Origin of the sequence: Bradyrhizobium sp. WSM2254, from assembly GCF_000472645.1 — a bacterium.
Lineage (GTDB): Bacteria > Pseudomonadota > Alphaproteobacteria > Rhizobiales > Xanthobacteraceae > Bradyrhizobium > Bradyrhizobium niftali.
In genome coordinates, this window is record NZ_AXAB01000022.1 from 55,088 (window position 1) to 164,350 (window position 109,263).

106 protein-coding genes, 1 tRNA gene and 1 pseudogene (1 of these 108 running past the window's edge) are annotated in these 109,263 nt (G+C 62.2%); 62 read left to right on the plus strand and 46 right to left on the minus strand.

The annotated features are described in order from the left end of the window. The 3 genes from A3M7_RS0116590 to A3M7_RS44310 form a co-directional block, all read left to right on the plus strand. Window positions 1-305, plus strand: the 3' portion of a protein-coding gene (locus A3M7_RS0116590) for an acyltransferase family protein (protein ID WP_027544939.1). The gene continues 934 nt to the left of window position 1, outside the view; only the last 305 of its 1,239 coding nucleotides appear in the window; its start codon lies off the left edge, out of view; its stop codon occupies window positions 303-305. Between the two features lie 54 nt (window positions 306-359). Next, on the plus strand, window positions 360-1,568 hold the full coding sequence (locus tag A3M7_RS0116595; RefSeq protein ID WP_027544940.1) for an LLM class flavin-dependent oxidoreductase: 1,209 nt from the start codon (window positions 360-362) through the stop codon (window positions 1,566-1,568). 301 nt (window positions 1,569-1,869) lie between these two features. Next, complete coding sequence (locus A3M7_RS44310) at window positions 1,870-2,658, plus strand: Crp/Fnr family transcriptional regulator (RefSeq protein WP_049823492.1); 789 nt, start codon at window positions 1,870-1,872, stop codon at window positions 2,656-2,658. A gap of 517 nt (window positions 2,659-3,175) precedes the next feature. Here the strand turns inward: A3M7_RS44310 and A3M7_RS0116615 are convergent. The 8 genes from A3M7_RS0116615 to A3M7_RS0116650 all read right to left on the minus strand — a co-directional run bounded on the left by A3M7_RS0116615 (window position 3,176) and on the right by A3M7_RS0116650 (window position 7,997). Further along, window positions 3,176-3,961, minus strand: a complete 786-nt coding sequence (locus tag A3M7_RS0116615) for a 3-hydroxybutyrate dehydrogenase (RefSeq protein ID WP_049823463.1) — start codon at window positions 3,959-3,961, stop codon at window positions 3,176-3,178. An 80-nt stretch (window positions 3,962-4,041) separates the two neighbouring features. Beyond that, window positions 4,042-4,833, minus strand: a complete 792-nt coding sequence (locus tag A3M7_RS0116620) for an acetoacetate decarboxylase (RefSeq protein WP_027544942.1) — start codon at window positions 4,831-4,833, stop codon at window positions 4,042-4,044. 28 nt (window positions 4,834-4,861) lie between these two features. Then, window positions 4,862-6,031 carry a DUF3734 domain-containing protein gene (locus tag A3M7_RS0116625; protein ID WP_027544943.1) on the minus strand — a complete coding sequence of 390 codons (1,170 nt, stop codon included), beginning with the start codon at window positions 6,029-6,031 and terminating at the stop codon, window positions 4,862-4,864. A 156-nt stretch (window positions 6,032-6,187) separates the two neighbouring features. Further along, window positions 6,188-6,814 (minus strand): PepSY domain-containing protein, encoded by a 627-nt coding sequence (locus A3M7_RS49655; RefSeq protein WP_245284263.1) that lies wholly within the window; start codon window positions 6,812-6,814, stop codon window positions 6,188-6,190. A gap of 10 nt (window positions 6,815-6,824) precedes the next feature. Beyond that, window positions 6,825-7,358, minus strand: coding sequence for a hypothetical protein (locus A3M7_RS49660; protein WP_049823464.1), 534 nt, complete (start codon window positions 7,356-7,358; stop codon window positions 6,825-6,827). Window positions 7,359-7,398: 40 nt separating this feature from the next. After that, window positions 7,399-7,617 (minus strand): hypothetical protein, encoded by a 219-nt coding sequence (locus A3M7_RS0116640; RefSeq protein ID WP_027544945.1) that lies wholly within the window; start codon window positions 7,615-7,617, stop codon window positions 7,399-7,401. A gap of 18 nt (window positions 7,618-7,635) precedes the next feature. Next, window positions 7,636-7,794, minus strand: a complete 159-nt coding sequence (locus A3M7_RS49665) for a hypothetical protein (RefSeq protein ID WP_198033754.1) — start codon at window positions 7,792-7,794, stop codon at window positions 7,636-7,638. Further along, window positions 7,791-7,997: a hypothetical protein gene (locus A3M7_RS0116650; protein WP_027544946.1), complete on the minus strand. Its 207-nt coding sequence runs from the start codon at window positions 7,995-7,997 to the stop codon at window positions 7,791-7,793. Before A3M7_RS0116650 ends, A3M7_RS49665 begins: the two co-directional genes overlap by 4 nt. Window positions 7,998-8,547: 550 nt before the next feature. On the opposite strand from A3M7_RS0116650, the gene A3M7_RS0116660 reads away from it, so the two are divergent. Beyond that, window positions 8,548-8,904: a hypothetical protein gene (locus A3M7_RS0116660; RefSeq protein ID WP_245284264.1), complete on the plus strand. Its 357-nt coding sequence runs from the start codon at window positions 8,548-8,550 to the stop codon at window positions 8,902-8,904. Window positions 8,905-8,912: 8 nt separating this feature from the next. Then, window positions 8,913-9,581, plus strand: coding sequence for a TetR/AcrR family transcriptional regulator (locus A3M7_RS0116665; protein ID WP_027544948.1), 669 nt, complete (start codon window positions 8,913-8,915; stop codon window positions 9,579-9,581). 17 nt (window positions 9,582-9,598) lie between these two features. On the opposite strand, the gene A3M7_RS0116670 is transcribed toward A3M7_RS0116665, so the two are convergent. Beyond that, window positions 9,599-10,261, minus strand: coding sequence for a TetR/AcrR family transcriptional regulator (locus A3M7_RS0116670; protein ID WP_027544949.1), 663 nt, complete (start codon window positions 10,259-10,261; stop codon window positions 9,599-9,601). A 162-nt stretch (window positions 10,262-10,423) separates the two neighbouring features. Here A3M7_RS0116670 and A3M7_RS0116675 point away from each other — a divergent pair, with 162 nt between their 5' ends. The 5 genes from A3M7_RS0116675 (at window position 10,424) to A3M7_RS0116695 (ending at window position 17,510) form a co-directional block, all read left to right on the plus strand. After that, a complete protein-coding gene (locus A3M7_RS0116675) occupies window positions 10,424-11,296 on the plus strand; it encodes a sensor histidine kinase (RefSeq protein ID WP_245284265.1) in 873 nt (290 codons plus the stop codon). After that, window positions 11,293-12,420, plus strand: coding sequence for an efflux RND transporter periplasmic adaptor subunit (locus A3M7_RS0116680; protein ID WP_027544951.1), 1,128 nt, complete (start codon window positions 11,293-11,295; stop codon window positions 12,418-12,420). Before A3M7_RS0116675 ends, A3M7_RS0116680 begins: the two co-directional genes overlap by 4 nt. After that, entirely contained in the window at window positions 12,417-13,493 is a 1,077-nt protein-coding gene (locus A3M7_RS0116685; RefSeq protein ID WP_084302221.1) for an efflux RND transporter periplasmic adaptor subunit, read from the plus strand. Before A3M7_RS0116680 ends, A3M7_RS0116685 begins: the two co-directional genes overlap by 4 nt. After that, on the plus strand, window positions 13,490-16,639 hold the full coding sequence (locus A3M7_RS44325; RefSeq protein WP_049823467.1) for an efflux RND transporter permease subunit: 3,150 nt from the start codon (window positions 13,490-13,492) through the stop codon (window positions 16,637-16,639). Before A3M7_RS0116685 ends, A3M7_RS44325 begins: the two co-directional genes overlap by 4 nt. Window positions 16,640-17,240: 601 nt before the next feature. Further along, window positions 17,241-17,510, plus strand: coding sequence for a DUF3551 domain-containing protein (locus A3M7_RS0116695; protein ID WP_049823468.1), 270 nt, complete (start codon window positions 17,241-17,243; stop codon window positions 17,508-17,510). 174 nt (window positions 17,511-17,684) lie between these two features. Here the strand turns inward: A3M7_RS0116695 and A3M7_RS48570 are convergent, their stop codons facing one another. Further along, entirely contained in the window at window positions 17,685-17,828 is a 144-nt protein-coding gene (locus tag A3M7_RS48570; protein WP_156936898.1) for a hypothetical protein, read from the minus strand. A 292-nt stretch (window positions 17,829-18,120) separates the two neighbouring features. Between A3M7_RS48570 and A3M7_RS48575 the strand changes: the two genes are divergently transcribed. The 3 genes from A3M7_RS48575 (at window position 18,121) to A3M7_RS0116715 (ending at window position 21,903) form a co-directional block, all read left to right on the plus strand. Next, window positions 18,121-18,327, plus strand: a complete 207-nt coding sequence (locus tag A3M7_RS48575; protein ID WP_156936899.1) for a hypothetical protein — start codon at window positions 18,121-18,123, stop codon at window positions 18,325-18,327. Between the two features lie 236 nt (window positions 18,328-18,563). Then, complete coding sequence (locus A3M7_RS0116710; RefSeq protein WP_027544954.1) at window positions 18,564-19,346, plus strand: LuxR C-terminal-related transcriptional regulator; 783 nt, start codon at window positions 18,564-18,566, stop codon at window positions 19,344-19,346. A gap of 301 nt (window positions 19,347-19,647) precedes the next feature. Further along, window positions 19,648-21,903, plus strand: coding sequence for an MASE1 domain-containing protein (locus A3M7_RS0116715; RefSeq protein ID WP_027544955.1), 2,256 nt, complete (start codon window positions 19,648-19,650; stop codon window positions 21,901-21,903). Here the strand turns inward: A3M7_RS0116715 and A3M7_RS0116720 are convergent. Further along, window positions 21,898-22,560 carry a response regulator transcription factor gene (locus tag A3M7_RS0116720; protein WP_027544956.1) on the minus strand — a complete coding sequence of 221 codons (663 nt, stop codon included), beginning with the start codon at window positions 22,558-22,560 and terminating at the stop codon, window positions 21,898-21,900. The two genes, A3M7_RS0116715 and A3M7_RS0116720, sit on opposite strands and share 6 nt — an antisense overlap. A gap of 477 nt (window positions 22,561-23,037) precedes the next feature. Here A3M7_RS0116720 and A3M7_RS0116725 point away from each other — a divergent pair, with 477 nt between their 5' ends. From A3M7_RS0116725 to A3M7_RS49670, 10 genes are all read left to right on the plus strand, one after another. Beyond that, window positions 23,038-24,411, plus strand: coding sequence for an OpgC domain-containing protein (locus A3M7_RS0116725; protein WP_049823469.1), 1,374 nt, complete (start codon window positions 23,038-23,040; stop codon window positions 24,409-24,411). Between the two features lie 103 nt (window positions 24,412-24,514). After that, the gene (locus A3M7_RS44330; RefSeq protein WP_156936900.1) at window positions 24,515-24,730 is read left to right on the plus strand and encodes a hypothetical protein; all 216 of its coding nucleotides are present in this window, start codon (window positions 24,515-24,517) and stop codon (window positions 24,728-24,730) included. 125 nt (window positions 24,731-24,855) lie between these two features. After that, entirely contained in the window at window positions 24,856-26,019 is a 1,164-nt protein-coding gene (locus A3M7_RS0116735) for a cytochrome P450 (protein WP_027544958.1), read from the plus strand. Window positions 26,020-26,621: 602 nt separating this feature from the next. Beyond that, complete coding sequence (locus A3M7_RS0116740) at window positions 26,622-27,572, plus strand: sulfonate ABC transporter substrate-binding protein (protein ID WP_027544959.1); 951 nt, start codon at window positions 26,622-26,624, stop codon at window positions 27,570-27,572. 2 nt (window positions 27,573-27,574) lie between these two features. After that, the gene (locus A3M7_RS51045) at window positions 27,575-27,697 is read left to right on the plus strand and encodes a hypothetical protein (protein WP_256374870.1); all 123 of its coding nucleotides are present in this window, start codon (window positions 27,575-27,577) and stop codon (window positions 27,695-27,697) included. A 16-nt stretch (window positions 27,698-27,713) separates the two neighbouring features. Beyond that, window positions 27,714-28,877, plus strand: a complete 1,164-nt coding sequence (gene ssuD / locus A3M7_RS0116750; protein WP_027544960.1) for an FMNH2-dependent alkanesulfonate monooxygenase — start codon at window positions 27,714-27,716, stop codon at window positions 28,875-28,877. Then, entirely contained in the window at window positions 28,874-29,680 is an 807-nt protein-coding gene (gene ssuC, locus A3M7_RS0116755; protein WP_027544961.1) for an aliphatic sulfonate ABC transporter permease SsuC, read from the plus strand. Before ssuD ends, ssuC begins: the two co-directional genes overlap by 4 nt. Before the next feature lie 20 nt (window positions 29,681-29,700). Next, complete coding sequence (locus tag A3M7_RS0116760; protein ID WP_027544962.1) at window positions 29,701-30,537, plus strand: ATP-binding cassette domain-containing protein; 837 nt, start codon at window positions 29,701-29,703, stop codon at window positions 30,535-30,537. Between the two features lie 31 nt (window positions 30,538-30,568). Beyond that, on the plus strand, window positions 30,569-31,150 hold the full coding sequence (locus A3M7_RS0116765) for a flavin reductase family protein (protein ID WP_027544963.1): 582 nt from the start codon (window positions 30,569-30,571) through the stop codon (window positions 31,148-31,150). Window positions 31,151-31,247: 97 nt separating this feature from the next. Further along, window positions 31,248-31,403 carry a hypothetical protein gene (locus tag A3M7_RS49670; protein ID WP_027544964.1) on the plus strand — a complete coding sequence of 52 codons (156 nt, stop codon included), beginning with the start codon at window positions 31,248-31,250 and terminating at the stop codon, window positions 31,401-31,403. 95 nt (window positions 31,404-31,498) lie between these two features. Here the strand turns inward: A3M7_RS49670 and A3M7_RS0116775 are convergent, their stop codons facing one another. Together A3M7_RS0116775 and A3M7_RS0116780 are read right to left on the minus strand one after the other, a co-directional pair. Continuing rightward, window positions 31,499-32,647 (minus strand): M20 family metallopeptidase, encoded by a 1,149-nt coding sequence (locus A3M7_RS0116775; RefSeq protein WP_027544965.1) that lies wholly within the window; start codon window positions 32,645-32,647, stop codon window positions 31,499-31,501. Between the two features lie 332 nt (window positions 32,648-32,979). Continuing rightward, the gene (locus tag A3M7_RS0116780; RefSeq protein WP_027544966.1) at window positions 32,980-34,230 is read right to left on the minus strand and encodes a vanadium-dependent haloperoxidase; all 1,251 of its coding nucleotides are present in this window, start codon (window positions 34,228-34,230) and stop codon (window positions 32,980-32,982) included. Window positions 34,231-34,613: 383 nt separating this feature from the next. On the opposite strand from A3M7_RS0116780, the gene A3M7_RS0116785 reads away from it, so the two are divergent. Beyond that, entirely contained in the window at window positions 34,614-34,946 is a 333-nt protein-coding gene (locus A3M7_RS0116785; RefSeq protein WP_027544967.1) for a GYD domain-containing protein, read from the plus strand. 179 nt (window positions 34,947-35,125) lie between these two features. Here the strand turns inward: A3M7_RS0116785 and A3M7_RS0116790 are convergent, their stop codons facing one another. From A3M7_RS0116790 to A3M7_RS0116825, 8 genes are all read right to left on the minus strand, one after another. Continuing rightward, window positions 35,126-36,511: a sigma-54-dependent Fis family transcriptional regulator gene (locus A3M7_RS0116790; RefSeq protein WP_027544968.1), complete on the minus strand. Its 1,386-nt coding sequence runs from the start codon at window positions 36,509-36,511 to the stop codon at window positions 35,126-35,128. Window positions 36,512-36,571: 60 nt separating this feature from the next. Then, on the minus strand, window positions 36,572-36,922 hold the full coding sequence (gene fliN / locus A3M7_RS0116795; RefSeq protein ID WP_011089739.1) for a flagellar motor switch protein FliN: 351 nt from the start codon (window positions 36,920-36,922) through the stop codon (window positions 36,572-36,574). A 3-nt stretch (window positions 36,923-36,925) separates the two neighbouring features. Continuing rightward, complete coding sequence (locus A3M7_RS0116800) at window positions 36,926-37,546, minus strand: FliH/SctL family protein (protein ID WP_027544969.1); 621 nt, start codon at window positions 37,544-37,546, stop codon at window positions 36,926-36,928. Next, window positions 37,546-38,637 (minus strand): flagellar motor switch protein FliG, encoded by a 1,092-nt coding sequence (fliG, locus tag A3M7_RS0116805; RefSeq protein WP_027544970.1) that lies wholly within the window; start codon window positions 38,635-38,637, stop codon window positions 37,546-37,548. Before fliG ends, A3M7_RS0116800 begins: the two co-directional genes overlap by 1 nt. 17 nt (window positions 38,638-38,654) lie before the next feature. Then, window positions 38,655-40,268 carry a flagellar basal-body MS-ring/collar protein FliF gene (gene fliF / locus A3M7_RS0116810; protein ID WP_027544971.1) on the minus strand — a complete coding sequence of 538 codons (1,614 nt, stop codon included), beginning with the start codon at window positions 40,266-40,268 and terminating at the stop codon, window positions 38,655-38,657. A gap of 191 nt (window positions 40,269-40,459) precedes the next feature. After that, on the minus strand, window positions 40,460-40,735 hold the full coding sequence (locus A3M7_RS0116815; RefSeq protein ID WP_002714638.1) for a DUF1153 domain-containing protein: 276 nt from the start codon (window positions 40,733-40,735) through the stop codon (window positions 40,460-40,462). A 389-nt stretch (window positions 40,736-41,124) separates the two neighbouring features. Then, window positions 41,125-41,832, minus strand: coding sequence for a flagellar hook assembly protein FlgD (locus A3M7_RS0116820; protein WP_027544972.1), 708 nt, complete (start codon window positions 41,830-41,832; stop codon window positions 41,125-41,127). A gap of 13 nt (window positions 41,833-41,845) precedes the next feature. After that, entirely contained in the window at window positions 41,846-43,474 is a 1,629-nt protein-coding gene (locus tag A3M7_RS0116825) for a flagellar hook-length control protein FliK (protein ID WP_027544973.1), read from the minus strand. Window positions 43,475-43,817: 343 nt separating this feature from the next. Here A3M7_RS0116825 and mnmA point away from each other — a divergent pair, with 343 nt between their 5' ends. The 4 genes from mnmA to A3M7_RS0116850 all read left to right on the plus strand — a co-directional run bounded on the left by mnmA (window position 43,818) and on the right by A3M7_RS0116850 (window position 46,532). Then, entirely contained in the window at window positions 43,818-44,999 is a 1,182-nt protein-coding gene (gene mnmA / locus A3M7_RS0116830) for a tRNA 2-thiouridine(34) synthase MnmA (protein WP_027544974.1), read from the plus strand. 23 nt (window positions 45,000-45,022) lie between these two features. Further along, window positions 45,023-45,661 carry a class I SAM-dependent methyltransferase gene (locus tag A3M7_RS0116835; protein ID WP_027544975.1) on the plus strand — a complete coding sequence of 213 codons (639 nt, stop codon included), beginning with the start codon at window positions 45,023-45,025 and terminating at the stop codon, window positions 45,659-45,661. Window positions 45,662-45,789: 128 nt separating this feature from the next. Further along, window positions 45,790-46,152, plus strand: coding sequence for a hypothetical protein (locus A3M7_RS50505; protein WP_084302229.1), 363 nt, complete (start codon window positions 45,790-45,792; stop codon window positions 46,150-46,152). Window positions 46,153-46,455: 303 nt separating this feature from the next. Beyond that, a tRNA-Met gene (locus tag A3M7_RS0116850) sits at window positions 46,456-46,532 on the plus strand. Between the two features lie 199 nt (window positions 46,533-46,731). Here the strand turns inward: A3M7_RS0116850 and A3M7_RS0116855 are convergent. The 6 genes from A3M7_RS0116855 to A3M7_RS0116875 form a co-directional block, all read right to left on the minus strand. Then, the gene (locus tag A3M7_RS0116855) at window positions 46,732-47,244 is read right to left on the minus strand and encodes a phasin family protein (RefSeq protein ID WP_027544976.1); all 513 of its coding nucleotides are present in this window, start codon (window positions 47,242-47,244) and stop codon (window positions 46,732-46,734) included. Between the two features lie 36 nt (window positions 47,245-47,280). After that, window positions 47,281-47,466 carry a hypothetical protein gene (locus A3M7_RS44340; RefSeq protein WP_049823473.1) on the minus strand — a complete coding sequence of 62 codons (186 nt, stop codon included), beginning with the start codon at window positions 47,464-47,466 and terminating at the stop codon, window positions 47,281-47,283. Window positions 47,467-47,547: 81 nt separating this feature from the next. After that, window positions 47,548-48,738 (minus strand): PHB depolymerase family esterase, encoded by a 1,191-nt coding sequence (locus A3M7_RS0116860; protein WP_027544977.1) that lies wholly within the window; start codon window positions 48,736-48,738, stop codon window positions 47,548-47,550. A 3-nt stretch (window positions 48,739-48,741) separates the two neighbouring features. Continuing rightward, complete coding sequence (locus A3M7_RS0116865) at window positions 48,742-49,161, minus strand: CopG family transcriptional regulator (RefSeq protein WP_027544978.1); 420 nt, start codon at window positions 49,159-49,161, stop codon at window positions 48,742-48,744. Between the two features lie 924 nt (window positions 49,162-50,085). Further along, entirely contained in the window at window positions 50,086-50,346 is a 261-nt protein-coding gene (locus A3M7_RS44345) for a bacterioferritin-associated ferredoxin (RefSeq protein WP_049823474.1), read from the minus strand. Further along, window positions 50,343-51,179, minus strand: coding sequence for a xanthine dehydrogenase (locus tag A3M7_RS0116875; RefSeq protein ID WP_027544979.1), 837 nt, complete (start codon window positions 51,177-51,179; stop codon window positions 50,343-50,345). Before A3M7_RS0116875 ends, A3M7_RS44345 begins: the two co-directional genes overlap by 4 nt. A gap of 317 nt (window positions 51,180-51,496) precedes the next feature. Here A3M7_RS0116875 and A3M7_RS0116880 point away from each other — a divergent pair, with 317 nt between their 5' ends. After that, entirely contained in the window at window positions 51,497-52,336 is an 840-nt protein-coding gene (locus tag A3M7_RS0116880; protein ID WP_027544980.1) for an SDR family NAD(P)-dependent oxidoreductase, read from the plus strand. 173 nt (window positions 52,337-52,509) lie between these two features. Here the strand turns inward: A3M7_RS0116880 and A3M7_RS50510 are convergent. Beyond that, window positions 52,510-52,662: pseudogene (locus tag A3M7_RS50510) on the minus strand (molybdate ABC transporter substrate-binding protein); the annotation flags it as partial. Between the two features lie 236 nt (window positions 52,663-52,898). On the opposite strand from A3M7_RS50510, the gene modD reads away from it, so the two are divergent. Continuing rightward, window positions 52,899-53,780, plus strand: a complete 882-nt coding sequence (modD, locus tag A3M7_RS44350; protein WP_049823475.1) for a ModD protein — start codon at window positions 52,899-52,901, stop codon at window positions 53,778-53,780. A gap of 325 nt (window positions 53,781-54,105) precedes the next feature. Here the strand turns inward: modD and A3M7_RS0116900 are convergent, their stop codons facing one another. Then, window positions 54,106-55,278 carry a L,D-transpeptidase gene (locus A3M7_RS0116900; RefSeq protein ID WP_027544982.1) on the minus strand — a complete coding sequence of 391 codons (1,173 nt, stop codon included), beginning with the start codon at window positions 55,276-55,278 and terminating at the stop codon, window positions 54,106-54,108. A gap of 568 nt (window positions 55,279-55,846) precedes the next feature. Here A3M7_RS0116900 and A3M7_RS0116905 point away from each other — a divergent pair. Then, a complete protein-coding gene (locus A3M7_RS0116905) occupies window positions 55,847-56,989 on the plus strand; it encodes a transglycosylase (RefSeq protein WP_049823494.1) in 1,143 nt (380 codons plus the stop codon). Between the two features lie 691 nt (window positions 56,990-57,680). On the opposite strand, the gene A3M7_RS44355 is transcribed toward A3M7_RS0116905, so the two are convergent. The 3 genes from A3M7_RS44355 to A3M7_RS0116930 all read right to left on the minus strand — a co-directional run bounded on the left by A3M7_RS44355 (window position 57,681) and on the right by A3M7_RS0116930 (window position 59,271). Then, on the minus strand, window positions 57,681-58,457 hold the full coding sequence (locus A3M7_RS44355; RefSeq protein WP_049823476.1) for a lytic transglycosylase domain-containing protein: 777 nt from the start codon (window positions 58,455-58,457) through the stop codon (window positions 57,681-57,683). After that, window positions 58,445-58,897 carry a hypothetical protein gene (locus tag A3M7_RS0116925; RefSeq protein ID WP_027544984.1) on the minus strand — a complete coding sequence of 151 codons (453 nt, stop codon included), beginning with the start codon at window positions 58,895-58,897 and terminating at the stop codon, window positions 58,445-58,447. The genes A3M7_RS44355 and A3M7_RS0116925 overlap by 13 nt, the downstream gene beginning before the upstream one ends. Window positions 58,898-59,025: 128 nt before the next feature. Continuing rightward, window positions 59,026-59,271, minus strand: a complete 246-nt coding sequence (locus A3M7_RS0116930) for a hypothetical protein (RefSeq protein WP_156936902.1) — start codon at window positions 59,269-59,271, stop codon at window positions 59,026-59,028. A 351-nt stretch (window positions 59,272-59,622) separates the two neighbouring features. Here A3M7_RS0116930 and A3M7_RS0116935 point away from each other — a divergent pair, with 351 nt between their 5' ends. From A3M7_RS0116935 to A3M7_RS0116965, 7 genes are all read left to right on the plus strand, one after another. Beyond that, window positions 59,623-61,224, plus strand: a complete 1,602-nt coding sequence (locus A3M7_RS0116935) for an ABC transporter substrate-binding protein (protein WP_027544986.1) — start codon at window positions 59,623-59,625, stop codon at window positions 61,222-61,224. A gap of 85 nt (window positions 61,225-61,309) precedes the next feature. Beyond that, a complete protein-coding gene (locus A3M7_RS0116940; RefSeq protein ID WP_027544987.1) occupies window positions 61,310-62,320 on the plus strand; it encodes an ABC transporter permease subunit in 1,011 nt (336 codons plus the stop codon). Beyond that, window positions 62,317-63,225 (plus strand): ABC transporter permease subunit, encoded by a 909-nt coding sequence (locus A3M7_RS0116945; RefSeq protein WP_027544988.1) that lies wholly within the window; start codon window positions 62,317-62,319, stop codon window positions 63,223-63,225. The genes A3M7_RS0116940 and A3M7_RS0116945 overlap by 4 nt, the downstream gene beginning before the upstream one ends. A 10-nt stretch (window positions 63,226-63,235) precedes the next feature. Further along, window positions 63,236-64,264: an ABC transporter ATP-binding protein gene (locus A3M7_RS0116950; RefSeq protein ID WP_027544989.1), complete on the plus strand. Its 1,029-nt coding sequence runs from the start codon at window positions 63,236-63,238 to the stop codon at window positions 64,262-64,264. Next, window positions 64,261-65,238, plus strand: coding sequence for a peptide ABC transporter ATP-binding protein (locus A3M7_RS0116955; RefSeq protein WP_027544990.1), 978 nt, complete (start codon window positions 64,261-64,263; stop codon window positions 65,236-65,238). The genes A3M7_RS0116950 and A3M7_RS0116955 overlap by 4 nt, the downstream gene beginning before the upstream one ends. 334 nt (window positions 65,239-65,572) lie before the next feature. Next, the gene (locus A3M7_RS0116960) at window positions 65,573-66,325 is read left to right on the plus strand and encodes a DUF2865 domain-containing protein (RefSeq protein ID WP_371090193.1); all 753 of its coding nucleotides are present in this window, start codon (window positions 65,573-65,575) and stop codon (window positions 66,323-66,325) included. 751 nt (window positions 66,326-67,076) lie between these two features. Continuing rightward, window positions 67,077-70,427 (plus strand): AAA family ATPase, encoded by a 3,351-nt coding sequence (locus A3M7_RS0116965; RefSeq protein WP_027544992.1) that lies wholly within the window; start codon window positions 67,077-67,079, stop codon window positions 70,425-70,427. A 228-nt stretch (window positions 70,428-70,655) separates the two neighbouring features. Here A3M7_RS0116965 and A3M7_RS0116970 read toward each other — a convergent pair whose 3' ends face one another. From A3M7_RS0116970 to A3M7_RS0116995, 6 genes are all read right to left on the minus strand, one after another. Next, on the minus strand, window positions 70,656-71,447 hold the full coding sequence (locus tag A3M7_RS0116970) for a dienelactone hydrolase family protein (protein WP_245284266.1): 792 nt from the start codon (window positions 71,445-71,447) through the stop codon (window positions 70,656-70,658). Window positions 71,448-71,814: 367 nt separating this feature from the next. Then, a complete protein-coding gene (locus A3M7_RS48580; RefSeq protein ID WP_027544994.1) occupies window positions 71,815-72,120 on the minus strand; it encodes a hypothetical protein in 306 nt (101 codons plus the stop codon). A gap of 620 nt (window positions 72,121-72,740) precedes the next feature. Next, window positions 72,741-74,384, minus strand: coding sequence for a chaperonin GroEL (groL, locus tag A3M7_RS0116980; RefSeq protein WP_027544995.1), 1,644 nt, complete (start codon window positions 74,382-74,384; stop codon window positions 72,741-72,743). Between the two features lie 71 nt (window positions 74,385-74,455). Next, window positions 74,456-74,770 carry a co-chaperone GroES gene (gene groES / locus A3M7_RS0116985; protein ID WP_027544996.1) on the minus strand — a complete coding sequence of 105 codons (315 nt, stop codon included), beginning with the start codon at window positions 74,768-74,770 and terminating at the stop codon, window positions 74,456-74,458. A 756-nt stretch (window positions 74,771-75,526) separates the two neighbouring features. Then, window positions 75,527-75,811, minus strand: a complete 285-nt coding sequence (locus A3M7_RS0116990) for a hypothetical protein (RefSeq protein WP_027544997.1) — start codon at window positions 75,809-75,811, stop codon at window positions 75,527-75,529. Then, complete coding sequence (locus tag A3M7_RS0116995) at window positions 75,808-76,458, minus strand: hypothetical protein (protein ID WP_156936903.1); 651 nt, start codon at window positions 76,456-76,458, stop codon at window positions 75,808-75,810. The genes A3M7_RS0116990 and A3M7_RS0116995 overlap by 4 nt, the downstream gene beginning before the upstream one ends. Window positions 76,459-76,638: 180 nt before the next feature. On the opposite strand from A3M7_RS0116995, the gene A3M7_RS0117000 reads away from it, so the two are divergent. Then, a complete protein-coding gene (locus A3M7_RS0117000) occupies window positions 76,639-77,313 on the plus strand; it encodes a TenA family protein (protein ID WP_027544999.1) in 675 nt (224 codons plus the stop codon). A gap of 49 nt (window positions 77,314-77,362) precedes the next feature. Here A3M7_RS0117000 and A3M7_RS0117005 read toward each other — a convergent pair whose 3' ends face one another. Further along, entirely contained in the window at window positions 77,363-78,493 is a 1,131-nt protein-coding gene (locus tag A3M7_RS0117005) for a Gfo/Idh/MocA family protein (RefSeq protein WP_027545000.1), read from the minus strand. A 512-nt stretch (window positions 78,494-79,005) separates the two neighbouring features. On the opposite strand from A3M7_RS0117005, the gene iolD reads away from it, so the two are divergent. The 4 genes from iolD (at window position 79,006) to A3M7_RS0117030 (ending at window position 83,974) form a co-directional block, all read left to right on the plus strand. Then, entirely contained in the window at window positions 79,006-80,877 is a 1,872-nt protein-coding gene (iolD, locus tag A3M7_RS0117015; RefSeq protein ID WP_027545002.1) for a 3D-(3,5/4)-trihydroxycyclohexane-1,2-dione acylhydrolase (decyclizing), read from the plus strand. A gap of 6 nt (window positions 80,878-80,883) precedes the next feature. Continuing rightward, window positions 80,884-81,783, plus strand: coding sequence for a myo-inosose-2 dehydratase (iolE, locus tag A3M7_RS0117020; RefSeq protein ID WP_027545003.1), 900 nt, complete (start codon window positions 80,884-80,886; stop codon window positions 81,781-81,783). Window positions 81,784-81,880: 97 nt separating this feature from the next. Further along, window positions 81,881-82,855 (plus strand): Gfo/Idh/MocA family protein, encoded by a 975-nt coding sequence (locus A3M7_RS0117025; RefSeq protein ID WP_027545004.1) that lies wholly within the window; start codon window positions 81,881-81,883, stop codon window positions 82,853-82,855. A 48-nt stretch (window positions 82,856-82,903) separates the two neighbouring features. Then, window positions 82,904-83,974 carry a Gfo/Idh/MocA family protein gene (locus A3M7_RS0117030; RefSeq protein ID WP_027545005.1) on the plus strand — a complete coding sequence of 357 codons (1,071 nt, stop codon included), beginning with the start codon at window positions 82,904-82,906 and terminating at the stop codon, window positions 83,972-83,974. Window positions 83,975-84,045: 71 nt separating this feature from the next. Here A3M7_RS0117030 and A3M7_RS44365 read toward each other — a convergent pair whose 3' ends face one another. Further along, window positions 84,046-84,918, minus strand: coding sequence for a MurR/RpiR family transcriptional regulator (locus tag A3M7_RS44365; protein WP_049823481.1), 873 nt, complete (start codon window positions 84,916-84,918; stop codon window positions 84,046-84,048). A gap of 274 nt (window positions 84,919-85,192) precedes the next feature. On the opposite strand from A3M7_RS44365, the gene iolG reads away from it, so the two are divergent. The 18 genes from iolG (at window position 85,193) to A3M7_RS44400 (ending at window position 102,286) form a co-directional block, all read left to right on the plus strand. Further along, the gene (gene iolG / locus A3M7_RS0117040) at window positions 85,193-86,197 is read left to right on the plus strand and encodes an inositol 2-dehydrogenase (protein WP_027545006.1); all 1,005 of its coding nucleotides are present in this window, start codon (window positions 85,193-85,195) and stop codon (window positions 86,195-86,197) included. A gap of 71 nt (window positions 86,198-86,268) precedes the next feature. Beyond that, window positions 86,269-87,078 carry an SDR family oxidoreductase gene (locus tag A3M7_RS0117045; RefSeq protein ID WP_027545007.1) on the plus strand — a complete coding sequence of 270 codons (810 nt, stop codon included), beginning with the start codon at window positions 86,269-86,271 and terminating at the stop codon, window positions 87,076-87,078. 242 nt (window positions 87,079-87,320) lie between these two features. Beyond that, on the plus strand, window positions 87,321-88,061 hold the full coding sequence (locus A3M7_RS0117050; protein WP_027545008.1) for an ATP-binding cassette domain-containing protein: 741 nt from the start codon (window positions 87,321-87,323) through the stop codon (window positions 88,059-88,061). Beyond that, window positions 88,051-89,154: an ABC transporter permease gene (locus A3M7_RS0117055; protein WP_027545009.1), complete on the plus strand. Its 1,104-nt coding sequence runs from the start codon at window positions 88,051-88,053 to the stop codon at window positions 89,152-89,154. The genes A3M7_RS0117050 and A3M7_RS0117055 overlap by 11 nt, the downstream gene beginning before the upstream one ends. 54 nt (window positions 89,155-89,208) lie before the next feature. Then, entirely contained in the window at window positions 89,209-90,213 is a 1,005-nt protein-coding gene (locus A3M7_RS0117060) for a substrate-binding domain-containing protein (protein ID WP_027545010.1), read from the plus strand. A gap of 644 nt (window positions 90,214-90,857) precedes the next feature. Continuing rightward, window positions 90,858-91,817, plus strand: coding sequence for an NmrA/HSCARG family protein (locus tag A3M7_RS0117065; protein WP_084302224.1), 960 nt, complete (start codon window positions 90,858-90,860; stop codon window positions 91,815-91,817). Next, complete coding sequence (locus A3M7_RS44370) at window positions 91,814-92,719, plus strand: MOSC domain-containing protein (protein WP_049823482.1); 906 nt, start codon at window positions 91,814-91,816, stop codon at window positions 92,717-92,719. Before A3M7_RS0117065 ends, A3M7_RS44370 begins: the two co-directional genes overlap by 4 nt. A gap of 5 nt (window positions 92,720-92,724) precedes the next feature. Then, window positions 92,725-93,738: a LysR family transcriptional regulator gene (locus A3M7_RS44375; RefSeq protein WP_049823483.1), complete on the plus strand. Its 1,014-nt coding sequence runs from the start codon at window positions 92,725-92,727 to the stop codon at window positions 93,736-93,738. 74 nt (window positions 93,739-93,812) lie between these two features. Beyond that, window positions 93,813-94,472: a glutathione S-transferase family protein gene (locus tag A3M7_RS44380; protein WP_049823484.1), complete on the plus strand. Its 660-nt coding sequence runs from the start codon at window positions 93,813-93,815 to the stop codon at window positions 94,470-94,472. A 26-nt stretch (window positions 94,473-94,498) separates the two neighbouring features. Further along, complete coding sequence (locus A3M7_RS44385) at window positions 94,499-95,254, plus strand: alpha/beta fold hydrolase (RefSeq protein WP_049823485.1); 756 nt, start codon at window positions 94,499-94,501, stop codon at window positions 95,252-95,254. After that, a complete protein-coding gene (locus A3M7_RS51255) occupies window positions 95,254-95,883 on the plus strand; it encodes a TetR/AcrR family transcriptional regulator (RefSeq protein WP_371090194.1) in 630 nt (209 codons plus the stop codon). Before A3M7_RS44385 ends, A3M7_RS51255 begins: the two co-directional genes overlap by 1 nt. 224 nt (window positions 95,884-96,107) lie before the next feature. Then, window positions 96,108-96,917 (plus strand): SDR family NAD(P)-dependent oxidoreductase, encoded by an 810-nt coding sequence (locus A3M7_RS0117095; RefSeq protein WP_049823486.1) that lies wholly within the window; start codon window positions 96,108-96,110, stop codon window positions 96,915-96,917. A gap of 196 nt (window positions 96,918-97,113) precedes the next feature. Next, entirely contained in the window at window positions 97,114-97,653 is a 540-nt protein-coding gene (locus tag A3M7_RS0117100) for a dihydrofolate reductase family protein (protein WP_027545014.1), read from the plus strand. 91 nt (window positions 97,654-97,744) lie between these two features. Next, window positions 97,745-98,185: a DUF3237 family protein gene (locus A3M7_RS46660; protein WP_049823487.1), complete on the plus strand. Its 441-nt coding sequence runs from the start codon at window positions 97,745-97,747 to the stop codon at window positions 98,183-98,185. Between the two features lie 105 nt (window positions 98,186-98,290). Next, entirely contained in the window at window positions 98,291-99,052 is a 762-nt protein-coding gene (locus A3M7_RS0117110) for an SDR family oxidoreductase (RefSeq protein ID WP_027545016.1), read from the plus strand. 10 nt (window positions 99,053-99,062) lie between these two features. Further along, window positions 99,063-100,124, plus strand: coding sequence for an RNA polymerase subunit sigma-70 (locus tag A3M7_RS0117115; RefSeq protein ID WP_245284267.1), 1,062 nt, complete (start codon window positions 99,063-99,065; stop codon window positions 100,122-100,124). A 126-nt stretch (window positions 100,125-100,250) separates the two neighbouring features. Beyond that, complete coding sequence (locus tag A3M7_RS44395) at window positions 100,251-100,775, plus strand: hypothetical protein (protein WP_049823488.1); 525 nt, start codon at window positions 100,251-100,253, stop codon at window positions 100,773-100,775. A gap of 1,046 nt (window positions 100,776-101,821) precedes the next feature. Then, window positions 101,822-102,286, plus strand: coding sequence for a MarR family winged helix-turn-helix transcriptional regulator (locus A3M7_RS44400; protein WP_049823489.1), 465 nt, complete (start codon window positions 101,822-101,824; stop codon window positions 102,284-102,286). Window positions 102,287-102,391: 105 nt separating this feature from the next. Here the strand turns inward: A3M7_RS44400 and A3M7_RS0117140 are convergent, their stop codons facing one another. Together A3M7_RS0117140 and A3M7_RS44405 are read right to left on the minus strand one after the other, a co-directional pair. Continuing rightward, on the minus strand, window positions 102,392-102,805 hold the full coding sequence (locus A3M7_RS0117140) for a hypothetical protein (RefSeq protein ID WP_027545019.1): 414 nt from the start codon (window positions 102,803-102,805) through the stop codon (window positions 102,392-102,394). A 93-nt stretch (window positions 102,806-102,898) separates the two neighbouring features. Continuing rightward, complete coding sequence (locus A3M7_RS44405; protein WP_049823490.1) at window positions 102,899-103,537, minus strand: TetR/AcrR family transcriptional regulator; 639 nt, start codon at window positions 103,535-103,537, stop codon at window positions 102,899-102,901. Between the two features lie 232 nt (window positions 103,538-103,769). Between A3M7_RS44405 and A3M7_RS46665 the strand changes: the two genes are divergently transcribed. Continuing rightward, window positions 103,770-104,492, plus strand: coding sequence for a molybdopterin-dependent oxidoreductase (locus A3M7_RS46665; RefSeq protein WP_084302226.1), 723 nt, complete (start codon window positions 103,770-103,772; stop codon window positions 104,490-104,492). Window positions 104,493-104,885: 393 nt separating this feature from the next. Here A3M7_RS46665 and A3M7_RS0117155 read toward each other — a convergent pair whose 3' ends face one another. The 4 genes from A3M7_RS0117155 to A3M7_RS0117170 all read right to left on the minus strand — a co-directional run bounded on the left by A3M7_RS0117155 (window position 104,886) and on the right by A3M7_RS0117170 (window position 108,587). Further along, window positions 104,886-105,842 (minus strand): tetratricopeptide repeat protein, encoded by a 957-nt coding sequence (locus tag A3M7_RS0117155; protein WP_027545021.1) that lies wholly within the window; start codon window positions 105,840-105,842, stop codon window positions 104,886-104,888. Window positions 105,843-105,845: 3 nt separating this feature from the next. Next, window positions 105,846-106,970, minus strand: coding sequence for an AAA family ATPase (locus tag A3M7_RS0117160; protein ID WP_027545022.1), 1,125 nt, complete (start codon window positions 106,968-106,970; stop codon window positions 105,846-105,848). A 9-nt stretch (window positions 106,971-106,979) separates the two neighbouring features. Then, complete coding sequence (locus A3M7_RS0117165; protein WP_027545023.1) at window positions 106,980-107,549, minus strand: hypothetical protein; 570 nt, start codon at window positions 107,547-107,549, stop codon at window positions 106,980-106,982. A gap of 276 nt (window positions 107,550-107,825) precedes the next feature. After that, window positions 107,826-108,587, minus strand: a complete 762-nt coding sequence (locus tag A3M7_RS0117170) for a tetratricopeptide repeat protein (protein ID WP_198033758.1) — start codon at window positions 108,585-108,587, stop codon at window positions 107,826-107,828. Window positions 108,588-109,263 lie beyond the last annotated feature (676 nt).

Sequence of the window (109,263 nt, forward strand, 5' to 3'; positions counted from 1 at the left end):
CCTTCGCGGCCATCGGTCTCGCGCTTCGCTTCATGTCCGGCTTCAGCCCGATCTGGCGCTACCTCGCCGATGCGTCCTACTGGCTCTATCTGATCCACATGCCGATCGTGATGGCGCTGCAGGTCGTGCTGTCGCAACTCGACTGGCCCGGGCTGATCAAGTTTGCCGTCATTGTCGTCGTCGCAATTCCGGCGATGCTGGCAAGCTATCATTGGCTGGTGCGCTTCACCTTCATTGGTGCGATCCTGAATGGCCGCCGCGCCGTGCGGCGTGTTCTCCCGCAAGGCGGAATTGCGACTGCGTAGACAGCGCCGCCCCGCTCATTAAGATGCCCGCAACAAAAATAAGCGGGAGGCGTCATGAAGTTCGGCATCTTCTATGAGCTGCAACTGCCGCGGCCCTGGGTGGTGGGCGACGAGCTCAAGCTCTACCAGAACGCACTCTCGCAGATGGAACTCGCCGACAAGCTTGGCTACGACCATGCCTGGGTCGTCGAGCATCACTTCCTCGAGGAATATTCGCACTCGCCCTCGCCGGAATCGTTCCTGGCCGCGGCGAGCCAGCGCACGAAGAACATCCGGCTCGGCCACGGCATCCTCCAGCTCACCACCAACCATCCCGCGCGCGTTGCCGAGCGCGTCGCGGTGCTCGACCTGCTCTCCAACGGCCGCTGCGAATTCGGCATGGGCGAGAGCGCCTCCATCACCGAGCTCGAACCGTTCGGCCGCGACATGGAGACCAAGAAGGAGGTGTTCGAGGAGGCCGTCGCCGCAATCTTTCCGATGTTCAGGGACGCGGGCAGCGAGCACCACGGCAAGTATTTCGACATCCCCTTGCGCAACGTCGTGCCGAAGCCGGTGCAGAAGCCGCATCCGCCGCTGTGGATGGCCTGCTCGCAGCTGCCGACCATCGAGCGCGCCGGCCGCCACGGTTTTGGCGCGCTCGGCTTCCAGTTTGTCAGCGCCGACGCCGCCCATGCCTGGGTGCACGCCTATTACAACGCCATGACCAAGCGGCTGCACAAGCTTGCCGACTACGAGATCAACCCGAACATGGCGCTGGTGTCGTTCTTCATGTGCGCGAAGACGGATGAAGAGGCCCGCGCCCGCGCCGACGGCGCCACCTTCTTCCAGTTCGCGCTGCGCTTCTACGGCGCCGCGCAGAACCGCCAGCGGCCCGCGCCCTACACCGTCAACATGTGGGACGAGTACAACAAGTGGAAGCGCGACAATCCCGAGGCCCAGGAGGCCGCGCTGCGCGGCGGCCTGATCGGCTCGCCGGAGACGATCCGCAGGAAGCTCAAGCGCTTCCAGAGCTCGCATATCGACCAGGTGATCCTGCTCAACCAGGCCGGCAAGAACAGCCACGAGCACATCTGTGAATCGCTCGAATTGTTCGGCCGCGAGGTGATGCCGGAGTTCCAGAACGATCCGGCGCAGGCGGCGTGGAAGAGGGGCGTCATGAGCGGCGAGATCAAGCTCGAGGAGATCGACACCCAGGCCTTCACCGACCGTTACGGCAAGCTCGCCGTCAACGTCGCCCCGGCGAAGGTGGCGGCCGCGGGATAGGGGTGTACGTTTGACGTCGGCCATGCCTCTATTGGCGGCGCGGGGCCTTCGCATGGGGCTAATCGCCCACTCCCGCGCGCTGGCGCAACCCCTGCTGATCGATCAGCTCATCTAAATCCTTCGGTTGCAAAAGACCGTTAACCGTATGATGCGTTCAAGATCCTGTTTGCGCGGAAGAATGCCGGTTGGGACCGGGATAGTCCGTGCTTGATCTCCCCCAAGGGCTCTGTTTGGATACTTGCGTTCGCCAACTCGAATTTCGGGTCATCGTAGTGAATAAGAGAAGTGGATACCGTTGTTCATGACGGCTCGTGCACCGGAAAGCATCGCGACCGTCCCCCGCACTGGCGTCGGCAATCGGTTGCTGGCAGCGTTGCCGCCGGCGGATCTCGGCTTGCTGACGCCCCACTTCCAGAAGGTTTCGTTCGAGCCCGATACCGTCCTGGTGCGGTCGGGCGATGAGCTCGACCCGGTTTACTTTCCCCACAGCGGGGCAATCGCCTTCATGCTCGATATGCCGGACGGGCAAACGGTTGCAACCACGTTGATCGGACGGGAAGGCGCTTTGGCCTCGTTCTCCGCGCTCGGCCCGTCGCTTTCATCCGTGACCGCGGTTGCTCGCGTGGCCGGCACGGCATCGCAAATCTCCGCCGCCAGGTTTCGGGCTGCCTATGCGCGAAGCGAGGCCATCAGGAATGTCGTGCAGGTCCACGTCCGCGCGTTGCTGCTGCAGCTCCAGCACGTTGCGGCCTGCAACGCGCTGCACCTTGTGGATGGCCGCATGGCGCGGTGGCTCCTGCAGCTCCACGACCGCGTTCCCAACGATCTCCTCCCGGTGACGCAGGAGGCGCTTGCGCAGTTGCTTGGAGTGCGGCGGACAACAGCGACGCTGACCATGAGCAAGCTGCGCGCGGCCGGCGCCGTCCCGTCCGACCGGCGCGGGTTTGTCGAGATCGACCGGGTGCGGCTCGAGCGCGTTGCATGCGATTGTTATGCGCTCATGCAGGACAAGATCGATCGGATGTATTGCCAGGAATTGTCGGCGCCGCAGCCTGCCCTTGCGCCATTCCCGGAAACAACCGCGCGGTAGTCAGGGCGCATATGAGGTCCGCCGCGCCCCGTTCATGAGGACTCACTCTGGACGGTTCGGCGTCCTCCGCACTAGTGTGAGCTTGCGCCGTCGCGCCGCGATCTCATGCGGGCTCCTCCGCCCTGCTTGATCGTGAACGGCGGGCCGCAACTGGGCCAGACCCCGTCTTGCCTATCGCGTCCTTGAGACTGCGGGACGGGTTATCCAACTTGGGCGCAGCGTAGAACTCGAGTGGCTCTGCCACCTTGGCATGAGGCGGCAATACGTCCTCGTTGAACGCGTGCTCGCACTTGCGCAGAGCGACTGACATTTTCCGGTCTCCGCCAAGATCAAGTGGCCTGCCATTTCTCATACCATGCTGCAGAGTGCGTCCGCGCACGGCGATATGCTGGACGGCCAGGCCGCTGGATTCGTCGATGTCACCGTCGATTGCGTCTGATGCCATGTCGTGCACTTTCCGTGTTGCGCGCGCGGATCGCCTCACTGCGCGGACAGCCATGAGTCGACCGCCGCAAGCCTACGCTGCCGTCCAGCCGCCATCGATCGCGAGATTGGCGCCGGTGATCTGCGCGGCCTCGTCACTGCACAGAAAAAGTGCGAGCGAAGCCACCTGTTCGACAGTGACAAATTCCTTGGTGGGTTGGGCCGCGAGCAGCACGTCGCTGATGACCTCATCTCTCCTCATCTTGCGTGCATTCATCGTGTTCGGGATCTGCTTTTCCACCAGCGGGGTCCAAACATACCCGGGGCTGATGCAGTTGCAGGTGATCTTCGAACGCGCAAGCTCCAGCGCGACGGTCTTGGTCAGGCCGGCGATCCCGTGCTTGGCTGCGACGTAGGCTGACTTGAACGGCGAAGCTACACGCGAATGCGCCGAAGCCGTCGTGATGATCCGGCCCCAGCCACGCTTCTTCATGCCCGGCACAGCCGCACGGATTGCATGGAATGCGGCGGATAGATTGACGGCGATGACCGCATCCCATTTCTCGATCGGAAACTCTTCGATTGGAGAGACGTGCTGGACGCCGGCATTGTTGACGAGGATATCCACAGCCCCGAACGTCGCTTCACCCAGCGCGATCAGCCCGGCGATTTCGCTTGGCTTCGCCATGTCCGCGGGCGAATAGATCGCCTTGACGGCGAACTCGCTTTCGATTGCCAAGCGCTCCTTCTCGACATCGGCCGCCTCGCCCATTCCGTTTAGCACGATGTTTGCGCCGGCACCTGCGAAGGCACGCGCACATGCGAGGCCGATGCCGCTCGTCGAGCCGGTCACGATCGCAGTTTTGCCCTTAATAACCATCTCAGTCACTTTGCTCCGTGTGTTGCGCCAGCTGGCGAAGCCTCGCGGTTCACGCGCCAGTTGGTTTTGTGGATTTCCGATCAGGTGACCAGACTTCGTTCTGAAGCCCGGAACGGACGTCGCGCTGGCTCTTGCAGATAGTCATGGGCCACTCTGCCAAGTCCCAGCGTGAGGTCTGCACGGATGTGAAGCGCCGAGACGATCTCCAGAACGGGCAGATCAGCGACCGGCGCCAAGGCGTGCGGTGTCAGGGAGAGAGCCGCGGGTCCGGTCCAGGCGCCCTTCAACGCGATCTGCTCGAGGCGATATTCAACGAGCTCGCAGATGCGCGGGCTGCCATCGACATGCGGGATGATCTTGAGCAGAAAATTCGGCTCCTCGAGCGCGGCCTTGACCTGGCCAAGATCGGCTTCGCGGTGCTTGTAGCCCATCGTGCCCGTCGCCACCCGCAAGGGCCCGTAGTCGAGCGTACCGATCAGCGTGTCGATCTCGGTCCGCAATGTCGGCTGGCCGAGCTTTTTCGGAAAGCCCCAGAGCTCGCGTCCCGCGGCAATCGGTCCTTCGTCGTTGAGGAACATGCAGTGGTTGTAGCCGCCCGTGTGGCCACGGAACGAGACCGGAATGACCTGGCCGCTTTCCGTGTAGTCGCCGAAGCCATTCGAATCCGGCATGCGGATGAATTCATACTTGACGAGCGGGTTGCGGTCATCGAGTTCCAGCGGTTCGGGCACCACAGCGCGCAGCCTTGCCGGGTCGGTGCGATAGGTGATGATCAGGTACTCGCGATCCACAAACCGGTAGGGGCCTGGCGGATAGGCCGGGCTGGTGAGCGGCATCGCAAAGGCGCGCTTGCGCACATCGTTCTCACGCATGGGGTTCTCCGTGCATCAAATCAGCGCTCTATTCACGGCCATCGTGCTCCAGATCGAATGTGAAAACTCCGTCCGGGGTGACCGGGCGTGCGAGCACCTCGGGATGACGCAAGGTGCGAAGCGCATCGTGGTAGCCGGCGCGCCAATGGTCTTGCATCGAAAGGCGGGAGAACTCGTAGTCCTTGGAGTGGCCTTCGTGGTTGCGAGCCCGATAGATCAGGTGAACGATGTTGTAGACGTTGGGAGACACCGCGGTGTTCAGGAGCTTCACATCCTCGTGCTCCCTGAGTTCTTCGGGAATCCGGTCCAGGAGCGTCGTGAGCGCACGTCGCAGGCGCTGCACGTGCTTGAACTGGTCGGTGCTCGCGCGCGTGCGACTGGAATATTGAATTTCCTTCTGACGCGTGACGACCTCGGGCAGATTGCCCGGAAGCTGCCCCTTGGCGTTCCAGAGATCGACCTGAAACGCCAACATGTCCTGCGGCACACCCCCATCGATCACCCATTGCAGCGGCGTATTGGAGACAAGGCCGCCGTCCCAGTAATGCTCGCCCTCGATCTCCACGGCGGGAAAGCCCGGTGGCAGCGCGCCGCTTGCCATGATGTGCTCTGGGCGAATCGTGTGGGTGCTGTTGTCGAAATAGACGAAATTGCCCGTTCTCACGTTGACTGCTCCTGCACTGAACCGCGTCATCCCCGCGTTGATGCGATCGAAGTCAATCAGGCGCTCCAGCGTGCTCTTCAACGCGCCGGTGTCGTAGAAGCTGGTGGCTTCTGTCGTGCCGCCGGCGTGGAGCCATGGCAGGAGGGGGCGCGCGGAGAAGAACCCGTTTGCGCCGCATGCCGCGGCAAGGCCCGCGCTCATCTGGTTGAGGATATTGCGCGCATTCTCGTTGCGCGCATCGAGAAATGGGTTTCCGGCCCAGTCCCAAGGTGCAGTCGAAGTTACCCCCGTCCAGAAATCGCGCAGCCGATCAACACGCGACTCGGCCGGGTTGCCCGCGATGATCGCGGCATTGATCGCGCCGATGGAAATGCCGGCAACCCAATCGGGGTGGATGCCAGCTTCCGCCAGCGCCTCGTACACCCCCGCCTGGTAGGCGCCGAGAGCGCCGCCGCCTTGCAACAACAGGGCTATGCAATCGAATGGCAGCCGCCCTTGGGTGGCCGGCAGGTGTGATCGGGGCTGGAAATTCATGACTGGTCTTGCTCTCGGGTGTGGGATGATCGAGCCGGCATTGCGGAAGCCTCGATGACCGTTCGCTAAAACAAACTATACGGTGTAGTGTATATATTGTGCACTAATGCGCAACTCACGAGATCGTGCTTCAGTGGCGCGTCGTCACGCTCGTGGTTAGTGCTGAGTTGACCGCTGTCCGACCTTGGGTGGCTCGAGCATCACTTCCTTCAGGCGATCGCTGGTAGCGATGACGACCACGAAGTTGAGCTTGCCATCCTGTTTCACCAACCCGCCAGCGAGCGCCCGTCCGTCCGCCGCGCTTTCCGCGACCCGCACCGCGTCCGACAACTCCTGCTTGATCCACTTCAGGGCGATGATTTTGGCGAGGTCCGCGCGATCGAGTTCCTTGAGCGATGACGCGATCTCCGTTTGCGATACCCTTCCGGTGTTCGCATCTATGACATTCTCAAAGACCCGCTCGTTCTTGATCGTGCGCACGCGGTAGACCGGCGGACCGGATATCTCGAAGCTGATGTCTGCGGTCCTCGATCCATCGTGCAGACCCTCCGCAATCGCCATGGCCTGTCCGATCGGGACCTTCGTGGTGTGGAACTGCTCCAGCACGCGGCGAATGGCTGCCTCCTCGACGTTGCCCTGCGCGGTCGCGCTTTGCTGTTCGGCGTCGGCAGGGACCTGCGTGACACCGGCCAGAGCACCGGTGCCGGCGAGGGCCGCGGAACAAACGATCAGGGCAAACAGCTGCTTCCTTGGCATCGCGCATAATCCTGTGGTGTTCTTCATGATCGGTGGACTAGTTCGGCACGAAGGCGTACCGGCTGATCTGGAAGCCCGGATGCCGAGCAGATCGCCACAACTTTCGAGCCCGCGCCGGAGCGAGCTTGCGACGTCGCGCCGTGATCTCATGTAGCCTTCCGCCCCGCCCTGCTTGATCATGAACGGCGGGCTGTAACTGGGCCAGGCTTTCGCGAACGCGTAGATCGGCCGCCGCCGGGTTGCCGTCATCGTCACGCACAACGGCGTCGCCGACTTCAGTCTCCGGCAACTGCGCCTGCGCGATATCGTGCTCGGCAGGCGCCGGACGCTGTCCGAACCCGCTGGTGTCGATGACGGCCGCTTCGGGTCCCCTCCGATCTGAGTGAATCCGGATCGGCGGCAACGCGGAATGCGAGTCCAAGAGCCGGCTCGGCGAAGGAGCGGGCAACACCCAGTCGGCCGCCAGAAGCAGCAGTAGCAGCGCGCCTCCCACCGAGAGAAAATACGCCCGCAGGGGTAGCTCGGGCTCGACGACGGCGCGCGCACGCGACAGCACAGACTTCCTGCTCACGGCCGCCAGCTCCCAGGCATGAAATGATTCCGTCTCATTTTCAGAAGCTCGTGGGCCGCGGGTGCCGGGACGCGCGTTCGGCGTCGAGATAGCCGCGCTCGTCGAGCCATTCGATCGGGCAATAGGCCATCGCCTTCGGGTCGATCATGTGCCCGTCGCGCTCGAGGGCCGCTCGCGTGCCGGTGAGTCCGCTCCAGACCGAAGAGCCGGTGGCCGGCTCCACGTCCATGACGTCGAACACTTCGATGAAGTTGAGCATGTCGAACGTCCAGGATGCTCACGCGGCGGGCGGGGAAGGGGGCTCGACGCCTTCAAGCGCGACGCCTCTGCGGACGAGTTCGGATTCGATCGCGTCGAAGATGGGTTCGACCGGCGCGAGCCACACCGTGACCCAGCAGATGATGCAATTGCGCGCAAGCAACAGCCCCGACGTCATGCGAGGCTCCTCCGGCTTGCCGCATGCCGCACCGGCGCGGCTGCGCCGCCGGCGAGCGCGTGCACCCAGGCGAGCACCGAAATGGTGAGACCCAGCAGCAGGCTCACGCCCACCAGCGACACGGCCACCATCAGATTGAGCGACGCGACGGCAATCCCGGGCCAGGGATTTTCCCGCACGAGCGCCAGGAACAGGCTTGACATCTTCGGTCTCCTAAATAAACTACACCGTATATTTCATATACAGCGCGGATCGCGGGATGTGTCAAGAGCCGAGACTCACAAGCCCGTGTTCGTCCTGATCGGACGAGGGAGACTTCGGAACGAGGCCAAGGGTCCCCTTGAAAGCAGATGCCTCAACCTGAGAAAGGATTCGATATGTTGAAGAACCGGTTGGTGCTCGCAGTGCTGGGGCTCGTTGCTTTGGGCACGGCTGCATTCGCGCAGGAGGACCGCGGCACAGCTGAGCAGAGAGCGGCGTGCACGTCTGACGCGTTTCGCCTGTGCGCGGGCTACATCCCCGATCCCACCAATGTGGAAGCCTGTCTCCGGCAAAGAAAGTCGGACTTGAACGAAGCTTGCAGGGCCGTGTTCGACCACGCAGACGCCGCGGTTCCGGTCAGGACCGTGGGATCGCGCCGATAGCGCGACGCCAGGAATGAGGAACGATCGTATGAACACAATATATGCTCCTGCTTTCGCCGCGTTCGGAGGTTCGGCCTTCGGCGCGATTTCCACGATCGTGACGGGATGGATGAGCCGGCGCCGCAGACTCCGCGAGCGCCATCACGCGCACGCGACGTCGAAGCGTGAAAAGCTCTATCGAAGCTTCATCGAGGAGGCGTCCCGACTTTACGCGGACGCGCTCACCAGCGACAAATCCGAGATCCCGGCATTGGTGAACTTGTATGCGCTCATCGGGCGCATGCGGATTCTGTCCGACGATGAGGTGGTCCATGCCGCAGAGCGGGCAGGCCGGCTGATCATCGAGACCTACCTCGCGCCGAACACGTCGTTCGTCGACCTGCCGGGCTTCCTGGAGGAGATGGATCCGTTGCGTGAATTCGGCGAGGCCTGTCGGCGTGAAATGCACGCGATTCCGTTGCGGTGAGGCCGAGCATGCCAGAGGCGCAGACGACCCGCCAGGTTGGATTGTCGTGCACGCGTGAACGAATTGTGCAGGCTGCAATCCGCTTGTACCGGGAGATCGGGTACCGAAAGACCACGGTTGCCGACGTCGCTCGCGACGCAGCAATGTCCCCCGCAAATCTCTACCGGTTCTATCCCTCCCGCCGAGCGCTCGAAGAGGCCGTCGTGACGGAGCTGCTCGAGGAGGTGTCGGCGGCGGCCGCAAGTGCAGCGCGAAGCGGCCGCTCGGGCCTGGAGCGCCTCAATGCAGCGTTCCGTGCGATCTCCCGGGTGCATGAAGACCGGCTGGCAAACGATGCCCGCTTGCACGAACTGGTGGTGGCCGCGGGACAGGCGAACTGGCTGGCCAGCCTGTCTCATGCGGATCGGCTTCGCGGCGTCGTGCGGTCGATCATCGCGGCGGGGCAGGTGAGCGGGGAGTTCCGCGGCGGGAGCCCGATGGCGCTCGCCTGCTGTCTGCTGGACGCGATGGATGCTTACCTCAATCCCTCCCGTATCAAGGCGACCGCGCTTCGGCCGGCGTTCGACGAGATGATGCGCTTTTGCGCGGGGGCGCTTGGCAACGCGGCGTTCGCTGGCCCGGCGCCTCCTCAACTCATCAACGTTCAGGCCGGCTTGCTCCATAAATCCACCTGCTAAGCCCGGCACTCGATGGCTCACGGCGTCCAGTCTGCCTCACAGGCCGCAAGGAAGAAGCCGACACGTTCGCGCATGAAGGACGGCAGCTCCCGTCTCAGCTCCTTCGGTGTCTCCCCGACCAGCGAACGAAACAGCATCGGCAACAGGATCAGATCCAGGAAGATCTGAGCGGTGGCAAGGCTACGCTTGCCGCTGAAGGGCCCCTTGGGAGCGCGCACCAGCTTCTGCGTCGTTTCATTCAAGAGTTGGGAAACGGCATTGACGGAGCGATCGCGCGCGGCGTCGTGGACGTTGCGGCTCAACTCGGGAAAACGCTGCGCTTCGGCGATCGTGGCGCGAACCATGCCCAACGATTCCTCGATGAGATTTTCCACGATGGTGGTGCCGAGGTTCGAGAGCTTGTCATGAAGGGTGCGGCCCTCGGGCTCGATGCCTTCGAAATCCGTCAGCCTGCTGATGGTGCGGGCCACCACCGCCGCGAACAGTGCCTCCTTGCCGGGGAAGTGCGCGTAGATGGTCGGCTTGCTCGCCGGCGCCAGCTCGGAGATGTCGTCGATGCTGGCACTACGATAGCCCTTCTCGAGAAAAAGCTGCTGGGCCGCATCAAGGATCCGGACCTGGACGTCGCCGGCAAGGTCCTTGGGCGGTCTGCCCCGTTTCGGGGTGCTCTTCTTGGTCATCCGTCGATCCTCCAGTCACGAGTCTGTGCGCGCGCAGATCGCACTTGACATGGCGGGCGGGAAAAGGCAACAAAAAGAAAATATACGGTATAGTTTATTTAATCGCCGCGACGTCCATCGGAACCAGCGGCGGCACCTCCCGGACAGTCGAGGCCGCAAACCTTGGCCCAGCGATCGTCCGGTCGACCTCAGGAGAGAGTGAAAGTGAATATGTCGTGCCCCGACCCGGACCGCCCACACCACGGCATCCTGCTGCGCGAGTTGCATCACAGGGTCGATAAAGGGATCGCCTCGGCCATCGATCTGGTCTCGGCCGCGGTCATCCGCGCCGACGGAGCGGAAGCCAAGGCCGCCTTGAGCGACGTTGTCGAGCTGCTGCACGGACATGCGGAGCTGCATCGGGTGCTGGCCATGCCCGAGGGCGATGTCCTCATCGATGCCGCGACTTACATTCGCAGGCTGGGCTGCGCCATGCGCCAGTCCTTTCTGGACCGAATGGGGATCCGGCTGACGCTCACCACCGAGTCTCTCCCGCTTCAGCCAGAACGGTGCGGACGGCTTGGCCTGATCGTCCACGACCTCATCGTCAACGCCGCGAAGCATGCGTATTTCGATGCGCGCTCCGGCGAGATCAAGGTCAAGCTGTCGCGCATCGGCTCGGTCGCGAACTGCGTGGTGCTGGACAACGGCTCACGGCCGGCACGGGCCTTGGGCCGGGAATTCCAGATTGGCAATGACCTTGCGAGGGGGCTCGGCGGACGGATCGAGCACGGCTTCGCTGCCGAGTTCACATCCGTCGTGGTCTCGTTTCACCTGAGCGAGCGGGAGCGGCAGGCAAGCTGGTCGATGGCGACGCGCCGCATGAGGTCGCCGCGCCGGCTGAAGACCAACGCGTCCGTGACGCCCGGCTCCGGCCTCTCGGAGCAGATCGAGCGTCCCTTGCGGGCGCGTCCGAACCAACGGGCCACGCTCGGCACGGGCCCGGACGTCCTGGGCAATCTCCTGTCACCCTCTCACCACACGGACGCGCTATGAAACCGCGCTATTCGAACCTCTCCAAAATCGGTCGAACCGAGCGCTTGCTGAGGCCTCTCGGCGGCGTGGCCCTCGCGCTTATTGCTGCTGCGCTCGGCGGCTGCGACGATCACGCCACCGTTCCTTCCGCGCGCGCCGCTGTCGTGCGTACGGAAATCGTGCAGCCGAGGGATCGGCAATCCTCGCTTACCTTGACCGGTGAGGTGCAGGCCCGCTTTCGGGCGGATCTCTCGTTCCGCGTCAGCGGGCGCGTCCTCGCGCGCTATGTCGATGTCGGGACCCACGTGAAGGCCGGCGAAGTGCTGGCCATTCTCGACCCGGCCGAGCAGGAGGCCGATGTCGACGCCGCCACCGCCGCCGTTCTCGCCGCAGAATCCCAACTGCGCGTGGCAAAGACGACTTTCGATCGGCAGAAGGCGCTGATCGCAAGCGGCTTCACCACGCGCACGGCCTACGACCAGGCGCAGGAAGGGTTGCGAACCACCGAAGGTGTGCTTGAAGCGGCAAGAGCGCAGCTCGGAACCGCGAAGGACGTTCTCGGCTATACCGCGCTGCGAGCCGAAGCCGACGGCGTCGTCACCGCACGCAGTCTGGAATCCGGTCAGGTCGTACAGGCTGCCCAGCCGGTATTTTCGCTGGCGCAGGACGGGGAGCGGGACGTCGTCTTTGACGTCTATGAGTCCATTTTCCTCGGAACTGCCGACCGAAGCAGCGTTTCGTTGATGCTGATCTCCGATGCGACCGTGACTGCAAGCGGCGAGGTTCGGGAGGTTTCGCCGGCCGTCGACGCCAGGAGCTCGACCATTCGGGTCAAGGTAGCGATCAAGGACCCGCCTGCCGCGATGACGCTTGGAAGCCCCGTCGCGGGGACTGTGAGAGTGACGGCCGAGCGGCAGATCGCGTTGCCTTGGCGTGCATTGATGGCGGCGGGCACCAGCCCTGCGGTCTGGACCGTCGACCCGGTGACGCGGACCGCCTCGCTGAAGCCGGTGACAGTCGGTGGCTACGAGGCCGGAGAAGTATTGATCAAGGCAGGTCTGGATCCGGGCGAGCGCGTCGTCGTCGATGGCGGCAAGCTCTTGAGCGTGGGCCAGCCCGTGACTTATGAAGGAGAACCCTCGTGACGGGTCGCGCAATGATCGTGGCGGGGCCGCTTGCATGCGCGCTCGCGCTTGCCGGATGCCAGCAGGAGACAAAGGCGCCCGAGGCCGTGCGGCCCGTCCAGTCGCTGCTTCTCGCAGCGGACCACGCGGACGATGCCGTTGCGGTGGGCGTTATCGAGCCGCGCTACAAGACCAATCTTGGCTTCCGCGTGCTGGGACGTCTGATCACGCGTCCCGTCTACGTCGGTGATCTCGTGAATGAAGGACAGACGGTCGGAACGATTGACTCGACCGCCCTCGAGCTCGCCGTTCGTGCGGCCAAAGGTCAGCTTGCCAAGGCCGAGGCGCAGTTCGCGACCGCTCGCGCGACCGAGGAACGGCAGCGAACGCTCATTGCCACCGACGCCACCACAAGGCAGACGCTGGATAACGCCGAGCAGGCGCGTGCCGGCGCCGAAGCGACGGTCGCGCGCGAACAGGCAAATCTGACCAAGGCGGTCGAGCAGCTCGGCTATTCGCAGATCAGGGCCGACTTCGCCGGCGTGGTCACTGCAGTCGGTGCGGACGTCGGCCAGGTGGTGTCGCCCGGGCAAAGTGTGGTGACGATCGCAAGGCCCGATATCCGCGAAGCGGTCGTCGATATCGGACCGGACTTTCCGCTGCCGCTGGAGGTCGGTCTGGCGTTCACGGTCAGCCTGCAGCTCCTGCCGGCGGTTCAGGTGGAAGGCAGCGTTCGCGAGATTGCGCCGCAAGCCGATCCGGTAACGCGCCTGCGGCGGGTCCGCATTGCACTCGGCAATCCGCCCGACAGCTTCCGGCTCGGCGCGACCGTCACGGCGAAGCTCGGCAGGCAGCAAGGCCCGGTTCTCCAACTGCCTGCGTCGGCGCTGCTCGCCAGGGATGGCGCCAATTTCGTCTGGATCGTCAATCAGCCCGCCAGCACGGTGTCGCTGCAAAGGATCGATGTGGTGGCTGGCCAAACCGGGGCGCGCGTCACCGGTGGACTTGCTCCTGGCGCACGCGTCGTCACCGCCGGGGTCCACAGTCTCAAGCAAGGACAGCAAGTCCGCATCGAACAGGATCAGCAGCCATGAAGTCGTTCAATCTCTCCGACTGGGCGCTCGGTCATCGCTCGCTCGTCTGGTATTTCATGATCGCCTTCATGGCGGCGGGTCTTTTTGCCTATCTCCAGCTGGGACGGCAGGAAGACCCCGACTTCACCATCAAGACCATGGTCGTCCAGGCGCAGTGGCCGGGTGCGTCGCCCGAGGAGATGACGCGCCAGATCACCGACCGGATCGAGAAGAAGCTCGAGGAGCTGGAGTCGCTCGATTACACCAAGAGCGTGACGGTTGCGGGCCAGACCACCGTCTTCGTCTATCTGCGCGACAGCACCAAGGCTGCCGACGTGAAGCCGACCTGGATTCGTGTTCGCAACATGATCGCGGATATCAAGGGCGACTTCCCGCAAGGGGTGATCGGGCCCGGTTTCAACGATCGCTTCGGCGACGTGTTCGGCAACATCTATGCCTTCACCAGCGACGGCCTGAGCCAACGTCAGCTGCGCGATCATGTGGAGGACATCCGTGCCAAGGTCCTGACTGTGCCCGATGTCGGCAAGGTGGACATCCTGGGCGCGCAGGACGAGGTGATCTATCTCGAATTCTCCACCCGCAAGATCGCGGCCCTTGGCCTCGACGTTCACGCGATCATGAGCTCCTTGCAGGGGCAGAATGCGGTTGCCCCATCCGGCGTATTCCAGGAGGGGCCTGAGCGGATCAGCGTACGCGTGAACGGCCAGTTCACGTCAGAGGCAAGTCTGAAGGCGGTCAATCTGCGCATCAACGACCGCTTCTTTCCCCTGACCGACGTCGCAACCGTCAAGCGCGGTTATGCCGATCCGGCCAGGACCCTGTTCAGGTATAACGGGGAGCCGGCGATCGCCCTTGCCATCGGCATGAAGTCCGGTGCGAATCTGCTGCACTTCGGCGAGGCGCTGAAGGAGGAGATGTCGAGAATTACTGCCGACTTGCCGGTCGGCGTCGGCGTTCACCTCGTCGCCGATCAGCCCGTCGTTGTCGAGCATGCCGTGTCCGGCTTCACCGAGGCGCTGTTCGAGGCCGTGATCATCGTTCTCGGCATCAGCTTTCTCAGCCTGGGCATGCGCGCCGGCCTCGTCGTGGCGATCGCGATTCCGCTGGTTCTCGCCATCACCTTCGTCGTGATGGCCTATGCCGGCATTTCGCTGCAGCGAATTTCGCTGGGCGCCCTGATCATCGCACTCGGCCTGCTGGTCGATGATGCCATGATTGCCGTCGAGATGATGGTCGCGCGGCTCGAGGTCGGCGATCCCCTGGAAAAGGCGGCAACGCACGTCTACACCTCGACCGCCTTTCCCATGCTGACCGGGACGCTGGTGACCGTGGCCGGCTTCATTCCGATCGGGCTCAACAGCAGCAATGCGGGCGAGTTCACCTTCACGCTGTTCGTGGTCATCGCCGTCTCGCTGATCGTCTCGTGGATCGTGGCGGTGCTGTTCACGCCCTTGCTCGGCGTCACCATCCTGACCGCCAGGATGAAGGGCCATCATGAGCAGAAGGGGCGCGTAGCGCAGTTGTTCGCGCGTCTCCTGCTCTTCTGCATGCATCGCCGCTGGATGACGATCGGCGTTACGGTTGCAGCCTTTCTGCTGGCGCTGTTCGGCATGAATTTCGTGCAACAGCAATTCTTCCCGTCCTCGGATCGCGCCGAGCTCGTGGTCGACTGGAATTTGCCGCAGAACGCATCCATTGCCGATACCAACGCGCAGATGGCGCGCTTCGAGCGCGAACAGCTCCAGGGCAACAATTCGGTCGACCACTGGTCGTCCTATGTCGGCACCGGCTCGCCGCGCTTCGTCCTGTCCTTCGACGTGCAGACCGCCAACACCTGGTTCGGCCAGATGGTGGTCGTGACCAAGGGCGGCATCAAGGCCCGCGACCAGGTCAAGGCGCAGTTCGAGGACTACCTGAAGAAGACGTTCCCCGGCACTGACACCTACGTCAAGCTGCTCGAGGTCGGTCCCCCGGTGGGGCGTCCCGTGCAGTATCGCCTGAGCGGGCCCGACATCGCGAAGGTGCGAGACCTCTCGCAGAAGCTTGCCGGCATCGTGCGGAGCAGCCCCGATCTCGGCAATGTCGTGTTCGACTGGATGGAGCCGGCCCGCGTCGTCAAGGTGGACGTTCTCCAGGACAAGGCGCGCCAGCTCGGCGTCACCTCGGAGGACATTGCCACCACCCTGAACTCCGTGCTCGAGGGCACGCCGGTTACCCAGGTGCGCGACAGCATCTATCTCGTCAATGTCACCGGACGTGCGACGGCGCCGGAGCGTGCCTCCATCGACACCCTGCGCGACCTGCAATTGACCGGGCTCGGCGGCCAATCCGTGCCGCTCGGTGCCGTGGCCAATCTGCGTTACGAGCTCGAGCAGCCGACGATCTGGCGGCGCGCGCGGATCCCCACCATCACGTTGAAGGCCGGCATCGTCGGTAACGTGCAGCCCAAGACGATCGTGGACCAGCTCGCGCCGAAAGTCGCGGAATTCACCAGGGAGCTACCGGCCGGCTATTCGGTGAAGATCGGCGGGTCCGTCGAGGAGAGCGCCAAGAGCCAGGCGCCGATCGTCGCCGTCGTTCCGCTCATGCTCTTCGTCATGGCCACGGTGCTGATGATCCAGTTGCAGAGCTTCCATCGCCTGTTCCTGGTGTTCGCGGTCGCGCCGCTGGCCGTGATCGGCGTCGTCATGGCGCTGCTGCCGAGCGGTGCTCCGCTCGGCTTCGTCGCCATCCTCGGCGTGCTCGCCCTGATCGGCATCCTTGTCCGAAATTCGGTGATCCTGATCGTGCAGATCGAGGATCTCAGGAAGGAGGGGCGACCAGCCTGGGACGCGGTGGTCGAAGCCACCGAGCATCGTATGCGGCCGATTCTATTGACGGCGGCCGCGGCAAGCCTCGCGCTGATTCCGATCGCGCGCGAGATATTCTGGGGGCCGATGGCCTACGCGATGATGGGCGGCATCATCGTTGGCACGTTGCTGACGCTGCTGTTCCTGCCCGCACTGTATGTGGCCTGGTTTCGCATTCACCCGGATCCCGACGATCACTCGTCCACGCACGAGCCCGCCGCGCCTGCGCACGACACGCCAGCCACGGAGGCGATCTCCGTATCCAAGCCCGTGCCAGTTCTCGAAACACAGATCTAAACAGGAGAAAAGACTATGTCCCACAAGATACTTCCAATGCTGCCGCTTACCGCAGCGCTCGCAATCATGACGTTGTCTTCCAATGCAGCGTTCGCGCAGTTCCCTCCGCCGCCCCCGATGGCCGGGCCTCCGCCGATTGCGGCCGGCGGGCCGCCTCCGATGGCAGCCGGAGGTCCTGCGGCCTTCGCAGCTCGTCCTCCGATGGGACCTGGCGGTGCGCCACGTGCCGGCCTCGGCGGCCCGGCGCCTCGTCTCGGTGCCGGAGCTGCACCGCGGGGTGCCCTCGCAGGGGCCGGGCGGGGCGGACCGGCGGTGGCGAACGCGGCGCGTGCCACATCGGTGACCTACAACCGCGTCGGAGGCTACGGCCGCTACGGTGAAGCCCGATACGGCTATCGCGGCGCCGCCTATGCGGCTAGCGCTTACGCTGGAGCCGCTGCCGGCTACGCCTATGGGCGCGGCACCTCTTCCGATGGCGATTGCTACTACGTCTACCGACGATACAGGCGTGTTCTTGTCTGCAATTAGCCGTCGCGATCTCGCGCACGGCTGACTTCATCCCGCGAATACCGTGCGGAAACCAAAACAATGGAAAAACAACATGAAAAAGATGCTCGCCGGCACGCTGGGCATTGTCGTATTGGCAGGTGCGGCCTGCCTTGAGCCAACTGAGCCGGTCGCGGCACATGATTACGCATTCTGTCGCCAGGATGCGTCGTCCGGCATGCGGTCGTGTGAATTCGAGACGATGGAGCAGTGCCTCGCCATGATCTCCGGGCGTGGTGGCTCGTGCACGCGCGATCCCTACGTGACCCAATCGGGCCAATCCTACGCCTATGCGCCGAAGCGGGACGGTCGTCCGCACCGCTGACATGTCGGCGAGAGCCGGCGGAATGCATTCTGGCGCGCTATCGCGCCAAGCGTAGCCGGCTTCCTTCCGCAGAAGGCCTGTTGCTGATATCGTCCGCCAAAAGAGCTTCGACGGAGGAAACGATGCGGCCCCACGGGATGGGTGGTGGCGGAGTGGGGCGTGTACTCCCCTGGATCAATGCTTTGCTGGACGCGTTTTTTGCCGCCGATTGTCCGCCAGCGTCATAGCGCCGGCAGCCACCAGGACAATGACGATGACCATGGCAAGCGCCTCCACTGAGGCTAGGGTGTCGTACCAGCTGTTCCAAAGCTCAAGCATGCGCTGGCCTCCATCTGAGCGGGCGTCCACCAGCGATAAAATACGCTCTGTCGAAAGGACGTGCCTTCGCGCACAGGGACAATGCTACGTTTCGTCGCGCGCGTTTTGATCGCGCGGCAACATGACCTATGCCCGGCGCCCGAATATCGAGCGAACGTAGGTTCCGGTCGCCGTGCACTGAGATCGCCCGCGGCTATGTCGAAGATGTTGGCCGACTGTGAAGTAGCTTACATCCCGTGTTCTCGGCCCGGGCTAACGTGGCGCAAGCTTCTTGCTTTGAAGGAGGCATCCAATGCTCGCAGCAATCAAATGGAACTCCCGATACAACGCTCGCGAATGGGGGATGAAGGTTGGGGTGCTCGCCGTCCAACTCCGTGCACTGAATGCAAATCGGCAGAAGGGCGAAAGCAAGCCGAAGCGGCCACCCTGGAAACACTTCGACGACACCCATCATTGGGACACAGCCGCGGAGGAATGGGTCCCCAACAATGATCGGTGATCAGGCTTCAAGATCCCTTTCGCTGATGGACCTGCCGAGCGGTGCGGTCACGTACAAGCAGCTGGATCGGGATGTGCGTCGGGACTTCCCGAATGAGTGATGCCGCGGCGCTTCGCCGAAGGGGCGTAGCGCTGCGACGCCGGGCCGGGACCCGGAGGCGGTATGGTGAGGGCCAGCTTCCGGCACGCCGCCCTTGCTGATACTCTCCGCCAAAAGACGTTTGGCGGAGGATAACGATGCGGGCCCACGGGATGGCCTCGAATGTAGCGGCTGGCGATGTCACGCCCGCGGTGCTCGCCATCGGCCGGCCGGATTTTCCGGAAGTGCTCATCGAGACGCTGCGCCGGCAGGCGGCCGTCGGCCATTGCATGGTGTTTTCGCTGAGCCGCGCGGGCGCCGCGCACTGCCTGCTCGATGCCGGCAACATCCCGATCGGCGCGGACCTCGGCGCCGCCTATGCCGGACAGTTCCACGAATCCGATCCCAATCGCGATGCGATGTTCGAGGGCGAGGGCGGCGCGTCGATCATGCTGCCGGCCTTCGCACCGCGCATGTATGGCGCGCGCTACCGCAAAATCTTCTTCCAGGATTCCGGCATCGTCGACAAATGCGCGACCGCGATCTGGGTCGACGACACCTGCTTCTACGTCAATTTCTATCGCGTCGCCGCGCAGGGCCGCTTCAGCGACGCCCAGCGCGAGCGTCTCCGGGCGATCGCACCTGCGATCGGGGCGAGCGTCGCACGCCACTTTCAGCGCAGTGCAACGCCCGATCAGTCGCTCGCCGCGCTGTTCGCGACGCGCACGCCGCTCGCTAGCCTCACGCCCCGCGAGCGGGAGGTTTGCCGGCGCATCCTCGAAGGCTTCAGCTCCGAGGCGATCTCGCAGGCGCTCGGCATCAGCGTGCATTCGACACTGACCTACCGCAAGCGCGCCTATGGGCGGCTCGGCATCTCCTCGCAGAGCGAGCTGTTCGCGATCGTGCTGCGCCTGCTCGCCGGCCCGAGCGGCCTGAACTAAGGGGCACTCTTCGTCCCCGGCTTCCAAGAGCAAAGCGGACACGCGGCCCGCCCGCCGGGATCGTCGCCTTTTTGACCCATTTCAGACTTCGAGGGGAGGGCTTGCTGGCAGTTGCGCGCTCCACTAACTCGAAATGGGTAGTTTCCTCAGCGAACTCGATGCGCGATAAGCCGATGCCGATGCCGATGCCGATCGGCATCGGCAAGAGTTTGTCCTCGTGAACCAAGCACGCGCCATCTCTTCGTCCGTCGGCAGACTGCGGTGATCAATCCGATCCGAGCGCATCTCGCCGAGTTTTGCATTGTCGCGCCGATCGGACGTAGGGGTCTCGATCAACCGCTTGGTAAACGGGAAAGTATCGATCTTCGATCTTTATCAGGGAGATCAAAAGATCAGTCATGATGGACAATCCAACTGCCTGGTCCAGGCGTCGACGATGTCCGATCCACGATCGCTAACGCCGCAGATAAATTTCCGCCGAGGCACCAGGTATGCCGGCGGCCTGGTCGCGATTGGAGTGATCTATTTCGTCCTGGCAAAAGGCGGCCTCGCTCTCGCCTCTGTTCATCCCAGTGCAACGCCAATTTGGCCACCGACGGGTCTCGCGCTGGCGGCGGTGCTGTTGTGGGGATATCGGACCTGGCCCGCGATCTTCATTGCAGCGGTGATCGCCAATGCGACCACCGCCGGCTCCGTTGCCACCGCAATTGCGATTGCGACCGGCAACACTCTTGAGGCCGTTGTTGGCGCTTATCTGGTCAATCGATGGTCGCGCGGACGTCATACGTTTTCGAGGCCAAATTCCGTCGCGAAGTTTGCTCTGATCTGCATCGTGATCGCGACGCCGATCAGCGCCAGCATTGGACTGACCAGCCTGGCGACCGCCGGGTACATCGATCGGGCCAACTTTGCGGACGCCTGGGTCACATGGTGGCTGGGAGATGTGACCGGCGCGCTGGTCATTGCCCCCGTTATCGTGCTTTGGGCATCAAGCCACGACCATGCTTTCAACCGCGATGATTGTTTGGAGACGGTCGGCGTCCTCGCAACAGCGGCGGCCGTTGGACTCATTGCTTTCAGTCCCCTGATCGCGCAAACGCCGGGCAGAGATCCACTGGGTTTTCTCGCGATCCTGCCAATGTTGTGGGCGGCGCTGCGCCGCGGCCCACGTGACACCGCAACGGTTGCGCTGGTGCTTGCCGGCATCACGGTCTGGGGGACGCTCACGGGCGGCGGCCCCTTCACGACCGCGGACCTCAACGTTTCATTCCTGCTGGTGTTGATGTTCCTGATCAGCATTACGGTTCCGAGCTTGTTACTGAGTGCCGACGTCGAGGTCCGCAAGAGGGGGGAGAAACGTCTGCGCCGCGCGCAGGTCGAACTCGAACGGAAGGTCGCGGAGCGTACGCACGAGCTCGAGCTCGCCAATGCAGCAAAATCGCGCTTCCTTGCCATGGCAAGCCACGATTTGCGGCAGCCGTTGCATGCACTGGGCTTGTTCATTGCCCAGCTGCGCATGCCGCTCAGATCGGGGGAACGGACAAGGACGATCGAGCTGGTCGATGCGACGCGCAAGGAAATGGATGAAATGCTCAATTCGTTGCTGGATATGTCCAAGCTGGATGCTGGAATCCTCATCCCCACAATTACCGAATTCCCGATCGCGCGCCTGTTGCAAAAAATTGAGACGACGTTTGATCAGGCAACGCGAGAAACGGGCTTGCGTCTACGCGTCAGGCGAAGCGACGCCTGGGTGCGGAGCGACGCCATGCTGCTCGAACGCATACTGCTCAATTTGGTATCCAACGCTGTGCGCTATACGTTGCGGGGTGGGATCATTGTCGGCTGTCGCCGCCGCGGTCAAATGTTGCGCATCGAAGTATGGGATAGTGGTCCCGGCATTCCCGAGGATCAGAAGCAGAATATCTTTGGCGAGTTCATTCAACTGGCCGCCCGAGACCGGAGCCGGTACGGCAGCATGGGGCTCGGCTTGGCTATTGTCGACAGGCTTCGCCTGCTTCTCAACCATCCAATCGACTTGGCTTCGACCGTGGGCCGAGGTTCGCGATTCGCGATCCTGGTTCCGATGGCCGATGAACGCGACACATCCGCCGAGCCCGTCGACTCTCCCCACCCCGCGGCCTTTGCCGTCGAAGGCAAGGTCGTTCTTGTTATTGCCGATGCTCCAATTGTCCAGGAGGGAACGGGCGGATTGCTGGGCAGATGGGGATACACCGCCCTTACCACCGCATCCGACGAGGCGGCACTGATCCGACTTGCGGAGCGCCAACAGCGCCCCGATCTCATCATCTCGGATTATCACCTTGCGAATGGAAAGACCGGGATCCGAGCCATTGAAAAACTCAATGCGGCGTTTGGTTCATCCATTCCCGCTATTCTCATCAGCGGCGATACGGCACCTGAACCAGCACGCGAGGTCAAGGATAGAGGATACATTTTGCTGCACAAGCCTGTCGACCCGATGCGGCTCCGCGCTGTCATGCACGAGCTCTTGATGGATCATGACGATGGGAGGGATACCCGGGCGGCTTCATGACTCGGATTTCGACGGCGATTCCCAGCCCATTTTTCCTACTTTTATGACTGCCTCGGTGCGGCTCGTTACGCTGAGCGCCTTGAGAACGACCGTGATGTGATTTTTCACTGTCGGCACTGCCATGTTGAGCGTCTTGGCAATGATCTTGTTGCTTTTTCCCTTCATCAGGAGCGCAAGCACTTCGATCTGCCGATCGGTCAATCCGAGACCCCTGAGAAAGTCGGGCGTCGTTGGTTCATTCGTAAGCCGCGGAGACGGTGTTTCCTCCAGAATTTCAGAGGGAATGTAAATACCGCCGGAGAACACCAACTCAATGGCGTTGAGCATGACCTCGCGTTCGGTCGTTTTAGGGATGAAACCCAGCGCGCCAAGTTTGAAAGCGCGCTTGACCGTGTCTTGATCATTCGAGGACGAAAGAATGATGATGGCAATGGTCGGGTAGCTGTCTCGCAGTTCGCGGAGGACAGAGAAGCCATCTCTGTCGGGCAAATTGATATCAAGCAAGATGAGGCTGATGTCGGGATGTTCCTCGACTATGTCCACTGCCTGACGGCTGCTCGAAGCTTCAAATATGACGGCTTCTCGCTTCAGCTGTCTCAGGACGGCGCATAACGCCTCGCGTATCAATGCATGATCGTCAACAATAAGGACTTTCATGAAAAGCTCTCCGTCATCCCGTGGCGCGGAGATCCGATTTGAGAAATCATACACCCGCCTTTGGGTCTTTGGCGAGGAAGAGGCTGGCGGGAAGACTGGCCCCGAAACCGTCCATTCTTCATCGCTGGTCCAACCAGCGGCTCACGGTTAGGCACTCAAGATAGAAGTTGAATGCCGTTGTATGCTGTAATTGTAATCAGCTCACGGGACGCCAAAAAAGCGCGTGCGGACCACAGGAGGCGCGGAATTCAGACTGCGGATATCCGTAGGTACCTTGATCCTAGGACCTAGGAACCCCTCCGTGAGGACCTCCGGCTGATTTACGCGCTGTGCCGTTGAACGATAATCGTCAACCGACAGCCTCCTGCGCCAGGAGGTTCTACCAGGCGTCGCCGTAATTCGGGTTCGGCGCGGCTGATTTTTTTCGTCGGTTTCGGTCCCTCTTGAAACGTGCTCGGACGCCGGACGGGGAACCAGATGCTTGATCGAACTGCCACCCCGAAGCCATTCGCAGGCGCGCTGCCGGAGCTGAACGGCTACGGCCGCGATCTGCGCATTGATGCCTGCCGTGGCATCGCGCTCTGGTGGATCTTTCTTGACCATGTCCCCAACAACATCGGGAGCTGGCTGACGCTGCGCAACTACGGCTTCAGCGATGCCGCGGAAGTATTCATGTTTCTTTCGGGTTTGACCTGTGCGCTGTCCTACGGCAAGGCACGGCAGAGCGGGGGCTGGAGCGGCGCGATCGGCCGGACGCTGTGGCGAAGCTGGGATATCTATGTCGCATTTCTACTGCTCACCCTCGGCTGCGCCATCGTGGTTCACCTCGCAGGCGGCGGCCCTCTTGCCGACAAGAGCAATACGCGCATTCTGTTGGATCAGCCGGGCGTGACGCTCGCGCACGCGGCGATCCTGCAATACCGCCCGGTGAATACGGACATCTTGCCGCTCTTCGTGCTTTTTCACCTCCTGTTCGCGCCGCTGCTGTGGCTGCTGCTGCGAGCGCCGAACGCAACGCTGGGCGCGTCGTTGCTTCTTTACACACTGGTGCACGTCTTCGGCTGGACCATCCCGGCATGGCCGAACGGCCACTGGTTCTTCAATCCGCTGGCCTGGCAGCTGCCGCTTGTGCTTGGCGCGTGGTGGATCATCGAGGGCAAGAGATTTCGACCGTGGCTGACCTCACGCACCGTGCTTGTTGCCGCGGTGCTCTATCTGCTGATCAGCCTCATCATCGCATTGAGCTTTAGCGTCAAACCGCCGGAAGCGTTGGTCCCGCAGGCACTCCTGACGCTGTTTTACCCGATGGACAAATCGAATCTTGCTCCATTGCGACTGCTGCATTTTCTGGCCCTTGCAGTTTTGGCCGCATGGCTCGTGCCTCGCGATTGGCGAGGGCTGACGACGCCGGTGATGCGTGGTGCCATTCTCTGTGGCCAGAATTCGCTGCCGATCTACTGCCTTGGCGTTCTGCTGACGCTGGTCAGCCACCTGGCGCTGCTCGACATCTCGGAGGGGCCGACGATGCAGATCGCGCTCAGTGTTGCTGGCGTCCTGGTGATGGTCGGGGTGGCGGCGCTGCTGAATTTGATCGCGATCAAACCCAGGCAGCAGCCTCACGCGAAGGCCGTCGAGCAGCCAGCCAGGGTTGAGCCGGTCATCAATCCCATGACAGCCAGGGCGCTCGGCGTTGACATTCCGCCCGGGTTGCTCGCCTGTGCCGACGAGGTTGATCTACTAAAGATGCTGTTTGCCCCCGTGCGCGAGTCCGGCTGCGGCGCGGATCCAGTGCCAGCAATCGCGCACGCCTTCGGGCCACCAGCGAAAAGTGTGGGTCAGGACGTGGACTAGATCGCAAGGACTGACAGGGATTGTGGAGCCTGCCCCTTAATCTTGCGGTTATCGTACAGGAGCCAAGGCCATGATGTCTCAGCCAAGGACCCACAAGAGAGCGATGCTGATCGCGGCGTACGTGATATTTGCCTGCGTAGCGGCATTTCTGTCGGTCAACCTGACATCACCCACCAGCGCCGCGCTCGGCGCGGACTGGCAGTGCAGTCGGTTTGCGCTCGTATTCACGAGCTGCATTCCGGTGGGTGCACACGAGACCGTTTCCGCTGGCATGCCCAAGCTGACCCACCAGAAGCCGCACGCCATGCTGCGAATGTAAGCTGAAATCAGAGGACACCCTCTTGCGGACCCGCTACCGTGCGCGCACCCCCTGTCCCTGTCGCTAGGGACAGACGGCAGCTCCTGAACGCGCTAGCTTGGCGGGACACAGCAGGAGGGCGAAGCTTGAGCACCGCGCCGCGCATCGACATCGATCCTGTCACGTTCTGGGCCGACCCCTATCCGATGCTCGCGACCATGCGCAAGGAGGCGCCGATCGCCTTCGTGCCGCAGCTCGGCTCGACGCTGCTGACGAGCCGCGACGACATCTCGATCTCCGAGAAGCAGATCGACGTGTTCTCCTCGCACCAGCCCGCCGGCCTGATGAACCGGCTGATGGGCCACAACATGATGCGCAAGGACGGCGAGGCGCATCAGGTCGAGCGCCGCGCGATGTTCCCGACGGTGTCGCCGAAGACGGTGAAGGCGCATTGGACGGCGCAGTTCCAGGCGCATGCCGACCGCATCATCGATGCGATCGAGCCGGGGCGGATCGACTTCATGCGCGACTTCGCGCTGCCGTTCTCCGGCGACTGCCTGAAGTCGATCACCGGCCTCACCAATATCGGCCTTGCCGAGATGGACGCCTGGTCGCAGGGCATGATCGAGGGCATCGCCAACTATGCCGGCGATCCCGCCGTCGAGGCGCGCTGCCATGCCGCGACGTCGGGCATCGACGCCGCGATCGACGACATCCTGCCGGTGATCACGAAGAACCCGGACCAGAGCATCCTCGGCGTCCTCGTCGCCTCCGGCATGCCAATGGAGAGCGTGCGCGCAAATGTCAAACTCGCGATCTCAGGCGGCCAGAACGAGCCGCGCAAGGCGATCGCCGGCACGGTGTGGGCGCTGCTGACCCATCCCGAGCAGCTCGATCTCGTCCGGCGCGGCGAAGTCTCCTGGCTCCAGGCCTTCGAGGAATATGCCCGCTGGATCTCGCCGATCGGCATGTCGCCGCGCCGCATCGCCAAGCCGTGGACGATCCGTGACGTGTTGTTCGAAACCGACGAGCGCGTGTTCCTGATGTTCGGCTCCGCCAACCGCGACGAGAAGCATTTCGAGCGCGCCGATCAGTTCGACGTACGGCGTGACACCACCAAGAGCGTCGCGTTCGGCGCCGGCCCGCATTTCTGCGCGGGCGCCTGGGCCTCGCGCGCCATGATCGCCGACGTCGCGCTGCCGACCGTGTTCGCGCGTGCCGGCCGGATCGAGGTCGCCAATGACGAGCCGGTGCGGATCGGCGGCTGGGCGTTCCGCGGGTTGCAGAACCTGCCGGTGCGATGGCATTAGCGCGCAAAGTGTCTGTGCTTCGCACCAGCGGGGTTGAGGCACGCGCTTGCTACAGCTGAGGTGTCATCGCCCGCCTTGTGCGCGGTTGCGCACTGGGGCGGGCGATCCAGTATTCCATAGGCAGACGTTGGATACGGAAACGCCGCGGCGTACTGGATTCCCCGCCGGAGCCTGTCATCGGGCTCGCCGAAGGCGAGACCCGTTCGCGGGGAATGACAGCGGAGGTGGAAGGGAGCTTCGCGCCACGACAGCTCCCATTCGCCGATTATGCCATCATGCTCCTGTCTTGCCCGACGGGTCAAACGACTCGGCCTGCCGCGCAAGTCATTGATCGGGCTATGGTCGGCTACTGTGCATGGGGTTGTTTTCGACGTTTTATGTTCCGGCCCTGCATCGTCGCACCAAATCCGTGCGGCGCTCACATTCGCGTGCGGAAAAATTCTCCCTGCATCATCGCGGCCGCTTGAAAGATTAATCATGCGCCCTGCCACGCGCGCAGTGCTTGCATCGCTATTTTCCCCGGCGTCTCGACACTCCTCCCGCTCCGCACCATCATTCCCGAACGCGAATGAATGACGGCCGCATGCGGCCGGGAGTGTGGAATGCAGCGTCGTGACTTTCTGAGACTTTCCGTTGGGACGGCAGCGGCAGCTGCGTTCGCCTCGCGCGCCGTCGCGCAAGGCGCGGTGAAGGAAATTCGTATCGGCTACCAGAAGACCGGCGTGCTGGTCATCACGCGCCAGCAGGCCACCCTGGAAAAACATTTCACGCCGCAGGGCATCGAAGTGAAATGGGTCGAGTTCTCCTCGGGTCCCCCGATGATGGAGGCGATGAATGTCGGCAGCGTCGACTATGGCGCGGTCGGCGATTCGCCGCCGGTGTTCGCGCAGGCCGCAGGCGCGGCGATCGTCTATGCCGCCGGCCAGCCCATCACCAATGGCCAGGGCATATTGGTGCCGAAGGATTCGCCGATCCGCATCCTCGCCGACCTGAAAGGCAAGCGTATCGGATTCACCAAGGGGTCCAGCGCCCACAATGTCGTGGTGCAGACGCTGGAGAAGGCGGGCCTCACCTATGCCGACATCACCCCGGTCTACCTGACGCCCCCGGACGCGGGTCCTGCGTTTGCCAATGGCAGCATCGAGGCCTGGGCGATCTGGGATCCGTACTTCGCGATCGGCGAGACCAGGCAGAACGGCCGCATCCTGATCAATTCGCGGGAGGTCACCAAGACCAATTCCTTCTACATCGCCAACCGCGATTTCGCCAGGAACCACGGCGCCATCCTGCAACAGATCGTCGATGTGACGACCGCGACCGGCAAATGGGCCGAACAGCACCGCGACGAAGTCGCCAAATCGCTGGCCGCGATCACCGGCGTCCCGCTGGACATCCAGACCGTCGCCGCCAACCGCTCGAACTTCGTGATCGGTCCCGTCACAGACGACATCGTCACGACCCAGCAAGGCGTCGCCGACCGCTTCTACAAGCTCGGCCTGATCCCCAAGCCGATCGTCATTCGCGACATCGTCTGGCGCAATCCGGCAGCCTGATCGTGCCGACCAATCTCCCCGTTTCAAAAGGTCTGAACATGAGACGCATCGTTCAACGCGTGATCGCAGCCATCGTCATGTCGGTCGGCATCGTCGCGGCCGCCGTCGGCACGACCTATGGCTAGTCATCGGAGCCCATCCATGAGCCAATCCAAAAGCAACATCCTCTGGTTCCTGCCGACCCATGGCGACGGTCGTTATCTCGGCACCGGCATCGGCGGCCGCGAGGTCAACTTCAACTATCTGCGCCAGATCGCGCAGGCGGCCGACCAGCTCGGTTATTTCGGCGTGCTGCTGCCGACCGGACGGTCTTGCGAGGATTCCTGGATCGTGGCCTCGAGCGTGGCGCCGTTCACCGAGCGCCTGCGCTATCTCGTGGCGGTCCGACCCGGCCTGCAATCGCCGAGCGTGGCGGCGCGCATGACGGCGACGCTCGACCGCATCACTAACGGCCGGCTCCTGGTCAACGTCGTCACCGGCGGCGATCCCGTCGAGAACAAGGGCGACGGCATTTTCCTTGGCCATGACGAGCGCTACGAGGTCACCCGCGAGTTCCTCAACGTCTATAGCGACCTGCTTGCCGGCAGGACCGTCAATGTCGAGGGCAAGCACATCCGTATCGAGGATGGCAAGCTGCTGTTCCTCCCGGTGCAGTCGCCGCGTCCGCCGCTCTATTTCGGCGGCTCGTCGGATGCCGGCATCGATGTCGCCGTCGACACCGTCGACAAATACCTCACCTGGGGCGAGCCGCCGGCGCAGGTCGCCGAGAAGATCGCGAAGGTGAGGGACGTTGCCGCCGCGCGCGGGCGCAAGCTGTCCTTCGGCATCCGCCTTCACGTCATCGTCCGCGAGACCAATGAGGCGGCCTGGCAGGCGGCGGGTGAGCTGATCAAGCATGTCAGCGACGACACCATCGCCACGGCACAGAAGAACTTTGCGCGCATGGACTCGGTCGGCCAGCAGCGCATGGCGCAGCTGCATGGCGGCAGGCGCGACAAGCTCGAGATCGCGCCCAATCTCTGGGCCGGCGTCGGCCTCGTACGCGGCGGCGCCGGCACGGCGCTGGTCGGCGATGCCCAGACCGTCGCGGCGCGCATCAAGGAGTATCAGGATATCGGCATCGATACCTTCATCATGTCGGGCTATCCGCATCTGGAGGAAGCCTATCGCTTTGCCGAGCTGGTGTTCCCGCTGCTCTCGCTCGACCACGGCAGCAACGTGACGCGGCTGCATCACAACAGCGGTCCGTTCGGCGAAACCGTCGGCAACGACTACCGTCCGCATAAACTGGCATCGCAATCATGAGCCTCATCGACAGTATTTCTCTGCCACGTAGGGTCCGCCTGCCGCGCGCGGACGGCCTGGTCCAGTGGATCGTGCCGCTCGCCATCATCGCGATCTGGCAGCTCGCCTGCGTCACCGGCTTCGTGCCGACGCGCGTGCTGCCGGCGCCGAGCGACGTCGCGCTCGCCGGCTGGAAGCTGCTGCTCTCCGGCGAGCTCGTGCGCAACATCTGGGTCTCGTTCTGGCGCGCCTCGATCGGCTTTTTGATCGGCGGCAGCATTGGCTTCGCCTTCGGGCTTGCCAACGGCCTGTCGCAGCTCTCGGCAAGGCTCACCGACACCACGCTCCAGATGGTCCGCAACGTGCCGCATCTGGCGCTGATCCCGCTGGTCATCCTGTGGTTCGGCATCGACGAGAGCGCAAAGCTGTTCCTGGTGGCGCTCGGGGTGTTCTTCCCGATCTACCTCAACACGCTGCACGGCATCCGCACCGTCGATCCCCAGCTGATCGAGATGGGCCGCATCTACGGCATGAGCGACGGCGAATTGTTCCGCCGGGTGATCTTCCCGGGCGCGCTGCCATCGATCTTCGTCGGCATCCGCTTTGCGCTCGGCATCATGTGGCTGACCCTGATCGTCGCCGAGACGATCGCGGCGTCCTCGGGCCTCGGCTACATGGCGATGCAGGCGCGCGAGTTCATGCTGATCGACGTCGTCGTGCTCTCGATCCTGATCTACGCCCTGCTCGGCAAGCTCGCCGACAGCGCCTCCCGCGTGCTGGAGCGGGCGACGCTCTCCTGGCACCCCGCCTTCCAGAAACGTTGAGCAGAAATACTGGAAATCACATGCAGACAGCCCTTCGGACCTCGCTTCCCGAAACCGAGCTCGCCAGCCGCGCCAATTTCGCACCTCACGCCCGCGTGGTGCGCGAGGAGCGGGTGGTGCAGACCAGCGGCCTTCCGCTCAGCATCCGTGGCCTGCGCAAATCGTTCGGCGACAACGAGGTGCTGCGTGGCATCGACCTGCATATCCCCGCCGGCCAGTTCGTCGCCATCGTCGGAAAGAGCGGCTGCGGCAAGAGCACGCTGCTGCGCCTGATCGCCGGCCTGGACAAGATCGATGCCGGTAGCATCAGCTTTGGCAGTGACGTCAAGCCCGAGGATATCCGCGTGATGTTCCAGGAGCCGCGGCTGCTGCCCTGGGCGCGCGTTCTCGCCAATGTCGAGGTCGGTCTCGGCCGCGATCGTTCGTCTGCCGATGCGCATGCGCGCGCCGAGAAGGCGCTGACCGAGGTTGGCCTCGCCGACAAGCGCGACCAGTGGCCCTCGGTGCTGTCGGGCGGCCAGAAGCAGCGCGTCGCGCTCGGCCGCGCGCTGGTCTCCCGTCCGCGCGTGCTGGCCTTCGACGAGCCGCTCGGTGCGCTGGACGCGCTGACCCGCATCTCGATGCAGCGGCTGCTGGAGCGGGTCTGGCGCGACCAGGGCTTTACCGCGATCCTGGTGACCCACGACGTTTCCGAGGCGGTCGCGCTGGCGGACCGGGTGCTGGTGATCGAGGAGGGCCGGATTGCCCATGACGTCGTGGTTAACGCAGCCCGGCCGCGGGAGCGCGGCTCGGCCGAGCTGGCAGGCCTCGAAGGCTCGATCCTGAGCCACCTTTTGTCGGCGGACGATCGTACCTAAATAGAGGGAACCCCGCTTCGGGGACCACGCCATGAATGTAGTGCCTCGCGATCTCATGACTGAAATCCCCGTCTCGCCCGCCGATTTCCGCGGCGCCATGCGCCACCTCACCGGCGGCGTCAGCGTCATCACCGCCGGGCGGGGCAAGGACATCACCGGCATGACGGTGACCTCGGTCACCTCGCTGTCGGTCGAACCGCCGACGCTGCTGGTCAGCATCAACCGCGATGCCTCGTCCTTCCCGCTGATCCGGCGTCACGGCGCCTTCGGCGTGAACATCCTCAACGCCGACCAGCTCGACGTCGCCGAGCGCTTTGCCGGCAAGGGCGGGCTCAAGGGCGCAGACCGTTTCGCCGGCGCCCGGTGGGTGACGGCGGTCTCGGGAGTCCCGCTGCTGGTCGGCGCATTGTCGGCCTTCGATTGCGAGGTCGAGGAGATCGTCGAGCGGCACTCGCACGGCATCGTCATCGGCCGTGTCAGGGACGTCAAGAGTTCGACGCGGACTGCGGCGCTCGCCTATTGGCACGGCCAGTACGTGGCGGTCGACCAGGACGAAGACGCCGCAAGGCTCGCCGAGGTCAGCCTTCCCTCGCGCAGCCGGCGCGGCATTTGATCGCCGCCGGCAGACGGCGCGGAAGGCTGGCCTTTTCCCACTCATCGCTCTAGAAGCGCCCTGAGCCGTCCCGCCGGGACGGCAATGGAGCGGAACGATGAAGCGCGTCGCGACCTGGGCCTTCTATGCCATCGGCGCGCTGGCGATCGCCTATCTCGCGCTCTACGCCTATGCGATGTTCAGCGGCCAGCCGATCATTCCCGGCGACCCCATCCACATCTTCCGCAAGCCGGACGCGCCGAGTTATTCGTAAGACTTGCAACCGTCATTCCGGGGCGCGCGTAAGCGCGAACCCGGAATCTCGAGATTCCGGGTTCGATGCTTCGCATCGCCCCGGAATGACGGGGATCACCCCCTCAAGATCGCCAGCGCCAGCGCCTGGGCGCGCGGCACGATGCTGTCGATCTCGAGATATTCCTCCGGTGTGTGCGCGAGCCCGCCGACCGGGCCGAGGCCGCAGATGGTCGGCGTGCCGACCGCGGCGGTGAAACCGGAATCGGCGCAGCCGCCGGAGAACTCGCCCTGGAGCGTGGTGAGGCCGACCTGCCTTGCGGCCGCCTGATAGCTTTCGAACAGCGTCTTCGAGGCCTCGCTCTGCACCACCGGCACGAACTCGCCCTTGATCGTCAGCGTTGCGCTCGTGCCCGGCACGTAGGAGGTTGCGACGATCGTCTCGATCGCGGCCATCACCGTGGCCCGGTCTGCGGGATCGACATAGCGCAGATCAATCTGGCCTTCGGCATAGGGTGCCGTCGTATTGACGGACTGGCCGCCCGAGACAAGGCCGACATTGAGCGTGATGCCCTTGTCGAGATTGGTCAACGCGTGGATCTGGACGATCTTGTGCGCGAGCTCGCCGATCGCGCTGACGCCGGCGGCGAAATTGGCGCCGGAATGCGCGGCTTTGCCGGTGATGGCCAGATGCATGAAGATGCCGCCCTTGCGGCCGGTGACGACGTTGCCCGTGGGGCGGCCCGGCTCGGAGTTGAACACCGCGCGCGCGGCGCGCCCCTCGCGCTCGATCACGGGACGTGACGAGGGCGAGCCGATCTCCTCGTCCGAGGTGATCAGCACCTTGATCGGATGCGGTGAGCCGCCGAATTTGTGGAAGGCGGTCGCCACGAACATGTTCATCACGACGCCGGACTTCATGTCGGCAACGCCGGGTCCATACGCGCGCTTGCCCTCAATCGTGAAGGGACGCCGTCCGGCCTCGCCCTTGCCGAACACGGTGTCGCGATGGCCCATCAACAGCACCGGTTTCTCGTTGCTGCCGGGCTTTGCCACCTCGGCATGGATCGCATCGCCGAAGGTGGAGTTGTTCTCGCGCCGGAACGGGATGCCGTGCTCGGCAAAGTGCCGCTCGAACCGCGCACCGACCGCATCGACGCCCTCCTTGTCGTAGGACCCGGAATCGATGTTCACGACATCGCGCAAGAGATCGATCATCGCCTGCTTCTGCGACGCCAGCCAGTCCGTGATTTGAGCTTCAGACATGTTTACCCTCGTGTGGTTCTCACGCGGGGTTATAGGGGGTCCCGCGCGTGCGACCTAGTCGGCGAACGCGGTACGGCCATGCCAAGGTTCGCGGGTTTGGCGTGCACTGCCTCCCCATCGTCGTCCCGGCCTAGTGCGCAATTGCGCACGGGGGGCCGGGACCCATACCGCGAGGTCTATCGAATGTGGATGGTCGGAGTACCTAGCAGCGAGTCTTCGCCAAACTGCTCGCTGTGATTATGGGTCCCGGCCTACGCCGGGACGACACCGGGGGTGTGGACGCACAACGGCTCTCCTTCGCCAGGACGACACCGGGGGTGTGGGCAGCAGCCTTAACGCTTCGGCTCCGCCATCGCCTCCACACCGCGGAGCTGGGTCGCGACGGTCAGCGCACCGATCTTCCGGCCCATGTCCTTGCCGACTTCGGTCGAGAACCGGTAGTGAAAGCCGGCCCAGATGCGCGCATTGGAGACTTCGTCGCTATAGTCCTGCAGCCGCGACCATTTGCGTGTGACCCCCGGTGCCGTGGGGCTGGTCAGAGAGAACTCGCCAAAATCCCCAACGACGCTCTGGAGCACGGTCGCAATCGCTGCCGACGTGATGCAGTGGGCGCAGGGATATTCCGGATGCATCGGCGTTTCCCCGAGCGGCAGCCAGGATGCATCACGAGGCGTTGCCGCATTCGACGTCAGGTCGGCGTTGCGTATGGCCGTGATCGGCCGCCAGAGATTGTAATGGTATTTTGCGTCGAACACGGCGACGAGGGCGTCGTTGCCGGCAATTGACGTCAGCGCGAACAGTCGGGCGCAGTCGACGAGATCCATGCCCTTGGCCGTTGCAGCCTGCCTCACGATGGGATTGTAGGTTCGGGCACCGACCAAGAACCAGAATCGTCCGATCGTCGTTTGCTCGGGCGTCCGGGTCGAGCTGCCTCGTCTACCGACCTCGCGGATCTCGTTGACGTCCCTGGTCCAGACCTCTGAATCGAGCGCCGGCGGCGGTCCGGGGCGGAACTGTGATCCGGACGCCATGACCCACGGCGTTGTCGCACCCGTGGTCGAGAAAAGCGGGACGACGGTTGGAACATAGGCACCCGGTGTGGTCAGGGGCCGGTACGTTTCCACGGCGTTGCTGCCATCCTTCGCACGAAGCTCCATGATCTGCGCCGCAGCCTCTTTCCCGAGCGCGATGCCGGCGATCTTGGACTCGCCCTCGGTAATCGGTGCCAGCGCGTTCGTCAGTGTCGCATCCAGATCCGGCTTGAGGTCCGGATAGATCGACAGCAGCACGTCGTGAGCCGCAACTGCCGCTGCGGCTTCCCGCGAGGTCGCGCGGTCCGCGGACAACGAGATCTTGTAGGGCGCGTAGCGGCGGTCGATCGCGTTGACGGCTTCGAACATTGCGACGTGCATCATTGACAAGGCCCGGCTTTGCGGCGCCGGCGGAATTTGCTTTTCGGCAGCGATCGCATCGGCCTTTGCGTTCCAGTCCATGATCACGTCAGCGCGTGCAAGCGGCACCGCGGCTGCGATCAGCGCTACAATCAGCGATAGGCGAGAGATGATCCACGACGAGCATTTCATGACGTGCCCTTTCGATGTGAAGGACGTTTCGCGAGGCCGTTGCGGCTCCGGCCGACATCGCGTCGTGCTGCTCGCGGACTCTAGCGATCTTGACGCAGTTCGATTGTGAACTGCTTCACTCGCCGGTCGAGGCCCAACCGAGAAGCAGATCTATCCTGGCCGACAGAACACTGGCGTTTCCGGATGGGTAGGCTTGGCTTACCGTTCGCGCTGCATTGTGGAGTCGGCTATAGTCGGCGCAAGCTGCCAGTTGGACGTGCCGAAGTCCGTAGCTCAATTTTCAAGGCAGCTCGCATGCCGTCGGCAGGCTGTGCCTTGCTCTCGTTTCAGAGCGTCTTTTCTAGGACGACATTGTCACCGGTGTAACCTCAACGGAGAGAAACATGCCGTTGTTCATCTCGTACGTCTCATACTCAAATGCCGGTATCAAGGGAATGGTCGACAAGCCGACCGATCGCACATCGGCCATCGGCGCGCTGGTCGAGAAGGCCGGTGGGAAGCTCCAGGGAGCTTTCATGACCACTGGTCAACACGATGCAGTGCTCGTCACGGAGTTTCCTGACGGCTCCGATGCCATTGCGATTGGAATGGTGGCCGCTGCGGCTGGCGCCGTCTCCAAGATCGAAACCGTACGCGCTTGGAAGATGAGCGAGTTCAAGAGCATCGCGGAGAAGGCTTCCAAACTCGTGAGCACCTACGTACCGCCGGGCAAGTAGGCCTGCGCGGGCGCGGCCAGGTCGGAGTATCTCCCCGCAGTCGTCCCGGCCTAGTGCGCAATTGCGCACTAGGCCGGGACGACACTGATTGTGTAGTGACTCGTTGCATTCTACCTCAAAAAGAAAATGCCCGGGCCAAGCCCGGGCATTCGCATCTCTCAATCTTCGAACGAGAAGCCTTACGCCCCCACCATCGGCATGCGCGGATATTCGCCCGGCGTTCCCGCAGGCGTAATCGGGATGCCGCCGTCGGCGTATTCGTTGAGCTTGTTGCGCAGCGTGCGGATCGAGATCCCCAGGATGTTGGCGGCGTGGGTGCGGTTGCCGAGGCAGTGCTTCAGCGTCTCCAGGATCAGGTCGCGTTCGACGTCCGCCACCGTGCGGCCGACGAGAGCGCGCGTCACCTGCTCGGCGGCCATCGTGGCATGCGCGACGGCCGGTACGGTCTTGGCGAGGTCGAGGCGGTCGCCGTCCGGGGTGAGGATCGCGTCGGGTCCGATCTCGTCGCCCTGCGCCATCAGCACGGAGCGGTGCATGGTGTTTTCGAGCTCGCGGACGTTGCCCTGCCAGCGGTTGCTGGAGAGCACGCGGCGCGCTTCCGCCGAGATCGGGCGCACCGGCACGCCGTTGGCTTCGGCGTACTTCTTCACGAAGTGCTGGGCGAGCTCGAGGATGTCGAGCGGACGCTCGCGCAGCGGCGGGATCTTCAAATTGACGACGTTGAGGCGGAACAGCAGGTCCTCGCGGAACGTGCCTTCGCGCACGGCCTCGGCCAGATTGCGGTTCGAGGTCGCGATGATGCGAATGTCCACCGGCACCGGCTTGGTGCCGCCGACGCGGTCGATCACGCGCTCCTGGATGGCGCGCAGCAGCTTCGATTGCAGGCGGACGTCCATCTCCGAGATTTCGTCCAGCAGCAGCGTGCCGCCGGTCGCTTCCTCGAACTTGCCGATGCGCCGGGCGATCGCGCCGGTGAAGGCGCCCTTCTCGTGGCCGAACAGCTCGGACTCCAGGAGATGCTCGGGGATCGCGGCGCAGTTGATCGAGATGAACGGCCGCTTGGCGCGGGCCGAGCGGGTGTGAACGTAGCGGGCCAGCACTTCCTTGCCGGTGCCGGATTCGCCGGTGACCATCACCGAGGCGTCGGAGCCCGCGATCTGCTGCGCGAGCTTGATCACCTTCGCCATCGCCTCGTCGCGATAGACTAGCTCGCGGGAATCGTTGGCCACGGCGGCCAGCACCGCGGCGATCAGCTCCGGATCCGGCGGCAGCGGGATGTATTCCTTGGCGCCGGCGTGGATCGCGGCGACCGCGGCGCGGGCGTCGTTGGTGATGCCGCAGGCGACGATCGGGGCGTGGATGTGCTCGGCTTCCAGCCGCATCACGAGGTCGCGGATGTCGAGGGCGACGTCGACCAGCAGGAGGTCGGCGCCCTTGCCGCCGCGCAGCACGCGCATCGCCTGCTCGTGATCCTCGGCATGGGTCACGGTGGCGCCGTTCTCCATCGCGATCTTGGTGGCGGTGGTGAGCTGGCCCTTCAATGTGCCAACGATGAGAAGCCGCATATCAGTCTCCTGTCCGTCTGGTCGCGCTGCCGCGCGTCATTCCCTGTGTTCGCGTAATAATTACGTGCGTTCGGTCTTGATGATTTCGGTCATGGTCACGCCGAGCTTGTCCTCGACCAGGACGACCTCGCCGCGGGCGACCAGCTTGTTGTTGACGTAGATGTCGATGGCCTCGCCGACGCGCCGGTCGAGTTCCAGCACGGTGCCGGGCCCGAGCTTCAAGAGCTCGCCGACGTCCATCTTGGAGCGGCCGAGCACAGCCGAGACCTGCACCGGCACGTCGAACACGGCCTCGAGGTCGGCGGCGGCGCGCGCCGCATATTCGTCCTCGTTGTAGCCGACGTCGGTGCCGGTTGGCGGCATCGGGCCGTTGAGATCGGGCAGCGGGACCTGTCCGTCGGTGTCGCTCATGGCTTAGCTCCCCCTGCGGGACGCGATATAGCGTCCGACCATTTCGTCGATCTTGGCCGCGATGGCGCCGCGCTCCAGCACGACGCCGCCATCGGCCCATTCGATCCGGCAGTCGCCGGTCGCAATCTCCGGCTCGGCCAGGATCACCAGCCGGCCCTCGAAGCCGCTCTGCTTGGCAAGCCGCTCGATCTTCTCGCGGGCGCTGTCGTAGAGCTCGTCGTTGATGCGGACGACGAGATGCGGCGTCGCGACCAGATGCGAGAAGCAGTCCTTGACCAGCGCCACGATCTCGCCGAGCGGCTCGGCGGCGACCAGATCGGCGCACAGCTTGCGCGCCACCGCGACCGCGACCTCGACCGCCTCGGTCTCCATCTTGGTCTCGATGTTGCCCATGCCCGAGGCGACGCCCCGGATCGCGATGTTGATCTCTTCCATGGCGAGCGCGACGCGGCGGTCGCTCTCGGCCTTGGCCTCGCGCTGGCCGGCAGCAAAGCCGTCCTGATAGGCGCGCGCCTCCGCTTCCGCGACCTTCTGGGCGATTTCGGCCGCGGACGCGGCCTTCTCGCGCGTCCGATCCGGCGCGGCGAAGTCGGTGTCGAACAGGAATTTTGCCGGTGCGGCCATCAATACACCAGTTCGTCGTCGGCGCGGTTCTTGGTCAGCATGATCTCGCCCTTGGCGGCGAGGTCCTTGGCGAGGTTGACCAGCAGCGCCTGCGCCTCGTCGACGTCGCGCAGACGGACCGGGCCCATCGCCGCCATGTCGTCCTGGAGCATCTTGGCCGCGCGCGAGGACATGTTGCCGAAGAAGAAGTTGCGGACGTCCTCGTTGGCGCTCTTGAGCGCGACGCCGAGCTTGTCCTTGTCGACGTTGCGCATCAGGGTCTGGGCCGAGCCGGAATCCAGCTTCACGAGGTCGTCGAAGGTGAACATCAGCGCCTTGATGCGCTCGGCCGATTCCCGGTTGTCCTCTTCCAGCGAGGTGATGAAGCGGGTTTCGGTCTGGCGGTCGAAATTGTTGAAGATTTCGGCCATCACCTCGTGGGCGTCGCGGCGGCGGGTTTGCGACAGGTTGGACATGAATTCGGTGCGCAGCGTCTTCTCCACGCTCTCGATCACCTCCTTCTGCACCGCTTCCATCTTCAGCATGCGGTTGACGACGTCGAGCGCGAGGTCCTCGGGGAAGATGCCGAGCACGCGCGCGGCGTGCTCCGGCTTCAGCTTCGACAGCACCACCGCGATGGTCTGCGGATATTCGTTCTTGAGATAGTTGGCGAGAACCTCTTCCTGCACGTTGGAGAGCTTCTCCCACATGTTGCGCCCCGCGGGGCCGCGGATCTCGTCCATGATGCCGTTGACGCGCTCCGGCGGAAGGTATTGCTGGAGCAGCCGTTCGGTGGCGTCGAAATTGCCCATCAGCGCGCCCGAGGCCGACATCCGCGAGACGAACTCGAGCAGCATGTCCTCGACCGTGTCGACCTCGACGGTGCCGAGCGTCGACATTTCCAGCGAGAGCTGGCGCACCTCGTCGTCGTCGAGCATCGACCAGATCTTGCCGCCGTACTGCTCGCCCAACGCCAGCATCAGGATCGCGGCGCGCTTGGGTCCCGCCACCGCCTCGGACTTGCCGCCCGCACGGCTGCCCTGGCGGGCGCCGAGCGTCGAGATCACGCTGGTGATGTCGTTGGAGTTGGCGTTTTGCAAGTTGGCGGCCATGTCAGTTCACTTCTCGATCATTTCGCGGGTTCGGTCAGCCATTGGCGGATGATGGCGACGGTTTCGTTGGGGTTGCGTTCGGCGAGCTCGCCGACGCGATGAACGGACTGGGCGTGGACCTGGCCCTGGATGGTGGCGACGTCGATTGCGCTGGCGGCGCCGCTAGGCAGCAGCGCCTGGCCGGCGGCCGGGGCGGCCTCGTCCGAGGCGGACGGGCCGGCGAGCACGCCGCTGATGGCGGCGGCGACTTCGTCGGAGGCGAGGATGCGCTTGACCAGCGGGCGGATCACCAGGAACAGCACGACCAGGCCGAGCAGCATCATCACGCCGAGCTCGACGAAGTACATGACGTCGTCCTTGGTGAACTGGAGCATGCCGAGGAAGCCGCCAGGTTCGCCGATCGGGGCGGTGGAGGGGGCGTCGGCAAAGCGCAGATTGACGACCTCGACCTGGTCGCCGCGCTTCTGGTCGAAGCCGATCGCCGAGCGCACCAGGGTCGCGATGCGGTCGAGCTGCTCCTTGGTGCGGTCCTGATAGGCCAGCTCGCCTTTCTCGTTCTTGCTGTAGATGCCGTCGACCAGCACCGCGACCGAGATGCGGTTGACCCGGCCGGCCTCGGTCACCTCGGTCTTGGTGGTGCGGGAGATCTCGTAATTGTTGGTCTCCTCGGTCTTCTTGCTCTGGTCCTTGGCCGCGACGCCGCTGTTCTGCTGGTTGCCCGGCAGCTCGTTGTTGACGGTGACCTGGCCGTTGTTGTCGGCGGTCATGCTGCTTTCTTCGCGGGTCTGGCTCGAGCGCAGCACGCGGCCCTCGGGGTCGAACTTGTCCGAGGTCTGGGTGATCTTGTTGAAGTCGAAATCGGCGGAGAGCTGGACGCGGGCGCGGCCCGAGCCGACCACCGAGGAGACGATGTCCTCGACCTGCTTGCGCATCCGCTTCTCGAAGGTGGTGCGGCGCTCGTCGCCGAGCGCCTGCTCCGGATCGGTCGCGGCGCCGTCGGCGAGCAGCTGGCCGGCCTCGTCGACGATCGAGACCCGCTGCGGCTTCAGTCCGTTGACGGCGGAGGCGACGAGATGGCGGATGGCCCTGATCTGCTGCGCCTCCAGCGCGCCGCGGACCCGCACCACGATCGAGGCCGACGGCTCCGGCGCCTCGCGCGAGAACAGCGGGCGCTCCGGCAGCACCAGATGGACGCGGGCGGCCTGGATGCGGTCGATGGCGCGGATGGTGCGGGCGAGCTCGCCTTCCAGCGCGCGCAGATGATTGATGTTCTGGACGAAGGAGGTGGTGCCGAGCGCGTCCGACTTGTCGAACACCTCGTAGCCGACGCCGCCGCCCTTGGGCAGGCCGCCCTCGGCGAGCTTCATCCGCAGCCGCGTCACCTTGTCCTTGGGCACCATGATGATGGTGCCCTCGTTGCGCAGCTCGAACTGGATGGCTTGGCGTTCCAGGTCCTTGATAATGCTGGAAGAATCTTCGACCGAGAGGTCCGTGAACAGCGTCGTCATCTGCGGCGTGGTGACCCGCATGATGACGAATGCGAAGAAGCCAACGAGCGCGGCGGTGACCGCGATCATCGCCCCGAACCGGGCGGCGCCGATACCTTTTAAAAAGTCCGCAAGACCTTGCAAGCAACCGCCCCGACCAATTCGACCCGCATTCCAGAGCGGTCGACTGGGCAATTATTGCCTAGGTGATGGTTTCGATATGGTTAACGAAGGTTAAGAGCTGGGACAAAAGTAGCGCCAAGGACCAACATGAAAAAAATCGGCCTCGCAGGGCGAGGCCGATTTTCGTCAAAAGCCGCAGATTTCCGGATCGCTTACTGGCGATATTGCTGGATGCGGGTGGTGCGAAGACCCGCCAGACCGTGCTGGTCGATGGAAAACTGCCAGGAGAGGAATTCGTCGACCGTCAGCGTATAACGGCTGCAGGCCTCCTCGAGGGAGAGAAGTCCGCCGCGAACGGCGGCGACGACTTCAGCCTTGCGGCGGATGACCCAGCGTTTGGTGCCGGGTGCGGGCAGATCTGCGATCGTCAGCGGACTGCCGTCCGGCCCGATGACGTATTTTACCCTCGGGCGATGGGGTTCTGTCATGGCGTACTCACAAACTCTCAACCACTGAACTCACGCCGTAACCCTACGCGCCGCGGCTTAAAAATCCGCTAAGCCTAAGGGTTCAATACAATTCTCGTTGAAACTTGCGGGAACGCGGCCGGCTTGGCGGGCTGGAGACGCAATTTCAGCGGGCCGGGAGGGGCAGAAGGTAAATACTTTACTAACAAATCGGGCCCGCGCGCGACGCTGCCAGGCCTCTAACCGTCGTCCCGGCGAAGGCCGGGACCCATACCGCGTGATCTATCGATGAGACGCAGATAGCAGTACCGGGATTGACTTCCTAACCACGAGTCTTCGCCAAACTTCTCCCTGTGGTTATGGATCCCGGCTTTCGCCGGGATGACGAATTATGTGGCTCGTGCCGTTCCTCAATTGCTGCTCGTCGCGATGATGCTCTTCACCTGGCTCAGCGTGTAGCTGGCGCCGTCGATGGTGAGCAGCGGCGGCGACTGGGTCAGGTCGACGGACGACACCACGCCCTGCACCTGCGCGGCGATGCCGACATTGTTGCCCGCCACGTCCTTGCCCGTGGCCGAGATCGTGTACTTGCCGTCGGGCCATTGCGTGCCGTCATTGCCCATTCCGTTCCAGGTGAAGGGAATGTCGGTGCCGGCGGCGGCGGTATATTTGCCGGTGAACACGGTTTGGCCGCTGGAATTGGCGACGGTGACGTCCACGGTCGAGTCGGTCGGCACGTTGAGATGCCAGGTCGCCGACGAGTTCTTCATGGTCGCGGTCGAGCCGTCGACCAGCGCCGTCTTGCCGACGAAGCCCAGCGCCTGGGTCGCCTGCGTGGTCTGCTGCAGGGTGACGAGCTGGGACAGCGCATCGTTGGTCTTGAGCTGCTGCTCGACGCCGGCGAACTGCACCAGCTGCTGGGTGAACTGGTTGGTGTCGAGCGGATCGAGCGGGTTCTGGTTCTGGAGCTGCGTCGTCAGCAGCGTCAGGAAGGTCTGGAAGTTGCCGGCCAGCGTCGATCCCGTCGTCGAGCTCAGCGAGTTCGACGAGGAGGATTTCGGGATGTCGGTCGTGCCGGAGACGACAGTTGGGGCAGTGGCGGCATTCGTGGTGGTCATGATCGAATACTCCTCACACTCTGATGTCGACGCCGCTGCTCGATCCGAGCATGCGGCCGTAGCCACGTCCCACGGGCGCGGCGGCAACGGTGTCGTCCTCGCTGATGATCAGCCGGCGGGCATTGCCGCCATTGTCGTTGTTCTGGCCGGAGTTCTGGCCCGACGAATTCTGGTCGCGCAGGCTGAAGGAGAGCCCGTTGCTGCCGGTCTTGAAGCCGGCATCGTCGAGCGCGCGCTGCAATTGCGGTGCGTCCTGCCGCAGCATTTGCAGCGTCTCCGGCTTCTCGACGGTGAGATGCGAGGTGACCTGGCCGTTGCGGTCGACATTGATGCGCACGTCGATGCGGCCGAGATCGACCGGATCGAGGCTGATGTCGAAGCGGGTCTTGCCGGCGCGCGCGGCGGCTGCGATCTCGATCGGCACGGCGTTGATCGGCACGGCCGTCGAGGTGGCCGCGGTCGCGGTGAGCGTTGCGGTCGAGGCGGTCGCAGCCGAATTCGTATTGGTCAGCGGCGCCTGCACGGCGGAGGCGGCCTGTGCGCTGGTGTCGGTCGCGGTGACGGGGCCTTGCGCATTCGCATGGGCGTGCGTGGCCGGTGCGCCAGGGGTTGCGTCGGCGGCGCGGTCGGCGGGACCTGTCTTCGCGTCGGTCGCGCCGGCCTCGTCTTGCGGCTTGGCCGCTTGCGGATGCGCGGCGCCCGTCGCGGTCGCCGGAGTTTGCGCGGTCGTAGCGTTCGCCTTGCCCGCGTCCTGGCCGATATTGGAGACGTCGCTTCCGCCTTGCGCGGTGGCGGCGGCCTTGAACGAGGTCTTCGGCGTGCCCTGGTCCACCGCGGCGATCAGTCCGCCATTGGTCTTGGCGTCGGTCGCGGTGCCGTCGGTGGTGCCGGTCGCAGCATCGGCGAGCGTCGCCGAGGTGTCGGCATCGACCTTGGCGCCCGCGGCCTTGGCGCTCTTGTCGCCGGCCGTCGCGGTATCGGTCTTGGTGCCGGCGATCTGCGCCGCGGTGGAGGCGCTGGCGGCGATGCCGGCGGCGGCGATCGTCAGCGGCGAGGCGGCGGCATCGCCGGCCTGGTTCGCCGCAGCGTTCGGATCGAGAGGCACGACCGGCGCGGCCGCCACGACGCCGGGATCAGGCACGGCGGTCTGCGTCGCGTCCACTTGCGCGGCCGCTGCGGCATCGACGGCGGCGGCAAGTCCGTCGGTGCCGTCGGCCTTGTCGCCCTTGGTCTCGTCGGACTTGTCAGCCGATTTGGCGTCGGACGCCTCTGGCTTGTCCTTGGTCTTGCCGGTCTTGGTTGGATCCTTGGCTGGATCCTTGGCCGGATCGTCCGTCGCCTCGCTCCTGGCGGGCGCGGAAGTGTCGGTGTCGTCGCTCGCCTTGCTCTGCGAGGAGGGGGCGGTCGAGGCGGTGTCGCGCGGGCTCTTGTCCGAGGCGGACGACGCCGAATCGGTCCGCCGCGGCGCGCTGTCCTGCGCCTGCGAGGCCGCGTTGTTGCTGATCGCCTGGGTGTTGCTGTCGACCAGCGAGCCGAACGAGTCGTTCGTCGAGGTGTCCTTCGGCCCTTGCGAGCGCGCAGTCTTTTGCTGCGCGCTCGGAACTGGCGCGCTCGCAGCTACATCTGACGTCCGACCGACCACAGGCGACCCCTTGAAAACATCTTCGGCACAGGGGTAGCAAGGAGCGGGCCAGCCCCGCGCGACCAAATTTATCTTTGAAAATCAATATCTTGATGGATCAAAGTTGCCGCCGCAGGGCCCTCCGCGACCCCGCCATTTCTGCCGCCCCGGCAAGAATTGCCCTAAGCCGGCCTCCCCCGTGATTGCTTCACCGGAATGCCCCCTATATTAAAGAGATCGCTCTCAGCCGCTTTCGACTGGGGAAATCGCGCCTCTGCGGGAACCGAAGCTCCCCGGGACCGCCGATGTCCCGGCCAAGGCACATCGCGGATCGCAAAACGCCGCCGTCACACCTTAAGAACCCATGCTCAACAGTCTGGATCTCGAAGGCCGTCCGCAGGACACCAGGGTCGTCGTCGCCATGTCGGGCGGCGTCGATTCCTCGACGACGGCTGCGCTGCTCAAGGCTGAGGGCTACGACGTCGTCGGCATCACGCTCCAGCTCTACGACCACGGCGCGGCGACCCATCGCAAGGGCGCCTGCTGCGCCGGCCAGGACATCCACGACGCCCGCGACGTCGCCGCCAAGCTCGGCATCCCCCATTACGTGCTCGACTACGAGGACCGTTTTCGCGAATCCGTCATCGACAACTTTGCCGACAGCTACGCGCTCGGCGAGACGCCGGTGCCGTGCATCGAGTGCAACCGCTCGGTCAAGTTTCGCGACCTCCTGAAGACCGCGCGCGAGCTCGGCGCCCAGGCGCTCGCCACCGGCCATTACGTCGCCTCGCGCCATCTCGACGACGGCTCGCGTGCGCTGGTGTGCGCCGCCGATGCCGATCGCGACCAGAGCTATTTCCTGTTCGCGACCACGCGCGACCAGCTCGATTTCCTGCGCTTCCCGCTCGGCGACATGACCAAGCCGCAGACGCGCGAGCTCGCGCGCCGCTTTGGTCTTGCGGTCGCCGACAAGCACGACAGCCAGGACATCTGCTTCGTGCCGACCGGCCGCTACACCGACATCATCACCCGCCTGCGTCCGAACGCGATGGACCCCGGCGACATCGTCGATCTCGACGGCCGCGTGCTCGGTCAGCACAACGGCATCGCCAATTTCACCGTCGGCCAGCGCCGCGGCCTCGGCATCGCCGCTCACGCGCCGCTGTTCGTGGTGCGGCTCGAGGCAGCCAACCGCCGCGTCGTGGTCGGCCCGCGCGAGGCGCTGAAGATGCACAGCATCGTGCTGCGCGACGTCAACTGGATCGGCGACGGCGACATCGACCGCGCCATCGGAAGCGGCCTCGAGATGTTCGTGCGCGTGCGCTCGACCCGCAGCCCCCAGCCGGCGTGGCTGCGCGGCGGCAATGGCCATTACGAGGTCGAGCTCGTCGCCGGCGAGGAGGGCGTCTCGCCGGGACAGGCCTGCGTGTTCTACGACGCAGCCAGCGGCCAGGCCCGCGTGCTCGGCGGCGGCTTCATTCAAAGCGCCGCGGCCAAGGTCGCGAGCAACGCAGCGAGGCCGCTGGTGGAAGCGGTGCGCGGCTAAGAAAAAAAGCTGGGGCAGGGGGCATGGCAGCAGACATCTCGCGGGCCGGGGTCGAGAAGGCCTATGGCCGCTGGGCGCCGGTCTACGATCTCGTGTTCGGCAAGGTGTTCGACGCCGGAAGGCAGTCGACCATCGCGGAGGCCGATCGCATCGGCGGCCGCATCCTCGACGTCGGCGTCGGCACCGGGCTCTCACTGTCGGATTATTCGCGCACCACGAAAATCTGCGGCGTGGACATTTCCGAGCCGATGCTGCGCAAGGCGCAGGCGCGCGTGCGCGCGATGCGGCTTAGCAATGTCGAGGTGCTCTCGGTGATGGACGCCAAGAACCTCGCCTTCCCGGAAAACTTCTTCGACGCGGTGGTCGCGCAATATGTCATCACTGCCGTGCCCGATCCCGAAGGCACGCTCGACGAATTCGTGCGTGTGCTGAAGCCGGGCGGCGAGCTGATCCTCGTCAACCACATCGGCGCCGAGAGCGGTCCGCGAAAACTGTTCGAGCTCGCCTTTGCACCCGTTGCCCGCCGCCTCGGCTGGCGTCCGGAATTCCCGTGGCAGCGCCTGGTCGACTGGGCCGCGAAACACGGCGGCATCACGCTCGCCGAGCGCCGCCCGATGCCGCCGATGGGGCACTTCTCGCTGATCCGCTACCGCAAATCGTGATCGGAAGCATGATCCGGAAAAGTGTGAAGCGGTTTTCCGACAAGATCATGCTCAAGAGACAAAGGTTAAAGCGCGAGTTCCTCGCGCTTTAGCGGGAACGCGGGACCTCGCCCGCGCGTTTCCCTCCCATGCGCACGACATCAAAACTCCTCTTTGCGAGCCTCGTCGTCGCCGTCTCAGGAGCCGCGATCGCACAGGCCCCGCCGCTACCTGCGACGCCGCCGCAAGCGACTGCGCCGCCATCGCCGCAGCACGCCGCCAATTGCCTGCCCCAGGACCGCCCGAACCGTGCCGCCGTACCCGACGGCACCACCACCGGCCAGTCCCGGGAACCACTCGGCGACAGGCTGGCCAAATCCGACGGTGTGCTCTGCCCGCCCGCCGGCGTAGACCCCGACATGCACGCCCCGGCCCCCGACTCCGGCGGCAACACCCCCGTCATCCCGCCCCCCGGCAGCCCCGGCGGCGACCCGACGGTCAGGCCGAAATAGGCCCGTTCCGCACTCCCAATCTCGTCGTCATGCCCGGGCTTGTCCCGGGCATCCACGTTCTCAGGCCGGCGAATGAAGGCGTGGATGGCCGGGACAAGCCCGGCCATGACGGATTCGGCCGGAAATTCGGCCCTGAAACAGGCCCAATTCGTTCCCGGCCGCGGACTTGTCCCGCCGGAGCCTTGGCGAAGGCGGAAGCTTTCGCGAAAGCGGAAGCGAAGGCGGATTGACAGCCCGCCGCCCCCTTCCTTATATGCCGCGCGTTCGCGAGATCGGCCCTGTTCGGCCACCCGCGAGCCCTGTGGCGGGGTAGCTCAGCTGGTTAGAGCACGGGAATCATAATCCTGGGGTCGGGGGTTCGAGTCCCTCTCCCGCTACCAAATCCAGCGTAACCCCTTGATTTCCCAGACTTGGCCGATCGATGACTTGGCCGATCGATGTTTCGCCATGCAAGGCGTTCTTCAGGAGACTTGACGCTCCCTCGTTGTGAGCGGGGCTCCCCAGTCGAAAGCAAGCAACCGTGATCGGCGCGTGCGTGATCCGCATTTGCGTCCATCCTTTGCCGTAGCAGGTTTCCAGTTATCGTTCCGGCAGAGCCGTGAGCTCTCGGGGCGGCTTGATGCGCCAGAACGGATATGCCGCCAGGTCTTTCGATTGCTGCCCGAACATATCGACCCGTCTGCTTGTAAACTCCGTAATGACGCCGAAAAATTCAGTTGGTGACCTGATCGTCGCAAGTCTCAGGCCGAATTCAAAAGCAAATTGCGCGTTGGCCCCGGCTATCTCAAGAAGCTTCGCTTGATACGCCTGCATGTTTGCCGTCGCCAAAGCAAAGCCTTTCGTTGGATCGCTATCCGTCATTCTCTGACTGAGGTCATCTGGTAAGGCATCCACCCGAGGCTCAATGATAGGAACCTCGTGTTTAGGATCATCATGAAGCTCAGGAGGCGGTTCAATCGAGACTGCCGCAACAGAGCGAAGTAAATTCTCTTTCGGGCTTCTAACAATGGCCTGCTTGTTCCGTTGGGCCCGCGCGGCCATTTTCGGATTGCGAGCGCGCTTTGGCGCTGTCGCCGGTTTGCGTTTGCTCATCTGACGCTCCAAGAAATGGGGGGGCGACCACAACGGTCATTTCTCAGAGGACAACAGGCTTTGTGACGTGGCGTTCCAAACCGTGCGTTGTTGGAGTCCCGCATGAACTGAGATCATTGCACGTTCTGCGATGTCGCCGATGATTTTAGGTAGCAACTCCAACCAACGAACGTCTAACTGGCGATCTTCCTGACCTATGTTCAACGGCGTCGTCTGAGCCATGCCTTGATTCTCGCGAGACTTCCTTGATCCGGAAACTCGGCGATGTGCTCGAGGACAACCTGAGCGCCCAGTGAAGCCAGACTACCCACCGAGCGAATGCTCGAGGAAGAAGCGCAGCATTTCCCTCGTCGCATCCGGCCCTTGCGGATCAGTGTAGGACCCGGCGGGGCTGCCGCCTGACCACGCGTGTCCGGCGCCATCGATGTTCCAGTGTTCGGAAATCGCCCGACCGGCCCCGTCGATCAGGATGGTGCGAGTATAGGCATGGCCGTGGGGTACGCGTCCGCGAAGTACCTTCGTCGTCGGCCTCGTTGCCCTGGCGGACTGCTCGATAATCTGATCGCCATTCTTTGGATGCACCGTAGTGTCGCGATCGCCGTGGAAAACGATGGTCGGTACAGAAGTTTTGCCATCCGCAACTGCCTTGGAGCCGCCTCCCTGCCGCATGGCTGCGAACGCGGAGGGAAGATCGCTCGCGGCTCCACACGCGAGGCCTGAATGAATACCGACGGCCGCGTACAGGTCGCTATACGTTGCGCCCATGATGGCGGCAGCGGCCCCGCCGGCCGACAGACCCGCGACGTATACGCGCTTCGGATCGATCACATGGTTGCGCATGATCTGGCGGGTAATGCCGGCGATCATCGAGGGCTCGCCCCCGCCGCGCCGCTGGTCGCCCGTGCGAAACCAGTTCCAGCACTTCGACTGGTTGGCTCCGCTCGGCTGCTCAGGATAGACCACGAAGCAATTCTGCTCTTCTGCCAGGAAGTTCATTCGGGTGCCGGCCGCGAAATCGTCCGGCGACTGGGTGCAGCCGTGAAGCATGACGATCAGGGGAAGCCGTTGCCCCTGACAGCGGCTTGGGATGAACAGCTTGTAGGTCCGGCTTCCCGCGGCGTTACTGAAGGTACCGGCGATAAACCGTGTGCCCTCGGGCACGATGTCCGATGGGGACAGAGGAGCGCGCGTGATCGGACTTCGCAGGCCGAGCCCGGAAAAATCCCGCATGCCGTCGAGCGGTAAGGAGCGTCTGCGTCCCTGTGCAGAGCGGATCGGCGCAATCTGCGGAGCTTCCCGCTCCTCGACGACGTTGGCCGTGGCGTCGATGGTAAGCGGATCGAGCCGCGGGAGCCGAGCCTGAGAGGCGCTGCGAGACTCCGGTGTTGGAGCGCTACCGCCCTGGAGCATGCGCTGCAGCAGCGCGGTGGCCTCGACCAGTTGGCCGGCACGCGTGAGGCGGGTTGCTTCGCGGACTATGTCTTGATTCAGCATCGTTCACCTCGTTCTGTCGGCGAGAGCGGCCTTGACCGCGGGAGTGGCGTGAAGGGCCCCCAGCACCGAGACCGACGCGATTGTGGCGCGAGCCAACTCGGGAGTGACGTCCTGGGCGATGGTGGCTAAGCCCAAAACATTGATCTGCAGCATCTCGCCGGCGCGCCGCGCCGCTTCGAGATCCTCGCGAGTGTAGTTGCGCAGCCCGAGGTCCAGGTTCTTCCGGGCCGTGGACTGTCTGACGACCTCTACGTGTCGCTCGAGCTGGTTCCGGATTGCTGTCCGGATGAAATCGGTCCGGTTCGAATAGAACCCTTCCTGCACCATAAGATCGACATGACCGAGGTCGACGTAGCCAAGGTTGATCGTGATCTTCTCGGTGTCGGGGGACTTGGATCGCAGCTCGTGCACATTAGCGGCCATAGAGAACCATCCAGCTACCATCCCACCGGATGGTGTGTGGATGTTATCTAGATGCTCCGGGGCGCGTTTCAAGGGGATGGTGCCATCCAATGACCCTGGACGAGCAGCTCGCGCAAGGCGGGGCCGCGTTTTCTAACTTTTCGGACTAGCTGCGCTCGCTCTGATCGCCGCTACCCCGTCGGGCAAAACACCCGCCACCCTCGTCAACCCCTCTCGACAAAAATATTCCACTTTACCGAAATTCGGAAATAGCGTATGTGTCGCCCATCCCGGCTCATCCTTGAGGGGCGATCTTGTGTCGTCACGTTTCGCGAGTCGGGCTTGCGGTGGACGCGGCAGCGTCGGGCGCGAGAGGCCAAGGGCAGGGCGGATTGCTCTCCGTGAGCCCAGGACTTCGTGCGGACGAACAGCGCTGACAGGTTCGTCTCGCCTGTAGGTTTCCGGCTCCGTCGACAGGGTCGGGAAAACTGCGGCGAAATGGCGGGCCGTGCGTACGGCAAAACCGTGTGGTCCTGGCCGTCGTTGCTACGGTCAAGCTCCTGCGAAGGCGGCAGTCGCGTCAACCGGCGCGGTGCCGGTGAATTTCGCGAGAGCGAGGGAGGCCAGAAGGAACTCGGCTCCCGGGAGAGCACGGCATAAGCCGTCCAACCACTGCGCAGGGAAGGCCGAGTGATCGGCACCACCTGTATGCTGCTGTGCGGTCTCCTTTGCGCTACATCTCGCGCAGCGGACCGCGGGTGCGAGGTCAGCACCCGGCCTTCCCTGCGCCCTCTTGGCTCAAGAGGGCAGAACGACGAAGCAAAGCTCGGGCGAAATGCGCCGCGAGGCTGCGGAGGCGTGTCTGTGCATTTGCGGATCGCAATGCGCGTTTGAGGCTGGCAATCGCCCCTTGCTCGCAACGACGTTGGGGCGGGAGCGAGCGCTTCAAATTTCGGCTGCAGGATGATTGTCGGCAATTCGGCGTCGCCCAGATGGACCGGTCAGCTCCGCAATCTCCCCGTATCGCGTGCAGCGCGGCGGCTGCTCCTCCAGGATCTGCCGCACCGACTGCGAACATCGCCCGCACCTGACGGTGCATCCCAGGCAGTCGTAGACCTGTGCTGCCGAAAGCAATTCGTCGTCAGTCGCGACCACCGCGCCCCTGATGTCATGGTCGCTGATGATGTTGCAGGAACAGACGATCATGCCGGATTCCGTTGCGTGATGCGACGCGCCGCATGGAGTCTGACGGCGGCATTCGTCGCGTTGGCGATGGCGCGGCTGCGATCGTCCGTTCCGGTCCATTGGGCGTCACGCCCGCGCGGATCGATCTCCAGCAGCTTGACGCCCGCCGGAACCTCGCTGCCGTCGCGGGCGATGCCGCGCAAAATCCCGTCGCGCGGCGCGAGCACTGGAACGCCGGAGAGATGGCCGAGCACGAGATCGCGGAAGACACGGGTGCCGATCTCGACCGGCGTGTGCCAGCGTCCGGCGAATTGCGAGTAGACGAAGCGTTCCGCGCCGACATCGCCCAGCGAACTTGCGATACCGTCGGCGGCGTCGGTCCAGCGCGTGTCGGTCACGAGCCCGATCCTGCCGGGCCGGGTCTCCACCGCGACGTCGCAATTGAAGTCCGACGAGAAGCCGGGGCCGAGGCCAATGGCCAGCCGAGCGAGGCGCCTGAGGTCGGGCGTGATCCGGCGCTTCTGCAGGCGTGCATCGATCAGGAGGTCGATGTGACGGACCGGAAGCAGGTCGAGCAGGCCGAGCCAGGTCACCATGATGTGCGGCGCCCGGCACAGTGCTTGATGGACCTGCACGCCACCGTCGACGCGCTCGGCAACGACGTCCTCGAGCTGCACGGTGTCGGTGAAGAGGGCATCGTGAAACGCCATCTTGCGCCGGATCACCGGTGGATCCGGATCGTGGGACAGCACCACGCTATATCCGGCGCGCACGAGCTGGATGCCGACCGCGGACGCGATCTCGTTGGTACCGAGAATGACGGCAAAGAGTTGGTGGTCGTTCGGCTGGGGCATCTGAAACCACGTTTGCAGGGAATGTGCAGCAAGGCGCGATCAAGCTTGCAACGGGAAGAGCAAGAGCCGGGCCATTTGGAACGGTTGAAAAACAGCCCGCAACTGCTGGCCAGCATTCGGAAAGTCGAAACGCGTGGTGATGGCACCGTTTGGTCCGAAAGCGCACGCTCGGATGTTGCAAACCCTGCAGCGTGTCGCGAAGCCGACATCGGCCGGCGAAAACCGCAACGATTGCACGACAAGGCGTGGCCCAATTCCTGCAAAGTTTCTCCCGGTTGAATTTGCTGGCGCCCTGTTGGTTGCAGTGAGGAGTTGATGTGACGCTCGATCTGCTGGATCGCGACGGCGCGCCGGGTGGCGCGTCAGCACCCGATGTCGCACTGTGTCCGTTTCACGGCGACAAGTCGCGTGCGCAAGGTGGCGAACGGAAAACGCTGGTGCTGACCGGCGCGTCCCGGGGCATCGGACATGCTACGGGAAAGCTGTTTTCCGAAGCTGGCTGGCGGATCATCACATGTTCCCGACAACCGTTCGACGGTGGCCGTTGTCCCTGGGATTCGGGGGCCGACAATCATGTGCAGGTGGAATTGGGCGACCATCGCGCGCTGCCGCGCGCGGTCGCCGAGATCAAGGAGCGGCTCAACGGCGGTCCGCTGCATGCCCTGATCAACAACGCCGGCATTTCGCCAAAGGCCGCTGACGGCGCGCGGTTGAATTCGCTGACGACGCCGGTCGAAACCTGGATGAGCGTGTTCCACGTCAACCTGCTCGCGCCGGTCCTGTTTGCGCAGGGCCTCGCCGATGAGCTGAAGCGGGCCGCCGGCTCGATCGTCAACGTCACGTCGATCGTGGGTTCGCGGGTGCATCCGTTTGCCGGCACCGCCTATGCAACGTCGAAGGCCGCGCTCGCGTGCCTGACCCGCGAAATGGCGCACGACTACGCGCCGTTCGGAATTCGCGTCAACGCCATTGCCCCCGGCGAGATCAAGACGGACATTCTGTCGCCGGAGACCGAGGCCAAATTGGCACCGATCATCCCCCTGCATCGCGTGGGCACGCCGGACGAGGTTGCGAAGGTGATCTTCTTCCTGTGCTCGGATGCGGCCAGCTACGTTACGGGTGCCGAAGTACCGATCAACGGAGGGCAGCATGTGTGATCAGGCGGCAGCAGCTGGCTCCGGAAAAATTCTCGCGGATTTGCGCTGGATCAATGCGAAGAACCCGATCTCGAGCATGTCGCGCATTTCGATGGTAAATTCCGTGAAGTGGATGACAAAGCGTGCAGGCGCCATGGAATCTTTTTGCAGTAGTGCCGACAAGTTGGGCGCGATTCGTGTCCCGTCTTCTGCCTGAAGATGCCGGCGATCTCCTTGGCAGCATCGGTAAAGTTGGCTGCCACGGCGACGTTGGTCTGCGCGGCCTGCGCCGGCGCAGATGCGAGCAGCAAGCCCGTAACGAGGGCGATCGAGCGAAGCAGTTTCATGATGAACTCCAGCGGACGGCAGTTGCTTCAGCACAGCCCGATTGCTGCGCGGTAACGGCCAAGATGGTCTCAGCAATCGGCGTGCCGGATGCGCCGGCGAAGTCTGGTGCGTGCCTTGCAGGAATGGTCACGAATCGAGACGTTTCCTGCGCTTCGCGGCGACAGGATCGGTATTCCTTGTCGGGTTTCCGACAAAAGCCCGTCGGCAAGCCGACATCAGCGAAGGGACGCACGACATGGCAACCGTTGCATCGCGCGCCGAGCTCGAACGCCTGCTGGAGGACGACGTCCCTTACGGCGATCTCACCACCGAGGCCCTCGGAATCGGCGGAGCCGTGGGTGTCATGCAATTTGCCGCGCGTGCGCCGATGGTACTGGCGCTCGCCGAGGATGCCGCCGGGATCATCGAGCTCTCTGGCTGCGAGGTGGAGCTGTTCGCCACATCCGGCTCGGCGCTCGAGCAGGGCGCACCGATCCTTCAAGCGCGCGGTTCGGCTGCGGCGCTGCTGCGGAGCTGGAAGGTCGCGCAGACCCTGATCGAGATCTGGTCGGGTGTCGCCAGCGAGACCCGCGCCATAGTCGACGCGGCGAGAGCGATCGCTCCGCACATCCCGGTCGCCTGTACGCGCAAGAATGTGCCGGGCACGAAGCGCTTTGCGGTGGCGGCCGTGAAGGCGGGCGGCGCGGTGATGCACCGGCTCGGCCTTTCGGAGACGGTGCTGGTGTTTCCCGAGCACCGCGTCTTCCTCGGCGAGCTGCCGTTGTTCGAGGCGATCGGGCGATTACGCCGGGCGGCGCCGGAGAAGAAAGTGGTGATCGAGGTGAAGACGATCGATGCCGCACTTGCCGCGGCGGTCGCCGGTTTCGACGTGATTCAGGCCGAGAAGTTTTCGCCGGCCGAGATCGCCGCATTGGTCAAGCGCATGACTTCGATGGCCTACACGCGCGTGCGCCCCGCCGTCGCCGCCGCCGGCGGTGTTAATGCGGAGAATGCAGCGGCCTATGCGGCGGCCGGTGCCGATATCCTGGTCACGTCATCGCCCTATCTTGCGAGACCGAGGGACGTGCAGGTGCGGATCGCGACTACCGATGACAAGGTAAAATTCACCGCCTGGTGACACAAACCGTCAAACTATGTTTGCGTTATTGGAAACTTGGTTTCCGGGGCGCGCGTTGCAGCCTTAAAACGTCAAGAATACGGCTGAGACCGTTTCTTCTTTGAAGACATTAGCTTGCGTCCAGTTGCGAAGCGCGCGTGCGGGAGGGCGCTGTCTGGCCCGAATGTTGCCCTTCAGTATGAAGGGTTTAGAAAAAGATCATACGAGGGAGTGCGCGCTGCTTTCGCTTAGGTGCGGACATCAAGAATTTTGCACCAGAATTGCCGTCGAACAATTCCAGCGGGTTGCGCAGCGGCACCGTGTGTTGGTGGGTTGCGCCGCCACATCAATGCGTTACCACAATGAAATCCGTGTCTTTTCCCGTCTCATGGCTAAATCCGTTGTCGGAAATAATCAATGAAGAGGCCGGCGTCAGAAGTTCAGAGATCCTCTCAACGGTATCCTGTGGTATTTCGATGCGGTTGAGGACAGCGTTGGCTTTATCGGGCGACGGTACCGATAGGGCGGTCTGCTTCACGGCCGCTTCGCGCTCTTTCATGGCACCCTCGATGCGAGGAAATTCATCCGGAATCGACACGACCGTCCAGCGAATAGCCGCTCCCTCGCTCTGGAATTCCATTGCGGTAAACACGTGCGTTCCCAGGGGCTCCTCCGGATTTTCGATCTTGACCGCGACATCAAACAACGGCGAGAAGCCCTGACGCACGAAGAGCTTGCTCAACTTACGACTCACGAAGACGGAGATCGGCACCATCTTTCTAGGTGCGCCTTCAGCGGGAGCCGAGCTTGGAACCTGGAGACTAGTGGCTTCTGGAGTCTCGGCCTTGGACACCAGTGATCCATGCGTTGCCGCGGCTGTGCCAATGCTCTTACCCGCGACGGTGGCGGTCTGAAATTCAGGCGAACCGGACACGGCTTTCGGCCTAAAGAGGTGCGGATTGGTTATCTCGACCGGCTGCACATCGTCGTGCGCAATGATCACGCGTGTGCCGCGCTTCGTGAGATGCCAGAGTCGAATAGCAAAGTCATTTTTCAAACGGATGCAGCCGTGTGACGCCGGATGCCCAGGCACGACACCGGCATGCAACGCAATCCCTGACCAGGTGATGCGCTGCATGTAGGGCATGGGGGCAGCGCTATAAATATTGGAACGGTGCCATCGTTGTTTGCTGATCACGCTGAATACGCCGAGGGGCGTAGGATGCCCCTGAGTTCCCGTGGACACCGATGAGCTGGCGATCAGGGCCCCGTTGTCAAAAAGCGAGACCCGTTGGTCAGAGATCGAGATGATGATCTGGAGCGGGCCCTTCGGAGGGTCCTCGGGCCGAGCGTTCTTCGCAGATCCAGAGTTTGTCTGCGGGTGGTGGTGCTTGTGTTTGAACGGAGCGTAATGGCCTGGCCAGAACCTGTCCTGCGGCCAAAACAGAAACTGAGCGTGTGCGATCCCTGTAGAGAACATGAAAGCGGCGAAAGCTGTTATTGGAGCCTGCTTCCTCATCCAGTGCCTCATGCAGTGAAGTTGCATGCGAGGTCCAACCAAAAAAGCGTGGTGGCGTTACCGACGATAACTTCGCCTTCAAATCTGGTCGCAGTGGGTCGAAAATTGGACCAATTCCAATGACGGGACCAATTTGCTGGAAGAAGACAATCGGCAATAGCCGTCGCGCCGATCGCCGGGCGGATCAATGTACGGTGTGAGGGCCGTTGCGACGGACGCTTTGATCTCTGGCAATGGGTTCGGTTCGCTCAGAAGATCCCATAAATCGTCAACGACAGACCGCTCGAGAGGCCGGCATCCGCGACTACGGCCACTCAAGCGCGCCTGTTGGTCCGACACTAACCATGGCGGGCTCGCCCCGAACTGGCCGCGTCCGGAGCGCCCTACACGCTTACTCGGACAACAATTGCTTGCTGGCGGCGCGTTACATTCGGGCAACACTTCGTGGAAAAGATGATGAGCTGCGGTTTCCGCCATTGCGCGGTCATGTCTTGACCCGGAAAATCAATCCGTCGCGTGCTTGGCTGTGCAGCATGGCTCAGGTGGAGCCTTTGGAGGCGACGGGATCGTGAACCCGCGGCGATTTACGGCAGTGGCGCCGGCGTTTTGCGGAACGGTCGTTCTCGCGGGGTGGATCGTTGGCTGGCTGGCTGGCTTCGGTTCGGCCGGCACCGAGAACACCCGCGCAGTGCCAATCGAGGACCGCGCAGCATCTCTCGCCGCCAACGCCAGGCTCGGGGATGAACCGCAGGCAATCGCAGTGGGCAACGCCGTTGTCGCTAATACCGTTGTCGCTAATACCGTTGTCGCGAACGCCGCTGTCGCTAGCGCAGAAGTGGCGACGGCCGTCGAACCCGCGGCGGGGACGGCCACCGACACGACGGCTGCCTCGGATAAGCCGGAATCGATCGTCGTGGCCGCGTTGTCCGATCCGTCGCAGACTCTGTCGGCCGATTTACCGCCTGTGCAGGAATTAGTGGACTTGGGCCACCATGATGTCGCCCAACCGGTGCCGACAACGCGTAATGCCTCCAACCCGGCGCCGGTGACGCAGGATTTTCTGTATCTCATCTATTACGTCTGGTCCGAACTGCCGCCTGCCGAGAAACCGGCGGCTATCGTCTTAAGGTCACTCAAGGACACCCCGGTCGGAACGCCGGTCGAGGAGATCAAGCGCGCTTCCGACGCTTTCGGTCTGGATTTTAATTTCATGAAGGCGGTTGCCAAGATCGAGTCCGGTTTCGATCCCAAGCAACGCACCGGGTCGTATATCGGCCTGTTTCAACTGAGCGAATACGAGTTCAACAAATTCGGCTCCGGGCAGATTCGTGATCCCCGCGACAATGCCGTTGCGGCGGCCTACAAGGTCATTACCGAAGGCATTCTGTTCGAGTGGGTGACGCAGAAGAAGCCGACCTTGAGCGATCTTTACCTAATCCATCAACAAGGCTGGGAAGGCGCAGCCGAGCACATCAGCCAACCTGATCGCATCGCTTGGAAATCCATGTGTGCCACCAGCGAAGGCAGCGAGAAAGGTGAAAAATGGTGCAAACGCGCGATCTGGCGGAATACTCTTCCGGCCGTAAAGCACGCGTGGAAATCGGTCGATAAGCTGACATCGGGGGCATTCGTCGGAATGTGGCGCGACCGGGTTGCTGATTTCTATTCGAAATACATGGCCACCGCCGCTGCCGAACGGGCGAACCAGTAAATTTCCGTTGATTGGCTGGCAGGAGTTGCCGCATCCTCGGGCCGAGCGAGGGCCTCACGATGCTGCACGTGGTGTCGCTCATCGCTCAATGGTCACGCGAACGCACTTTACATCGTCAACGACGCGCTCGGATCGTTCCTACTGCGCGCTAACGAGGTGATCGATCAGGTGCCGATGTCTGCTTGTGGCCCGCAGGCGAAGATGGAGGCGACGATCAGCACGACCGTAGCCGGGGCCAGACCGGACATCGCGCGCTCGCGGCCAAATCGACGTTTCTGACCCATTGCGGTCACTGGCAGATTGGATCGGGGGTGCAGGCCCCTTTCTGACGCGAACTTTCTATTAGTGATCCCCTTACGAATTGGCGCTGGCCTAATTTAATTTAGGAAATGAGCGACGAAAGAAAAATTAAGGACCTGCTATACCCACGCTGGATGGAAATCGTTGGACGCGCCGTCGTCACCATTCTCGGCGTATTGGCGTTGGTCAGTCAGATTTTGCCGCTGGTACCTTTACTGCACCATTGAAGGAGCGACGCCGCCCTTGTCCGCCAGTGGCCCTTAGCCGAAGGTCTATTGAGCGCGTGTCATGTCGGCTGTCAGGGACAAACCGGACGCCGATCCAACTTGGCGTCCACCGCTGCTTTTGACCCTGAACGGTCGGAACGTGTGGAGTACTTGAAACATGGCCTTCACGAGCGCCCCGCCGAATTGCCTACTGCCATCTTGCGTTCGGCCCAGCTCTTGATATCGCCGACCGTCATCGCCTTGAGGAACGGATTGGCGTTGACCAGCTTTTCGCGCGTGGTCCGACCCGTCGCGTCAGCAGCGGCCATAAGGGAAGCAGCATCGGCACTTTCTGCGCCGGCCAATAGCGCCACGGCGCCCGCCGGTCCCGCGAAATGGGCAAGGTAGAGAGAACCGGGTGTGATCGGCAGACTGCGCTTGTTCAGCATCGCGGCATATTCCTCGACCAGCCGTGCGGCGATCTCTCGCGCAAGCTCGGCATCTCGCCGCAAGTCCAACACTTGCTTGTCGGTGCGGCCCTGGATCAGATCGCGTCGGTGCCTTCGAACGGCTTCGAGCCACGTGTCATCGAGAAACTGGGCGGCGCCAGTCGCGCTCGACCGCTTGTTCCTTGCATTCGGGTCACCATTGGACTCGGCTATGATAATGCGCTCGACCAACGCCTTGGCGGCCGTCCTGTCGATCGATTTTCCGTTCAAATGCGCGTCGCGAAACAGGACGAAACTTACGACGAAAGCCACGCCGATCGCCACTCCAAGAACGAGCGTGATGGATTCCGCCGACAGCCAGTCCCGCGCGGCGACAACGGATCCACGCTCATCGGGGCGAGGCGGCCGGATTTCGTCGGCACGGCTTGTTTGCTCTGACGAACGCGCGAGGAGCCGCGGATTGCCGTCGGCTATCTCGCCGATGAAGGGAAATCGTTGGGCTAGGTCTGGCATCCCGTTGACAGGTTCAATGCTTTGAATAGGCCTTCGAAGGCACCTGACCGGCAGGGCTTGACCTCCGCGACCGATTTGGCGCGATTGGCATTCGCAGTTGCCTTGAAAGTTTCCTGCCGAGGCCGAGGTCTGGGCAGCATGACTGCGGATTTTTCTTCGCTTGCGCTGCGCTTGTGTTGCTCGATGATCTTCGAAGGCTCTTGCGCAACAATCGCTGTTAGATGCGGCGGAGGCATCGGCTCGCTCGAGGGCTGCAGCGCTTCAAATTGCATGTGCGGGATTTCGAGCCGGTCTGCCGTCGTCAGTGAATCGTGTGAGGCGCGTAACCCGACGGTTGCCTGAGCGGGCGGCTCGTTCACAGGCTTTGTGGTGCGCGGTGGTGTCTCGAGCTCCATCACCGCGAGTGTACCGAGGCCAACAAGGATGAGAGCCACTCTCATCTGATTTCACGCTTTCCGAACGAGAAGCCTCGCTCAAAGCCTGCCGGAAATAAGCTCCCGAAAATCGACGAACAATTGCAAACATCCAATAAGGCGGCTTAGCGGCAGAAGTGAACCTGCAGGCGCGGTTACGTGAGAAGATGAGAGACAGGGTTAACGCGGGTCGAGCTGGCCGGCTTGAAAAGACCGTACTCGGGATCGATCGATGGGCGACCGATATGGCTGTAGAACGCAGCCATCTCGCGATGAACGTCTGCCAATGCCTGACTGACGAACACCTCGATCTTGCGTAGGAGGTCGGAGGCCGGAACGCGCTCCTCCAAATGGAAAGAGTAGGAGAACTGGGCCTGACCCGCCCGCTGGCGCCCCATCACCTCATCAACTCAACTGACTTCTTCAACAGCATCGGCCCGGAGCCGAACGGCGCTCCAACTCTCACGATGTCGGCTGTCTGAGCTGATCCGGACATGAGGGGCGCTTGTCTCGACCGCCGCCTTGACCCCATCGTACCGGGTCGGGTTCTTGTCCGCCTTCGGGACTAAAGCAGAAAATCGCCGCTGTCCCACCTGCGCACGATTTCAGAGTCGGATGACTTTTCTTCGAAACGTCATCCCTTCACCCCAGGACGCATTGACAGCTGCAATACACAATCGCAATCTCGTTTCTGACGTCTTTGGCGCAGCCTGCGTCAACCGCGCCGAGAGAATTCACCAGGAGTTCCGACAGTGAACAGATCAACCCTGCTCGCCGGCATTTGCGCTTCAGCGCTCGCGGTGGCCTCGACCGCGTCTGCCAAAACCCTGATTTATTGCTCGGAAGGCAGCCCGGAGAACTTCTATCCCGGCGTCAACACGACCGGCACGTCGTTCGACGGCAATGAGCCGATCTACAACCGCATTGTCGAATTCGAGCGCGGCGGCACGAAAGTGGTGCCGGGCCTCGCGGAAAAATGGACGATCTCGCCTGACGGCGTCACCTATACTTTCAACCTGCGCAAGGGCGTGAAGTGGCATGCGACGTCGAAGTCGTTCAAGCCGACGCGGGATTTCAATGCCGACGACGTCATCTTCTCGATCGAGCGGCAATGGAAGGACGACAATCCGTATTTCAAGGTAACGAGTCCGAACCATTCCTATTTCGGCGACATGGGCATGCCGAAATTGTTGAAGTCGGTCGAGAAGCTCGACGACTACACCATCAAGATAACGCTCAACCAGCCGGAAGCGCCCTTCCTCGCCGATCTCGCGATGCCCTACGCAGCCATCCAGTCGAAGGAGTATGCGGATGCCATGCTGAAGGTCGGTACGCCTGAGAAGATCGACCAGGATCCGATCGGCACCGGCCCATTCTATCTGGTGCAGTACCAGAAGGACGCCGTGATTCGTTACAAGGCATTCCCTGAATTCTGGGGCGGCAAGGCCAAGATCGACGACCTCGTCTATGCGATCACGCCGGATGCATCCGTTCGCTGGGCCAAACTCCAGAAGGGCGAATGCGACGTGATGCCCTATCCGAACCCGGCCGACATCGACGCGATCAAGAAGGATCCGAACGTCACGATCCTGGAGCAGCCCGGCCTCAACATCGGTTATCTCGCGTTCCAGACACAGAAGAAGCCCTTCGACGACGTGCGCGTGCGCAAGGCCATCAGCATGGCGATCGACAGGAAGGCGATCATCGATGCCGTCTATCTGTCGACCGGCATCGCGGCCAAGAACCCGATCCCGCCCACCATGTGGTCGTACAACGACAGCATCAAGGACGATCCCTTTGATCCGGAGCAAGCCAAGAAGCTTCTGGCCGACGCCGGCTACCCGAACGGTTTCGAAACCGATCTATGGGCGATGCCGGTGCAGCGCCCCTACAATCCGAACGCCAAGCGCATTGCCGAGTTGATGCAGGCCGACCTCGCCAAGATCGGCGTCAAGGCCGAGATCAAGTCGTTTGAATGGGGCGAATACCGCAAGCGGTTGCAGACCGGCGAGCATCAGATGGGCATGTTCGGCTGGACCGGCGACAACGGCGACCCTGACAACTTCCTGCACACATTGCTGGGCTGCGCCTCGGCGCAAACGGCGTCGGGTTCGAATATCGCCAAATTCTGCTACAAGCCGTTCGACGACTTGGTCGTGAAGGCCAAGACGGTCAGTGATCAGGCCGAGCGGACCAAGCTGTACGAGCAGGCGCAGGTGATTTTCAAGGAGCAGGCGCCGTGGTTCACCATCGCGCACGCGGTGCAGTTGAAGCCCGTCACCAAGAGAGTGATTGACTTCAAGCTGTCGCCGTTCGGGCGCCACAACTTCTACGGCGTCGACGTCAAGGAATAGCAGGAGACAGGGGCGGAGTAGCTTGGCATGACTCCGCCCATTTTTCTTTACCCTTTCCTTTCCGGGGAGGGTGGCAGGGCACGGCATGATCCGGTTCATCTTTACCCGACTGAGCCTCGTGGTTCCGACCTTTATCGGGATTACGCTGCTTGTGTTCGTGCTGATCCGCCTGATCCCCGGCGACCCCATCGAGACGATGGCGGGCGAACGCGGCATCGATCCTGTCAGGCACGCGCAACTGCTCAAGGAGTACGGCTTCGATCAGCCGGTTCTGGTGCAATACGGCCTCTATCTGGCGCGGCTGGCGCATGGCGACCTTGGCCGCTCGATCGTCACCCATGAGCCGGTGATCTCCGAATTTGGGACGTTGTTCCCGGCGACGATCGAACTATCGGTCTGCGCGATCCTGTTTGCGTTAGGCCTCGGGTTACCAGCCGGGATCATCGCAGCGGTCCGGCGCAACTCCATCTTCGATCACGGCGTGATGGGCATCTCACTCACCGGATATTCGATGCCGATCTTCTGGTGGGGATTGTTGCTGATCCTGCTTTTTTCGGTGCAGCTCGGATGGACGCCGGTGTCGGGCCGGATCGCCGTGCAATACTACATCGAACCGGTGACCGGTTTCCTGACGATCGATGCACTGCTGGCCGGTGATTTCGGCGCGTTTCGCTCGGCCCTGTCGCATCTCGTGCTTCCGATGATCGTGCTCGGCACGGTGCCGCTTGCCGTCATCGCCCGCATGACGCGGTCCGCCATGCTGGAAGTGCTGGGCGAAGATTATATCCGCACCGCCCGCGCCAAAGGGGTGCCGCGTTGGCGGGTGATCGCGATCCACGCGTTGCGTAACGCGCTGATCCCGGTGGTGACGGTGATCGGGCTGCAGGTCGGCGTTCTCTTTACTGGCGCAATCCTCACCGAGACCATCTTCTCCTGGCCGGGTGTGGGCAAATGGCTGATCGAGGGCATCAACCGCCGCGACTATCCGGTGCTGCAGGGCGGCACGCTCTTGATCGGCGCGATCGTCATGATCGTCAATCTGCTGGTTGACGTCGCCTATGGGCTGATCAATCCCCGCATCCGGTACACAAGATGACCGCCGAAGTCCTCAACACTCCCGTCGTGGCGCAGCCGGGCGCGCCGCCGCATCCGCTGTTGCAGTTCTGGTCCGACTTCAAGGCGAATTTCGGCGCCGTGGCGGGCCTCGCCGTGATCGCCGTTCTGGTTCTGCTCGCGCTCCTTGCCGATGTCGTCGCGCCACATTCTCCGATCCTCACCAACAATGCGGTCTTTCTCAAGCCCCCGTTCTGGCAGCAGGGCGGATCGATGGCCTATCCGCTTGGTACCGATGCGATCGGCCGCGATATTCTTTCCCGTCTCATCCATGGCGCGCGGCTGTCGCTTCTGATCGGCATCGCGGTGGTCACCTTGTCCGTGGTCGTCGGCACGATCCTCGGTCTGATCGCGGGCTTTTTCCGCGGCGTGATCGAGATCACGATCATGCGGCTGATGGACGTCACGCTGACGCTGCCAAGCCTTTTGCTCGCCATCGTGATCGTTGCGATCCTCGGGCCGGGCCTGATGAACGCGATGCTGGCGGTCGCGATCGTGCTGCTGCCGCACTATGTGCGGATTGCGCGCGCCGCCGTAATCAGCGAAGTATCGAAGGATTACGTCGTCGCGGCCAAGGTCGCAGGTGCCGGCCGGCTTCGGCTGATGTTCAAGGAGGTGTTGCCGAACTGTGCAGCCCCCCTGATCGTGCAGGCGTCGCTCGGCATATCGACCGCGATCCTCGACGCGGCCGCGCTCGGCTTTCTCGGTCTCGGTGCGCAACCGCCGCTGCCGGAGTGGGGAACCATGTTGGCGGACGCGCGCGAATTCGTGCTGCGTGCCTGGTGGGTCGTCACGCTTCCAGGCCTGGCGATCCTTGTGACCGTGCTGGCCTTCAACCTTCTGGGCGACGGGCTGCGCGACGCGCTCGATCCCAAGCTCAAGCGATAGCTTATTGAAGATGCCGCTGCTCGAGATTGAAAATCTATCGGTTGAGTTTCCATCCCAGAACGGGATGGTGCGCGCCGTGGATGGCGTCAGCATCACGCTCGAGAAAGGCGAGGTGCTGGGGATCGTCGGCGAATCCGGCTCCGGCAAGAGCGTCGGCATGTTGGCCCTGATGGGACTCGTGCCCTATCCGGGGCGTGTCCGAGCCGACAAGCTGCTGTTCGAGGGGCGGAATCTGCAAACTTTGTCCGACCGCGAGCGGCGCGCGCTCACCGGCAAGGACGTCGCGATGATCTTCCAGGAGCCGACGACATCGCTCAATCCCTCTTTCACGATCGGCTATCAGTTGGCCGAGACGCTGCACGTCCATGAAGGGATGGATCGCAAGGCCGCGCGGCGCCGCGTCATCGAACTCTTGGAGCAAGTCGGCATTCCGGCCCCGGAGGGCCGGCTGTCGGCCTACCCGCACCAGCTCTCGGGTGGCATGAATCAACGCGTCATGATTGCGATGGCGATCGCCTGCAATCCGAAGCTCCTGATCGCGGATGAGCCGACGACGGCGCTCGATGTCACCATTCAGGCGCAGATCCTCGATCTTCTGCTGTCTCTACAACGCGACCGTGGCATGGCGCTGATCCTCATCACGCATAACATGGGCGTGGTCTCGGACACGGCCGAGCGCGTCGCCGTGATGTATGCGGGCCAGATCATGGAACAGCGCCCGACGGAGAGCCTGTTCACCTCGCCTCAGCATCCCTATACGGCCGCCTTGCTGGCGGCGCGGCCTGAGGCGAGCGACGGCGGACGGCTCGCCACCATTCCCGGCGTGGTGCCGGGGCTCCACGATCGACCGCCGGGGTGCCTGTTTAGTCCGCGTTGCATCTATGCAACGCCGCTGGCCGACAAGGTGCGTCCCGATCTGCGCCCCTGGATGGACGGCCTGATCCGTTGTCATTATCCGCTCGGCGATCCGACACGGGATGAGCGCATCGTGGCCGATGGGGGCGGCGCGTCGATGCTAAAGCGCGAGATCGTGTCATGACGGCGCTTGTCACCGCCACCGATCTCAAGCGCAGTTACGAGATCAAGCAAGGCTGGTTTCGCCCACCGGCGCATCTGCAGGCCGTGGGCGGAGTATCGTTCGCGCTTGAAGCCGGCAAGACGCTGGCGGTGGTCGGCGAATCCGGTTGCGGCAAGTCGACGCTCGCAAGGCTCGTGACGCTGATCGAGAAACCGAGCGCCGGCATGCTGATGCTCGACGGCGTCGATGCGGTCAATCCCCCGGCTAGCGCCGTCAGGACCTTGCGCCGTACCGTGCAGATCGTGTTTCAAAACCCCTATGGGTCGCTCAACCCCCGCAAGCGCGTTGGCCACATACTCGAAGAGCCGCTGATCATCAACACCAGACTTTCCAAGCAGGATCGGCGCGCGCAGGCGCTCGACATGATGGCAAGGGTCGGGCTGCGGCCGGAGCAATATGGCCGCTATCCACACATGTTCTCGGGCGGACAGCGTCAGCGCATCGCAATCGCGCGCGCCCTGATGTTGCGGCCGAAGCTGCTGGTTGCCGATGAGCCGGTCTCCGCGCTCGACATGTCGGTGCAGGCGCAGGTTCTCAACCTCCTCGTCGATCTGCAGCGCGAACTGGGGCTGGCCTACCTCTTCATCTCGCACGATCTCGGTGTGGTGCGTCACATCGCAGATGACGTGATGATCATGTATCTGGGGATCGCAGTGGAGCATGGGCCGAAAGAGCGCATCTTTGCGCGGTCGTTGCATCCCTATACACAGGCCTTGCTTGACGCGACGCCGGGCCTCGGTCGCAAACGCCAGCGGATCGTTCCGAAGGGCGAGTTGCCTTCGCCGCTCGATCCGCCGAAAGGCTGCGTGTTCTCGACCCGCTGTCCCTATGTGACGGATCTCTGCCGCACGCAGCGTCCGCTCTTGCGCCCGCTCGACGGCCGCCTCGCCGCCTGCCACTACGCCGAGCGTTTCCTGGAAGTACAGGCGGCTTAGAGCCGATTGGCCGTGCCAAGCGATGAACTGAGCGTCCGGCTTCGCAAGCCGCTACGCCGGACAAGCTATGCTGCTTCGTGCGAGAGAACGAAGACGGTTGCGCTGCGCCGCTATGACGTGGCGAGCAGGATGCCCAAAGAATGCGTCTGGCGATGTCCGTTCGCGAGGATAAAGCAGACGTAGGAGCCGGACGGCCTGACTTCCGAGTTTGGGGCTAAAGCGGACCTTACCGCTTCGCAAAGCGACGCGATTGACCCGAACCGGACTTCGGTCGGTTTCAACGCGGCGCGAACTCTGGGGGATCACGGCTCCGACGGCGTCCCATAACGGCCGAATGTGGCGCTTGCCGTGCCACTCGCCTATTTCTTTCCCCTTCTCCGCCCAGCTTAGAGCGCGTTTCGTATCCACGATTGCCGCAGGCGCCCTTTGTGCTGAAGAGAGTTCGTTGCGTCCGGTGGAGCAAGCGATGCGTACCGAATTGTGCTTTCAGCGCAAGCTGCGCCGCATGCTTGTTGCTGTCGCCATCGTTGGCCCCGTGGCGCTGACGCCCGAAATGAGTGCGGCCGAAGGCTTGCTTGATTTCTTTTTCGGTGGCGGCCAGAAGCAACAGCAGCAGACCTCGTCTTTTGATCCGCAATCACCACCGCCGCGGCCGGTCGTTGTAAGCGCGGGACCTGCCTTCTGCGTGCGCAGTTGCGACGGCAAATATTTTCCGCTGATGCGCGGCGCGGCCTCGCCGGCGCAGATGTGTCAGGCCTTCTGTCCGGCAAGCCCGACCAAAGTTTTCTTCGGCTCCAGCATCGACAGAGCCTATGCCGCAACCGGCGAACGGTACGCCGGTAGCGAAAACGCCTTTGCCTATCGGAAGGCGCTGCGCGCCGATTGCACCTGCAACGGCCAAAGCCCCGCCGGTCTTGCATCAGTCGATCTCGCGATGGACGGCTCGTTACGCTCGGGCGACGCGGTCGCCACCGCTGACGGGCTCGTCGCTTATTCCGGCATACGGGTCGGTAACGACCAGAACCCGGATTTCACGCCGCTTCCGGCGGCGACCATCAGGCGGAAGCCGGTGCCCGCGCGCGACTAGCGCGTAGATGCGGATTGATGTTGCAATCAATGTCCGACGATCACCTCTTGCAGAGCTTCTTCCGTTGTTGGTCCGAATGCGAAGTGTCGGAGGACGCCAAAGACTTACGATGGCGGTTACAAACCGGAAGTGACCGACCGACTATCAAGGCGGCGCTTGGTCTGGAGCAGACAGTCTGGGGGTACGTGTTAGTCTCGCTCGTGAAGCGTCGCTATTGGCATGGTGTAATCCAATTGAGAGGTTTGGCTTTCGTGGTCGCAGCTCATTTCCGGAACTTTGTGATAATCCTCAGGCTGCTGCCAACCGACATCGTGGCGGCGAAGTCAGCCATGATGGCCTCCTCAGTTGGTGAGGCGAACCATCTTGGTGCGGCTAAACTTCTGAAAGCACGTCGGCTTTCGGACCGTTCGAGACGTAGCTCGGCTCGACTCAATCGATCCAGCGGCGCTTTTGACCCTGAGCGGAATTCAACTCGCACGCGATGACATCGCTGCTCTCAGCGCTACGTCTCTTAGATCAGTCGCCATTGCCCGCGCCGTTGATCGTGCTGATCGACCAAACTCGGCAGTCGAGCCGCTACTAGCTGGCGATTCTGTTCCTCAGGCGCTAATGTAGAAGCTCAAGGAAGAAGCTTGGCCCCCATGGGTTCTTGGACCCGCGCTGCCCAGGGTGATGGCGAGAGGATGAAGCGTCGCGGGGACCAGAGCGGGCGAGTGCGCTAGAGCATCAGGGTCTTGGGACATGCAGTCTCATGCAAAGTCTGAACCTCGGCGAATGGCTTGAAGGACTTGGGCTTGGCCAATACCGGGCCTTGTTCTCCGATCAGGCGATCGACAGCGACGTTCTGCCAGATCTGACAGATGATGATCTGGCGCGTCTCGGTGTGCCGCTGGGGCATCGCAAGAGGCTGCTCAAGGCGATCGACGACCTTCTCGGGCGGGAAACCGACCAGCACGAGCCGGTCAAGCTCATGCGAACGCGGCCAGACGCAGAGAGGCGACAATTGACCGTGCTGATCTGCGACATGGTCGAGTCGACAGCCCTTGCCTCCAAACTTGACCCAGAAGAACTCCGCAAGGTGATGGGTGTTTACCTTCAAGCATGCGTAAAGGTTGTGACCTCTCTCGGCGGTTTCATTGCCCGATATACTGGAGACGGAATAGTCGCGTATTTTGGCTATCCAGCCGCGCTGGAAGACGCGGCGGAACGAGCCGTGCGCGCGGGCTTGGAACTTGGTCGGGCTGTGCCAAACGTGATCTCGCTGCCCGGCATAACGTTACATGTGCGGTCGGGAATCGCGACAGGCCTTGTTGTTGTTGGTGATCTTCTGGGCGAGGGCGCCGCGAGGGAAGAATCGGTTGTCGGCGAAACCCCAGCGCTGGCGGCGCGGCTGCAGGCTCTTGCTCCACCCGATGGAGTAACCATTGCTGGCGGCACACGCCGGTTGGTCGAGGGCATGTTCGAGCTTGAATGCCTTGGCATGTGCGACCTGAAAGGTCTACCCGGCCCAAGGCCCGTCTGGCGCGTGCTGCGCGAAACGGCGGCCGAAAGCCGCTTCGAAGCTACTCATCATGCCGATCTGACAGAGATTGTTGGCCGAGAGGACGAACTGTCGCAGTTACTTGGGCGGTGGCAGACCGCGTGCGAAGGCGAACGTCAAATGGTCCTGTTGACGGGAGAAGCAGGGATCGGGAAGTCGCGACTGTGCATGGCCCTGGCGAGCCGGATTGCAACGGAGGATCATTCCATTATCCGTTTGCAATGCTCGCCGTTCCATACCGACAGTGCGCTGCATCCGATCATCACCCATTTCGAGCGCCTGGCCGGACTTACGCTCGACATGGAGCCGGAGGAGAAACTGACTCGACTGATCGCTGAGATCCAGAAGGCTGGAAACGTGGCGCCCGAGACGCTTGCACTTTTCGCCGGCCTGCTGTCGATACCCGTTGGTGATCGCTTACCCCGACACGAGGTGCCGCCGGAGCAGATGAAGAGCCTGACGCTTGATGCTCTTGAAGATTGGCTCGTGAACCTGTCGCGGCTGCGGCCGGTGCTATGGATACTGGAGGATGCGCATTGGATTGATCCGACGAGCGTCGAGGCGATTAGCCGTGGCTTGGACCGGGGTGATCGTGCTCGGATCCTGGCCGTAATAACGCACCGGCCGGAATTTCGCCCACCGTGGACCGGCCGTGGTCCCGTTCTGTCGCTTAGCCTCAATCGACTGAGCCGGCGGCAGTCGTATGAGTTGGTCCGCCGGGTGGTGCGGAAAGATTTGCCTGACACACTTGTTGAGCAGATTGTCGCCAAAGCGGATGGGATGCCGCTGTTCATCGAGGAACTGACGAAGGTCATCATCGATTCGGCCCCGTTTGAGGCGAGCGCCACTCCCTATGACGATACGCGAGTCTCTAGCGAGCGGATGATACCGGTAACGCTGCAGGACTCGTTGCTCGCCCGTCTTGACCGGCTGACGGCGAGCAAAGTCGTTGCCCAGAGTGGCGCGGTCATCGGCCGAGAGTTCTCGTTTGAATTGTTGGCTGCGGTGGTACCATCCAAGCCCAAAGAACTTGCGGCCGCTTTGGCGCTACTTGTGGCGGCAGGCCTGATCGGCGCGCGAGGAAGTCCGCCGCAGGCGACCTACACCTTCAAACACAGCCTCGTTCAGGAGGCTGCCTATTCGACCTTGCTGATTAGTCGTCGCCAGACGCTACACAAACTCATTGCTGAGGCGTTGCGGAGCAGATTTACGCAGATAGCCGAGGTGCAACCGGAATTGTTGGCGCATCATTTCACTGAAGCGGGACTTATCTCGCAGGCGATTGATTGGTGGAAACGGGCTGCTTCTCGGTCAGCAGAGCGGTACAACAACGTTGAAGCGGTCCGCCAGTTCAATCGGGCTTTGAGGCTGCTGACGGAGCTTCCGGATGAATCATCGCACCAACGCAGGGAGTTCGAACTGCGGATTGCACTCATCGAGCCGCTATACGCGACCCATGGCTATTCGGGGACAGAGGTCGAACAGAACTACACCCGGTTGCTTGAACTCGGCCAGGGCTTGACAGAAACGCGGCAATTGCTGCGCATCCTGTGGGGGCGGGCCGGCGGAGCCTTGGTACGGTGCGACTTCCCGCGTACCTATGCGTACGTTAAGAATTTCCTTGAGTTGGCGCACACTGCCGGGGACGCAACGTCGGCGGCGCAGGGAGTTCGGATAACCGCAATGATAGCGCTCGCTAGCGGCGAGCTGGTTACGGCGCGCGAGCGCTTCCTCGAAGTGATCGACCAATTTGAGCGCGCAGGCACGGCGACGACGCTCGGCAACTATCTGACGATTCCGCGTCCAACGACCCTGGCGCAGTATTCGATCGCCGCGCAACAACTCGGGTGTCTGGACGAGGCGGAGGAACTATGCGCGCGCAGTTTGCGCGAGGCTCGCGAGAGCGGCCACCATCTGACAAGCTGCTATGCAATCTATCATTGCGCGATGAAAGCAATGGTTGATCAGGATCCAGCGACCGTTTTCTCACTCGCTGGAGAGCTCGTTGAAATCATGGATAGCCATCATGTTTCCTATTGGGAATGTTTCACGGAAGTGCTTCTCGGCTGGGCCTCTGCCAGAACAGGCGAATTGGCTACTGGCTTGGCGCGGCTGCATCGCGGTGCGGAAATCCGCGATAGAATGCAGACCAGGATCTGGAGTCCTTATTTCCTGATTAGCGAAGCCGAAATCCTGGTGCATAATCAGAGAAGCGATGAGGCCATCGTCTTGCTGGATCAAGCGGCGACGGAGGCCGACGCGACTGGGCAGCACTACAGCGAGGCTGAAGGGGTTCGGGTACGAGCCTGCGCGAGACTGTCTCAGGGCGCACCGCTCGCCGAGGTCGAGGCGTTGTTTCAGCAAGGATTGGCAACCGCGCGACGGCAGAGCGCGCGGCTGTTCGAACTACGGACCGCGACGAGTCTGGCACAGGTCTGGCGGGATGTCGGTCGGCCTGACGACGCACGCGCGCTGCTCGCGCCTACTTATGGTTGGTTTACCGGCTGCCGCGACAGCGTGGACCTGAACCAGGCTCGCGAGGTGTTGAACAGCATGAGCTAATTTGACGGCTAGCTGTCGCGAGCGCCGGGTTGCTATTCCTCAAGCTGACCGTTTGGATGTCCACCACAATGTCTCTTCTTGGCCCTTTGCGGACCTGAACCGCGGATCCGGTGATGTCCGCTCACAGTGGCAGAGCAGACCATCTACCATGGACCCGCCGACTTCCGATCTTGACCCGAAGCGGAAGCTGCTCCAAGCCGCGTATGGGGGCATTCGCTTCGCTGTCACTCAACGGGAAAATTGAGCAGAGAGGAAACTCTGCATCTCCTGGACTGCCTTCCTGGCCGCTTCCGCATCGTACTTGAGCCAGTGCCCGTGCATTTCCCTGCCGTCGGCGAAAGCCGGGACGCTAAAGGCGTGATAGGCACCGGGATAGACGACCAGCTTAACGGGTGCACCCCTATCGGCCCGCCTCTTCATCCAAAGTTCGCAGTCCCTCGCAGGCGTCCAGTCGTCGAGTTCGCCGATCAGGATTAATGTGGGAACGATGAGTTCCTCGGAAGCAACGCCGCACAGCGGATAATAGGCCACCGCGACCTTGAACTTCAGATCCCGAGGAGCGTCGAATGTTTCCAGGTGGTGGGTCGACGCTAATTGCAGCGCAACCGTTGCACCCATCGATCCTCCCAGGACAGCGATGCGTTGAGGATCGACAAAAGGAAGTTTGGAAAGATAGGATAGAGCGCCTAAGGCATCACCTTGGCGGGCAAGCATCAGGGCAGGCATCGGTTTGGTGCAGGCGTCCTTGATGCCACGGGTCGCAAAGCTATCGACTGCAAGTGACACATACCCCAAACCGGTCATGAATTGAGCGATGAACTTTGGGGCATCTTTCGAAAGTCCATCGCATCCATGGAGATACACAATGGCTGCGAATGGGCCGTCGCTCTCAGGTTTCGCGAGGTAGCCCTCGATCGTATCCCCCGCCTTCGGCGCTTCGCCGCGCTCGCGCGCCAAGCGCTGCTGGAGTTGGCCAAGGCGGATTGGAGCACTGTCGAACCTGACCAACTCTTGCGCCATGGTGACGGCGTTGGTGCAAACGCACGTAACCAATACTGCTAAACGAAGACATGCTCCGGCTCGTGTGCCCATTTTACCTCGCCCCGTCTTCGTAACAGGGTCAACGTAGCCGAGTTATGTCAGTTCATCCAAAGCGTAAATTCAGGACTGCAGACATGCGTCGCTTGAGCCATTGTTGAGCTTGGTACCGCGAAGTCCGTTTTTGGCCCTTCGCGTCCGTACTGGGCCGTCTGTACCTGGTCTGCTTCTAGGGGCTAAGCAGACGGGTCATTCGGATGCGGCCGAACGCGGCTGCCGTCGTCGTGAACGGTGTAGTCGTTCGGAGCGATCAGGCGCAGGGTCAGCAAGTGGTCAGGTCGACGAAGGCTCAGTGCTGTGTTTGATCGAGCGCTTTGAGCAACGCGTGCAGAAATGCGCTGGCATGGTCGTAGCTCGAGCTGCCGTCAGCTACGTCGTGAGCGCGCAGGCAGAGTTGTTCGCCTATAGTTTCAGGACCAGTTGCCTCGGCGCACTCTGACCATAGATCGAGAAGGTCATCAGGAATATATCGGCTGGACATGAACAGGTGGAGCAGCCGAGACGCACCGTTGTGGTTTTCCTTGTGTTGCGCCGCGAATGCAAAGAGCGCGAACAAGCCTTTAAAATCATCACGGGATACTGCTCGCCTAGCCATGGAAATACTCCGACTGGAAACAGCGTTCAGCAAATCAATTGAAGAATACTAGCTGGCTTTGTGTGTCCCAACAACGCAAGGAATCCTGTCGCATCGGACCGGGAAAATATCGCAACCTAAATGCGAAAATACCCCGTGGCCCTCAACCCTAAAGGGCTGCCGGGGCGCGCCGCTTGGCAATCGCCAGATATGAAACATCGTTAGTTTGAGACGGACCCGTTGAGGCAGTCTGTCCAAGAGCGAACTTACGGCGACGTGGTTGGGAAAAGATGGCGGATCGGGGCCGGTCGCACCGGTTCGCAGAGCTGAGAAGCTGCCCGCGCACGATCGCCGCGATTGGACTCTTCGCGAGGCGCGTCGTCCTGGTAAGATTCTGATTGGCAATCTCTTTATTTTGGGCGGCGAGCGACGGTCGCTGTTTTCGGGAATGGAGGCTCCTCAGGATGATTCCGGGCGGTGTCCCCTCGAACTCGGCCGCCTGACATTTGTCGGCGGCGCGGGCATCGATCGACGCGCTCGCGCAATACGGTGCGCCAGTGTTGGACCCCGGCTGACCGCCAAAATCAGCAGGCTCGGCATCGCTGCCGAGCCTTCTTATTGTTGAGCTCTGAAGGTCGAACTTAGAAGTCCATACCCCCCATGCCACCGCCGCCCGGAGGCATGCCGCCCGCACCGGTGTTCTTCTTCGGCAGTTCGGCCACCATAGCTTCGGTGGTGATCAGGAGCGCTGCGACGGACGCGGCGTTCTGGATCGCCACTCGAACCACCTTGGTCGGATCGATGATGCCCTTGGAGACCAGGTTGCCGTATTCGCCGGTCTGGGAGTCGAAGCCGTACGAGTACTGATCCTTTTCGAGGATCTTGCCGACGATGACTGAGCCGTCCTCGCCCGCGTTGATTGCGATCTGGCGGGCCGGGTAGGACAACGCCTTGCGCACGATCTCGACGCCGGTCTTCTGGTCGTCATTTTTGGTGCGAATGCCCTTAAGGTGCTCGGAGGCACGCAGCAGGGCGACGCCGCCGCCTGGCAGGATGCCTTCTTCCACGGCCGCGCGGGTCGCATGCATCGCGTCATCAACGCGATCCTTGCGCTCCTTCACCTCGACCTCAGTCGCGCCGCCGACGCGGATCACCGCGACGCCGCCCGCGAGCTTGGCGAGACGCTCCTGGAGCTTCTCACGATCGTAGTCCGAGGTGGTTTCCTCGATCTGCGCCTTGATCTGAGATACCCGCGCCTCGATGTCGGCCTTCTTACCGGCGCCGCTGACGATCGTGGTGTTCTCCTTGTCGATCATCACCTTCTTGGCGCGACCGAGCATGTTGAGCGTGACGTTCTCGAGCTTGATGCCGAGGTCTTCCGAGATCGCCTGGCCGCCGGTCAGGATCGCGATGTCCTGGAGCATTGCCTTGCGGCGATCGCCGAAGCCCGGAGCCTTGACGGCCGCAACCTTCAGGCCGCCGCGGAGACGATTGACGACCAGGGTGGCGAGCGCTTCGCCTTCGACGTCTTCGGCGATAATCACAAGCGGCTTGCCGCTCTGCACCACGGCTTCCAACAAGGGAAGCAGCTCATTCAACTGAGACAGCTTTTTCTCATTAATCAGGACGTAGGCATCATCCATTTCAACGCGCATCTTCTCGGCGTTGGTGACGAAGTAGGGCGAGATGTAGCCGCGGTCGAACTGCATGCCCTCGACAACTTCGAGTTCGGTCTCGAGCGACTTGGCTTCCTCGACGGTGATGACACCCTCGTTGCCGACCTTCTTCATCGCGTCCGCGATGAACTTGCCGATCTCCGCATCGCCATTGGCTGAAATCGTGCCGACTTGGGCGATCTCGTCGTTCGAGGTGACCTTCTTGGAGTTCTTGACGAGGTCAGCGACGACGGCTTCCACAGCCAAGTCGATACCGCGCTTCAGGTCCATCGGGTTCATGCCGGCGGCAACCGACTTGGCGCCTTCACGGACGATCGCAGCGGCGAGCACGGTTGCGGTGGTGGTGCCGTCGCCAGCCGCGTCTGCGGACTTGGAGGCGACTTCGCGCACCATCTGGGCGCCCATGTTCTCGAACTTGTCCTCGAGCTCGATCTCCTTGGCGACGGTGACGCCATCCTTGGTAATACGGGGAGCGCCGAACGACTTGTCGAGGACGACGTTGCGCCCCTTCGGACCGAGCGTCACTTTTACCGCATTGTGGAGGATGTCGACACCGCGCAGCATGCGGTCGCGAGCCTCGACTCCGAATTTGACTTCTTTGGCTGACATAGTGGGTTTCCCTGAGTTTTTGACTTGGTTTCACCCTTGATGAGGCGCCGGGCAGGCGCTTGAGCGGTGGACTAGGCGGCCTTCTTCTTGGAAGACACGTCGGTGAGAACGCCCATGATGTCGCTCTCCTTCATGATCAACAGCTCCTGGGTGTCGATCTTGACTTCGGTGCCGGACCACTTGCCGAACAATACGCGGTCACCGACCCGGACGTCGATCGGGATCAGCTTGCCGTTTTCGTCACGACCGCCGGGGCCAACGGCGATGACTTCACCTTGGGAGGGTTTCTCCTTGACCGTGTCGGGAATGATGATGCCGCCAGCGGTCTTCTCTTCTGCGTCGATGCGCTTGACCACGACGCGGTCGTGAAGCGGACGGAATTTCATGCTCTCCTCCTATCTTCTAGTCGCTTTTTGAAATAGCAGTCGAAGCTAGCGAGTGCTGACCGCTCCGAAAATAAGCCGGCTTGGTCGGCAAACAAGACAAAGCCGCGAAGGATTTCGAAAATCCGTCGTCCTCACCGGTCCGCGGAGCGCCCATTCAGAGCCACCTAAAGGAGCCCCTGGAATCAAGTCTGGGCTGGTCGGAGGAAGCCGCTGAGGAAACTTTTGGGCGGGCTTGTACCGTCTGCCCAGGTTGTTGTTTGGCTTTGCCATCCAAATGGCTAGCCGGCCAGGGCTGCGCGCGTCTGGATTAGCCTGTTCGGGTACAATGATGCCGCGTCCAACGGCAGCCTAGACCCGCGGCGGTACGCGGAGAGGCCGGCAAATCTTGTCCCTCTCGCCTACCCCAGAGCACCTGGGATGCAGCGAAAGAGGAACTTTCTTTCTAGATTCTCTCCCTTCGCCACTGCACTGTCCTCCTCTGTATCCGATCGTTCGAACCGACAGCAAAACAATGAGCAGCGCGACAAAGGCTGTTGCGGCCAGTTCCGTGATGTTACCACCAGTTACTGCGCAAAGGCGACTTGAAGCGAATGCCGGTATAGGTGGTTGCGTGTCCCCGATTTGAACCTACCGTTCGGCAAAGTTCTGAGGTTTAGGCGGACGATCGGAGTAAATATCGCAGATTTGCGTCGTGTGGGGAAAGGCGGTAGCGGTCTCCCGCTACCAAATGCTCCCGTTCCTATTTTGCTCCGACCCTCAACGCGGCCCATATTTGTTGCGGAGATAGTCCGAGGCTTGTTGTCGCTCGGCGAGCGAGAGTTCGCGTCCGTAGATCAGCATCGCGAAGATATCGCCGTTGAAGGACCAGTCCGGCACGTCCGGGCCGCCGGCCCCGAAAAACGGTGTGCCGCCGATCAGCAGCTGGCCGCTGGCGGTCAGCGGTCCGGGATATGGGCGGCTGTTGAAGGCTGAATGTGTAGAAGCCGCTCCGAGGCTTGCCACATCCATGCCGCCACGCGGACCGGATTGCGCGACGATCAAGAGGGCTCTTCGGCTGGAATCGTCGCAAAGGAATCGACGTCGAAGTCGTAATGGCTGTGACGGATCACGCTGTCGAACAGCCAGCCCAGGTGGAGAACCGTGCCCCCGGTGCATCCCGTGCCGCCGAACGCAGCCTGGCATCCGGTGCCGGAGGTCATCAGGAAGTAATTGTTGAGCCGCGGGCCCGGGCGCCGCACCACCACGGCCAGGATCGAATAGGGAATCCCTGTGAGACTGAGGGGTGGCACGCCGGCCCGAAAATCGCGGGCCCAATAGGCGCACCTGCCGCTGTCGGCCGCACAGCGCACGCCGGCGTGTGAGCGGGGACCGGTTGGGGTCGTGAACGTCATGGTCACCGGGCTGCCCTCGAAGCCAAGCTGCGCCAGCGCCGCGCGATCGCCGCCCCGCATATCGTTCCAGCGAGCGACGCGGCCGGCCCCATCGAGCGCCAGTGAACCATCGCCCTCGAGCCACAGCAGTAGCCCACCGGAAGGCGGAGCACCCGCGTTTGCCGCGGGGGCGGGCTGGCGAAACGGGAAAGTGATGAGGTGCGGCAAGGCGCATCCGGCGAGCGCGACCAGCGCTGCCGCGGCGGCAAGCCATGACGCCACTGTCGTTCGACCGCAACGATGATCGCCAGCGCTCATGGTCAACCCCTGGATTCAAATGCAATGTTAGCGTGTGTTGCCGAGTTTGGGTCTTCAGATGCGCGGTGTAGGCGAAGGCCCGTGATTTTGCCGTGATCTGAAGCACACAGTGGAAAATGGTGCCGCTTCCGCTCGGTAGCGAGCAAAAGTCATGGAAAAGCAAGTCAGGCGAAATAGATCGTGAGTTTCTTCGAGCGTCTCAAGACAGAAGCATCCGCTGAGTGGCGGGCCTACACCGAGCATCCCTTCACAGACGGATTGGCAGACGGTTCGCTCGCCGAAGCGGCGTTTCGTCACTACCTCGCTCAGGACTACCTGTTCCTCATCGAGTTTGCGCGCGCCTACGCGCTCTCGGTCTACAAGTCGCCCAGGCTTGCCGACATGTGTGAAGCTGCGGCCGGCCTCTCGGCCATCCTTGATGTCGAGATGAGCCTTCATGTGAAGCTCTGTGCCGGTTGGGGTCTATCTCCGAGCGACCTTGAACAAACCCCTCCGGCGGTCGAGATGCTGGCCTACACACGCTACGTGCTCGACGCTGGAATGCGCGGCGATCTGCTGGCGCTCAAGGTGGCGCTTGCCCCCTGCGTGATCGGGTACGCGGAGATCGCAACGCGGCTCGCCTCGCGACCCGATGCGGACGCTGCGACGAATCCCTATCGCGCTTGGATCGCCGAGTCCGCCGGCGTGCCATACCAGGAGGTCGCGGCGAAAGCGCGGGCGCACCTGGAGCATCTCGCCGATCTCTACGCCACGCCGGCCCGCGAGGCAGAGCTGATCGCGATCTTCAAGGAAGCCACCCGACTCGAGGCAGACTTCTGGGAGATGGGCTGGCGCGCGGGCCAGCATGTTGAATAGCCCTCGGCAATCGTCAGGCTCGCGATCCCAATTGAGGTTTCTTGGGTTGTCAGGGGACGTCCTTCCATGTTCCCACTCGATTCGAGGACTGAATGGTCTCGACGAGCGTTTGGATGCGCAAGCCGGCACGGAAGTTGAATGGCTCAGGCTGACGTCCAGCGATAGCGTCAAGGTAGCCAGCAGCTTCGATCGCTTTCAGGTCATTGAAGCCAAGCTGGTGGCCCGGCGCGACGCAGAATAAGCCGTATGGCCGATGGTCCGGGCTGGCTTCGATCCGGCGGAATCCTTGACGGCCACGGCGGTCATCGGTCGAGAAGAAATGCAACTCGTTGAATCGTTCCTGGCTGAAGGCGAGGGCGCCTTTGGTTCCATAGACCTCGAAGTCGTGTTGCATCTTCCGCCCGGTTGCAATCCAATTCCCCTCGATCGAACCGGAGGCACCGTTTGCGAAACGGAGGAAGGCTCGCCCCACATCGTCGACTTCGACGCGCCTCCGGCCGCCTTTGCCGTCGGGTCGTTCCTTGATCATCGTGACGCAATCTCCCATGACCCGGGCGATCGGTCCAGCGGCCGGACCCATTAAGAACTCGGCCGTTGCCAATGCGTGGCTGCCGATGTCGGCCAGCGCGCCGCCACCAGCCGGATCATGCCGAAAGGTGAACGGCCCAGCGCTGTCCGCCATGTAATCTTCGGCGTGGACTCCGCGGTAGCCGCGTAACTCGCCGAGTTCACCGGCAGCGATCATGTCGCGCGCGAGCTGCAGCATCGGGTTACAAAGGTAGTTGAAACCGACTTGTGTCTTTACACCGGCCGCTTCAGCGGCTTCGGCCATTTCGCGGGCATCTGTCGCAAGCGACGCCAGTGGCTTTTCGCAGTAGACATGTTTGCCGCCGGCAATCGCAGCCAGGGCCATGTCCTTGTGGAGCGCGTTGGGCGTGGTGATGTTCACGACCTCGATGGCTGGGTCCACCACGAGTGAGCGCCAGTCCGAGGTGGCGTGCGCGAAGCCCAGGGCCGAGGCTGCTTTCGCGGCGGCCTCATCGCTGATGTCCGCGATCGTATGCAGTTCCAACTCGAAAGGTAGGTCGAAGACGCGCGCGGCGATGGAGTAAGCGAAGGCGTGCGCCTTACCCATGAATCCGCTACCGATGAGACCGATGCGAAGCTTCGGTTTGGTCATGTCGGAAATCCCTGTTCACGATGAGGTCGGAGTTGAGGCGACCAGTGAAAAAGTCGAGCGCGTTTTGAATGGAAGAGACCGCCATCCGCTCCGCCAACGCTGTGGACAGCGCTGCTTCGATGATCCCCTGGTTCCATCCAGGGGACGCGCGCCATGGGAACGACGCCGGAAGCGCGCATTGCCTGCAACATCGGCAAAGCACTCGAATAATCGAGCGCTCCGTGTTGCACATCGATGGTGATTGAGTCGTACCCCTGCGCGGCCATGATCTCGGCGGAGAAGGGGTTTCCTATCGAACACCAGCCGTTGATCGTCGGCCGTCCTTGTGACCATAGCAGCTTGAGTTTGTTCGGTATCATCTCAGAACACCACCTGCGCCAGTTTCAGATCGAGAGAGTCGCGGATGTCGTTGACGTTGCCGTCGATAGCAATAATTGTTGCGAAAAAATGTGGTTGTCAATATTCAATGCACGAGGTTATGTTTCTCACAAATCGTCGAGGGAGGAGACTACATGACCGGCGCCACAATCCGACTCACCATGGCCCAGGCCGTGGTGCGATGGCTGACTCAGCAGTTCACCGAAATCGAAGGTGTTCGCTCGCCCCTGTTCGCCGGCGTGTTCGGTATCTTTGGTCATGGGAACGTGACCTGCCTGTCCGAGGCCCTGGAGGCGGTGCAGGATCGTCTGCCCACATGGCGCGGGCAGAACGAGCAGTCGATGGCGTTGGCTGCCGTTGGTTTTGCCAAGGCCAAGCTTCGGCGGCAAATCATGGTCGCGACGTCGTCCATTGGCCCCGGCGCTCTGAACATGGTGACGGCGGCGGGAACAGCTCACGCAAATCGCTTGCCGCTTCTTCTCATAGCTGGCGATACGTTCACCAACCGACTGCCGGATCCGGTTCTTCAGCAGGTCGAGCATTTTGGCGACCCGACCGTTACGGTGAACGACGCTTTCAAGGCGGTTACGCGCTACTGGGATCGGATCACCCATCCCGCGCAGATCATTTCTTCGCTTCCGCAGGCCGTGGCCGCGATGCTCGATCCGGCTGATTGTGGCCCGGCCTTTCTCGCTCTGCCTCAGGACACCCAGGAAGTGGCATTCGACTACCCCGAGGCCTTCTTCGAGTCTCGAACCTGGACCATTCCGCGTGCGCGTCCCGACCGTCAGAAACTCGCGGAAGCAGCCGCGCTGCTCAAGACCGCGAAGAAGCCGATCATCATCTCCGGCGGCGGCGTGCGCTACTCGCTGGCGGGAGATGTCGTCGCGGATTTCGCGGTTAGGCGTGGAATTCCTATTGTGGAGACCGTCGCCGGCAAGGGCGCCGTGACCCACTTTCACCCGGCCCATGCGGGCCCGATCGGCATTATCGGCTCAACCTCAGCGAACGCGCTCGCAGCCGAAGCCGACGTGATCCTTGCGATCGGAACGCGTCTTCAGGATTTCACGACGGGCTCATGGACCGCCTTCGGCCCGGACGCGCGCTTCATCTCGATCAACGCGGCAAGGTTCGATGCGGTGAAGCATCGTGCGCTGGCGGTGGTCGGCGACGCGCGGGAGACGGTTGCAGAGCTGGACGCGGAGCTCGGCGCGTGGCGCGTCGACCCCGCCCACATGACGCGTGCCCAGATGCTCTTTAGGGAATGGGACGCGCTGCTCGAGTCATTGCAGACCGCCAGCAATGCTCCGGCACCGACCTACGCCCAGATAGTCCAGGCAGTGAATGCGTCCGCCGGCGAGAAAGATACCTTGATTTCAGCCGCCGGCGGCCTCCCGGGCGAAGTGGCAAAGGGCTGGCGCGTCAAGGCGCCGAATACTTTTGATCTCGAGTTCGGCTTCTCTTGCATGGGCTACGAGATCGCCGCCGGTTGGGGCCATGCGATGGCCAATTCCGGGCCCGGCGGGCTTGGCGGCACGCCCATCGTGATGGTCGGCGACGGCACCTATTTGATGATGAACTCCGACATCTACTCGACGGTTCTGAGCGGTCACAAGATGATCGTTGTGGTCTGTGACAACGGCGGATTTGCGGTGATCAACCGGTTACAACAATTCAAGGGCGTGCCAGGCTTCAACAATCTGTTGACCGATTGTCGGGTTCAGAATCGCGACAATCCTCCTCACGTCGATTTTGCCAAGCACGCCGAGTCGATGGGGGCGGCCGCACGGCGCTGCGAGAGCCTCGCCGACCTTGTTGCAGCGCTCGAATGGGCCAAAGGCAACGATCGCACCACGGTGCTTTCGATCGCCTCGGACGCCTATTCGTGGGTTCCTGGCGACGCCGATTGGGACGTCGGCGTGCCCGAAATATCGTCGCGCGAGACGGTTCGAGATGCGCGCAAGCAGCAAGAAGCCATCCGCGCGAAGCAGCGCATCGGAGTGTGATGAGCCATGAAAGCGAAACTTGGAATTGCCCCCATTGCCTGGTGGAACGACGATCTTGCCGAGCTGTCTGATGACGTGAGTCTGGAGGAGTGCTTACGCCAAGCGAGTGTCGCAGGTTTTACGGGAATGGAAACCGGTCGGCGCTTCCCCATGAACATGGACGAACTCGGGCCAATACTCGCCCGATTTGGCATTTCCGTGTGCGGCGGCTGGTTCTCCGGCCTTCTGCTCGACGGCGACATCGAACGGGAAAAAGACCGCATTCGTGCCCAGATGGACTTCTTCATTGCGGCGAAGGCGCCCTGCATCGTCTACGGCGAAACTGCTCGTTCGATCCAGGGGGTTCGCTCCGCGCCGCTCGATACCAAACCCAAGCTTTCTGAGGAGGAGGTCAGGGCATATGGACGCAAGATGACGGTTTTCGCAGAGTGGTGTGCGGGGCAGGGAATGCCGATCGCCTACCATCACCACATGGCTGCGGCAATCGAGACCGAGGCTGAACTCGACCTGCTTATGGCGAATTCGGGAGAGGCGTTACCGCTGTTGTTCGATGCCGGCCACATGGCTTTTGCCGGCGGCAACGTCTTGCGTGTCATCGACAAACATCATTCCCGCATCAGCCATGTGCATACCAAGGACGTCCGCAGCAGCGTCATCGAAAAGCTCGACCGGAACCGAGAGAGTTTCCTCGACGCGGTGGTGAAAGGGGCGTTTACCGTACCAGGCGACGGCTCGCTCGACTTTGTCGCGATCATCGCCCGCCTCGCGTCCTATGGCTATGAGGGGTGGTTCGTCGTCGAAGCGGAGCAGGATCCGAAGATCAGTCCGCCGTTGGAAATGGCCAGGAAGGGGCACGCGGAACTGATCCGCCTGATGGCGTCGGCCGGTTATGAGGTCGTGCCATGAACCGCACGGATCGGGTGTCGCCGCATTCCAGGAACCGCTCAGGTCTTACGCTGGATTGGCGGGTCAGTATTGGCACGAGGTTGGGGGTGGAGGTGAAATGAGCATCGGGATTGGAGTCATCGGAACAGGTGTGATGGGCGCCGAGCATGCTCGGATACTCCGACACGAGACACCTGGTGCTCATCTTGCGGGGATTTTCGATGCGGACGCGGCTCGGGCGCAGGCAGTTGCCTCTGGAGCAATCGTCTTTTCCGATCCTCAATCGTTAATTGCGTCGGATCAGATCGACGCGATCGTGATTGCATCTCCTGATTCAACGCATGCGGCGCTGACACGGGCCTGCATCGCGGCAGGCAAGCCGGTTCTCTGCGAAAAGCCTTTGGCGTCTTCAGCAGCTGATGCTCTGGACGTGGTCAAGGCGGAAGTCGGTTTGGGTCGTAAGCTCATTCAGGTCGGATACATGCGCCGCTTTGACCCCGGCTATCGGGAGATCAAGCGCGTCAAGGACGCCGGTCATTTGGGTGGGTCCGTGCTATTGCACAACGTGCACCGCAACGTTCGCGCGCCGGATTGGTTCAACGGTCCGATGGCCATCACGAATTCGTTCGTTCACGAGATCGACGCTAGCCGTTGGCTCCTGGGATCGGAGATGGTTTCTGCGCACGTGGAGGCGGGGCCGGGCGGCGAACCCCTCATGATCACGATGAAAACCGACAAGGACGAGATTGTTTCGAGTGAGGTTTTCGTAAACGCCAGCTACGGCTATCACGTCCATGTCGAGCTGGTGGGGCGGCAGGGCACGATATCGCTGGCTCAGCCATCGCTAACGCTGTTGAACAGGGACCGAGCTGGTGGTCTTTCGTATCCGGACAATTGGGTGCCGAGGTTCGAAGAGGCATACCGCGGGCAGATGGCTGATTGGGTCCGCGCCGTGAAAGCCGGTGCCTCGGTCGGAGCGAGCGCATGGGATGGCTATGTGGCCTCCGCCATCGCGGAGCAAGTCGCGGAGGCACTCGCCGGAAGTGGGGTGGCAACCCTGAAATATGGACCGCGTCCTCCGTTGTATGACTGACCAATAGCAAGCGAACGCCGCTGCAGGCGAGACCCGGGAGAGGATACTATGATCAAGTATGCAGTCGTCGGAGCGGGCTGGATCTCGCAACAAGCCTTTCTTCCAGGGGTGGCGCAATCCGCAAACTCAAAGGTCAGCGCGATCGTGACGGGCGATCGGGATAAGGCCGCCCGGTTGGCGGACTTCTATGGTGTTGGCCGAATCGTCGACTATGACGGATATGATGCCCTTCTAGGTAGCTCTGACGTCGATGCGGTATATATTGCTCTGCCCAACAACTTGCACGCAGACTATGCAATACGCGCGGCTCGAGCCGGCAAGCACGTCCTGGTCGAGAAGCCGCTTGCGACAAGCGAGCAGGATGCTCTCGCCATGATCACCGCTGCGCGTGAAGCCGGTGTGTTTCTGATGACGGCGTACAGGCTCCACAACGAACCCGGAACCGTCGCGGTCCTCGAGCACATACGCAGCGGTGCGATCGGCCAACCGCTGTTCTTTCAATCGGTGTTCAGCTTCCAGGCCGCGGCAGGCAACCACAGACTGAAAGCTGCCAGTTGGGGTGGGCCGCTCCAGGATGTCGGCGTCTATTGCGTCAATGCGGCTCGTCACATCTTTGCTGAAGAGCCGATCGAGGCAATGGCGATGGTGAACCGACCGAGCGATGACCCGCGCTTTCGCGAAGTGGAAGCGTCTGTCGCAGCCTTGCTGCGTTTTCCTTCAGGCGGTTTAGCGCAATTCGTCGCCAGCTTCGGAGCCGCTGCCGTCGACACTTATCGGGTCGTCGGAACGTCGGGCGATCTCGAACTCGACCCCGGCTTCAGGTTCGAGACTGCAACAAAACTAACCCTGCGTCGCGACGGCGATGTCCGAGAAACCAACTTTCCGCAGATCGACCACTTTGGTGCGCAGGTAGAATACTTTTCAGACTGCATCGCGACTGGAACGCCGCCCGAGGCTGATGGCGAGGAGGGCTTGGCGGACTTGCGCGCACTGGTCGCAATTGAAAAGGCCGCTCTGACTGGACAGCCACAATCCATTGCATCTCCTCCACGTGGCCGCCATCCAACGCCCGACATGGTGCGAATGATCTCTGCAACCAATCGACGACTTGTTTTATGAGGCGCTGCGTGGCTTGCCGGATGACGAAAGTCGAGAACGTGACGAGCCACCGCAAGCCAGCTCGAGTTGTTCTATTGACTAGTAACTGTTGGAATCCGCGGATTGATGTCGTTCTTCTGTAGTCTTGCTGCCAGCGCCACCGTCAAGGCCTGAGCAAGGCACATCGGAGCGGCAAGGGAACGCGAGAATGTGTACTCGTGCTCCGGGACTGCGAACAGAACGCGGGCGCTCTTTGCCAGCGGAGACAAGGTGCTGTCGGATATCGCGATGATGGGAATCCCGTTGCGCCCGGCTTCGTCCACGACATTTACAACCTCGTTTGCGTAGAACCGGAACGATACCGCCAGGAGCACGTCTTTCTTGCGGATCGTGCGCGCGATGTGTGTCGCAAGTCCGCCGCCTGCGTCGAGCAAAACGCAACGTTTGCCCAGCATGGTCAATATGTAACGGAGGAATTCGACGACGGGCGCCGAACGCAATTGCCCAATCAGAAAAACGGAATCGGCCTTCTCAAGGAGGGTCACCGCCTCCGAGAGAGCCTTAGCCGGAATGTCCGCGAGCATGTCCTGAAGGGAGGCAATGTCACGGACCACGAGGTCGCGCAGGAAACCAACTTCGCTGCGATCGGCGCGAGCACCCAACTCGATGTCCAGAGCTTTGATGCGTGCCTCGAAACCCGGGGCGGCGGTTGACAAGCGCCGTTGAAATAAGGCCTGGAGCTCCTTGAAACCTTCATAGCCAAGCGACTGGGCAAAGCGCACGAAGCTTGAGGCATGGATGCCGCAGCGATCGGCGATAGCGTTTACCGATAGGACCGCGACATCATTCGGGTTCTGGGTCAGATAGACGGCAATCTTTTGATAAGACTTGCTCATGTCATCATGGCGATCGTGGATGACACGGATCAATTCCTCATAGTCTTCCGGTGTCTTCACGCCCTGCATTTAATATGCTCTCACTATTGGTTTCATCGTGAATGCCAACAACTTCGTTCTCGTTCGGACGGCATCCTCCCAGGTCGACAGTGCCGGGGCATCTGCGTAAGTCAGGTATCCAGCAGAACGGCCTGATCGCTGAGACCCAAGGAATTCACGCGCCCTCGCATCAACATTCTGGTGGCGCAGAATCATTGGCGGCGCCAAAGAACAATTATTGACATATTTGCATATTTGCAATAACTCTTGCAACAAAATCGAACGTTTGTTGGCGGGAGGAACGGTGGCGATCAAATTTGCGTTGCTCGGATGCGGGCGCATCGGCGTCATGCATGCTCGGAATCTAGCGCAGGCGGACGGCGCGCGCCTGGAGACGGTATTCGACCCAAACGGCGCTGCTGCCGAGGAGGTTGCCAGAGCAAATGGCTGCACGGTCGCGACAAGTGCGGAAGATGCGATTGGCAAGGCCGACGCGGTTCTGATCGCGACGTCGACTGCCACGCATGCCGATCTGATAGAGCTCGCTGCAAAGGCCGGCAAGGCGATTTTGTGCGAGAAGCCGATTGATCTCAGTCTCGATCGGGTACGAGCATGTCGCAAGGCCATTGAAGGTTGCAAGGTACCAATTCAGATTGGCTTCAATCGCCGCTTCGACCCCGGGCACCGCGCCGCGCGCGACGCCTGTGCAGCCGGCAAGATCGGGAAACTTGAGCAAGTCGTCATCACGTCACGCGATCCAGGGATGCCACCGCGAGGTTACACTGCAGTCTCGGGCGGTATCTTCCGTGACATGACGATTCACGATTTTGATGTGGCGCGTTTTATGTTGAACGATGAGCCGACTGAGGTCTTTGCGACCGGCAGCGCGCTCGTTGATCCCACCATCGGATCCGATTTCGGCGACTTCGATTCGATCATGGTGATTATGCGCAGTGCGGATGGAAAGCTGTGCCATATCAACAACTCTCGACGTGCAACCTTCGGCTACGATCAGCGGATCGAGCTGTTTGGCAGCGAGGGGATGATCATCTCTGACAACAAGAAGGCGCACGAGCTGAAGTTTTACGGATCGACCATGTCTGATGCGGCCGAGCCCTACCTCAACTTCTTTATCGAGCGCTACGCAGAGGCTTATCGAGCAGAGATCGCGGCATTTATTGCGGCTGTTCGCGATGGTCGGCCGACCCAAGCGACTTTCGACGACGGTTACCGCGCGCTTGTGCTCGCCGAGGCTGCCGTCGAATCTGCCAGGACCGGCAAGAAGGTTGAGGTCCGCGATATCGGATGACTTTGAATGAGACCTGCTTGCTTGCGGGTGCCGAGCAGTAGGGAGCTCCTGCCAACCGTTGGGGAACTTGAATGACGTCGATGCGCGGAAAGGTCGCGATCGTGACGGGCGGTACGCAAGGGCTCGGCGCCGCTATCGCAAAACTGTTCGCCGAGCGTGGTGCCAAAGGCATCGTAACGTGTGGTCGCGACGAGGCGAAGGGCCGGGCGAAGGCCGACGCGATCGCCGCGGCAACAGGTGCAGCAGTCGAATTTGTGCGCGCTGACCTCGCAAAGATCGAGGATTGCGCCAGAGTCGTGGCCGCGGCGGACAGGGCCTTCGGGCGCGTCGACGCCCTGGTAAACGCCGCGGGTGACACGAGCCGCGGCACGATTATCGATACGCCCCCCGAATTGTTCGACAAGATTTTCGCTATCAACACGCGCGCGCCCTTCTTCCTCATGCAGGACGCGATCAAACTCATGCGCCGCGACAGGGTGGAGGGCACGATCGTCAACATCTCCTCGATGTCGGCGATGGGGGGCCAATCCTTCATAGCTGCATATTGTGCATCGAAAGGGGCCCTTGACACTCTGACGAGAAATACGGCCCACGCGCTGCTACGCAATCGTATCCGCGTGAATGGTCTCAATATTGGATGGATGGCCTCGGAAGGCGAATTCAACACGCAGCAGGTCTTTCACGGCCGGACTGCGAACTGGCTCGAGGAAGCCGCCGCGCGACAACCCTTTGGTCGTTTGCTCGATCCCATCGAGGTGGCGCGCGCCGTCGCGTTCTTGTCCTGTGATGAGTCAGGCATGATGACGGGAGCCACTATTAACTTCGACCAAAGTATCTGGGGCGCGTACGATACGTCGCCGCAGCCTGAAATGCCGCTCTGATAAATTCGGGAGCCAGAGGCTTTTTCTATAACGTGCGGGCGCGGTCGTGGCATCGCGCCAGGCAAGCGCTATGTGGTCTCCAGCACTTCTGATTTCCATACGTTCCGCCCAAGCCGCAACGAGTGTTCATGCAAGGTGCATGAAATAGACGTTGCGAGATTGTGAGTTGTGCAATATTAATTGCGCGGATCGATGAGGTAAGGCGGCCGGACAGAGCTGCCACCGTACGATGGAGGGAACGCGTGGCGTTGCTTGATGTGCGGAGCATCTCGAAGAGCTTTGGTGCCATTCGGGCACTGCATGACGTCAGCTTCTCGATCGATGCGGGGGAGGTGGTCGGGTTGATGGGCGACAACGGCGCCGGCAAATCGACCATGGTAAAACTGATTGCCGGAAACTTTCCGCCCACCGAAGGGGCCGTTGTTGTTGATGGCAAGGCATGCCATTTCCACAGGCCGATCGAGGCCCGGGCCGAGGGGATCGAAGTTGTCTATCAAGAGCTTGCGCTTGCCGACAATCTGACCGCAGCGGAGAACGTCTTCCTCGGACGCGAGATCAAGAAGGGGGTCTGGCCGTTCCGCATCCTCGACAAACAGGCGATGATCAGGCGCGCCGGCGAACTCTTCGCGGAACTCAAATCGGAAACGCGTCCCCGCGACCTCGTAAAGAAGATGTCAGGGGGACAGCGTCAGGCCGTTGCGATCGCCCGGGCCCGGCTGTCCAATGCCAAGCTTGTCCTGATGGACGAGCCGACCGCGGCCATTTCTGTACGACAGGTCGCCGAAGTGCTCGAACTCATCCGCCGGCTGAAATCTCGGGGAGTATCGGTGATGCTGATCAGCCACCGCATGCCCGATGTGTTTACGGTCTGCGACCGCATCATTGTCCTTCGGCGCGGCTCGAAGGTTGCCGACAAGGAGACCGCTGCGACCTCACCAGAGCAGATCACCGGCCTGATTACGGGAGCGATCCGTGAAGCCTAGTGTCGCCAAAGCAATAGAAGAAACGCACGCCGCAATCAGTGACGTCGTCGGAGTTCGTGAGCAGACCACCCTCCAGCGCCTGATGACAAGTCAGGCATTCTGGGTGGCGGTCGCACTTTTGGCTCTGGTGGTCTTCATGACCTGGTTGGAACCGACCTTCGGCACGGCCGACAACGCGACGAACGTCACGCGCAACTTCGCTCCGCTTGCGATCATGAGCCTCGGCATGACTGTGGTCATCATCACGGGAGGTATCGATCTGTCCGTCGGCTCGGTGATGGGGCTCGTGGCCATCGTCACCGGGTTGCTGCTGACCTGGCACTATCCCTGGTACGTCGCCTTCGCGGCCGGGCTCTTGGCGGGATTGGCATGTGGAGCCTTCAATGGCTTCTTCGTTGCCTATATTGGTATGCCGTCCTTCGTCGTAACGCTTGGTATGCTGTCGATCGCGCGCTCGCTCGCCGTCGTGATCTCTGGGAATCAGATGCTCTACCAGTTTGGCCCAGACGCGCCGATCGTCAGGGCAATCGGCCAGGCGAAATGGCCGCTGCATGCGCCAGCCGGCTGGGCACCGCGCTGGATACCGGAGTTCTCCTCCCATTTTTGGGTCATGGTGATCCTTGCCCTCATCGTCGGTGCCATCTTCATCTTTACAGCGTGGGCGCGTCACCTCTATGCGATTGGCTCCAACGAGAACGCTGCGCGCCTGACCGGCGTGTCGGTCGACTGGATCAAGTTCCAAGCGTATGTGTTTTCGTCTTTCACCGCCTCCGTCGCTTCGCTGCTGCTCCTCGGCTACAGCGGCTCAGCCATCAACGCGATGGGCACCGGCTACGAGCTTCGCGTTATCGCCGGCACCGTCATTGGCGGTGCCAACCTGATGGGCGGTTACGGAACCGCATTCGGGGCCGTGATAGGCTCTGCCTTTCTCGAAGTGATCCGCAACGCGCTTCTGATGGCCGGCATCGACTCGAACTGGCAGGGCGCATTCGTCGGCATGTTCATTGTTATTGCCGTGCTTCTCGGCATGCAGACGAGCGGAACGTCGCTTGTTGCTACGGTCCGCGAGTGGGTTGCCTGGAAGCGGGGCTAGAAATCCGATCACAACAGGGTCGGAGGTTGGCGTCAACAAACATGGAGGAGACACGTGAACAAGCATCTACTGATGGCCGCCGTCGCGTTTTCGGCGCTGATGGGAGGACAGGCCTACGCGCAGCAGAAGTTCACTTTTGCGCTCGTTCCCAAGAACATGAATAACCCGTTCTTCGACCAGGCGCGCGACGGCTGCAAGAAGGCGGAAGCTGAGTCCAAGGGGGCATTCCAATGTATGTATATCGGCCCCGGCGAACACGGTGGTGGCGAGGAGCAGGTCCAGATCGTGCAGGACCTCGTCGCAAAGAAGGTGGACGGCATTGCCGTGTCACCGTCTAATGCGGCTGCGATGGCGGTTGCGTTGCAGGCCGCCAAAAGTGCTGGCATTCCCGTTCTGACCTGGGACTCGGACTTGCTGCCCGAGAACAAGGACCTGCGTCTCGCCTATATCGGCACGCATAACTACGAGATTGGCGTCAACATTGCCAAGATTGTGCAGACCATCAAGCCGAAGGGCGGCGCGATCTGCATTCAGTCCGGCGGCGCAGCAGCAGCCAATCATAACGAGCGCATGAAGGGTATCCGTGACACGTTGGCGGGCAAGGAGTCTGCCCAATCGCCGGGCGAACGGTTGACCGGACAGAATGGCTGGAAGGAAATCGACGGCTGCCCGCTCTACACGAACGACGATTTCCCTCTGTCAGTGCAGCAATTCCAGGACACCATGGCAAAGAACCCGAGCCTGGACGCGTTCACGCCGACGGGCGGTTTCCCGCAATTCGTGCCGGACGCTAACCGTGCTGCGGTCGCGCCCTACAAAGACAAGATCGCCAAGAAGGATCTTGCGCTGGTGGTTGCCGACACGCTGCCGGTTCAGATCGACCAGATGAAGGAAGGATTTTCGCTCGGTCAAGTGGGCCAGCGTCCGTTCGAAATGGGCTACAAGACCATGTTCGCTTTGAAGGACGTCAAGGAAGGCAAAGCTCCGCCTAAAGATCCGACCTATACGGGCCTTGACGTTTGCACAACCAAGAACGTCGATACCTGCATTGCGAAGTAACCGATGCTGCGAGGGCAGCGGGCGAGGTCTAGCCCGCTGACCCCTCATCGACACAACGGTCAATCTTGGAGCGCTAGGCCTTTTGTGCAGACAGCGGAAGCCGTGCTCAAGCGTGGTCATCGGGCGCTGAAGCTGGAGGTCGGCTTCGGCGTCCTCTTGGCTTTGAGAGGGTGGAGCGACGAAGCAAAGCTCGGGCGAAATGCGCCGCGAGAGCGGAAGGGCGTGTCCGCGGTTTGACGGGTCGATGCTCCGCGCCGCTTGCGGACCGTCGTAACAGGAAGCGAGTGGCTGGTCGGACGTGGTCCAGTTTCGCAAGCCATCCGTCGTGCGACATCCGCAGAGGAGCAGCTGAAGGGCAGGAAAGGAGCGGACATGGCTCCACGCCGTCAGCGCGCCACGAGAGGCACATAATGTTGCGATGCGGCGCGCCTGGAGAACCGCGTTGGCAGCGGCCGCCAGAGGCGACGCGATGCTGTTTGAACTCCAACCCAAAAAGAATGTTGATGTCGTCGACATCATGAGCCGGCGCTGCAGAGGAAGCTGTCAGAACCAGTAATTCTATTCATCGTTTCTGTGCGCAAGATGAGCTGGCCGAATAGACCCACAGACGACGACACTGCGCTCAAGTTCGAAGAGGCTTGAACATGGATCGTCCTATCGTTGTGAGCGGTGCTACGGGGCTGCAAGGCGGCGCGGTCGCCCGCAGGCTGCTGGCCGAAGGCCGGTCGGTCCGAATTCTGACACGTCATCCGAATTCCGAGCGCGCACGGGCCCTGTCAGCCCAGGGTGCTGCGGCGATCCAAGCCGACCTTCAAGACTTGGCATCGCTTCGGGAAGCTTGCCGCGGGGCCTGTGGCGTATTCAGCATCCAGGATTTTTGGGAGCATGGCTACGAGCGGGAGATACGGCAGGGTCTCAATCTGATCGAGGCCGCCCGTGATGAGAAGGTCGGGCACTTTGTCTATGCGTCGGTCGGCGGCGTCGGTCGCACGCGGGATCTCGGCATCACGCATTTCGACACCAAGGCGGTGATCGAGGCTGAGCTCAAGCGATCGGGACTCCAGTGGACGATCTATCGACCTGTGACCTTCTTGGAAAACTTCACCATGGAGGGACCACTGCAGAGGATGTTCAAGACTGGCGCCGTCAGTTTTCCGTTTCCCGGCGACCGCCCCTTCCAGCTCCTGGCTGTGGACGACGAAGCAGCTCTCGTGGCAGCGGCGTTCCAAGGGCCAGCAACGTTCGCCGGACTGGAGCTCGAGATCGCCAGCGACCAGCGACGTTTAGATGAACTTGCCGCAGCCATCGCGACGGCTTCAGGCATGAATCTGACCTTCCAGGAAGTTTCGATCGAGGCATTTTCGGCTTTCGTGGCCAGGACGACCGACGCCGGATTCACTGCAAGGACCAAGATCGGCCCGTCGCTCGTGCCTCAGCTGGCCTGGAATCGCGCATCGCCTACCGGCGGTTGGAACGCAGATTTGGCCAGGGTCCGGCTGCTGCATCCCAAGCTGCGCACCGTCGAGCAATGGGCAAGATCGATCGACTGGGCGGCGCTCGCTGCGCGCCACAGTCTTGTCCTTGAGAAGGAGCGGTCAGCGTGACGTTCGTGGTCAAGGAGATCTGGCGCTATCCCGTCAAATCAATGCAGGGCGAGCGGCTGGAGGCGTCTGTCATCACCGCGCAGGGCATTCCCTACGATCGCGGTTGGGCTGTTCGTGATGAAAAGACGCAAACGATCAGGGGTGCCAAGCATCTGCCCAAACTTCTGCTTTGCTCTGCCCGCTACCTCGAAGGTACCAGTGCTGGCGCAGTTCCCCATGTCGAGATTGCACTGCCAAGTGGGGATAAGGTACGGTCCGACGATCCAAAGGTGCACGCGGCGATTTCGCGAGCGATAGGTCGGGAAGTGACGCTATGGCCTCTGCTCGGTGCCGAGGAGACTGACCATTACCGGATCAAGGACGAGGCTTCGATAGATGTTGTCGCGGAGTGGCGACGCCTTTTCATGCTGGAGCCGGACGAGCCTCTTCCGGATTTCGATGGTTTCGGGCCCCAGCTCCTGAAAGAGCTTTCCGAATATGTGGCGCCGCGTGGCACCTACTTTGATGCATTTCCGATCAATGTGCTGACGGAAAGCTCCATGCGCTGGCTTCGGCAGCGCGCCCCGCAAGCTCATCTCGACGTCCGACGCTTCCGCCCCAATTTTCTGCTCTCGAACGACCAGGTCGAGGGCTTGGTCGAAGACAGCTGGATCGGAGACGAGCTCCGTATCGGCGCGGCCAGTATCAGGATCACTTCGCGAGCACCGCGATGCGTCATGACCTCCCATGCTCTGCCGGACCTCGATCGCGATCCGACCATTATCCGGACGATAGTTCGGGAATTCCGTAGCTGCTTCAGCATCTATGCCGAAGTGATTTCGCCGGGATTGGTTCGGATCGGGGATGAGGCGGTCGGGGCGGCTGGGGCACATCCCGGCGCGGGGGACATGGCCGCGGAGTAATTGGGATGGCCGCCGAAATTGTCGATCTTGCTGGCTTCGGCTATGAGAGGGGCATGAGCCAGACCCGCGGCGCGAATGGACATTCCGGAAATTCCGGATCCCGACTGGTGCTTGAGGTCCGTCACCTCAAGCTCATTCAGGCGATTGCACGGGAGGGTAGCGTGACCCGCGCTGCTCCGTCGCTCAATCTTTCGCAGAGCGCGCTGAGCCATCAGCTTCTCAACCTTGAACGTGACCTGGGCGCGAAACTGTTCGATCGTGTTGGTAAGCGCATGGTCCCGACCCATGCCGGGGCGGTGTTGCTTGAAACGGCTGCCGACGTGTTGGGCCGCCTGGCCGAGACCGAGCGCGCGGTAAAGCAACCGAACAAGGAGCGGTCTCCGTTGCGGGTAGCCGCCGGATGTTTCACTTACTATCAATGGCTTTCGGGTGCGCTCGCGCGCTTTGGTGTCGACCAGCCCGATATCGATGTGCAGATTGCGCTGGGTAGCACACAGCGCGAGTTGCAGGCTGTGCTTGATGACGAGATCGATCTGGCCGTGACGTCACGCGTCCAATTCGACGAGAGACTCGAGCGTCGATCGTTGTTTACGCTCGATGTCGTCGGCGTGATCGGGGCTTCGCACGCTCTGAATGCGGTGCGCACTGCGGTCCGTCCGGGAATCCGATGGGGCGATCTCAAGAACGAAACGATCTTGATCCACGAGCTTGGCGATTCCGATGTGGAGCGGTTGACGGCGGCACTGACGGGAGAACAACCGCCTCGGCTCTGGCGCGTGCAGTTAACGGAGGCGATGTTCGAACTTGCCCGGGCAGGGCATGGCATCGGAATCCTCACGCAATGGCCGCAAGCCGTACCGCCTCACGCGGACGTCGCCGTCGTGCCCCTGATACCCAAGCAGCAGCGCGAGTTCTGGGCAGTTTGGCGCCGCGGCAATCCACGTGCGTTGCCGTTGGAGGCGTTGGCGCGGCGACTAGGCGGCGATCTTTCGGCCCGCAAGCTTGCCGCCGCAAAATGATGATCTTTGTTCATCGTATCCATGGGAACGATGAGCTGGTCAGATAGCGGTGTTCTCAGTAGGCATAGATTGCCATGCAGAACACCAAAATCACTCTCTACTTCAGCAAGGACTCCTGCGCCATCGCTTCGATGGCTGCACTGGAAGAGGCCGAACTTCGCTTCGATGCGACGCCCGTCGGGATGTCCCCGGACGGAGCCGGCGACGATGCGTTCCGCCGATTGAATCCACGAAGACAAGTGCCGGTGTTGACCGTTGGTGAGCGAATTTTTCGCGAGAACGGCGCCATATTTCGATACCTGAACGACCTCCGCCCGCAAGCGGGGCTTCTTCCCATTGATTCGGACGAGCAGATACGTGCGTCAGAATGGATCGGATATTTGGGCGGCACCGTGCACCCGGCCTTCCGGTTGCTGTTCCGTCCGCAACGGTTTGTCGGTTTCGCCTCTGAAGCCCAGCAGGCCTTGCGGACCGAGACCCGCAGCCACGTGCAAAAGTTGCTCGACGAGCTCGATGCGGAACTAACCGGTGATTGGGTCCTTCGGCAGCGTTCCGCAATCGACTTCTATCTGTTCGTCTTTACTCGTTGGGCAGGTCTCATCAAAGCGCTCCTTCCGAATCGCCTTGCCGCGCACCGCGCGCGCGTCGTCGAGCTTCCCGCCATGGCGCGTGCGCTTGCCCGTGAGGAGGAGGCCTATGCCACTCCCCCGATTGCCCCGAGCCTATCATCGTAGCTATTAATCCACGAGAAGGATCATCCATGACCTCCAAAACTCCGTTTGTCCTCGTGCATGGTGCATGGCACGGCGGCTGGTGCTGGAATCGCGTTCGCCCGCTGCTCGAGCAGAAGGGACATCGCGTATTCACGCCGACGCTGACAGGTCTCGGCGAGCGCGCGCATCTGCGCGAGCCGGTGCCGAAGCTCGAAACCCATATCCTCGATGTGCTGGGCCTGCTTGAGTCCGAGGAGCTCAACAACGCGACGCTGGTCGGCCATTCCTGGGGCGGCATGGTGGTCACGGCCGTCGCCGATCGGGCCAAGCAACGCATCAAGCGGCTTGTCTATCTTGACGCCGCCGTCCCGGGCGATGGTGCCGACTTTGCCTCTCACATTCCCGGCATCGACAGCGAAAGCGCCGAGCGTAGGCGCGCCGCCTTCCGGCAGCTTTCACCCGATGGCATTTGGGTGCCGGTGATGGGGCCAGAGGTCGTAGGGGTGACGGTACCGGATGACGCAGACTGGTTCCGTCGTCGATCGACACCGCATCCGCTCGGTACCTGGCTCGAGCCGGTGCGATTCACTAACGGCGGGCACGGTGGAATAGGCAAGACCTATGTACTAGCAACCAAACCGCTGACCACCGTGATGGGTTACCCGGCGCACGGCGAGGTCGCCAAACGCGGAGGCGAATGGACCTATCGCGAGATTGCGACGGGTCATCAGATGATGGTGACGGAGCCGGCGCGGACGGCCGAGCTGCTGATCGAGGCTGCCGCGACCGCCTCGCTGGCATGATGGTTACGGCGAGAGCCGATCATGAATCCGGATCGCCGTCCTTGAGCCGGGAGTCATCGCGGCCTCGAGGGCGGCCCCGCAGCTTCGATTCAACCGCGACTTTCGTAAGGATTCGCCGTTGCTTCGCGCAACGAGGCTATTCCGGAACGTCGCTCGACGATCTTGCAAGCGCGACGGGACTGGCGCGACCGAGCCTTTACAGCGCCTTCGGCGACAAACGTGCCATGTTTCTTCGTGCCCTTGATACCGAATACGGGGAGCTCTGTGCGCGGTTCTCCTGCCTGGACGAAGGTGCTCCGTTAGTCTTGCGGGTAGCAGCATTCCTTGAAGCGGCGACGGCGGGCTACAGAGGCGGTCGTCCCGGGCAAGTGGTCGGTATCGCGTTTGGAGCGGCTCTTGCCGAGGCGGCAGCGAATCCTGAAGTGCGAGCACGGCTGGGGCAATTCAATGCGGCCATCGATGCTGCGGCCAGGGGCGCCTTGGGTCGGGATGCCCCGTCAGCTGCCGTCTGCCTACTGTCCGCGCTGGCTGTCTCACTATGCATCCGTTCAAGATCGGATCTACCGTCGTCATTGGGCGATCTCGATGTGGCGGCGCTGGCCTCCCTGCTCCTACCGCGCCGAGCGTGATCTCGTCTATCGGAAGCGCACCAAGATCATGATTCCGTACTTTGACGGCGAGCGCGCCATGTCGCCGAGCCCGAATACGCATCCTACTGACGTGAGCAACTCGGCCGCCAGCCTCAGCATTTTCTTGCGGCCGCGCCGATGAATTTCGCGGGTAAGCGCGGTCCTCACAATGCGAACACACAGGTGGCGGCAAGCCCAGCCGCCCACCTCGCATCAAACGCTAGATGGAAGGACAGGCTATGCTCCTAGAGAACAAGACAGCGATCATCTATGGCGCCGGCGGGGCCATCGGCGGCGCCGTGGCGCGGACCTTCGCCCGCGAGGGCGCCAAGGTCTTCCTCTCTGGCCGAACGCTCAGCAAGGTCGAACGCGTGGCGAGGGAGATCGTAGCGGCCGGCGGTACCGCCCAAGCCTTTCAGGTCGACGCCATGGAAGAACGGGCCGCGGAAAGCCACGTGGCCGGTGTCGTCGAGCAGACCGGGCGGCTGGACATGTCCTTCAACGCCATCACCGCAGTTCCGCAGCCTGGCACGCAGGGTATTCCTATTGCTCAGCTGTCGGTCGACAGCTTCACCGCGCCGATCACGACCTACATGCGATCACACTTCCTGACGGCGCGGGCGGCGGCACGGCGGATGGCCGAGCAAGGCTCCGGCGTGCTGCTGATGCATACCCCTGAACCGGCGCGGCTCGGAGCGGCCCTGGTCGGAGGGATGGGTCCCGCCTGGGCCGCGATGGAAGCCTTTAACCGCAACCTGTCCGCCGAATTCGGCCCCAAGGGTGTCCGCGCGATCTGCGTGCGCTCGAGCGGCTTGCCGGAGACGGAGACAATCGACGTCGTCTTCGGGCTGCATGCCAACGCGATGGGCATCCCCCGCGAGCAGTTCCAAGGCTTCATCGAGAGTCTGACGCACCGGAAGCGCTCGACCAAGGTCTCCGAAGTGGCGGAGATGGCTGCCTTCCTGGCGTCCGACCGCGGCAGCGGCATGACGGGAACCGTGGCCAACCTGACCGGCGGGCTGATCGTCGACTAACGGGCAGACGGCGCGAGGGCCGTCCTGGAGCGCCGCCTGACGTTCGAACCCATCCGGTTCGGGGCAAACGCCTTTCGAACGTCAGTTGCTCCGTACGACGAGAAATCGCGATTGACCGATGAATTCCTCGCCGTCCGTGGTCTCCACAACATGAGCGATGGTCGATCAGAACGGTCGCGGAAAGGAATCTTCCGTCATGGGTAAGCTGATGGTATCCAGTTTCGTCTCTCTCGACGGCGTCATCGAGACTCCGATGGCCTGGGGAGGGCGGTTCTTCGATGATGAGTGCAGAGAGTATGCTCTTCGGAAGCTCGACGACGTCGAGTACTTCCTGCTTGGCCGCAGGGCCTACGAGGCGTTTGTCCCGGCCTGGACTACCGTAACAGGGAATGCCTACATCGACCGGATCAACGAGCTGAAGAAGCTCGTGGCGTCGACGACGCTCAACGAGGTCAGGTGGAATGCGTCGCTCATCAAGGGCGACTTGGCCAAACAGCTCGCCACGCTGAAGAGTCAGGTCGGCGGTCACATCCTGAAATACGGCATCTCGCAGTTGGACAGGACGCTGTTGGATAACGGGCTCGTCGACGAATACGACCTCTGGATCATGCCGACCCGCGCCGGTCAGGGCAAACGGGCCTTCGCCGACGTCGACGCGGACCGGCTCAATCTGGAGCTCATCCGCATGCACGCGTTCCGAAATGGCGTCGTGGTCCTCAAGTACCGCCCCCACTAACGTTGCGACCAAACCATCAGCAACGCGGCTTGCTTGGCCGCATCCGGTCAACGGCACCAGTTGACGTGCCTGGACTCGAGAGGAAGACGCCATGAGCTACGAAAAGATATTCGAATACGACCTCGATATCACCGGCGTGACTGATTACGGCGCCGATATGGAGGCGATACTTACAGGGCGGGAGAGTGTGCCGCTGCAGGGCGCTCAATTCGACGTCTCGCTCGCGGGACCCGTCAAAGGGCGCGTAACGGGCGCCATGCGCGGCGTCGACTACCTGCGTGTACGTCCGGACGGCCGCCGCGAACTCGAACTCAGGGGCACCATCGAAACCGATGACGGGAGTCGGATCGCGTTCTCCGCCGAGGGCGCCGGGTCCCCGCGAGACGGCGAGCCGATCGTCGACCTGGCCGTGAAAATCGATCTCCTGACGGCCGCGGCCGCCTATTCGTGGGTCAATGCGAAACCGGCCTGGGGTTCGGGGTACCTGAATCTGGCCACCAACAAGATCCACGTTGACGTCTATCTGCACTGACGTGCGGCCTGCCGACCTGTTCAGCAAGGCGGCCCGGCCGATGAGTTTCCGGCGGTCCGCGGTCTCCACAACATCAACAGCTGTCGATCAGAGGAGTTCTGGATCATGTCGTCGGAGAACGGAGTTTTGCGGGGCAAGCGCGTGGTCGTGCTGGGCGCCAGCCGCGGCGTCGGCCGCGAGATTGTGCTGCATGCGTCGGCCGAGGGTGCGCAGGTCTTGGCGGTCGCCAGGCAAGCGCACGGCTTGGCCGATCTTGAAAAAGAGATGCGGGGCGTCGACACGCTGGCGCTGGACGCGGCCTCGGAAGCCGCGCCACTGAAGGTCTTCCGAAAAGCGAGGCCCGACCTCTTGGTGATATGCGGCGGCGCCACCCCGCCGACCCGTCCGATGTCCGAGCTGAGCTGGGCCGAATTCGGCATCAACTGGGAAGTCGACGCCAAGATGGCATTCCTGTTCTGCCGCGAGGCGTTGCGGTTGCCGCTGGCGCCGGGCTCGGTCGTCGTGATTATCTCCAGCGGCGCCGGTCTTGGCGGGTCGCCAATTTCCGGCGGTTACGCCGGCGCCAAGCGGATGCAGATGTTCATCGCCAAGTACTGTCAGGCCGAATCCGATCGCCGCGAGCTTGGCATCCGCTTCGCGGCGCTGGTACCCTCGCGCGTCATGCCGGAGACCGACCTCGGGCAGGCCGCGGTGAATGGCTACGCCAAATACCTCGGCGTTCCGGCGGAAAAGTTCCTCGAGAACATGGGCCCGCGGCAGTCGCCCACGGATGTTGCCAAGGCGGTCCTCGACATTGCGATGAAGCCACCGGCAGAGCCGGGATCGATCTTCACCATTTCAGCCGATGGCTTCGCGGCGGCGAGCTGAAGATGGCAAGATGGACGAGCTGCGCAGCCGGAAAGTGGAGGGGGTCGTCATGAAAGACAAGGAGCTCGTGAGCTCTGTGGGCGACACTCCGCCCAGTCGCGCCGACTTCGCCAGGGCGGCCGAGATGCATCACCGCGCGCTCAAGCTGCACTGCTATCGCATGCTTGGGTCTCTGCACGAGGCCGAGGACGCGGTCCAGGAAACCATGCTGAGGGCCTGGCGCGGTTTCGACGAGTTCGAGGCGCGCGCCTCGATCAAGAACTGGCTCTACCGGATCGCGACCAACGTGTCCCTGAACATGATCGCGAGTCGTTCGAGGCGCGGCCGGATGATGCCCGATCAGGTGGAGGGCCCGGCGACCCAGAAGCCGCAGGGGCGCCCGGATACCGGGACCCTGTGGATCGAGCCCTATCCCGACGCCGAGCTGGAGAGCCTCCCCGATCCCGCTGCAGGGCCAGATGCCCGCTACGAGCTACGTGAGTCCGTCCGGCTCGCGTTCGTCGCAGCGATCCAGCAGCTGCCGCCGCGTCAGCGGGCTGTGCTGTTGCTGGCCGACGTCATGGGCTGGTCCTCGATCGAGGTCGCCTCTGTGCTCGATGCTTCCGCTGCGTCGGTGAACAGCGCCCTGCAGCGGGCGCGGGCCAAGCTGGCCGCGATCGATCGCGACGTTCGACAGGCCCCGATGACAGACGAACACCAGCGGAGCCTGCTCGAGCGGTACGTGCAGGCCTGGGAAAGCGCGGACCTGGAACGTTTCGTCGCGCTTCTGAAGGAAGACGCCGTCTATGCGATGCCTCCGTGGCGAGAATGGTATGAGGGCCGCCGTTCGATCGGGGATTTCTTCGGGGCTGTCTGGCCCGCCTATCGCGGCTTTCGGCTTGTTCCGGTCGGCGCTAACCTCCAACCGGCCTTCGCCCTCTACACCCTCGGCGCCGAAGGGCGCTGGAACGCACATTCGCTACAGCTTCTGTCGCTGGACAGAGACGGGATCGCGACGTTTACGGCGTTCATGCAGCCGCTTGCCCAGAGGCTTTTCGCGGCATTCCAGCTGCCGACCATCCGGGAAGCCTGATGGTTCGGCGCGATCGGTTGGGCCTGGAGATCCGTGATCTCATGTCTCTCGAGGCTTCGGCGGCCGCAGGCAACTTCACGCATGCCGCGGGCATAAATCTGTGTATACAGATATGAGCGCTTTATCGTGGATGACAAATTGATCGTCGGGATATCTGTTCTCTTTTGTTTCGTGGCCTTCGGCAGGGTGTTCCAGCTCTACATCTGGCCACGGCTACAGGATTTGTCCCCAGACGACGCACTCAAAATACTCGTCGCCCCCCACATGTTTCGCTTCGTTGGGCTGAGCTTTCTCGCACCCGGGGTCGTATCGCCCGACATGGTGCCGGCGTTCGCAAACCCGGCAGCTTATGGGGATCTGGCCGCCGCCGTGATGGCGGTGATTGCTTCTTTCGCACTGACCGCGAGGGCCTCATGGGCGCTTGGGTTCGTTTGGCTGCTCAATATTGAGGGTACATCCGATTGTTTGCTTGCTTACTATCAGGGCGTGGTCGGCGTTGGTTTGCCTCCTGGCGCGCTGGGTACGACCTTTTACATTCCGACCTTGATCGTTCCGCCCCTCCTGGTTACCCATCTCGCCATGTACCGCATTTTGAGTGACCCGCGTCGGGTTGCGGAGGCGAGCCCACAAGGCGGAATGCCGAGCCGATGAACGCCGCGGCGCGCGATCGATCCGGTCGTGTCGGAGCAAAACTCGACGGAAATTCGGGCTGCCGGACCGGGGGTGCCCGGTATGGCGGAGCAACGCCCTGTCAGCGCACCAAGAAATAATTGGCGCGCTGCGGCAACGGCTCGGCCCCGACTTTCAATCCAGAACGACATCGTCGCGCAAGCGAAAGCCGGCGCGATCACCATCACGCGAAGGCCGTCACCATCCGGTCCCCCGGGCACGCACGCCGGCAACGACTTTCTCCTAAACCAGCCTCTCGATTGCCCGCCGCCGCACCTGGCCGCAACAGTAGCACTTGACCACCGGATCCTCCTTTAGGTATAAATCTGTATATGCAGATAACGCTTGAGGTGCTGTCGTGGATAGCAAGCTGACCATCGGCCTTTCTGTTGTCCTTTGCTTCGTGGCGTTCGGCAGGGTTTTCCAGCTCTACATCTGGCCGCGCCTGCTGGATTTGCCGCGCGATATGGCTCTCAGCATACTCGTCGCTCCCCATANGTTTCGCTTCGTCGGGCTGAGCTTTCTAGCACCCGGGGTCGTCGGACCTACCATGGCGCCGGCGTTCGCGAACCCGGCAGCCTACGGAGACCTGGTTGCGGCCGTGCTGGCGGTGATTGCTTCTTTCGCGCTGACCGCGAGGGCGCGATGGGCATTGGGGGTGGTTTGGCTGCTGAACTTGGAAGGCACAATTGATTTGTTGTTCGCCTATTATCAGGGCGTAGTCGGCATCAATTTGCCTCCCGGCTCATTAGGGGCGACCTTTTACATTCCCACCCTGATCGTTCCGCCCCTTCTGGTTACTCATCTGGCCATGTTCCGGCTCTTACTGCGTGGTCCGCGCAAGGTCGCCGAGGCGATCTAGATAGCGGAGTGCCGGGCTGATGACCGAACACTGAGCCTGGTCGATCAGGTGTCGCGTTCGTCCTAGAATAACTGGCAGCCGTCTCCTTGACATCAAATGGGCATTATATGTATATACAGCTTTAAATTGCGTGCAGCGGGCCAATCATGGTTGGAATAGGAACAGAATGGACGCTCTGAAGGACCTTCGCGAGGTCATGGGCTGTCCCTGCCTTCGGATAAGGCGCGCGTCCCGGCACATCACGCAACTCTATGATCACGTCCTTGCCGAGGCCGGCCTTACTGCAAATCAATTCGGGTTACTTGCCTATCTTTTTCGAGCCGCAAGCTCGGAGGTGGGCGGCCTGTCAATCGGTAGTCTCGCGGAGCAAGCGGGCGTCGATCCGACGACGCTAAATCGAAATCTCAAGCCGCTGGAAACGAAAAGATTGATCACGGACGCGCCTGCTGCCGCGGACAGCCGCGTCCGCGTCGTGAGCATCACAAAGAAGGGACAGACGGTCCTCCAAAAGGCATTTCCTCTTTGGCGTAAGGCGCGCAAAGATGTCGAAAGGGCGCTGGGAGCGCCCGAATTGTCGAAATTGAACGATCTGCTTGACCTGGCAGCAGCCAAAGTTCATCGGTCAATGTGAAGAAGAGCGACCTCGCTCGCGGGCCTCGCCGTCTGGTGTCTCCTGCCAACGCCTCGCTGAATAGTGGGCGACGGAGCTCGCGCCTTGTTCCGAAGGTCTTGATGGTCAAGTGGGCCGCGCCTGCCGGGTAGCGATAAGAAACAAAATGCCGGCGATCACGCCCAGGATCCCCGGAGATGGGACCAGCAGCAACGTCAACAATGCGAACCAGACGGTCACCGCCCAGCCGAGCCACGATCCAGGCGTGATGCCCCTTCCGGCAAGCGTCCACTGGAGAACGCCCAGCAAAATCGAGGGTATTGCAAAGCTGCCTATGCTTGCCCAGAAGACGGCTGCGTTCTGCAATGCTTCGATGCTGGGCTGCGTGCCCACCTTGAGCGGCACCGCCGCCCAAAGGCCCTGGGTGACCCAATCAAGCATTTTTGGCCCTTTAAAGATGATGCTGAGGATGAGGTGACCAACGCCCAGGGTGATGAGGATTGCCGCGCCAATTCGTTGCAAAACCTTCGTAGCCATCATGGGATTCTCTGTGTGTGGGTCGCTCGCATTATCTGATGAGAGGCGAAGCGACTATGCGTCCATGCGCGTCATAAGAGATTGACCTGGCATCGATCACGTGGCGTTGGGCCGTGATGTTCGAGTTGGTCCAGTGCAGGTGTCGCGTGTCGCACGAATGCTCGCTATCGCTGCCGCGCGCACGAGATTGTCGATCTCGGGTGGCGGCGTTTCACCGCGCGAGATGTGCGGACGCACCCCCGCATAGGGGATGTCAATGATCGCGAATCTGGTCGAGCGTCTCAACGTGGGCGACACCGCGCCAAATAGCCGTCTGGTTATGTCGTCAAGGACGACGTCCAGCTCCTTTCCCAGGCGCCGTGCTTCGCGCTCCATATCTGGCGGCCAGCCACCTCCTACAAACTCCTCCCTCCGATGCATGATCGCGATCCGAGCACCCGTTCGATCCGATCTGACCCACTGAGGGACGAACAGACTGGCGGCGATGGCGGCGTCGTCAGGGTCATCGTGTTGGAGCGCCGCTGAAAACCCCTGTTGAAATGCCGCCATTTTGCCAAGCCACAGGCGGCCCAGCAGTTCATCGCGTGATTGAAACCGGTGATAGATCGATCCGGACGGCGCCCCGAGCGCATGGGCGATCGCAGACATCGTCGCGGCCGGTACGCCGGAGTTCGCGATGATACGCGCTGCGGCATCCAGAATCTGGTGTTCGGTAAACTTCGACGGCCTCGGCATCACGAATTAGATACTAGATTCTAAAATCAAAATCAAGTAGAGGAATCGCGAACGCGAAGTTGCGCTGCAAAACAGGAGGGTCACCGATGATTGTCGCCGTCCCTGGCTCACTGGCAGATCAGGTCAGACACGACAGGGGTCCCTGGTCGGTCGGCCCTAACGCTCACTCGCGCAGTCACCCGAATGCGTCAGAGCACAGGGCGTCTCACGCAAGCCTTGGAGATCATGGGCGATGACCTTGCCACCTGGCCAACGCGCGATCGCCTCCTTTCCGCGTTTCGGATTACCGCGCTTTGCGAAGCGTTTCCCTGGAAAGCCAGACGCGGTGCGATTTGAGTTGAGCAATGATGGTCGCGTCGTTGGCGAAGTAGGCCCGGATCGTTGGGGAGCGTTGCCGCGAACCATCCAGCTCAGCGACTTCCATTGCGTCACAACCTGGAGCAGTCTCGGCCACCGCTGGGAAGGGGTCGGCTTTCGCGACTTCTGCTCCGCGTTCGCTTTAAATCAGGCCTACCAAGACCAGTTCGTCGTGTTCCGCGGAAGCGATGGCTACCACGCCGCTTTGGCACTGGTCGATCTGTTGCAGCCGGAGGTTCTGCTGGCCGATCGTCTGGACGGCGCGCCGCTCCCGGTGGCTCACGGAGCGCCGCTGCGGTTGGTGGCACCGGCCCACTACGGGTACAAGAACGTCAAGCATATCGAACGGATAGAGTTCGGCGTACATCCGGGTCGCTATCGCCCGGCCGGGCCCGGCTTCATAATGCATCCGCGGGCTCGTGTCGCGGTGGAGGAGCGCGGTGTCGGGTTTCCAGGGTGGCTCCTGCGGCGCGCATATCGGCCTTTGATCGCCCCCACCATAAAGCGTTGCGCGGAAGCGCTCGAAATGTATCAGGCGAAGAATCATTCGCCGGCGACGTCGGAGCACATGACGAGACCAGGGCAGGGACTTCCATGAGCACGCCGCATCCGGCGAGCAATGGGTCGTGGATACCAATCTGCTTGCGCTCGGTGGTTTCATGCTGCTGGCGGCGCACGCTGGGCGAACGCGGCGGCGATGCCTCGGCCATCCGCGATGCCGCCGGCGGATCGTCGACGGAAACAAGCTCCTGGATGGTAGCGGCCTTAACAGCGCCCTGCGTCCAAGCCGATCGTTGTTGCGGAGTTCATCAAGTCGGACAAAGTCGCCCTGCGTTCCTTTCTCGAGGGCTTCGACTACAGGGTATTTGAATTGCGCATGGATCTCGTGGCGATTCATCGTGAGGACAGGACGTTGAACCATGCTCGACCGTGAGAATATCAGCCCGAACGCGCTGACTTCAATGCAGTCAGGGCTCGAATTCGTTCTCGTTCATTTCGGGGAATTGTCGCCCGTCTTCGACTGATCGGTCCCAATCCGCTGCGCACGGAGCCGATCGCGGAGTGCCGCCGCGCGCAGGTTCGCGGGATCAATGATGAGCGCCTTGTCGAGCGCTGCGAGCGCCTCCTGGGGATGCCCGGTCGCTTCCAAAACCGTTGCCCGACCGATAGGACCACGTGGATCACGCGGCACACGCCTGCTATATTCGTCGAAGTCACGCAGAGCAGCGTCGTTGTTCTTCTGAGCCTGTTCGAGTTCGCCGCGGTTCATAAGGGGATCTGGGTTATTGGGATCAAGCCGGAGGGCCTCGTCCAGCTCAGTCTGCGCTTTTTGGTAGTCGCCGAGTTTGAAATAGGCGAGGCCTCGGAGATGGTGCGCCGGGCCTGATGCCGTCGGCGGAAACTGCTCGATCGCTTTGTTCAGATCCTGAATAGCAGCGTCGAATTTGCTTTGTCCGATATAAATGTAAGCTCGATTGGCAAGCGCGTAAGGGACATTGGGCATGAGCTTCAGGGCAGCCTCAACATCCTCGAGAGCACGAATAGGTTCCTTCACGCGCCGCAAAAATCCTCGCTGATTGTAGGCTGAGGAGCGTTGCGAATTGCTGATCTCTCCACTGTCGATAAGGCGCGAACAGGCGTCGATGATTGGATGAATGTCGGGCGCCCTGGTGAAGCACACAGCAACATCACTCTGGAGCTTCTCCGGCCAATTCGCGAGAATCGGCGAGTTCCGAATGGGAATGGGCGTCGCGAGTGTGACCGGCTTGGCCCATTCGCCTTGTAAGGCGTTCCTGGCGTCTCCGCCCCAACTGGGCTTGTCGGCGTAGATCCAGCCGGAGATCAGCAGCGCGAGTGCTGCGGGCCAGACGTACCACCAAATGCGATACCAGCGGTCGGCAATCCAGAACGCCCCATGCACAGCAGCAAGGCGAGAGACCCACGACATGGACTAGCGGTCCCGGATCGCGGCTTCGATGTCGGGCAGCTCGAACTCGGCCAGATTGGCGCCGGGGTCGCTCGAGGTCCGCAGCGCGTGCGCCTCGCGAGCCTTCTCCAGCAAGGTCCGCATCGATCGCGCATTGCCCCATTGCGGATCGCGGCGCTGCGACTCGATCCATGGCGACAGCATTCTTTCGAAGCCGAGCGGCAGCAGATATTGCTGCTCGGTCGCCATGGTGCGGAATATCTCGCAGAGCTCGTGGGATTCGTAGGCGGGGAAGTCGATCGTCTTGGAAAACCGGCTCGCAAGTCCAGGATTGCTGGCGATGAAGCGGTGCATTTCCGCGGGATAGCCCGCGACGATGACGACCAGGCGGTCGCGATGGTCTTCCATGTATTTCAGCAGGGCTTCGATCGCCTCCCGTCCGAAATCGCCTCGCATGTCGGCGCCCGCCAGGCTGTAGGCCTCGTCAATGAAGAGAAGGCCGTCGAGGGCGGTGCGGCAGACATCGAGCGTTTTCGGCGCCGTCTGACCTACATAGGAGGCGACCAGCATGCTCCTGTCTGCCTCGATGAGATGGCCTTTGCGCAACACACCGAGCGAGCGGTAGATGTCGCCGATCGCGCGTGCCACCACCGTCTTACCGACACCCGGCGGGCCGGTGAAAACCATGTGACGACTGGTGGCGAAGACCGGCAGGCCCTGCTCACGCCGCCGACGTTCGACCTCGAGGCTCGCCAAAAGCTTGTTGATCTCGGATTTGACGTTGCCGAGCCCCACCATGATTTCCAGATCATCCAGGGCGTCGTCCGCAGTGCGCGCCACCAGCTTGCTCTCGCCGGTTATGGGATTGACGACGAGACGGCGACCATAGGTGTAGCCGCTGCCAACCGGGACCAAACCCGCGGAAACCGGGTCAGCGCCAATCCGGGCGGCCGTATAGCCGATGCCGGTGGCGGCCAGCAGGGTCAGGGTCAGTCCAAGAAATCGCAGCGGCGTCATTGCGGCGAAGAAGCCGCCAATCCAGCTCAGGATACCGAGCTGCGGACTGAACAGCATCGCGCTGATGACCGCCGAAGCTACGCCGATCAAGATGAACGTGATGATGAAACGCGGCGTTAGAATGGTCTGCATTCCAAAGACTCATGTTTTGCAAGCCGGTCGTCGGTGCCAGATCACCTTGACGGCCGAGGTTCCGTTGACGGGCTCCATTCGCGCGATTGGTGTAAGCGAGACCATCAGGCCCTTCGCCTCACCGTCGGCCGAGAGCAAATCGACGCCGCCGGTCTCCGGCAGCGGGTTCGGTATCGCAATTCGTTGCGGCTTGTCGGTGACGTGAAAAGGCGGTGATCTATATTTGCTGGTGCGGAAAATCACGTCGCCCCCCGCTGGATTGCCGGGCGTGGCGGCGGTGATGAAGCCCATCGGGAAGCGGCATTCGCGAGAGTCGGCCTGCGCAGTTTGTTGCGCGGTTGGGGTCAGCGTGCCGATGGCGTCCGGAATATCCTGAGGCAAGATCTCAGCAATTACCGGGACGGAAGGGTCGCTGCTGAAGGTCTGCGAGGAGAAAAACCATCCGCCGGCCGTTCCAACGGCTATCGCCCCCAGCAGCAATGACCCCACAACCAGAAGGGATTTCTCGCTCGACCGGGCAGAGACGATTTGGCCGTCACGGAAATCAGGACGCTGAATCCCGCCCCCTTTGTTCTGCATTGTCAATTGCGCAATAGCCCGTCCAATATTCAATCAATGCGAATTTAGCCTGCTTTGCAGGGTGGTTGCAAGGCGAGTACGTAACGCGTTTAGGTGAATAACTATCCCGTCCTGCAGCCGTCTCGGTGGGCTCTGATAACAAAAAGTTGCGCGTCATGCCAAGATTCAGCGGATGAACGTATCTCGGAGAGACGCGAGCGAACGTGCAATCGACGACTTCTTGCACTGCCGTCTAAACAACGCGCCCGAAATGCAATCGGAGCCTGACTTCCACGCTCACCTCGCAGATCCAGCCGAGGCAGCCCCGCTCACTTCCGACCTAAGCCGGTCACGTTCCGACACCGCATCCTTGTCCTTAGGCGCCAACGAGACCGCGCGCTCGAGAGCCGCTAACGCCTCACGAGGCTTGCCCATCGCTTCAAACACTGCACCACTTGAAATCAAGCCACCGACGTCTTCAGGAGCAAGCTTGCTAGCCTCTTCGAAGTCATGCAAGGCCGCCTCATAGTTCTCCAAAGTCTGCCAGACTTCGCCGCGTGCCAGATAATAATCAGCGTTACCTGGATCAAGCTTGATCGCTTCATTCAAATCGGTCAGCGCTTGTGGATATTTCCTGGTTCTTAGGTAGGCGTAGCCGCGGTAGTAGCGCGCCGTCGCCATCGTGGGCGACAATTCGATGGCCCTGCTTAGATCCTGTAGCGCCGCCTCATAGTTGCGGCTCGTCATAAGAACCCAGGCGCGGCCGGTGAGCGCGTCAGCGGAGTCGGGCCAAGCTTTCAGCGCGTTATCGTAGTCGGCAATTGCGCGGTCAGGATCTTTCTCCCGCTGGAGAAATCCGCGTTGCCTAAAGGCCGCCGCCAGTTGCTGGCCTCTGACCTGCGGCGTGTTGATCAGCGCCGAGCACGACGTCATCGACTGAGAGACCTCAAGGGTCTTAGAAAGGCATCGGTTCAGTTGATTCTGCACCCAATTTGGATCGTTGCCATCCCTCACCGCTACGCCAGCAACGAACGGCTTGCTCAGTGCGATGCCGGGCATCGTCTCCCGCGTAGGCTTGTCGACGCAGATCCAACCCGCGATCATGAGGGCCGTTGCGGTGGGCCAGACATACCACCACCACCTGTAACAAGGGTCGGACTTCCAAAGCGCACCGTGCATGGCAGCGGTTCGAGGGAGCCATCGCATCTCAGTTTCCCGGACCGCATTCGGGGATAAAGTGGAAGGATCGGTTTGCAGCACTTGGTCACAGCCCCATGTTGCATACGGTCTTCCAGCTCTCAGTATCAACTGGAGCGGGACCTGCGAATATTTGCGAGCCCTTCATGTTGACTAATTATTCAACGTATCCCAGTCAACTACCTCTCGCCCTCTTGCCGGAAAGACAATCTCCGAAGAATCTGGATCTTCGACATCAATTCCTGACGCTAAAGCTATGGTCGATCAAATCAACAAAGCCATGCAGATCAAGGACTACAGGTACGGCATGTTTGATCCGACCGAGCGGCCAAAGCCGCTGGTGCCAACGCCCACAACAGCGCCGCCCTTAGCCCTGTAATGCGCTGCTCGCCCGTCGGGCAAAACACCCGCCACCCCGTCAACCCCTTCTCATAAAAATATTCCACTTTACCGAAATTCGGATTTGTCGTATGTGTCGCCCATCCCGGCTCATCCTTGAGGGGCGATCATGTGGTCGTCATTTTCGCGAGCCGGGCTT

Excerpts from the sequence above, each read along its gene's own strand:
- A3M7_RS44405 (WP_049823490.1), bottom strand. The coding sequence starts at position 103,537 with ATGCCGAGGCCGTCGAAGTTTACCGAACACCAGATTCTGGATGCCGCA.
- A3M7_RS0117165 (WP_027545023.1), bottom strand. The coding sequence starts at position 107,549 with ATGCAGAACAAAGGGGGCGGGATTCAGCGTCCTGATTTCCGTGACGGC.
- iolD (WP_027545002.1), top strand. The coding sequence starts at position 79,006 with ATGACCGGCGCCACAATCCGACTCACCATGGCCCAGGCCGTGGTGCGA.
- A3M7_RS49655 (WP_245284263.1), bottom strand. The coding sequence starts at position 6,814 with ATGAAGAACACCACAGGATTATGCGCGATGCCAAGGAAGCAGCTGTTT.
- A3M7_RS0116965 (WP_027544992.1), top strand. The coding sequence starts at position 67,077 with ATGCAAAGTCTGAACCTCGGCGAATGGCTTGAAGGACTTGGGCTTGGC.
- mnmA (WP_027544974.1), top strand. The coding sequence starts at position 43,818 with ATGCTCAACAGTCTGGATCTCGAAGGCCGTCCGCAGGACACCAGGGTC.
- A3M7_RS0116670 (WP_027544949.1), bottom strand. The coding sequence starts at position 10,261 with ATGACCAAGAAGAGCACCCCGAAACGGGGCAGACCGCCCAAGGACCTT.
- A3M7_RS0116995 (WP_156936903.1), bottom strand. The coding sequence starts at position 76,458 with ATGAGCGCTGGCGATCATCGTTGCGGTCGAACGACAGTGGCGTCATGG.
- groES (WP_027544996.1), bottom strand. The coding sequence starts at position 74,770 with ATGAAATTCCGTCCGCTTCACGACCGCGTCGTGGTCAAGCGCATCGAC.
- A3M7_RS0117045 (WP_027545007.1), top strand. The coding sequence starts at position 86,269 with ATGACGTCGATGCGCGGAAAGGTCGCGATCGTGACGGGCGGTACGCAA.
- A3M7_RS0116940 (WP_027544987.1), top strand. The coding sequence starts at position 61,310 with ATGATCCGGTTCATCTTTACCCGACTGAGCCTCGTGGTTCCGACCTTT.
- A3M7_RS0116785 (WP_027544967.1), top strand. The coding sequence starts at position 34,614 with ATGCCGTTGTTCATCTCGTACGTCTCATACTCAAATGCCGGTATCAAG.
- A3M7_RS0117140 (WP_027545019.1), bottom strand. The coding sequence starts at position 102,805 with ATGATGGCTACGAAGGTTTTGCAACGAATTGGCGCGGCAATCCTCATC.
- fliG (WP_027544970.1), bottom strand. The coding sequence starts at position 38,637 with ATGGCCGCCAACTTGCAAAACGCCAACTCCAACGACATCACCAGCGTG.
- A3M7_RS0116820 (WP_027544972.1), bottom strand. The coding sequence starts at position 41,832 with ATGACCACCACGAATGCCGCCACTGCCCCAACTGTCGTCTCCGGCACG.
- A3M7_RS0116665 (WP_027544948.1), top strand. The coding sequence starts at position 8,913 with ATGCCAGAGGCGCAGACGACCCGCCAGGTTGGATTGTCGTGCACGCGT.
- A3M7_RS49670 (WP_027544964.1), top strand. The coding sequence starts at position 31,248 with ATGAAGCGCGTCGCGACCTGGGCCTTCTATGCCATCGGCGCGCTGGCG.
- fliN (WP_011089739.1), bottom strand. The coding sequence starts at position 36,922 with ATGAGCGACACCGACGGACAGGTCCCGCTGCCCGATCTCAACGGCCCG.
- A3M7_RS48580 (WP_027544994.1), bottom strand. The coding sequence starts at position 72,120 with ATGGCTAGGCGAGCAGTATCCCGTGATGATTTTAAAGGCTTGTTCGCG.
- A3M7_RS0116725 (WP_049823469.1), top strand. The coding sequence starts at position 23,038 with ATGCTTGATCGAACTGCCACCCCGAAGCCATTCGCAGGCGCGCTGCCG.
- A3M7_RS44355 (WP_049823476.1), bottom strand. The coding sequence starts at position 58,457 with ATGCCAGACCTAGCCCAACGATTTCCCTTCATCGGCGAGATAGCCGAC.
- A3M7_RS48570 (WP_156936898.1), bottom strand. The coding sequence starts at position 17,828 with ATGCTTGAGCTTTGGAACAGCTGGTACGACACCCTAGCCTCAGTGGAG.
- A3M7_RS0116955 (WP_027544990.1), top strand. The coding sequence starts at position 64,261 with ATGACGGCGCTTGTCACCGCCACCGATCTCAAGCGCAGTTACGAGATC.
- A3M7_RS44340 (WP_049823473.1), bottom strand. The coding sequence starts at position 47,466 with ATGGCTCAGACGACGCCGTTGAACATAGGTCAGGAAGATCGCCAGTTA.
- A3M7_RS44330 (WP_156936900.1), top strand. The coding sequence starts at position 24,515 with ATGCTGATCGCGGCGTACGTGATATTTGCCTGCGTAGCGGCATTTCTG.
- A3M7_RS0116790 (WP_027544968.1), bottom strand. The coding sequence starts at position 36,511 with ATGCGGCTTCTCATCGTTGGCACATTGAAGGGCCAGCTCACCACCGCC.
- A3M7_RS44375 (WP_049823483.1), top strand. The coding sequence starts at position 92,725 with ATGGCCGCCGAAATTGTCGATCTTGCTGGCTTCGGCTATGAGAGGGGC.
- iolE (WP_027545003.1), top strand. The coding sequence starts at position 80,884 with ATGAAAGCGAAACTTGGAATTGCCCCCATTGCCTGGTGGAACGACGAT.
- A3M7_RS0117095 (WP_049823486.1), top strand. The coding sequence starts at position 96,108 with ATGGAAGGACAGGCTATGCTCCTAGAGAACAAGACAGCGATCATCTAT.
- A3M7_RS0116775 (WP_027544965.1), bottom strand. The coding sequence starts at position 32,647 with ATGTCTGAAGCTCAAATCACGGACTGGCTGGCGTCGCAGAAGCAGGCG.
- A3M7_RS50505 (WP_084302229.1), top strand. The coding sequence starts at position 45,790 with ATGCGCACGACATCAAAACTCCTCTTTGCGAGCCTCGTCGTCGCCGTC.
- A3M7_RS51255 (WP_371090194.1), top strand. The coding sequence starts at position 95,254 with ATGGTTACGGCGAGAGCCGATCATGAATCCGGATCGCCGTCCTTGAGC.
- A3M7_RS46665 (WP_084302226.1), top strand. The coding sequence starts at position 103,770 with ATGACCTTGCCACCTGGCCAACGCGCGATCGCCTCCTTTCCGCGTTTC.
- A3M7_RS0116625 (WP_027544943.1), bottom strand. The coding sequence starts at position 6,031 with ATGAATTTCCAGCCCCGATCACACCTGCCGGCCACCCAAGGGCGGCTG.
- A3M7_RS0117025 (WP_027545004.1), top strand. The coding sequence starts at position 81,881 with ATGAGCATCGGGATTGGAGTCATCGGAACAGGTGTGATGGGCGCCGAG.
- A3M7_RS0116835 (WP_027544975.1), top strand. The coding sequence starts at position 45,023 with ATGGCAGCAGACATCTCGCGGGCCGGGGTCGAGAAGGCCTATGGCCGC.
- A3M7_RS0116740 (WP_027544959.1), top strand. The coding sequence starts at position 26,622 with ATGCAGCGTCGTGACTTTCTGAGACTTTCCGTTGGGACGGCAGCGGCA.
- A3M7_RS0116660 (WP_245284264.1), top strand. The coding sequence starts at position 8,548 with ATGAGCCGGCGCCGCAGACTCCGCGAGCGCCATCACGCGCACGCGACG.
- A3M7_RS0117100 (WP_027545014.1), top strand. The coding sequence starts at position 97,114 with ATGGGTAAGCTGATGGTATCCAGTTTCGTCTCTCTCGACGGCGTCATC.
- A3M7_RS0117170 (WP_198033758.1), bottom strand. The coding sequence starts at position 108,587 with ATGCCCGGCATCGCACTGAGCAAGCCGTTCGTTGCTGGCGTAGCGGTG.
- A3M7_RS0116620 (WP_027544942.1), bottom strand. The coding sequence starts at position 4,833 with ATGCGTGAGAACGATGTGCGCAAGCGCGCCTTTGCGATGCCGCTCACC.
- A3M7_RS44380 (WP_049823484.1), top strand. The coding sequence starts at position 93,813 with ATGCAGAACACCAAAATCACTCTCTACTTCAGCAAGGACTCCTGCGCC.
- A3M7_RS0116855 (WP_027544976.1), bottom strand. The coding sequence starts at position 47,244 with ATGAGCAAACGCAAACCGGCGACAGCGCCAAAGCGCGCTCGCAATCCG.
- A3M7_RS48575 (WP_156936899.1), top strand. The coding sequence starts at position 18,121 with ATGCTCGCAGCAATCAAATGGAACTCCCGATACAACGCTCGCGAATGG.
- A3M7_RS0116595 (WP_027544940.1), top strand. The coding sequence starts at position 360 with ATGAAGTTCGGCATCTTCTATGAGCTGCAACTGCCGCGGCCCTGGGTG.
- A3M7_RS44365 (WP_049823481.1), bottom strand. The coding sequence starts at position 84,918 with ATGCAGGGCGTGAAGACACCGGAAGACTATGAGGAATTGATCCGTGTC.
- A3M7_RS0116615 (WP_049823463.1), bottom strand. The coding sequence starts at position 3,961 with ATGGTTATTAAGGGCAAAACTGCGATCGTGACCGGCTCGACGAGCGGC.
- A3M7_RS0116860 (WP_027544977.1), bottom strand. The coding sequence starts at position 48,738 with ATGCTGAATCAAGACATAGTCCGCGAAGCAACCCGCCTCACGCGTGCC.
- A3M7_RS0116815 (WP_002714638.1), bottom strand. The coding sequence starts at position 40,735 with ATGACAGAACCCCATCGCCCGAGGGTAAAATACGTCATCGGGCCGGAC.
- A3M7_RS0116925 (WP_027544984.1), bottom strand. The coding sequence starts at position 58,897 with ATGAGAGTGGCTCTCATCCTTGTTGGCCTCGGTACACTCGCGGTGATG.
- A3M7_RS49665 (WP_198033754.1), bottom strand. The coding sequence starts at position 7,794 with ATGACGTCGGGGCTGTTGCTTGCGCGCAATTGCATCATCTGCTGGGTC.
- A3M7_RS0116695 (WP_049823468.1), top strand. The coding sequence starts at position 17,241 with ATGAAAAAGATGCTCGCCGGCACGCTGGGCATTGTCGTATTGGCAGGT.
- A3M7_RS0116960 (WP_371090193.1), top strand. The coding sequence starts at position 65,573 with ATGTGGCGCTTGCCGTGCCACTCGCCTATTTCTTTCCCCTTCTCCGCC.
- A3M7_RS0117065 (WP_084302224.1), top strand. The coding sequence starts at position 90,858 with ATGGATCGTCCTATCGTTGTGAGCGGTGCTACGGGGCTGCAAGGCGGC.
- A3M7_RS0116780 (WP_027544966.1), bottom strand. The coding sequence starts at position 34,230 with ATGAAATGCTCGTCGTGGATCATCTCTCGCCTATCGCTGATTGTAGCG.
- A3M7_RS0116640 (WP_027544945.1), bottom strand. The coding sequence starts at position 7,617 with ATGCTCAACTTCATCGAAGTGTTCGACGTCATGGACGTGGAGCCGGCC.
- A3M7_RS46660 (WP_049823487.1), top strand. The coding sequence starts at position 97,745 with ATGAGCTACGAAAAGATATTCGAATACGACCTCGATATCACCGGCGTG.
- A3M7_RS0117160 (WP_027545022.1), bottom strand. The coding sequence starts at position 106,970 with ATGCAGACCATTCTAACGCCGCGTTTCATCATCACGTTCATCTTGATC.
- A3M7_RS0116650 (WP_027544946.1), bottom strand. The coding sequence starts at position 7,997 with ATGTCAAGCCTGTTCCTGGCGCTCGTGCGGGAAAATCCCTGGCCCGGG.
- A3M7_RS0116900 (WP_027544982.1), bottom strand. The coding sequence starts at position 55,278 with ATGAGGAAGCAGGCTCCAATAACAGCTTTCGCCGCTTTCATGTTCTCT.
- A3M7_RS0117110 (WP_027545016.1), top strand. The coding sequence starts at position 98,291 with ATGTCGTCGGAGAACGGAGTTTTGCGGGGCAAGCGCGTGGTCGTGCTG.
- A3M7_RS0116950 (WP_027544989.1), top strand. The coding sequence starts at position 63,236 with ATGCCGCTGCTCGAGATTGAAAATCTATCGGTTGAGTTTCCATCCCAG.
- A3M7_RS0116800 (WP_027544969.1), bottom strand. The coding sequence starts at position 37,546 with ATGGCCGCACCGGCAAAATTCCTGTTCGACACCGACTTCGCCGCGCCG.
- A3M7_RS0116710 (WP_027544954.1), top strand. The coding sequence starts at position 18,564 with ATGCGGGCCCACGGGATGGCCTCGAATGTAGCGGCTGGCGATGTCACG.
- A3M7_RS0117115 (WP_245284267.1), top strand. The coding sequence starts at position 99,063 with ATGGACGAGCTGCGCAGCCGGAAAGTGGAGGGGGTCGTCATGAAAGAC.
- A3M7_RS0117155 (WP_027545021.1), bottom strand. The coding sequence starts at position 105,842 with ATGTCGTGGGTCTCTCGCCTTGCTGCTGTGCATGGGGCGTTCTGGATT.
- A3M7_RS44400 (WP_049823489.1), top strand. The coding sequence starts at position 101,822 with ATGGACGCTCTGAAGGACCTTCGCGAGGTCATGGGCTGTCCCTGCCTT.
- A3M7_RS0116680 (WP_027544951.1), top strand. The coding sequence starts at position 11,293 with ATGAAACCGCGCTATTCGAACCTCTCCAAAATCGGTCGAACCGAGCGC.
- A3M7_RS0116760 (WP_027544962.1), top strand. The coding sequence starts at position 29,701 with ATGCAGACAGCCCTTCGGACCTCGCTTCCCGAAACCGAGCTCGCCAGC.
- ssuD (WP_027544960.1), top strand. The coding sequence starts at position 27,714 with ATGAGCCAATCCAAAAGCAACATCCTCTGGTTCCTGCCGACCCATGGC.
- A3M7_RS44325 (WP_049823467.1), top strand. The coding sequence starts at position 13,490 with ATGAAGTCGTTCAATCTCTCCGACTGGGCGCTCGGTCATCGCTCGCTC.
- A3M7_RS44385 (WP_049823485.1), top strand. The coding sequence starts at position 94,499 with ATGACCTCCAAAACTCCGTTTGTCCTCGTGCATGGTGCATGGCACGGC.
- A3M7_RS0117005 (WP_027545000.1), bottom strand. The coding sequence starts at position 78,493 with ATGACCAAACCGAAGCTTCGCATCGGTCTCATCGGTAGCGGATTCATG.
- A3M7_RS0116945 (WP_027544988.1), top strand. The coding sequence starts at position 62,317 with ATGACCGCCGAAGTCCTCAACACTCCCGTCGTGGCGCAGCCGGGCGCG.
- A3M7_RS0116865 (WP_027544978.1), bottom strand. The coding sequence starts at position 49,161 with ATGGCCGCTAATGTGCACGAGCTGCGATCCAAGTCCCCCGACACCGAG.
- ssuC (WP_027544961.1), top strand. The coding sequence starts at position 28,874 with ATGAGCCTCATCGACAGTATTTCTCTGCCACGTAGGGTCCGCCTGCCG.
- A3M7_RS44310 (WP_049823492.1), top strand. The coding sequence starts at position 1,870 with ATGACGGCTCGTGCACCGGAAAGCATCGCGACCGTCCCCCGCACTGGC.
- groL (WP_027544995.1), bottom strand. The coding sequence starts at position 74,384 with ATGTCAGCCAAAGAAGTCAAATTCGGAGTCGAGGCTCGCGACCGCATG.
- A3M7_RS0117030 (WP_027545005.1), top strand. The coding sequence starts at position 82,904 with ATGATCAAGTATGCAGTCGTCGGAGCGGGCTGGATCTCGCAACAAGCC.
- modD (WP_049823475.1), top strand. The coding sequence starts at position 52,899 with ATGGCAACCGTTGCATCGCGCGCCGAGCTCGAACGCCTGCTGGAGGAC.
- A3M7_RS0116720 (WP_027544956.1), bottom strand. The coding sequence starts at position 22,560 with ATGAAAGTCCTTATTGTTGACGATCATGCATTGATACGCGAGGCGTTA.
- A3M7_RS0116875 (WP_027544979.1), bottom strand. The coding sequence starts at position 51,179 with ATGCCCCAGCCGAACGACCACCAACTCTTTGCCGTCATTCTCGGTACC.
- A3M7_RS0116970 (WP_245284266.1), bottom strand. The coding sequence starts at position 71,447 with ATGGCGCAAGAGTTGGTCAGGTTCGACAGTGCTCCAATCCGCCTTGGC.
- A3M7_RS0116765 (WP_027544963.1), top strand. The coding sequence starts at position 30,569 with ATGAATGTAGTGCCTCGCGATCTCATGACTGAAATCCCCGTCTCGCCC.
- A3M7_RS44345 (WP_049823474.1), bottom strand. The coding sequence starts at position 50,346 with ATGATCGTCTGTTCCTGCAACATCATCAGCGACCATGACATCAGGGGC.